We start from the raw sequence: 111,252 nt of genomic DNA, 5'->3' as shown, positions 1-111,252 counted from the left end.
ACCTCGTCGAGCAGGCCGGCGGCGGAGCAGATCTGGCCCGGCGTGCAGTAGCCGCACTGGAACGCGTCGCGGTCCACGAACGCCTGCCGCACCGGGTGGTCGAGCCCCGCGGCGGTGGTGACCTCGGCTCCGTCGTGCGCGATGGCGAGCGTGAGGCACGACAGCACGCGGCGTCCGTCGAGCAGCACCGTGCACGCGCCGCACTGGCCGTGGTCGCACCCCTTCTTCGGGCTCAGCCGTCCCGCCCGCTCGCGCAGGGCGTCCAGCAGCGTGGTGCGTGGATCGATGGGGATGCGCAGGTCCTCGCCGTCCACGCGCAGCGTCGTCTCGGCCTCCATGCCCGCTGGCCTACCCCCGCGGCCACCCGGCAAACGACCGGCGGCCACTTCGGGCACGGCCGCCGGAGTTGCGAAACCTCACATTTCCACCTTAGGTATGGCTAAGTTAAGTTACGGGGCGTGAGCACGACCGCCCGGCTTCCGCTGTTCCCCGTCCTGCTGGTGCCGGCGTTGGCCTTGGCGGTCGCGGCCAGCCTCGTGCTGGGCAGCAACGATCTCGGCCTCGCCACCGCGGTCCACGTGCTCCTGCACGACGACGGCAGCGAGGCGGCGACGATCGTGCGGGACGTGCGGCTGCCACGCACCGTGCTCGGCGTCCTGTGCGGGCTCGCGCTCGGCGCGGCCGGGGCGCTCATGCAGGGCCACACCCGCAACCCGCTGGCCGATCCCGGGCTGCTCGGCGTCAACGCCGGTGCCGCGCTCGCCGTCGCGCTCGCCGCGAACGTGCTGTCCGTCGCCTCGCCCGCCGGGCAGGTGTGGTTCGGCTTCGGCGGCGCGCTGCTGGCGACGGCGGTCGTGTTCGCGATCGGTTCGCGGGGCGGCACCCGCGTCAGCCCCGTCCCGATGGCGCTCGCCGGGGCGGCGGTGACCGCGCTGCTGTCGACGCTCACCTCGCTCGTGGTGCTGGCCGACGCGCCGACGCTGGACGTCTACCGCCGGTGGGTGGTCGGCGCGATCGGGGGCCGGGACGCGGGGATCAGCCTCGCGATCCTGCCGTTCGTGGCCGCCGGGCTGGTGCTCGCGATGCTCAACACGCGGGCGCTGAACGCCGTGGCGCTGGGGGAGGACGCCGCACGGGGGCTCGGCCAGTCCGTCGCGGCGGGGCGCCTGACCGGGCTCGCGGCGGTCACGTTGCTGGCCGGGTCGGCGACCGCGGCGGCGGGGCCGATCGCCGCGCTCGGGCTCGTCGTCCCGCACCTCGTGCGGCCGCTGACCGGGCCGGACCACCGGCGGCTCGTGCCGTGCTCCGCGCTGGCCGGAGCGGTGCTGCTGCTGGCGGCGGACGTCGTGGGACGGCTCGTCGGCGGCGCGGCCGAGGTGCCCGCCGGGATCGTGGTCGCCGTGCTCGGCGGCGGGGCCTTCGTGCTGATCGCCCGGCGCGGCCGGCTGGTGAGGCTCTGACGTGGTCGCGACCCTCGGCCTCCGCCGGAACCCCCGTGCCCTCACCGTGTGCCTCGTCGCGCTCGCGGTGCTGCTCGTCGTGACGGCCGTCGGCGTCACGATCGGCGAGTACCCGCTCGAACTCGGCAGCCTGCCGGAACTGCTGACCGGCGGCGGCGCGCGGCTGGACCGGCACATCCTGTTCGACCTCCGGCTGCCCCGGGCGGTCACGGGCTGCCTCGCGGGTGCGTGCCTCGGTCTCGCGGGGGCGATCACGCAGACGGTCTCGCGGAACCCGCTGGCCACACCGGACATCCTCGGCGTGACGGGCGGAGCGTCCGCCGCGGCGGTTTCGGTGATCGTCTTCGGTGGCGGCGTCTACGCGATCACCAGCGGCCTCTCCGCGGTCGGCGTTCCCCTCGCCGCGCTGGTGGGCGGGCTGCTCGCGGCGACGGCGGTGTACGGACTGTCGTGGCGGCACGGCGTCGACGGGTACCGGCTCGTGCTCGTCGGACTGGGGTGCGCCGTCATCCTGACCGCGCTCACGTCGTGGCTGCTGGTGCTGGCGAGCGTCAACAGCGCCGCACAGGCGACGGTGTGGCTGGTCGGATCGATCAGCGCGGTCGGCTGGGACCAGGCGGTGCCGCTGCTCGTGCTGTCCGCCGTGCTGGTCCCGGCGGCGCTGACCCTGCCGCGCACGCTGGCGGTGACCCAGCTCGGCGACGACGCGGCGGTCGCGCTCGGCCTCCGCCTGCAGACCGCGCGCCTCGGCGCGCTGGGGATCGCGGTCGGCCTGACGGCCGCGGCCGTCGCGGCGGCGGGTCCCGTCGGGTTCGTCGCGCTGATCGTGCCGCAGATCACGCTCCGCCTCACCGGTGGCTCGCGCCCGCCGCTGGTCGCTTCGGCGCTCGGCGGCGCGGTGCTCGTGCAGGCCGCGGACCTCGCCGGACGGACGCTGTTCGGCTTGGAGGTCCCGGTCGGCCTGATCACCGCGGTGCTGGGCGCGCCCTACCTCATCCGGCTCCTCCTGCGCAGAACACGAGAAAGGTGAACCACCCATGTCCCCACTCCCCACCGCGCCGAGCAGGCGCGCGTTCCTCACCGGCGGCCTGGCGCTGACCGCCGCCGGGTTCCTGGCCGCCTGCGGTGCGGGCACGCAGGGGTCCGGCGGTGGCGGGGGCTGGTCGTTCACGGACGACGTGGGCACGAAGGTGGACCTCGACGCCAGGCCCGCGCGGATCGCGGGGCTCAACGACGCGATCGCCTCGCTGTGGAACTACGGCATCACGCCCGTCGCGTCCTTCGGCTACACCGCCCTTGAGGACGACGTGAACGTCAAGGGCCGGGACCTCGCGCCGGTCAAGCAGGTCGGCCGCACGTACGGCGAAATCGACATCGAAGCGCTCGCGGCCGCGAAGCCGGACGTGATCGTGACGCACGCGTATCCCGTTGACAGCGCTGGGAAGTTGGACCCCGCGAAGCCGCTGTACGGGTTCAAGGACATCACCCAGCAGCAGGCGGTCGCCGAGATCGCGCCGATCATCGCACTGAAGATGGCCGGGTCCGCGACGAACGTGGTGGACCGGACGGCAGAGCTGGCGCGGGCGCTCGGCGCCGAACCGACCGGGCGGCAGGACTACGAGACGGCACGCACGCGCCTGCGCGCCGCGGCGGTCCAGGGTCTCACGGTGATGGCCATCGCCGCGTATCCGGGCGACGGCGTGTACATCGCGAAGGCGCCGGACGACCCGGCGTTGCGCAGCTACACCGAGCTGGGGCTGACCTACCCGGATCCCGGGGGCAGCACGTACTACTGGGAGCAGGTGAGCTGGGAGAACATCGGCAGGCATTCGACGGACGTGGTGCTGTACTCGTTGCGCGCCATGGACAAGGCCACGCTCCTGCAGCAGCCGACTTTCGCGCGCCTGCCCGCGGCGGTCGCCGGGCAGGTGTACCCGTGGGAGTTCTCGTCGATGGACTACGTGGCGCAGGCCCGCACGCTGAACAACCTGGCCGCGAACCTGGAATCGGCCCGGAAGGTCGCCTGAGTATCAGTCCGCAATGGACTAACGCTGGCCGCAGGCGCAGGGCCGGAGTCCGTCCATCAGCAGATCCAGCAGGCGCGCCGCCATCGCTCGGTGCTCGGGTGAGCCGGCCACGGTGAAGATGCCGATGAGGGCGGCGGCGATGTCCCCGGCGGGGACGTCGGTGCGGAGCTGCCCGCTCGCGCGGCCGGCGTCGAGGATGCCGTCGATGGCGGCGAGCAGCTCGGTCCGGGTGTGGGCGTGCGCGATCTCACCCGATTCGACCATCGCGAGCAGCGTGTCGAGCATCCCGTTCTTGGTGGCGATCCACTCGCCGAACAGGTCCATCCAGCGCCGCAGCGCGGCGGGCGGGTCGAGCTGGGCGAGCAGCTCGCGGGCACCGGTGGTGAGCCGCGAGACCTGGTCCTGGTAGACGGCGTCGACCAGCGCCTCGCGGGTGGGGAAGTGCCGGTAGAGGGTGGCGATGCCGACCCCGGCTTCCTGCGCGATCGCGCGCATCGACGGTTCGGTCTCGGCTGAGGCGAACATGCGGGTGGCGACGTCCAGCAGCTGCTGGCGGTTGCGGGTCGCGTCGGCACGCGGTCTGCGGCGCTCGGCGGCGGTCAAAACGGATCACGCTCCATTTGTGTTACGGTGGGGACACCAACCGAAGCGTAGTCCGTTTACCGGCGGCGTGAGCAGCTCCAGGAGAACCAGTGCCCTTGAACGAACCCACTACGACGAGCCGGGCGGTCCAGTTCGAGTCCTTCGGCGGCCCGGAGCGGCTGCGGCTGCGTGAGGTCGCGGTGCCGCAGGCCGGGCCGGGGCAGATCCGGGTGCGGGTGGCCGCGGCCGGGCTGAACCCGATGGACTGGTTCATGACCTCCGACCCGGAGACCGCCGCCCGGTTCGGGCTGAGCCTGCCGTGCGGGTTCGGCACCGACTACGCCGGGACCGTGGACCAGGTCGGTGCCGGGGTGGACGACCGCACCGCGGCCACCCTGACCATCGCCGGCTGCACCGCGGCCGCCGCCCTGGACGTGGTCAAACCCAGGCCCGGGACACGGTGCTCATCGGCGGCGCCGGCGGCGGGGTCGGGGTGTTCGCCGTCCAACTCGCCCGCCGCGCCGGCGCCCGCGTGATCGGCACCGGCTCGGCCGCCTCGGCCGAGGCCCTGCGCGCGCTGGGCGCCGAGCCGGTCACCTACGGCCAGGGCCTGGTCGAGCAGGTCCGGGCGCTCGCACCCGACGGCGTGACCGCGGCCCTGGACCTGCACGGCACCGACACCGTGCACGCCGCCCGCGAACTCGGCGTCCCCGATGAGCGCATCACCACCATCGCCACCCAGATCGACGGCATCACCCCCGCCAACGGCGCCAACGGCACCGGTGCCCTCGGCGAGATCGCCACCCTCGTCGCGGCCGGACACCTCCGCGTGCCGATCGCCGCGACCTTCCCCGTCGACCAGATCCGCCCCGCCGTCGAACTCCAAGCCGCACGCCACGTCCACGGCAAAGTCGTCATCGACCTCTGACTCAGCCCACGACGGCGACGGCCTCGATCTCGACGAGGAGATCCGGCTCCGCCAGTGCCGCGACCCCGATCCCCGTCAACGGTGGCAGGGCGTTCACCCCGAGCTTCGCCGAGGCCCGGGACACGCCGTCCACGTACAGCGCCATCTTGTCCGGCGTCCAGTCGACGAGGTACACGGTCAGCTTCACCACGTCGTCGAACGTCGCGCCCGCTTCGGCCAGCGCGGTGCCCACGTTGAGGTAGCACTGCTCGACCTGTGCCGCGAGATCGCCTTCGCCGACCTTGTGCCCCTCGGCGTCGAGGGCGACCTGGCCGGCGAGGAACACCAGCTTCGACCCCGTCGCGACCGCGACCTGGCGGTACAGGTCCACCTTGGGGAGTCCGTCCGGATTGAGAAGTTCGACTGTCATGTCCGAACTATAGCAAAGCAATGCTATGTATTCTGGCCGTCATGGCGAGGACGAAGGACCCGGCGGTGCGCACCCTGCTCCTCGAGCGCGCCGCGCACATGCTCCGTACCCGCGAGCCCATCACGCTCCGCTCGCTGGTCGCCGGCACCGGCGTCTCGACCATGGCCGTCTACACGTACTTCGGCAGCATGGACGGGCTGTGGCAGGCCCTGCGCCAGGAGGGCTTCACGCGCATGGCCGCTCGCTTCGCCGACGTGACCCCGTCGGACGACGCCGTGCGCGACCTGACCGCCCTCGTCTCCGCGTACCTCGGCAACGCGCTCGACCACCCCGACCTGTACCGGGTGATGTTCGACGCGAACTTCGACCTCGAAGACCTGCAGGCCGCCGACGACACGCTCGAGCACCTCGTCCAGGCCGCCGACCGGGGCCGGAAAGCGGGCCGCTTCGCCGCCGGAACCGTGCCGCTGGACCTGGCGACCCAGACCTGGGCCGTCGCACACGGGCTGGTCTCCCTGGTCGCGGGCGGCCCGCTGCCCCGCACCACGCTGGGCTACGGACCGCCGATGCTGACCGCGTTGTTCGTCAGCCACGGCGACGAGCCCGGACGCTGCCGCCGTTCCGTCGAGCGCGGCTGGGAGGTGCCGGAAACCCCTGCGGCGTAGGAAGTCCTCCTTCTGGGTACTGCCTGCGGCATGACCAAGGTGACCGCAGACGATCTCCGAGTCCTCCTCCGTTCCGGCGAGGGCGGCAAGCTCGTGCTCGAAGCCGGGCAGCTGCTCGTCGTGCCGCCCGAGCGCGCCGCGGAGCACGCCGGCGCCATGACCGTGGTGTCCCGCGAGGACCTGCGGCAGCGGCTGGGGGAGGGCGAGCCGGACGAGCGGGCGCTCGAGGAGCAGGCCGCGGTGCTCGACACCGAGATCACCCAGCTGGGCGCGTGATGACGAGCGGGGTGCTCACCACGTCGATCCCCGCGCGGCTGGACCGCCTGCCGTGGGCGCACTTCCACTGGCGGGTCCTCATCGGCCTCGGCACGGTCTGGATCCTCGACGGGCTCGAGGTCACGATCGTCGGCTCGATCGCGTCCCGGATGACCGAGCACGGCAGCGGCGCGGGGATGAGTTCCGGCGACGTCGGGGTCGCGGCGGCGTTCTACGTGCTCGGCGCGTGCCTCGGCGCGCTCGTGTTCGGTCAGCTCACCGACCGGTTCGGGCGCAAGAAACTGTTCCTGGTGACGCTCGGCGTGTACGTGCTCGCCACGATCGCCACCGCCTTCACGTTCGCGCCGTGGTTCTTCTTCCTCGCGCGGTTCGTGACCGGCGCGGGCATCGGCGGCGAGTACGCGGCGATCAACTCCGCCATCGACGAGCTGATCCCCGCCCGCCTGCGTGGCCGCGTCGACCTCGTCGTGAACGGCACGTACTGGGGTGGTTCCGCGGCCGGTTCCGCGCTCGCGCTGGTGTTCCTGGACCAGTCGATCTTCCCGTTGCCGGTGGGCTGGCGGCTGGCGTTCGCGCTCGGCGCCGTGCTGGGCGTGGTGATCCTCGTCGTGCGGCGGCACGTGCCGGAGAGCCCGCGCTGGCTGTTCATCCACGGCCGCGAGGACGAGGCCGAGAAGATCGTCGGCTCGATCGAGCAGGAGGTCGAACGCGAGAGCGGCAAGGAGCTCGACGAGCCGGAGTCGTCGATCCGGATCCGCCAGCGGCACGCGATCCCGTTCCGCGAGATCGCCCGCACCGCCTTCAAGACCTACCCCCGGCGAGCCGTGCTGGGGCTGGCGTTGTTCGTCGGGCAGGCTTTCCTCTACAACGGCATCACGTTCAACCTGGGCACGCTGTTTTCGACGTACTACAACGTGAACTCGGGTTTCGTGCCGGTGTTCGTGGTGGTCTACGCGGTCGGCAACCTGCTCGGCCCGCTGCTGCTGGGCCGGTTGTTCGACACGGTCGGCCGCCGGCCGATGATCGCCACCAGCTACCTCGGCTCGGCGGTGCTGACGGTGCCGTTGATCTTCGTGTTCACCAGCGGGGCCGGTGGTCCGTGGGGCTTCCTCGCGCTGCTGGTCGCGACGTTCTTCCTGGCGTCGGCCGGGGCCAGCGCCGCGTACCTGACGGTGAGCGAGATCTTCCCGATGGAGACGCGGGCGCTCGCCATCGCGTTCTTCTACGCGATCGGCACCGGCGTGGGCGGCATCATCGGCCCGTTGCTGTTCGGCTCGCTGGTCGAGGCGAACGACCGCGGGCTCGCCGCCCTCGGTTTCGGCGTCGCCGCGGTGGTCATGGCGATCGGCGGGGTGGCGGAGCTGCTGTTCGGCGTCAAGGCGGAGAACGCGTCACTGGAGGACATCGCCCAGCCGCTGACGGCTCAGTGAAGTTCTGACAGCGGCAGGCTTTCGCCACGGCGGAGCATCCGCACGGCGGTCGCCGTTCCCCGCGCGGCGACTGCCTGCAGGAAGTTCGACACCGGCGACGTGAAGTTCGCGTAGTCGTCGAAGTGCACGGGCACGGCGTGGGCGGGCCGCAGCATTTCCAGCAGTGCCACGCCCTGCCGGTCGTCCATCGTGACGAGCACGCCCAGCACGCGCGTGCCGCCGAGGTGCACGATCGCGAGATCGACATCCGGGTAGCGGTCGTGGATCTGCCGGAGTTCGTCGTGCACCACGGTGTCGCCGCTGACGTAGATCCGCAGCGGTTTCGCGCCGGGACCCGCGGTGTAGGTCCAGATGCTGCCCATGACCGGCGGCAGCACGCGGTCGAGCGGGCGGGGCGCGTGGCGGGCGGGCACGGCGGTCACCGTGATGGACGCGTCGCCGTCGGTGAGGGTTTCGCTCGCCCACGTCTCCAGCGCCACGGTTTCGCGGAAACCCTTGCGGCTCAAGCGGTGCGCGGCGTGTGCGGTGGTCAGGACCGGCACGTCCGCCGCGAGGTCCCGGCGCGCGACGCGGTCGAACAGGCCCTGCCCGAAGTAGCACCACTGCCCGCGGTGCAGGAAGTTCGGATCGGTCAGCACCGTGAACGGGCCCAGCCGCAGCAGGACCGTGGCGGTGCCGATGAACGTCAGTGAGTCGCCGCCGGGCAGGGCGAGGGGTTCGCGCATAGACCGGGGGCTACCCGGCAATCCTGGCCCCATGCGACTCCTGCGCCCCGCGTTCGACGCCCTCGCCCACGTGCGGCACGCCCGCGCCTTCCACCCGGACGGGGTGCTGGCGGACGGCACCTTCACGCCGGTGCGGCGCGGCTCGTGGCCGCTCCCGGACGGCCCCGTGGAGGTGCGCGCCCGCCTGTCCAAGGGGGTGGGTGTGCCACGGGGTTTCCGGGATGTGCTCGGGCTCGCGGTGCGGATCCCGCTGGAGACCGGGCCGTGGGACCTGACGTTCTCGACCATCGGGCCGTTCGGGCGCGTGGTGCCCTTCCCGTCCGCGGGGTGGTGCGAAGCGCCGTTCAGCAGCCTCGCGCCGTACCGCGTGGACGGCGGGCTGCGGTGGCTGCTCGCGCAGGCGGCGGGCGGGCAGCCGGACGTGGACGCGTCCCTCCGCGCGGCGCGGCGGCTGGTGCGTGGCGGCGGGTTCGAGCTGGTGGTCGCGGAAGCGCAGGCGACCGGCGTGCCGCGGCCGATCGCACAGCTGCGCCTGCACACCGTCTGCGACGACGCGGAGAAGCCCGCTTTCGACCCGATGCTGCACCACCCACCGGGCGTCACCCTGTACCCGGACTGGCTGGCGAAGGCCAGGGAGCTGGCGTACGCGGGCAGCAGGGCCGGGCGTTCCTGACTACTTGCCTCCTCGGAAAGAAGCGACTACTTTCCAGATAGGCAAGTAGTCGAAGGAGGCGGTTGTGGAGTACGGGGACGAGCAGCAGGCGGCCGAGGCACTGGCGGCGGTCCGGGCCCACCAGGAGCGGGCGCGTCGCGCCGCGCGCCTGCCGTGGTGGGTGTACCTGGGGATGTTCGTGTTGATCGCGGCGGTCACGGCGGCGAACGACTTCGTCGACCTCACCGGGGCGAAGGCGATCTCCGCAGTCGTCCTGGTCCTGCTGGTCGTCGTGTTCGCCGTCACCTTCGGCTCCGGCTCCGCACCGCTGGGTAAAGTGCGGGGCGTGCAACCACGGCAGTCCTTCGTCCCCCGCGTCTTCGGCGTCGTGGCGGTGCTCGGCTGCCTCGGCGGCTGGCTGATCTTCCACTACGGCAACGGGTTCACGCAGGACGTCGCCGCCTCGACCGGGCTGCGGGACTACCCCGGCACGGTGGCGGGCGTGCTCTACGGTGCCGCGTTCACCGCGTTGTTCGCGCTGTCCCAGCTGCTGCTCTCGCGATCCCAGCGGCAACGCACGCGATGAACTCCGCGCCACCACCGGAACTGGACCGCCTGCTGTCGGACCCGACGCGGCTGGCGATCATGTCCGTGCTGGACGTGGCGGAGTGGTGCGACTTCGCGTTCCTGCGCGACGCGGTGTCGCTGTCGGATTCGGCACTGTCCAAACAGCTGGCGACGCTGCGCAAGGACGGGTACGTCGAGCAGCGGCGCACCTACCTCGGCCGGGTCCCCAGGACCACCGTGCGGGCCACCGGCGAAGGGCGGCAACGCTTCCTCGGCCACGTGGAAGCGCTGCGCGCCATCGTCGAGCGGCCTCGCCGCTTCACCGGCGAGCCGGCGGGCGGCTAACGCCCCAGCACCTTGCGGATCGCGTCGCGGGCGCGGTCCATGACCGCCGCCGGAGGGCCCGCCAGCACGTTCGCCGCGGCGCTCTCCACGCCGGGGTGCGGATGCGTCGGGGCCACGGCCTCCGCCGCCTTCACCATGTCCGCCATGGCCTCCAGGCGCTTCTGCTCCGTGGCCCGCCGCAGCAGCGGGAACTCCTCGCGTTCCTCGTGCTCGGCGTGGGCCAGCACGTCGTCCCTCAGTTGCACGAGCAGGGTGTCGAACCCCTCGGCGTCCGGGTCGAGGTCGTCCAATGTGGACAGCAGTTCCTTGGCGCGGTGCTCCTCGCCGACCCGGGCGTCCACCACCGGCTCGCCGCCCTCGGCCCGGCGCACCTCGGGGTGCACCAGCTCCTCCTCGGCGGTTTCGTGCACGGAGAGCAGCCGGACCAGCTCGCGGAAGGCGTCCTTGCGCTGATCGCCCTGGGCACGCTCGACCTCACCGAACAGCCGGCGGATCTCCTGGTGCTGCTGTTCGAGCAGCGTGATGACGTCGTTCGCCACGGTGTCCTCCTTCTCCGGTTCGCAGCCGGTGGGGTACCCGGCGGGGGAGGGGGTAACCGGTTCAGCGGAAGAACGTCGTCAGCTCCACCCGCGAGCGGATGCCGAGCTTGGCGAAGATGTTGCGCAGGTGGTGTTCGACGGTGCGGGGGCTGAGGAACAGCTGCGCCGCGATCTCGCGGTTCGTCGCGCCCTCGGCGACCAGTTTCGAGATCTGCGCCTGCTGCGGGGTGAGGTCGAGCTCCGGGGGCGCGGGGTGCTCGACCGCCTCGCCCGCGGCCCGCAGTTCCGCCCGCGCCCGGTCCGCCCAGTACGCGGCTTCGTAGCGCTGGAACGTCTGCCACGCGCCACGCAGGTACTTCCGCGCGTCGCGGGGCTTGCGGTCGCGCCGCAGCCGCTCCCCGTAGAACAGCTCCGTCTTGGCCAGCTCGAACGGCCGGTCCGCGCGCCGGTGCAGCCGCAGCGCCTCGCGGTACCGTTCGTCGGCCTCCTCACCGGTCGCGAGCAGTGCCCGGCACCGCTGGGACAACGCGAGGTGCGCGGGGCCGCCCGTGCTCCGGGCCCAGCTCTCGAAAACCTCCAGCGCCTTCGCCGCCGAGGTGTGGTCGCCGCTGCGGACGGCGGCCTCGACGAACTGCGGGGTGGCGAGCACCCGCACGAACGGGTCGGTGCCGCCGACCACGACGTCACGCAGCCGGTCGACCGCGTCGGCGGCGCGGTCCTCGGCGAGGTCGAGGCAGGCCAGCGCCCACGAGGCCAGCACCACCGGGCGGGCCAGCCCGCGTGCCGCGGCGATGTCGGCGGCGTGCGCCAGCCGCAGTTCCGCCGTCGCCCGGTCGCCCTGCAGCGCGGCGACCAGCGCGAGCGTGGCGAGGTGGTTGATCGCGCAGTTGTGCTGCCCGCGTACCTGCGCGAGCCGCAGCCCGTCCACCGCGGCCCGCGTGGCCGCGGCGTAGCGGTCCAGCCGCAGCGCGGTGTGCGCGAGGAACTCCAGCGCCCACGGTGCGAGCACCCCGTCGTCCGCCGCGGCCGACACCGCCTGCGTGGCGAGGCGTTGCGCGCGTTCGTCGTCGCCCAGCACGAGCGCGGCGAGCACGGCCCACACCTTCGGTGCGCAGCCGGCCAGGTGCTCGGCCGCGGTCACGACCCGCAGCAGCGGCTCCCGCGCCTCGTCGAACCGCCCGCGCAACGCCGCCGCGAGCCCGGCGAAGTGGTCGGACATCAAGCGCGGCAACGGTTCCTCCGGCCGCGCGAGCGCGCGCACCCGTTCGGCGGTGGTGAAGAACGCGGCGTAGTCGCCCGCGGCGCACGTGGCCTCGGCGGCGCGCATCAGCGCGGTGATCGCCAGCGCGGGGTCGGAGGCGCCGAGTTCGTCGGCGGCTTCGAGCAGGCTGCGGTGCCCGTCGGCGGGGGTGCCGTCGCGCAGCTCGATCTCACCGGCGAGCAGCGCGGCGAGCCCGCGCACGGTGTGGTCGCCGGTGAGCGGGGGTACGCGCCGCAGGAGCGTCCGGCTGCGGCGCGACTGACCGGACAGCCACGCGTCGCGGGCGGCCGCGAGCAGGCGCAGCGCCTGGCGGTGCGGATCGGCGGTCAGGTCGGCGGCCTGGTGGTAGGCGGTGGCGGAGGACGCGTAGTCCTTCGTCTTCCGCGCGGTCGCGGCGGCTTCGTCGAGTTCGTCGGCGAGCGGGTCGTCCGGGCGCGGGGCGATCGCGGCGCGCTGCACGAGCGCGGGCAGTCGGTGGCGTCCGTCGTCGAGCACCTTCGCGAGCAGCGCGTGCGTGGCGTGCCGGTCGGCGAGCGACAGCTCCGCGTACAGCGAGGACCGCACGAGCGCGCCCGCCGGCTCCAGGACATCGTCCGCCTCGCGCACCAGCCCGGAGGCGGTGGCCTCGTCGAGCGCACACAGGTCAGCGCCGGTTTCCCGCGCCGCGCGCACGACCGTGTCGCCGTCCACGCGCTCGCCCGCCACCACGAGGCGCACGAACTGCCTGGCCGCCGGGGAAAGCGCGTCGTAGCGGCGGCGGAACCGGGCGCGCAGGCGGCTTTCCGGGGGCAGCGCGGTCGGCGCGGAAGCGGTGCCCGCGAGCTGGGCCGGGGTCAGCGCGGCCGCCAGTTCGGTCAGCGCCAGTGGATTTCCCGAAGCCAGCGCGACGAGTTCGTCCGCGAGATCCCTCGGCACGCCGTCCGGTACGAGGTCGGCGAGCAGGCGGCGGCTCGCTTCGCCGGAGAGGGGCGGCAGCGGGACGACCGGGAATTCTCCGTGCTCGGCCGGATCACCCGCCAGCAACAGGAGTACGGGGTGATCCGCCATTCGGCGGGCGCAGAACGTGATTCCCCGACGGGAAACGGAATCGAGCAAGGGGAAGTCGTCCACACAGCAGAGCACGGGGTTTTCCCGCGCGGCCGCGGCGAGTGCGCGTGTGAGCGCGAGGTAAAGCGGGAAGAGCTGTTCCGGGCTGGTGTCGGAAACGTCACAGGCCGTGCCGAGCGCTGTCGCCAGCTGGTGCAGTCCCGCGCCGGGAAGCGTTTTCTCAGCCGCCGCACCGCGGACGTGCAGCACCCGGAAATCCGGGGCGAGTTCCGCCGCCGCGGCCAGCAGCGTGGTCTTGCCCAGCCCGGCGCCACCGCGGATTTCCACTGCTCCACCGGTTCCCCCTCGGGCGCGCGACAGCAGGTCCGCGAACTCGGCGAGCGCGGTTTCGCGGCCGTGCGGGCCGGAGCGGGACACCGTGGTTTCCTTCCGTCGCGGGATGTCGCGGGAGTTGCGTGCGGGTAACGGTAGGGGATGGGGACTGGTGATTTCACCGATTGCCGCTCACGGGAAACCGAACCCAAGATGCGACGCCTGGGATTTCCCGAACCGAACGAAGCCGGGGGACGTGTCGAGCACGTGCTGAATGTGGAAAGGGTTGTTGTGGAAGGTGGTCGCCCGGGCGTGCTGGAAGAACGAAGACGCCGGCTGGCCGCGTTGCTGCGCCCGGAACTGCCCGGGCTCGTCGACGAGATCACGCGCGAGATCCGCCGCGTGGTGCCCGAATACGGGCGCCCGCTGGAGGAACTGCACGGCGGGCTGCTGCGCGAGCGGGTGCAGTACGCGGTCCGGCTGTTCGCCGACCTCGTCGAGTACCCGCAGCTGGCGCGCGGCGACGCCGACCGCCGGTTCCGGGACATCGGCCGCGCCGAGGGCCACGCCGGACGCACCCTCGACCAGCTGCACGCGGCGCTGCGCACCGGTGGCCGCGTCGCGTGGCGGCGGGTGGCGCGGATCGAGCGGCAGCGCTCGCTGCCCGCGGTGGACGTGTCGTGGCTGGCGGACCGGCTGTTCGTCTACCTCGACGAGCTGGCGTCGCTGTCGGCGCAGGGCTATCGCGAGGCGCGCGTGCAGTCGCAGGAAGCCGGCCGCGGCCTGCGCCGACGGCTGCTGCGGCTGATCCTGCAACGGCCGCCGGTCTCCCGCACGGCCGTCGCCGACCTCGCCAGGACGGTCGGCTGGCCGGTGCCCGAGCAGTGCGCCCTGGTCGCGGTGGAACCCGAGCCGGGCACGCACCCGGAGCCCGATCCCGCGCTGGAGCCCGACGTCCTGGCGGACCTGCGGGACGCCGAGCCGTGCCTGCTGGTGCCGGGCCCGGTCACGAGCGAGCGGCTGCAGCGGCTGTCCGCGGCGATGCACGGCGCGCGCCTCGCGGTCGGCCCGACGGTGCCGCTGGCGGACGCGAGCGCGTCGCTGCGCTGGGCGCGGCAGGGGCTGCGGCTGGTCGGCGACGGGGTGCTGCCGGACGCGCCGGTGACGGTGTGCGCGGACCACTGGGCGGCGTTGTGGCTGCTCAGCGACCCCGCGCTGGTCAAGCAGGTCACCAAGCGCAGGCTCGCTCCGCTCAACACGTTCCCGCCGAAGCAGCGCGCGCGCCTGGCGGGCACGCTGTTCGCCTGGCTGCAGGCGCAGGGCAACGTGCAGGAGGCCGCGGTCGTGCTGCGCGTGCACCCGCGCACGGTGCGGTACCGGATGCGGCAGATCGAGGACGCCTTCGGCCCCGACCTGCGTGACCCGACGGCGCGGTTCGAGATCGAGGCCGCGTTGCGGGCGGTGGACCTGCTGACCCCGCACGAACACCAGGAGTGACGCCGTTTCGCCGGTCCGCTGAGCAGCGGCTACCGTGCGGATCATGAGCGCACGGTCCCGGCACCCGCACTGGTACGAGGAGGGGGAGGAGCCCGACTACCGGTTCACGCTGGCCAACGAGCGCACGTTCCTCGCCTGGCTGCGCACCGCGCTCGCCCTGCTGGCGGGCGCCGTCGCGCTCGCGCAGTTCGTGCCGCCGTTCCGCATCGCGGGGCTGCACACCGCGCTCGCCGTGGTGCTGGCCGTGACCGGGACGCTGCTCGCGGCGTTCTCCTACCGCCGCTGGGCGCGCGTGCAGCGGGCGATGCGCAACGGCCGCCCGCTGCCGATGACGTGGCTGCCGTTCATCGTCGGCTGGGCCGCGGCGCTGGCCGGGGTCGTGGTGCTCGTGCTCGTGCTGACGCACCCGCGATGAGGGACCCGGGGCTGCAGCCGGAGCGCACGGCGCTGGCGTGGCAGCGCACGGGGCTGTCCGCGGCGGTGGTCGCCGTGCTGCTGGTGCGCAGCGGCATCGTCCACGGTTCGGCACTGGAGATCGCGGCCGGGGCGTGCGCGGCGGTCGTCGTGGCGCTGTCGGCGCTCGCGGCCCGCGACGTGCCCGCCGCCCGGCTCCGGCTCGGGCTGACCACGCTGGCCGTCGTCGCCTGCGGTCTCTGCACGGCGGCGTCGCTGGTGGTTCAGTCGTAGTACTGGCGGGTCTGGCCGTACTCCCGGGTCTGCGCGGCGTAGGTGAGCTGGTCGCTGGCCCGCTTCACGGCGCTGCCCGCCAGGCTGATCACCAGCAGCGTGATCACCAGGTTCAGCAGCGCGGTGGCGATCTTCGTCTCGACGCCGGCGGACAGGCTCAGCGGCAGCACGACCCCGATCAGCGTCAGCAGCACCATGATCCAGCCGAAGAACGTGGTCGGCTTGGGCGTGGCCACCGACAGCAGGTGCATCAGGCCCGTCGCCGCGAGCGCGACGACCGCCGAGACGATCGCGTACGTCGCGGTGTTCGCGTTGCCCCACAGGCCCGAGCCCTTGGGCGCGAGGATCGCGACGTCGGCGAGCCCGCGGGCGATGAGGATGCCCACGATCGCCACCAGCGCCGCGACGAGCGCGGTGGCCACCCCGCCGGCCCACAGCCTCGCCGGATCGGGCCGGACCTGCCGGCCGTAGTCGCTCATGTCGTCTTCCTCCCAGGACAGCCGCGTGAGCACTCCGGGTACCCGTGCCGGAGGCGGGCAAACGGGCGCTACCGGGTCGCGAGCAGCAGCTGGAGGTGGCAGAACAGCCGTTCCCGCGGGTCGTCGAGGTGCAGCCCGCCGATCGCGGTGGCGCGGCGGATGCGGTGCCGCAGCGTGTTCGGGTGGATGTGCAGTTCACCCGCCGCCGCACGCACGTCCCCCAGCGCGTCGAGGTAGGCCAGCAGCGACGGGACGAGTTCCGTGCCGTGCTCGGCGTCGTGGGCCACGAGCGCGTCGACCGCCGGGTCCCGCAGCTCCGGTTTCGCCTCGATGACCGTGAGCGTCTCGTCGAGCAGGATCTCCGCGCGCAGTTCCGCGATGGTCGCGACGTCACGCTCGGGCGTGCGGGCCATCGCGTCCAGCACGCGGTCGGCCTCGGCCTTCGCCGTGGTCACGGCGCTGAGCGCGGGCGCGGGTGAGCCGATCCCCGCCTGGGCACGCAAACCGGCGCGCTGCAAGGCAGCCACGATCTGCCGGGCCAACGTCGACGGGGCCGACCGGGCTTCCGGCAGCACGGCGTACACCCGCGCGCCGAGCGTGCCGACGAGCGCGCTGCGCCGGTAGGACGTCGCGTGCACGGACACGACGTGGCTCAGCTCCAGCTGGTGCAGCTCGTGCGCGGGCCGGTCCCGCTCGACCTCGCGGGGCGCGAACGCGAGCACGACCGCGGGCGCGGCCGGGTCCAGCCCGAGCTGGCCCGCCACCAGGTCCGCGCTGATCCGCCCGTCCAGCAGGCCCGCGACCAGGTCCTCCCGCGGCCGGACGCTGGGCGAGCGGCGGCGCAGCAACTGCACGGCGGCCAGCCGGGCCGCGCCCAGGAGAGCGCTTTCCGCCCGCTCGGCGAACGGCTGCGCGCCCTCCTGCACCCAGATCGCACCGAGGTGCTGGCTGCCCGCCCGGATGCCCACCGCGAGGCGCCGCCGGATGCCCAGCTCGGGCCGCTCCTCGACGCGCACCACCTCCTCGCTCGACCGCAGCCGCTGGTACACGCCCCATTCGCGCAGCAACGCGAGGTACTGCTCCGGCCCCTCCCAGCCGAGGATCGACAGCCGCCGCAGCTCGTCGATCTCGTCGTCGGACCGGGAGTAGGCGAGCACGCGGTTGCCCGCGTCCTCAATCGTCACGCTGCCCGCGGTGAGGACCGCAACCGTTTGCGCCAGGGCGAACAGGTCCCCGCCGTCGGCTTCGGACGTCGCCGCCAGCTGTGCCGCGTCCAGCACCTCGCGCAGCAGCACCTGCAACTGGTCCCAGCGCATGTCCGGGCCGACGGTCAGCAGCGCGATCCCGCTGCTTTCGGCCGCGGCGCGCAGTTCGTCGAGCCGCCCGTCGTGCCGCACCACCGCCGCCACCGCACCCGCGCGTGCCGCCGCCCGGACGGCCTCCCGCCCGCGGGCACCGACGACCAGCACCAGCTCGCCGGAGAAACCGCCCAGCTCGTCGTCCGGGTCGAAGATGCCCACGCCGTGCACCCGCGCGTCGAGATCACCCGTGGCGGGTTCGAGCACCGGCTCGCCGACGGCCAGCAGCAGCTGCCGCAGGGGCATCCCGGGTGTTGTTCGATCGGACAACGTCACGAGGTCAACGGTAGCCGATCGAACAGTCCGCCGGACCCGTCCCGCGGCCTAGCCTTCCGCCATGGACGCGCTGACTCACCCGCCCGCGCCGCGCAACGAACCGGCGCGCGACTACGCCCCCGGCTCCCCGGAACGGGAGAGCCTGACCGCGAAGCTGGCCGAACTCGCCGGGCAGCGCTTCGAGCTGACGGCCACGATCGACGGCGAGCAGCGGATGGCCGGTGGTTCGCCCATCGACGTCGTCCAGCCGCACAACCACGCGCACGTGCTCGGCACGATGCACAACTCCACCCACGAGGACGCCAAGGCCGCCGTGGCCGCCGCGCTGCGGGCCGCCGAGAGCTGGCGGAACCTGCCGTTCGACGAGCGCGCCGCCGTGCTGCTGCGGGCCGCGGACCTGCTGTCCGGGCCGTGGCGCGACACGCTCAACGCGGCCACGATGCTGGGCCAGTCGAAGACGGTCGTGCAGGCCGAGATCGACTCGGCGTGCGAGCTGGCCGACTTCTGGCGCTTCAACGTGCACTTCGCCCGGCAGATCCACGCCGAGCAGCCGAACAGCGGCGCGGGCACGTGGAACCGCACCGACTACCGCCCGCTCGAAGGCTTCGTCTACGCCGTCACGCCGTTCAACTTCACGGCCATCGCGGGCAACCTGCCGACCGCGCCCGCGCTGATGGGCAACACGGTCATCTGGAAGCCGTCGCCGACGCAGACGCTCGCCGCGCACCTGACCATGCGGCTGCTCGAAGAGGCCGGCCTGCCGCCGGGCGTGATCAACCTGCTGCCGGGGGACGGGCTCGCGGTGTCGGACGTCGTGCTCGCCGACCCGGCGCTCGCCGGCATCCACTTCACCGGCTCGACGAAGACCTTCCAGCACCTGTGGTCGACGGTGGGCGCGAACATCGCGAACTACCGCACCTACCCGCGGCTGGTGGGGGAGACGGGCGGCAAGGACTTCGTGGTCGCGCACGCCTCGGCCGACGTGGACGTGCTGCGCACCGCGCTCGTGCGGGGCGCGTTCGAGTACCAGGGCCAGAAGTGCTCGGCGGCGTCGCGGGCGTTCGTGCCGCGCTCGGTGTGGGCGCGGCTGAAGGACGACCTGGTGTCCGAAGTGGACTCACTCGCCATGGGTGACGTCACCGACTTCCGGAACTTCCTCGGCGCCGTGATCGACCGCCGCTCGTACGACAAGCTGGACGCGGTGCTCCGCCGGGCGCACGCGGCGTCCGATGTGGACGTCATCGCCGGTGGTACCGCCGACGACTCGACCGGTTTCTTCGTGCGGCCCACCGTGCTCGTGGGCGAGGACCCGGCGAACGAGATCTTCTCGACCGAGTTCTTCGGCCCCATCCTCGCCGTGCACGTCTACGAGGACGGCGAGTACGAGCAGGTGCTGGCGAAGGTCGACCAGGGCGCGCCGTACGGGCTGACCGGCTCGGTGATCGCGAACGACCGCGTGGCGATCCAGCAGGCGAGCCAGGCGCTGCGGTTCGCCGCGGGCAACTTCTACGTCAACGACAAGCCGACCGGCGCGGTCGTGGGCCAGCAGCCGTTCGGCGGTTCGCGGGCGTCGGGCACGAACGACAAGGCGGGCTCGATCTACAACCTGCAGCGCTGGGTGAGCCCGCGGTCGATCAAGGAGAACCTCCAGCCGCCGGTCACCTCCGGCTACCCGCACCAGCAGTAGGAAGGGACGACCATGCTCCGCTCCGCGTTGATCGCCGCCTCCCGGTCCGCCGGGTGCCGAACGCTCGTCGAGCGCACGCCGCTGCTGCGGCCGATCGTCGACCGGTTCGTCGCCGGGTCCGATGTGGACGCCGCGATCCGCATCGCGCACGAGTTGTCGCGGGACCGGCTGGTCACCCTCGACCACCTCGGCGAGGACACGCTCGACCGCGGGCAGGCGGAGCAGACCGTCGAGGCCTACCGCACCGTCCTCGCCCGCCTGGCCGACGAAGGGCTGGGCGGGCGGGCGGAGGTCTCGGTGAAGCTGTCCGCGCTGGGACAGGCACTGCCCGTGGACGGCGACAAGATCGCGCTGGACAACACCCGGCGCATCTGCGAGGCCGCGGCCGCCGCGGGCACGACCGTGACCGTGGACATGGAGGACCACACCACCACGGACTCCACGCTCGGCATCGTGCGGGCGCTGCGCGTGGACTTCCCCGGCACGGGCACGGTCCTGCAGGCCTACCTCAAGCGCACCGAGGCCGACTGCGCGGATTTCGCGGGTCCCGGGTCACGGATCCGGCTGTGCAAGGGCGCCTACGACGAACCGGCCTCGGCCGCCTACCGCGATCGGTCCGAAGTGGACGCTTCGTATGTGCGCTGCCTCAAGGTGTTGATGAACGGCCAGGGCTACCCGATGGTCGCCACGCACGACACGCGCCTGATCGACATCGCGGAGCACCTGGCGGCGGAGGCGGGGCGGGCGCGGGACACCTACGAGTTCCAGATGCTCTACGGCGTGCGGCCGCAGGTGCAGGAACAGCTGGCCGGGCGCGGGCTGCGGATGCGCGTGTACGTGCCGTACGGGACCGAGTGGTACCCGTACTTCATGCGCCGCCTCGGCGAGCGCCCGGCGAACCTCACGTTCTTCCTGCAGGCGCTGGCCCGCAGGGGTTAGGGGCTCGGCTACCGGGGCCGGTAGACCGTCAGCGCGCGGGGCCGCTTGGTGATCGTCACCTCGGGGTCCACGCGGGTGAACTCGCCGTCGAGGGTCAGGTGCAGCACGCCTTCGGGTGCGGTGATCTTCAGCTCCGCAGCCGTGGTGCCCTCGTACGGGCGGGTCCAGCGCAGCGTGCCCAGCAGCACGCCGAGCGCGATGCGGGTGCGGGCGAAGGGGTGCTCGGCGTCCATGATCCGGATGTCGAGCAGCCCGTCGTCGAGGCGGGGCCTGCTGGTCGGCGCGAACCCGATCGGCAGGTAGCGGCCGTTGCCCGCGAACACCATCCACACGCGCCGCGGCCTGCCGTCGATGAGGAGTTCCTGCGGCTGGGCGCGGCGCAGCACGTGCACGAGCCCGACGAGCACCGCGGGCCACTTGCCGAGCTTGCGCTCCCAGCGCTCGCGGTAGCGCACGAGGTCGGTGTACAACCCGGTGCTGCACGTGTTGACGAAGGACCGCTCGTCGACGCAGCCCAGGTCGACCTGGCTCGCGGCACCGGCCTGCAGCGCGCCGATCGCCTCGTCGAAGTCGCCGAGGCCGAGGTCGCGGGCGAAGTGGTTGAGGGTGCCGGCGGGCAGCACGAACAGGGGGAGCCCGGCGTCGGCGGCGGTCTTCGCGGCCACGTTGACCGAGCCGTCGCCGCCGGCGATGCCGAGGACGCGGCAGCGGCGGGCCGCGTCGGCGAGCACGTCCGCCAGGTCCGCCCCGTCCCCGGGCTGGACGATCTCGGCGTCCGGCAGGCGGTCGCGCAGCAGTTCCACCAGGTCGTCGCTCACGCTCCCGGCACCGGAGTTGACGACGATCACCACGCCTTCGCCGGTGGGCGCCGCCGGCGCGGCGACGAGGGTGGCCTCCGCGGGGCCGGGCGGCGTGGGCGGCCACCACCAGGTGCTGAGCGCGCTCGCGCCCACCCCCAGCCCGAACCCGGCGAGCACGTCGGTGGGGTAGTGCACGCCGGTGACGACCCGTGAGGCGCCGACGCCCGCCGCGAGCAGACCCACGGGCGCCGCGAGCAGCGGCCACTCGATCGCGACGCCCGCGGCGAACGCGGCGGCGGAGGCCGAGTGCCCGGACGGGAACGACGTCGTGACGGGCATGCGCGCCAGGCGCCGCGCGACCGGGGTCAGTTCGAGCGGCGGCCGGGGTCGGCGGACCGCCTGCTTGCTGACGACGTTCGCGGCGAAGCTCGCCATCCCCAGCGAGATCAGCCCGCGCAGGGCGGCACGCCGGGCGCGCCGGTTGCCGGTGGCGGCGAGCAGCGCGCTCACCGCCCACCAGAGCCTGCCGTGGTTCGCGGCCCGGCCGAGCGGGGGCAGCAAGCGCAGGAACCTGGCTTCGGTCGTGCCCAGCCGGCGCAGGACCCAGCGGTCCGCCGCGGGAAGTCTTCGCCACATGGGATGCAGCCTACGGACTGCCGCCCGAGGTGATCCGCTCAGCTCGGCGTAGTGAAACCCTGCGCAATCTCGCTCGGATGGGCGACACTCTGAGGTGTGAAGCACCGGAGGAGAACGCGGATCGTCCGCTGGCCCGTGTCGTCCTCGGTGATCAAGACGGTGGGCTACGACCCGGCCAGGCGGATCCTCGACGTGGAGTTCCACAACGAGCACGTGTACCGCTACGACGATGTGGACAACGCCACGTTCGCGGAGTTCATGGCCGCGGAGAGCAAGGGCCGCTACTTCAACGAGCACATCCAGCACGGGTACGAGTACGAGCGGTTGTTGTGAGGCGGGTCCCGGCGGGTGGGTGGCGCGGGTGTGGTTGGCCGGGTTTCGGCTCCGGTGGGCAGGTGTCGTGGGTGGCGGGTGGCTCGCGCGGGTCCGCCGGGAGCGGCGGCGCGCGGCTGGCCAGGGGCTCCTGGCGCAGGCTGGGAGCCGGTCGGCCGACCGACCGAGAGCCGCTACGCCACTCCGGTCGGCCGGGAGCCGTCGCTCCGGCCGACTGAAACCACCGCCTCGGCCAGCCGGGAGCCGCCACTCCGGCCGACCGAACCTCACCGCGCCATCCCGGCCAGCCGGGAGTCGCCAGTCCGGCCGACCGAAACCACCGCCTCGGCCAGCCGAAGCCCTCGCCCAGCCAGCGGAAACCTCACCCGCACCAGCCAAAAACCTCAGCCCCAGCCAGCCGGAGCCCTTCACCCCGTCCAGCGGGGAGTCTCGCCCGCCCCGGGCGGGAGCTCTCCCGTCAGTTACCCGGGAGCCGCCCAACCAGCCGGAGCCCTTCACCCCGCCCAGCGGGGAGCCTCACCCGCCCCGGGCGGAAGCCCTCCCGTCAGTCACCCGGAAGCCCTCCCCGCCTGGCCCGAGGCCCCACTCCAGCCGCCGCCACGCCACTCCAGCCACCTCACCCGCCGGGCCCGAACCCCTCAGCCCAGCCAGCCTTCCAGCCACCGCGTGTGCACCGGCCCGCCGGCCAGCTCCGGCAGCAGCCGCGCGTGGAGCGACGCCGTGGTCGGCACGCCTTCCACCCGCAGCTCCGCGAGTGCCTGCCGCGCCCGGCTGAGCGCCTCGCCCCGCGTCGCGCCCCAGCAGATCAGCTTTGCGATCATCGAGTCGTAGAACGGGCTGATGCGGTCGCCCGCCACGAAACCCGTGTCGACCCGCACGCCGGGGCCACCGGGCAGGTCGAAGCGCGTCAGCTCACCGGGCGCGGGGCGGAAACCGGCGTCCGGGTCCTCCGCGTTGAGCCGCAGCTCGACCGCCGCGCCGTCGAGCACGATGTCCTCCTGCGTCACAGAAAGCGCTTTCCCGTCGGCGATGCGCAGCTGCTCCGCCACCAGGTCCAGCCCCGTCACGCACTCCGTCACCGGGTGCTCCACCTGGATCCGCGTGTTCATCTCGATGAAGTAGAACGACCCGTCGTCCGCCAGCAGGAACTCCACCGTGCCCGCGCCGCGGTAGCCGACGTGCCGCGCCAGCCGCACCGCCGCCTCCGCGATCGCCTCGCGGACCTCCCGCTCGAGACCGGGCGCCGGAGCCTCCTCGAACAGCTTCTGCCGCCGCCGCTGCACCGAGCAGTCCCGCTCGTAGGCGTGCACGACGCCGCCGTGGTCGTCCGCCAGCACCTGCACCTCGATGTGCCGCGCCCGCTCCAGCAGCCGCTCCAGGTACACCGTGCCGTCGCCGAACGCGGCGGCCGCCTCCGCCTGCGCGGTCGGCAGCACGTCCGCCAGCTCCTCCGCCGACGCGACCGGGCGGATGCCCCGGCCGCCACCGCCGGCGGCGGCCTTGACCAGCAACGGAAAACCCACCTCGGCCGCCGCGGCCTCCGCGGCGGCCAGGTCGTTCAGCGGCCCGCTGCCGGGCACCACCGGCACCCCGGCCTCCTCCGCCATCCGGCGTGCGGTGGCCTTGTCGCCCATCTTCTCGATCACGTCGGCCGGCGGGCCGATGAACGTGAGCCCGGCCTCGGCGACCCGGCGCGCGAAGGCCGCGTTCTCCGACAGGAAGCCGTACCCCGGGTGCACAGCGTCCACATCGGACTGCCAAGCCGCCGTCAGCACCGCATCCGCGTTCAGGTACGACTTCCCGGCGGGAGAACCGCCGATGTGCACCGAGTCGTCGGCGAGTTCGACCCACCGCGCGGCCTTGTCGGCGTCGGAGTAGGCGGCCACCGCCTCGACCCCGGCCTCGTGGCACGCGCGGATGATCCGCAGCGCGATCTCACCCCGGTTGGCGACCAGAACCCGCCTCATGCCTCGACCTCGGCGATGTCCTGGCCCATCGCCACCTCGTCGCCGTCGTCGAGCAGGAAGCGCTTCACCGTCCCCGCCTCCTCGGCCTTGAGCTCGTTGAACGTCTTCATGACCTCGATCAGCGCGATCGTCTGCCCCGCGGTGAAGGCCTGGCCCTCCTCCACGTACGGGTCCGCGTCGGGCGAGGGGCGGCGGTAGAACACGCCGGGCATGCTGGCCTTGATCGTCGACATGGGATAACTCTCCTTAGCTGACAAGGGACTTGATGCGGTCGAGCCGGGCTCGCCGGTCGCGCCGGGCGGCCAGCGCGCCGTCGAGGTCGACGGGCTCGAACGAGACGACGTCGCCGGTCTTGGCCTGCGCGATGCGGTCGCGGTCCGCGGAGACCACGGTGCCGATGGTCGCGTAGCCGCCACCGGTCACGGCGTCGTTGAGCAGCACGATCGGCTCGTCACCGCCGGGCACCTGGATCGACCCGACGGGGTAGCCGAGGTCGACGACGTTCGCCGGGTCGCTGCCCGCGCCGAAGGGCTGCTCGCGCTCGACGAAATCGAGCTTCCCACCGCGCAGGCGGTAGCCGACGCGGTCGGCGTCCTTGGTGATCTTCCACTCGGTGCCGAGGAACGAGTCCATCCCGGACTCCGTGAGCCGGTACGAGCACAGCCCCACGACCGTCCGAAGTGGAGTGACGGACGGGAACTCCGGCCGCAGTTCCTCGGGTACGCGGACGCCGGGACGGGCGGCGGTCGGCTCGCCCAGCGGCAACCGGTCGCCGTCGGCGAGCTTGCGGCCCTGGAAACCGCCCAGCCCGGTCAACGTGTACGTCGAGCGGGAGCCCAGGTACTCCGGCACCGCCACGCCGCCGCTCACCGCGATGTAGGGCCGGGCGCCCGCGGTGATCATCGAGAACGACAGCACGTCACCCGCGCGCACCGCGAAGGACTCCCACGTCGGCACGGGCTCGCCGTTGAGGCTCAACGGCGCCTCGGCACCGGTCACCGCCACCACGCGGTCGTCGGTGAACTCCAGCTTCGGCCCGATGTAGGTGGCTTCCAGCGTCGCGGCGCCCTCCGGGTTGCCGACGAGGAGGTTCGCCGCGCGGTGGGAGTACTGGTCCATCGCGCCCGACGGCGGCATGCCGATCTCGTAGAACCCGTCGCGCCCGGCGTCCTGCACCGTGGTGAACAGGCCGGGGGAGTGCACGATCAGTTCGCTCATCGGTACAGCACCTCCAGCAGCTCGCTGTTGAGCGCGTCGGGGTCGGCGAGGAAGGCGGCCGGGCTGAAGCCGTACTCGCGGATGCGGTAGGCGAACGTGCCCGCCTCGACCTCGCCGCGGATCCGGTCGAACTCGGCGCGGTCGATGGCGCGGTACCGGAAGATGTCCCCGGCGCGGGGGAACACGATGCCGTCGCGGAAGTCGGGCAGCGTCTGGGAAACGTCGAGCACGGGTGCCGGGGCGATGCCGAACAGCTGGTAGCCGCCCGCGCCACGCACCGGGTAGACCACCGAAAACGCGCCACCGTAACCGAAAGCGCGCTCCGGGGTGTCGGTGCGCGGGCGCACGTACTTGGGGACCTCGATCTGCCGTTCCCTGGGCACCATCTGGTAGCAGAACGGCAGTCCCGGCACGAACCCCAGCATCGTCACGAGGTAGGGCGCGCCGGACAGCGCCTCGATCAGCTGCGGCACGCCGGGGTAACCGTTGATGCGCGCCGCGTACTCCAGGTCGGTGGACTCCGGGTCCTGGTGGCGGTCGCGGAAGCGCAGCAGCGTCTCGCGGGTCCACGGGTCGTCGTAGAGCACGGGCACGTCGACGATCCGCGTCGGCAGCACCTGGTCGGCGCTCAGCGAGCTCGACGACTCCTCCAGCGAGCGCAGCAGGTCCACCAGTTCGGCGGGGTGCAGCACGTCGGGATCGAGGCGGATCAGGTAGGACGCGTTGGACGGGCAGACGTCGATCACGCCGGGCACGGCCCGCTCGCGCAACGCGGCGGTGATGGTCATGGCCTTGAGGTTGGCCTCCAGGCTCATCGCCTGGTCGATCTCGACGAACACGAACTCGTCGCCGCCGTGGGAGTAGCGGGCGGGCGGCAGCGCCAGGTCGGTCGTGGGCACGGCACCCTCCTTCCGGGTTGCGATCACCTTCGCCGTCCCGCCCCCGACGCGCTATTGGACGTTCCGGACAGGTACCCGTGCCGCCGTTGGCCAACCCGGCGAATTGCCGCCGCCGAGCCCGGCTCCCACGCTGGGGGCATGAAGAAGCTGATCGATCTGAACGCCGACGCCGGGGAGAGCTTCGGGCGGTGGCGGCTGGGCGACGACGAGCACCTGCTCCCGCTGGTCAGCTCGGTGAACGTGGCCTGCGGCTGGCACGCGGGCGACCCCGCGACGATGCGGCGCTCGGTCGAGCTGGCGCGGGACGCGGGGATCGCGCTGGGGGCGCACCCCGGGCTGCCCGACCTGGCCGGGTTCGGCCGCCGGTCGATGGCGCTCTCGCCCGCCGACGCGGCCGACGCCTGCCTGTACCAGTACGGCGCGCTCCGGGGTTTCGCGGACGCGCTCGACGTGCCGGTGGTGCACGTGAAGCCGCACGGCGCGTTCTACGGGCTCACGCTGCGTGAGCCGGAGGTGGCGGACGCGATCGCCCAGGCGTGTGCCGCCGTGTCACCCGAACTGATCGTGGTGCTGCTCGCGGGCCCGACGGCGGAACGCGCGGCGGCGGCCGGGGTGCGCGTGGCCCGCGAGGCCTTCGCCGACCTGGACTACGACGACGAGGGCCACATCATCATCGAGCCGAACCCGGTGGCGAAGGACCCGGCGGCGTGCGCGCAGCGGGTCGTGGACATCCTGTCCGGGCACGTCACGGCGGTGTCGGGCAAGCGCGTCGAGGTGGACGCCGACACGATCTGCCTCCACGGCGACCGCCCGAACGCGGTGGAGATCGCGCGGGCGATCCGGGAACGGCTGGCCGCGGAGGACGTGCGGGTCGCGCCGATCGCAGAGGTGCTGGCGGCGCGTTAGGGCCGCCACGCGGCCGAGGCGGCGGCGAGGAAGTCGTCGAGCGGCGTCGGACGGCGTCCGGTCAGCTGCTCGAACCGGGCCGGATCGGCGGCCAGCCGCATACCCCGCTCGGCGATCTCCCCACCGACGGCCGAGATGTGGCCGGCCATCGCGACGTTGACCGTGTCGTCGCCCCCAGCCGACAGCGCCACCAGTTCGTCGTGCCACTCGGCCACCGAGACGGGGCGGTGGTCGATGGTCCGGCCGAGCAGCTCGGTCAGCTTGCCCGCGACCTCCGGGTAGCTGAACATCTCGGTGCCCGCGAGGTGGTGCACCGTGCGGCCGGCGAACCGCTCGGGGTGCAGCAGGGCGGCCGAGGCGAGTTCCGCGGCGTCACGGCCGCTGATCCACGACACGGACGCCCGGCCGAAGGAGTTCCGGATCCGGCTTTCATCCCGGACGGACCGGGTGAACAGCAGTTTCAGGTTCTCGTGGAACTGCGCCGCGATCCGCAGGACCGTCAGGTCGAGGCCCGCCCACGCGAGCACCTCCTCGGCCAGCCACTGGGCCCGGCCCAGCGCGCTGGGGTGCTCCGGGGTGGCCGGTCCCATCGACATCACGACGACCCGGGGCGGGGCATCGGTTTCGCGGGCGGCCGAGGCCAGGTTCGCCGCCGCGGGCACGATGCCCGAGTCGATCGGGTAGGCGAAGTACACCAGCGGGACGCCCCGCAAGGCGGGGATGAGGCTGCGCCGGTCGTGCAGATCTCCGATGACCACCTCGGCGCCCAGCGCACGCAGTTCCCGCGCCTGTGCACCGGGCCGCCGGGTGAGCACCCGCACCGGGCGGCCCGCTTCGAGCAGCCGGTGGACGACGTGGGCCCCGGTGCCGCCGTGGCGTCCGGTCGCGCCCGTCACGAGCACGGGGCCGGCCGGTGTGTCCGGTTCCGTTGTCACTCGATCCCTACCTGGTGAAGACGAGGGCGGTGTTGTGCCCGCCGAAGCCGAAGGAGTTGCTGAGCGCCGCTTCGAACCGCAGTGGTCTCGGGCGGTCGCGGGTCACGTCGATGTCCAGACCGGTTTCGAGGTCGGCCAGCGTGGGTGTGGGCGGCGCCGTCTGGTGCGCGAGCGCCAGCACGGTGGCGACGGCCTCGAACGAGCCTGCCCCGCCCAGCAGGTGCCCCGTCATCGCCTTCACCGCGGACACGACGGGGGCGTGGGTCCCGAAGACGGTGCGGATGGCGCGGGCTTCGACGACGTCACCGGCCGGGGTGGACGTGGCGTGGGCGTTGAGGTGACCGATGTCGCGGGGGGACAGCCCGGCGTCCTCCACGGCGGCCCGCATGGCGCGGATCTGCCCGTCCCCGTTCGGTTCGGGAGCGACCATGTCGTGCGCGTCGGAAGTGATCGCGGCACCGGCGAGGGTCGCGTAGGGGACCCGCCCGCGTGCACGGGCGTGCTCCTCGCTCTCGATGAGCACAGCCGCCGCTCCCTCGCCGAGGACGAACCCGTCCCGTGCGCGGTCGAACGGGCTGGAGGCGCGCTGTGGCTCGTCGTTGCGGGTGGACATCGCGCGTGCCTGCCCGAACCCGGCCATCGTCAGCTCGTTGACACACGCCTCGGTGCTGCCGGCGACGACGACGTCCGCCCGGCCTAGCCGGACCAGGTCCAGCCCGTGGGCGATGGCCTCGCCGCCCGTGGCGCACGCGCTCACGGGCGACAGGGCACCGGCCCGCGCGTCGAGGTCGATGCTGACCGCGGCGGCGGCACCGTTGGGCATCATCATCGGCACCATCCGGGGGCTGAGCCGCCGCGGGCCGTGGTCACGCAGGGAGCGGTGGTTGGCGAGCAGCGTGCCGACGCCGCCGATGCCCGTGCCGATGATGGCGGCGACGCGGTTCGGATCCACAGTGGACACATCCAGCCCCGCGTCGGTCCAGGCTTCCCGCGCCGCCACGAGGGCCGCTTGTTCCGCCCGGTCGAGCCGCCGCGCGGCGACGCGGTCCAGCTTGGTGGCGGGATCGACGGCCATGCGGGCCGCGAGCCGCGTGGGCAGGTCCTCCGCCCAGTCCTCGTCCAGGAGCGCGATGCCGCTGCGGCCGGCGAGCAGTCCCTGCCAGCTCTCGGGCGCGCTCGCGCCGACCGGGCTGATGGCCCCCAGGCCGGTGATGACCGCGCGCCTCACGAGCGGGCCGCCTTGCGCCGGCCTTCCGCGCCGTAGCGCCTGCCCCACTCGTCCATCGCCCGCAGCACGGGGACGAGCGCCTCCGCGGCCTCGGTGGGCAGGTAGCGCTCGCGGACGCGGGAACCGGGCTCGCGGTAGCTCTCGCGGCGCAGGATGAGGCGCTGCACGAGGGTCTGCAGCCGGTCGCTGAGCACGTCGTGGCTCAGGCCGAGAGCGGCCCGGATCTCGGAGAACTTGGTGTTCCCGGCGAGCACCTCCCTGACGATGAGGAGCGACCATTTCTCCCCGATCTGGGCGATGCACAAATCCGCGCCCCGGTAGAGCCCTTCGGAGGCGCCGTCGGACCCGGCGGGGGTGGCACGAGAAGTCATGGCGCAACTATAGTGCATCTAAATCCTGGATCCGGAGCCAGGAGTGAAATGCCGCGCCGGCGAGGAGGTACGTCATGACGGGTGATCCCCGTAGCGAGGACCCGGCGCCCGGTCTGATCGGCCGGGACGACCTGCTCGGCGAGCTGCGCGGCTTCGTCGAACGGTCCCGCCACGAAGGGGCCGCACGCGTACTGGTCGGCGAGGCGGGGGTCGGCAAGACGGCGCTACTGGACGCGGCCTGCGCGTTCGCCGAGGAGACCGGGACGAGAGTGCTCCGGGTGGCCGGTGCCGAGTTCGAGGCGGAAATCGGGTTCGCGGGTCTCCACGCCCTGCTCGCACCGCTGCGGAACGCGCTGGACGAGGTCGGCCCGGACCTGCGGGACGCCGTCCTCCTCGCGCTCGGACTGCGGAACGGTCCTGTCCCACGCCCGCTCGTGACGTACAGCGCCGTACTCGAACTGGTGACCCGCGCCAGCGAGGACCGGCCCGTGCTGTTGTGCGTGGACGACCTGCAGTGGCTCGACAGGGCGAGCGTGGCCGCGATCGGGTTCGTGGCGAGACGGGTGCGGGGCACGCGGACCGGGGTGCTCGCCGCCGAGCGCGCGGCGCGCGCCACCGTCCTGGACGGCGGTGGCATCCCCGTGGTCCCCGTCCACCGGCTGCCGCGGGAGCACGCGCGGGAACTGCTCGCCCGCCGCCACCCCGCCCTGCCCCCGCGACTGCGCCGGCGCGTGCTGTCGGAGGCCGACGGCAACCCCCTCGCACTGCTGGAACTCGTCAGATCCGTGCCCGACTTCGCGGATCCGCTGGCCCACCTGCCGACGGTGATGCCGCTGACGTCGAAACTGGAACGGGCGTTCGCGGTCCGGACCACCGGACTGCCTGTCAGGACCCGGGAGGCGCTGCTGCTCGTGGCCGTCGCCGGGAGGCCCGACGTCCGGAAACTGGTACGCGGCGGTCTGCCGGTCGACGCCCTTGCGCCGGCGGAGTCGGCGGGGCTCGTCACGGTCGACCGGGAGTCGATGACGGTGGCGTTCGGCCATCCCCTCATCCGCTCGGCGATCGTCCGCTCGGCCGCGCCGGCGGACGTGCGACGTGCACACGCCGCGATCGCGACCGGACTGGACGACGACCCGGTCAGGCAGACCTGGCACCTCGCGGAGGCGGCCGTCACGCCGGACGAGGGCGTGGCGGGACGTCTCGAACTGGCGGCGCGCGGTGCACTCGCCGGAGGCGACGCCCCCGTGTCCACCGCTCTGCTCGCCCGCGCCGCCCGGCTGAGCCCTCTCGGTTCCGCCGCGGCCCGGCGGCTCGCCCAGGCCGCGTCCCTCGCCGCGCAGGTCACGGGCGATCTGGGCGCCGCGGCTCGCTTCCTCGACGAGGCACGCCGGCTCGATCCGTCGATCACGGCTTCGCTCCACGGGGCGTCGGCGGCGGCCTACACCATGGTCAACGGCGACGGAGACATCGACTCGGCCCACCGCCTCCTGGCCGCGGCCGTCGAACGGGAGTTGCGGATACGGGCGGCCCCGGACCACGAACTCGGCGAGGCGATGACGACGCTGCTCTTCCTCTGCTGGTGGGCGGGGCGGGAGGAGTACTGGACGTCCTTCGAGCGGGCGCTCGCCCGGCTCGGGCCGGACGCGCTGCCCCTGCTGGGAATCCAGAGTCCGGCGTTCACCGACACGGTGCGGCGGGGCGCGGAACTGCGGGCGCGACTGCGGGAGCTGATCAGCAGTCACGTCGACGAGCACGAGCCGGCCCAGATCATCCGCCTGCTGACCTCGGCCGTCTACGTCGACATGGTGGCCGGTTGCCGCGAGGTGGCGTGGCGGCTCGTCGAGAGCGGTCGCGGGGACGGCGCGATCCGGTCGGGCCTGGGGGCGCTGATGCTGTTGTGCCTCGACGACTTCGCCTCCGGCCGGTGGGAGGAGGCAGAACACCTCGCGGAGGAGGGGATCGAGCGCTGCCAGGCCCACGGTTACCGGTTCCTCGTCTGGTACTTCCTGTACAACAAGGCTCTACTCGCCGCGGTCCGCGGGAACGTCCCGGCGGTGCGCGAGTTGACCACCGAGCTGGACCGGGTGGCCCGCGCCCGCAGGGCGGCCACACCGGGGCACCACGCCGCCCACGCCCGCACCCTGGCCGCGATCGCCGCCGGGGACTGGGAATCGGCCTTCCGCCACGCCAGCGCGCTCAGCTCACCGGGCGCCTTCGCCCCCCACCGGCCGGTCGCGATGTGGGTGGCCTTCGACCTGGTCGAGTCCGCGCTGAAGACGGGCAGGGGGGAGGCGGCGCGCGCCCACGTGGCGGCGATCGTGGCGAACGACGTCGCGGCGGTGTCACCCCGCATGGCGGTGAACGCGTGGGCCGCGCGGGCGCTGGTCGCGGAAGGCGAGCGTGCTGCGCGGCTTTTCGAGCGCGCGCTCGCCGTCGAGGGAGCGGACGATTTCCCCTTCGACCTCGCTCGCGTCCAGCTGGCCTACGGCGAACGGCTGCGGCGGGACCTGCGTTTCGTGCGAGCGCGGCAGGTCCTGAACTCGGCTCTGGAGAAGTTCGAAGCGCTCGACGCCGTTCCGTGGGCGGAGCGCACGAGACGCGAACTGCGCGCCGCGCGGGATCCGGGCCTGCCCCGCCCCGTCCTCCTCGCGGACAACGCCCTGACCGCTCAGGAACGGGCGATCGCGGAGCTCGCCGCGGCGGGGTTGAGCAACAAGGAGATCGCCCGGCGCTTGTACCTCTCGCCTCGGACGGTGGGCGGGCACCTCTACCGCGTGTTCCCCAAGCTCGGGATCTCGACCCGGGCGGCGCTGCGGGACGCCCTCGATCGGCTCCCCGGGCCGGAACCGGTGCCGGTGCCCTGAAACCGCCAAGGCGGAGCGCCGCAGCGGGCGGTGCGGCGATCGCCCGCTGCGGCCAGACGATCACCCGTCCGCCGCGACCGGTGTGCGGGGGTTGCGGCGCCGCCACAGCACCAGCGCGGAACTCCACAGCACGGCGAAAAGGACCACGACCACGCAGCCGACCGTGTTCAGGTCCAGCCGTGAAACCCACCGCGAGAACGGGCCGTCGAGCCCGAGTCGCTCCCCGGCGAAGGACACGATCTCGACGGTGCCGACCGAAACGGCGACGACGACCGACACCGAGGTGACCACGAGGTTGTACCGGAGCCTGCGCCCCGGCCGCGCGAAGGCCCAGCCGTAGGCGTAGCGCATCAGCACCCCGTCCAGCGTGTCCAGAAGGGACATTCCTGCGGCGAACAGGATCGGCAGGGCCAACAAGGCGTACCAGGGCAATCCCGCCGTCGCGGTGGTCGCCGCCAGCACGAGCAAACCGACCTCCGTCGCCGTGTCGAAGCCCAGCCCGAACAGCAGACCGAGCGGATACATCTGCCACGGGGCCCTGACGGCCTTGATGACCCGGCCGAAAACCCGGGTCAGCAGACCGCGGGGCGCGGTGTTCGCGGCCAGCTCGGCCAGCTCCGCCGAGCCCCGGCGGAGCCTCCGGTACCGCCGCCACGTCGACAGGAGCAGAACGAGGTTCGCGCCCGCGATGACGTAGAGGAACAGTGCGGACACCCCGGTCCCGACGACGCCGGTCATTTCGTGCAGTACCGAACCGTCGTCGCTCAGTGCCCGTGACAGCGTTCCGGAGCCCAGGGCGAGGACAACGGTGAGCGTCAGTACCACCGTAGAGTGCCCGAGCGAGAACCAGAAGCCGAGCGAGATGGGCCGGCGACCGCCTTCCATCAGGGTGCGGGTGGTGTTGTCGATGGCGGTGATGTGGTCCGCGTCGAACGCGTGGCGCAGGCCGAGCGCGTAGGCCGCGACGCCCAGCGGGACGACTGCGGGGTACGTGCTCAGCAGCAGGCCGGCACCGAGCACGTGCAGGGCGAGAACGACGACGCCGACCACGACGAGGGTCACTGGAGTGCGGTCCACCGGAAAACTCCCTTCACGCACCGGATGTGACCGCGCCGAGGGGAACGTAGGGGAAACGGGACGACGGGCGCGCTGCCACCGACTCCTTCCCGATGCCCAGAGCGACCGGCGTGTTCGCGGCGGTGGAGAACATGACGTCCGGCGCGTTGTCGGTCAGGGCGCGGCCGTTCCACTCGAGGAAGCCGAAAGACGCGGGGCTGCCCACGGTGTAGGGCAGGATGTTGGGCAGGAAGCGCTCGGTGACCCGGCGCGCGTACGCCCCGGGATCTTCCGCCGTTCCGTACGCGGCGACGATACCCGCGATCTTCCTGGTGAGGAGCGGGCCGTAGGTCGCCGGGTCGTCGACCGGGCGGCCCGCGTTCAGGTCGTCACCGAGCCGCTCGTCGAACTGCGTGAACAGCGGGTGGATCATGGGCAGACCCACGCGGTTGACCGACCGCCAGCCGCCGGCGTCCGTCTGCAGGCTCGCCACCGCCCACACGCCGATGCGCTGGCCCTCGCCGAATTCGGTGTCGGGCAGCTCCAGGACGATCGAGTGGACCGTGTGTCCCGCGAAGAGGTTCACGGCCTCGGCGGGAGTCCACGCTCCGAGTTCGACCCTCGTCCCGTCCTGCACCGCGTGACCGACGGCGTGCAGGACGGTCGGTTCGATCCAGAAGGGATCGCCGGCCTTCCCGGCCCAGAGCCGCTCGCCGCCACGTCCGCGCACCTCGCCGCCGGTCGTCCCCTCCGCGATGAGGTCGCCACCGGCGAAGGGATCCCGGGCGTCGGTACCGGTGATCTTGCGCACCGAGTAGCGCTGGTCACCCGAGCTGTCCCGCTCGGCGAACACGAGCCGGTACGTGACGTCCTCGACGGCGTCCCCGTCGAGGTCGATTTTGAACTCGTACATGCCCTCCGGGTGGAAACCGGGGACCGGGGGCTCGCCCAGTGAGTGGGAGACGTCGATGACGAGCGCGGTTCCGGTCTCCCCGCGGAAGACGTACAGATCGGTGATGTCGAGCCGGACGTCCTGACGGGCGAGGGGCGAATCGAGGTGGTGTGACATCGGGTGCTCACTTCCTGTCCGGTGTGGGTTGGCGGGGCCGGAATGGCCTCAGCGCCACCTTCCCGGTCCGATTCCTCCGCGCTCCACGGGCGATTGACCCTGTTCGGTGGCGACGGTGCGGGGTGGAGTCGAACGACTCAGGTCGCCGCCGCTTCCGGCGGGGATCATGGGATCGACGGCCCGGAGAAGAAGATTTTTCATGCCCCGCTACGGCGAACCGTCCACTCGGGACGTGGTGGACGGCACGCTGCCCGTGACCAGTCACCGCGTGCTGTTCCGGGTCCCCCCGACGGACGGTGCGGAGGAAGCCGGAGCAGGGACGGGCGGATTCAGCAGAAGTGGGTGGAGGGGACCGTGATCGACGCGCGGCTGACCTCCGCCGGTGACACCCCCAACGATGACCGGACCCTGTGTGCCGGAGGAAGCAGTACCGAGAATGCCCTTGTGCACCCGTCGCGGAACGTTCTGGTCCGCGGCTTTCGTCCTCGCGCTCTGCCTGTGGAGCAGCGGCGCGCCCAGTGTGCTGTACCCGCTGTACGCCGCCGAATGGCGGCTTCCGCCGGTGGTCACCACCTCGGTGTTCGCGACCTACCCGCTGGCACTGCTCGTCGTGCTGCTCCTCGCGGGAGGACTGTCCGATGTGCTGGGAAGACGGCGCGCGATGCTCATCGGGGTGGCCCTGATCGCCGTCGGAGCCGCGGTCTTCGCCGTTCCGGCGTCCGTCGCGGTGTTGTTCCTGGGCCGCGCGGTGCAGGGACTCGGGGTCGGTTTCGCGTTCTCCGCCGCCAACGCCTCGCTGGTGGAGAACACGGTGTTCGACAGTCCGCGCGCGGCGGGTGTCGTGACGACGGCGTCGACCTCGGGTGGGCTCGCCCTGTCGCTCGTGGTCGGCGGGGTGCTCGCGCAGCTGCTCCCGCTGCCGCTGGTCCTCACCCACCTGGTGACGTTGGCGCTCGCGCTCCTCGCCTTCGTGTTCGTGTACTGCACGCCGGACGACCGGCCGGACGCGGCCCGGCCCGTTCCCGGGCGGCCCGCGATAGCGCCGGGCACGCACGGTGCGGTCGTCACCGCGACCCTAGGCGTCGTCGTCGCCTACGCCGTGGGAGCCGTGGTGATGTCGCTCGGCGCGCAGATGGCGCGCCAGCTCGCCGGCACCGGCGACCTGTCCGTCGTCGGTCTCCTGCTGGGTCTTTCGTGCGCGGTCATCGGCGCCACCGCGGTGCTGGTGGGCCGGTTTCCGCCGGTGGTCGCCACGCTGGTCGGGGCGGTGGTGTCACTGCTCGGCCTCGTCCCCGTGGTCATCGCCGCGGAGACCGGTTCGTTCGCGATGTTCCTCCTCTGGTGCGTGGTTTCCGGCGTCGGGTACTCGTTCGCCTTCAGCGGCGGGGTGAGTCTCGCGGCGAAGGAGGCACCGCCCTCGCACCGTGCCCGGACCTTCTCCCTGGTGTATCTGGTCAGCTACCTGCTGCAGACGGTGGTGGCCGTCGGAGCCGGGGCGCTGGCAACGGCGCTCGGCCTCAAGGTGGCCATCGCCTGGCTCGCTCCCGTCATCGCCGTGCTGTGCGTCGCGCTCCTGATCGGCTCGCTGTCCGGCATCGTGAAGGCGGGCCGTCGCTCGCGGGACGTCGCCGTCAGCGGTGTGCGCTGACGGATGCGGGATCGGCAGCGGTCCGACCTCAGCATTCCTCCAGGTGGGCGGGGTCCAGCACGAACTCCGTGTGTGCCGCCAGCGCGTCCGCCTCCTCCGGGTCCACCTCCCGGAAGCGCACCGTGTCCTGCCCCGGCCGCAGCTGGCCGATCCGCCACAGCGCGGCGTGCGTGACCGTCGCGAGCACGGTGAAGCCGCCGGAGCTGGGGCCGTCCGGGCCGAGGATCGTGGGCACGTCACCGTTCACGATCACGCCGCCGAACGGGTAGCTCGCGTCCAGCACGTTCGACGGGTGGTCGCCCGCGATGCCGCCGTCCTGGCGCGCCCACGTGAACCGGTGCGGGTTCAGCAGCACGCCCAGCCGGCCGGAGTTCAGGTTCACCCGCCACCGCGCGCTCGTGAACTCCCGCCAGTCCTCCGGCGTCACGAACTCCGGGTCCGCGTGGGGGCCGCGCACGACTTCGAGCTCCCAGTGCTGGTGGTACCGCGGCCGCAGCGACTGCGGCACCCGGAGCCGCCTCGGCTCGCCGCGGCCGACCGGCAGCAGATCGCCGCGGATGAGCGGGCGGCCGTCGAGCCCGCCGATGCCGCCCATCGTGTGCAGCGCCCGCGCCCCCAGCACCGGCGGCACGTCGATGCCCCCGGAAACCCCCAGGTACAACCGGAAACCGGGGCCCTCCGGCGCGGTCGAGGCCAGCACGTCACCGGGTTCGACCGGCACGCCTTCCCACAGGGGCACCGGCCTGCCGTTGACCGTCGGCGTACCCGCGCCGCAGAACGCGACCACGCCCGCGAACCGCGCCCGCGCGGTGAACCGGCCCGACGGGATCTCCAGTCCCGCCGCGCCGGGATCGTTGCCCACCAGCAGGTTCGCCAGCCGGAACGCGAGGTGGTCCACCGGCCCGGCCGGGAACAACCCGCGCGAGGCGAGGCCGACCCGGCCCGGGTAGTCCTGGATCGTGGCCTGCGGCCCCGGATCGAGGATCTCCAGCGTCACCGGCCCTCCAGGTAGTCGGCCACCACGAACGGCTCCTCGACGACCTCGTAGCGGTACCGGTTCTCCAGCACCAGCCGCCGGATCTCGGTCAGCTCGGCTTCCTCGACCCGCACGAACTCCAGCCGGTCCCCGGCGCGCAACAGGAACGGCGACGTGGCGAACACGTCGTTGCGGGCCAGCACGTCGAAGATCGGCACCGTGCGGCCCAGCAACTGGTAGCTGCCCGGCGAGTCCACCGGGAACACGGCGAGCGACGGGCCGCCCATGCCGACCGCGCCCTCCGGCGTCCACGCCCGCGCCGGGTTGTACTTCGGCACCGACAGCCCGGTCGGTTCCCGCAGGGAGAAGGTGAACGGCAGGCCCGGCGAGAAACCGGTGAACGCCGTCCACCACTGCGTCCCCAGCACCTTGGCGTACAACGCTTCCCGGTCCGGCAGCCCGTTCTGCTCGACGATGTGGTCGACGTTGCTCCCGCCTTGGGTGTACGGCGCGGCCCGGATCGTCGCCGCGTACAGCTCCACCGCGCGCCGCGTCGCCGAGTCGTCGAACGCGATCGGCAGCTTGATGCGGCGGCTGGGCACGACGAGCGACGAGATGTCGGGCAGCCGTTCGTGCACCACGGTCAGGTGCGCGAGCAGCGCCGCCCGACTGGTGCGCGCGGGGTCGAAGCGCACGAGGATCGAGCGGAAACCCGGTGCGGCTTCGACGAACCCGGGTGGCGGGTCCTCGCTGAGCCCGGCGAGCGCCCGCACCACGAAGAAGTTCAGCCGCAGGTCCAGTTCCGCGTCGCCGTACTCGACCAGCACGTACCGCTCGCCCGCGGTGCGGTAGCGGATCTTCACCGGCCCGCCTCCCGCAACCGCAGCGCCAGCCACAGCTCCGCCCGGGCCGTGGGGTCGTCGAGGTCGGTGCCGAGCAGTTCGACGATGCGGCCCAGCCGGTAGCGCAGCGTGTGCCGGTGGATGCCGAGCGCGGCGGCGGAGGCGTCGATGTGCCCGTTGTGGGCCAGGAACACGCGCAGCGTCGAGACGAGGTCCAGTTTGGACCGGGTGGCGTGCCGGGCGAGTGGTTCGAGCAGGGCGTCGGCCCAGCCGAGCGCCCCCGGCGTGTCGAGCTGCGCGAGCAGGCCCGCGGTCGCGGCGTCCTTGGCGAGCAGGAGGCGTTCCCCCTTGGGGGTGCCGAAGAACACGGAGCGGGCGCGGCGCAGCGCATCCGGCAGGTCACCGAAGCCGACGCCTTCGGTGACCACGCCCCGCGAGCCGGAGACGCGGTGCAGCACCTCCTCCAGTGCCTGCAGGTCCCCTTCCGCGACGGGCAGGACGACGACCACGGTGTGCTGTTCGTGCGGGACGACGAGCGCGTTCGCCTGCGCGAGGCCCTGGTGTTCCTCGGCGGCACGCAGCAGCCCACCGCTGTCCGTGCCGGCACCCAGCACGGCGACGCGGATCGGCGCGGCGGGCAACGGCACTTCGAGCGTGCGGGCGACCGTCCGCGTCAGCTCGGGGTGTTCGTCGGAGGCCAGCCGCAGCACGGCGCGGCGAGCGCTGCGCCGCGCCCTCGCCACGTCGCGTTGCGCGGCGAGGTCGAGGGACAGCAGGCCGGCGGCGCTGGTCAGAACGGCGTGCTCGGCGGCGCTGAGCGGCGCTTCCCGCCCGGCCGCGAGGAACCCGCCGTCCGGTTCGAGCGGCAGGAGCGCGACCTGGTCCTCGCCGAGGTCGAGCGAGGCGGCCCGCACCGGCGAGCCGAGCCTCGTGAGGTCCAGGCCGAGGCGGTCGGCGTGGCGGCGGGCGGTGGCGGGGGAGGCGTGCCGCGGGCCACCGCGTTCGTCGAGGACCAGGCACCAGCAGCCGAGCGCGCGGGCGAGCGTGTCGAGGACCGCGCGGGGCCCGCCGCCGTCGAGGGCGGCCGCGATGAGGGCGCGCTGCGCGTCGACGGCGTCGGCGCGGTCGTGTGCCCCGGAGATGGCGGCGGCGACGACCTCGCTGATGGCGATGAACGGCGTCGAGTGCGGGACTTCCAGCACCGGCAGGTCGTGGCGGCGGGCGGCGGCGAGCAGGTCGCGGGGCACCTCGTCGTGCCCGAAGCCGACGCCGAAACCGAGCCCGGCCAGGCCGTGTGCGGCCAGCCTGCGGACGTAGGCGCTCCAGCCGCCCGCGAGCCCGACGGTCAGCAGGAACTCGCCGCCGGACAGGAAGGGGGTCGGGTCGGCCAGTTCGCTCACGTGCACCCAGCGGATGGGCCGGGTGAGGTCCGCGTCGACCAGCGACCGCAGGCCGAGCTCACGCCGGTCGAGCAGCCACGCCGCGGTGGGACGCACCTCGCCTCCTCGGTCCGGGATCTCCTCCGGGAACGGTAACCCGTCCACAGTGGCCGGGCGCCACCCGATCGCGGGACGGGGCGGCGGCCGGGACGGGGGAGGCGCAGAATCGGGCGTTATGACCGGCTGGAGCCCGGAGAGCGGCGGCCCGTTGCGCGGGCTGCGTGTCGCCGTGTGCGGGTCGGGGGCGGCGGTGCGCCATGCCGGGCGGCTGCTCGCGTCGCTGGGCGCGGTGGCCGAGACCGGGGAAGACGGGTGGCGGGAGGCGGACGGCGTCATCGACGCCTCGGGTGCTGTGCCCTCCACAGTGGACATTCCCGTGGTGCGCACGGTCGACACGACGGCGCTGGAGGACTGGGCCTCCTCGGGGGCGATGATGCTGACCGGGCGGCGGGACGGGCCGCCGCTGCGCTGCCCGGGGCAGCCCGCGAGCCTGGGCTGGGGCGCCTTGCTGGCGACGGAGCTGCTGGCGCGGGTCGGCGGGCGGGCGGTGATGCTGCCGGGCCCCCGCGTGCTGGCGGAACGGGCGGCGCTGGCGGGCCTGCACCGGAACGCGCCGTGCTCGGCGGACGGGCGCTTCGTCGTCCCGGCCGCACCCGCCCAGGGCGAGCCGGACTGGCCGATCGTCCTCAATGGACTCGTGCGGAGAGCGCTTTCCGTCGAACGGCCGGGGCTCGTGCCTCGCCGGCACTGGCACTTCCCGGCGACCGTCGTCGTGGACCTGACGTCGTGCTGGGCGGGGGCGCTGTGCGGGCACCTGCTGACGCTCGTCGGGGCGCGGGTGATCAAGGTGGAGGACCCGGCGCGCCCGGACCCGGCCAGGAACGGGCCGCCGGAGTTCTTCGACCTGCTGCACGCGGGGCAGGAGTCGGTCAGTCCCGGGGAGCGGGGGCTGGACCGCCTGCTGCGGAAGGCCGACATCGTCCTGGAGGACGGGGAGGGGGGTGTCTGGGCCGCCCCGGACGTGGCCCTGCCGGACTGGGCGGAGGACAACGCGGGCCGTCGCGGGGCGGGTGGCGCCTGCTGGGTGCGGATCGACGGCGGCTCGGGCGACGAGGCGGCGGCCGCGGTGGGGCTGGTGGCCTTCGACGCAGAAGCCGGGGTGCCCGCGCCCTGCGGGGACGCCATCGCGGAGCCGCTGGCCGGGGTGCACGCAGCGCTCGCCGCGGTGGCGTGCCGCCTGGGTGGTGGGCGCTGGGTGGCGGAGCTGCCCTTGCGGGCTCAGGCGGCCGCGGCGCTGATGGGTTCGCTGGAGCCGGGTGTGGCGCCGTCGCCGGCTCCGCCTGTGGCGCGGCGGCCGGCGGGGCGGGCACCGGAGCCGGGTGCGGATACGGCGCGGGTGGCGCGGGAGCTGGGGTTGGGGTGATCAGTCCTCGGTGACCGGCTCGACGCGCCGCGGCATCAGCACCAGCGCGCCGATCCCGAGCACGCCCAGCACGACGAGCCCGAGGAACACGTGGTGCGTCGCGGCCTGCAGGGCTTCGCGGACGTACGCCGCGACGTCCGCCCGTTCCGGCTGGCCGCCGAGCACGAGGCTCGTCGCGTCGGCGCTGCGCGGCAGTTCGGCCGACACCCCGGCGGGCGGGCTGGCGAACCGCGCGGCAAGCGTCGCGTTGGCGATCGCGCCGAAGACCGCCGCGCCGACCGCACTGCCCAGCGAGCGGCTGAACATGTTCGCGCCCGTCACGACCCCGCGCTGCGACCACCCGACGGTCGACTGCGCCGCCACCAGCGTGGGGCTCGCACACAGGCCCAGCCCCACGCCGAGCACGAACGACGCCCCCGCCGCCACCCAGATCGACGTGCCCTCGCGCAGCAGCAGCGCCGTCAGCGCGGCGCCCGCGATCACGAACACGATCCCGATCAACGCCGTGTCGCGGAACCCGATCCGCAGGTAGATCCGCCCGGACACGGTGGCGGCCAGCGGCCAGCCGACGGTGAGCGCGGCGAGCGCGAACCCGGCGACGACCGGCCCGGTGCCGAGCACGCCCTGCGCGTACGTCGGCAGGTAGGAGCTCAGCCCGATCAGCAGCGCCCCCACCACGAACGCGATCAGGTTGCCGCCGGTGAGCACGCGCCGGCTGAACACCCACAGCGGCAGCACCGGCTCGGCGGCCCGCCGTTCCGCGAAACCGAACACCGCCAGCAGCACCACGGCGAACACGAAGATCACCAGCGACGGGACCGACAGCCACGGCCACGCCACGCCACCTTCGAGCAGGCCCAGGATGAGCAGCGAGAACCCGCCGGTGAGCAACGCGGCCCCGGCGTAGTCGACGCGGTGGGCCCGGCGCCGCACCGACTCCGGGAAGTGCCGCACCAGCATCCACACCGCGACCGCGCCGAGCGGCAGGTTGATGAAGAAGATCAGCCGCCACGACAGGTACTCGGCGAACAACCCGCCCAGCGCCGGGCCGAGCACGGACGCGATGCCCCACACGCTCGCGACGTAGCCCTGCACGCGTGCCCGCTCTTCCAGCGTGTACAGGTCACCGACGACGGTCATGCTGATCGGCTGCACGGCACCGGCCCCGATGCCCTGCACCGCGCGCGCGGCGATCAGCACCGGCATGCTCCACGCCGCCCCGCACAGCACCGAGCCCAGCAGGAACACGCCGATCCCGAAGAACAGCACCGGTTTGCGGCCGAGCGAGTCGGCGAACTTGCCGTACAGCGGCACGGTCACCGCCTGCGTCAGCAGGTAGACCGAGAACAGCCAGGGGAACTGGGAGAAGCCGCCGAGGTCGCGGACCACCGAGGGGACGGCGGTGGCGATGATCGTCGAGTCGAGCGCCACGAGCCCGGTACTGAGCATGATCGCCACGAGGACCGGGCCCCGCTCCGAACGCAGTCCGACACCGCTCACCGCCATTTCGACCCCTCTCAGCCGAGACGGGACAACTCCGTGCCGCCGCGAGGCATTCCCGGGGAGGACGAAACGGACATCCCCGGGAACGCCCTCGGCGGTCACTCCTCGTGGGCCGTGGCGACCGACTCGTCACGCCACGGCGCGATGTCGTCGGCCATCCGCGCGACCTTGACCTCCCAGCGGTCGAAGGCGTCGCGGCCCAGCAGCAGGTGCTGGGGCAGCTTGTCCCCGCTGGTCACGCGGTGGATGAGGGCGGCGCCGCGGACCGGGTCGCCGAGCTGGGTGTGGTTGGCCTCGTCGATCCAGTCCAGCGTCGCGTGGGCCGGCGTGCCGTCGTACTCCGGGATCCGGTGCGCGGCCACGGACAGCGACGACCGGTCGAGGAAGTCGGTGCGGAACACCCCGGGCTCCACGACCATGCTCTGAATCCCGAACGGCTCCAGCTCCGCCGACAGCGCCTCGCTGATCCCGGCGACGGCGAACTTCGACGCGCTGTACATGCTCACCCCCGGTTCGCCCTCGAACCCGGAGCGCGAACCGATGTGCACCAGCTTGCCGCCGCCCTGCGCCCGCATGACGGGCAGCACCGCGCGGGTGACGTTGATCAGGCCGAAGACGTTGAGGTCGAACAGCGAGCGGGCCTCGGCGTCGGTGATCTCCTCCAGCGCGCCGAGCAGGCCGCGGCCGGCGTTGTTGACCAGCACGTCGATGCGGCCGAAGCGGTCGGTGACCTGCCGCACAGCGGCGGGGATGTCGTCGGCGCGCGTCACGTCGAGCGCGACGGCGAACACGCGGCCCTTCAGGTCCTCGGGCAGGCGGTCCGGGTTGCGGACGGCCACCGCGACGTCCTCGCCCCCGGCGACCGCCGCGCGGGCGATCTCCGCGCCGAGACCACGGGAGGCACCGGTGACGAACCAGACGGACATGGTTGGCTTTCCTTTCCTCAGGTTTTTTCGTTGGCACCAACCACTTCACCAGTCGCAAGGGGCTCGCGGGGCCGCGAAAAGCGCCTCCGTTGTCGGGGGACAAGGAGGGCCACCTTCGGCCGTTTCGGCCTGGTTAGCATGAGGCATGACCGAGCGCGTTTTCGTCGACAAGCAGCACCCGCGGGCGTACCAGGCGCTGCTGGACGTGGCGAAGGCCGCGCGGGCGGCGGCACGGGAGGCCGGGCTCGACCGCGGGCTGGTGGAGCTGGTGAACCTGCGGGTCTCCCAGCTCAACCGGTGCGCCTACTGCCTCGCCCTGCACACCGAGGCGCTGCACAAGCTGGGTGAGACCCGGCTCGCCGTGCTCCCCGCGTGGGACGAGACCGACCTGTTTTCGCCGGTGGAGAGCGCTGCGCTGCGCCTTGCCGAGTCGCTGACCACCCTGCCGGACACCGCGGCTCAGGACGCGGCGTACGCGCAGGCCGCCGAGGTGCTCACGCCGGACCAGCTTTCGGCCGTGGAGTGGGTGGTCGTCACCATCAACGCGTTCAACCGCGTCTCGATCGGCAGCAGGCACCCCGTCACCGGTCTGTCAGCCTAGCCGTTCCTCCAGCCAGCGCAGCGTTTCCGGGCGCACCTGGTCGGCGATGTCGCCCTGCTCCGGGTGCTTGCGCAGGTACGCCGCGAACAGCGGGCACACGGGCACGAGCCGCCTGCCCTCGCCGCGGATGTCGGCGAGCGCCTCGGTGACGATCTTCGTGCCGAGGCCGTGGCCGGCGAACGCGTCGAAAACCTCGGTGTGGTAGACGACCCGCTGCCCGTCTCTGTCCACATAGGACGCGAAACCGGCGAGCTCGCCGTCGACCGTGATCTCGTACCGGTGCTCGTCCTCGTTGCGGCGGACGGTCGTGCTCATCGGATCTCCTCGTGCCGGAGGTTGCGGCGGGGCAGGATGCGGGTGCGGGGCAGCTCGGGCGCGGGCAGGCGGTCGCCGGGGTAGCCCTCGACCCGGCCGAACCGGTCCGAGCCGGCCTGCCACGCCTCGCGGAACTCGGCGATCTCCTCGTGGCTGCGGCCGACGAAGTTCCACCACATCACGATCTCCTCGCCGAACGGCGGGCCGCCGAGCACGAGGACCCGGGCGGGTTCGTCGGCCGCCAGGTCGAGGCGGCCGGCGCCGGGCGGGAGGTAGGCGAGTTCACCGCTGTGCAGCGTCGCACCCGCGACCGTGACGCTGCCGGTGTCCTGCAGCACGCCGTGTTCGAAGGCCGGGTCCACCTCCAGCGACAGCCGGGCGCCGGGTTCGAGCGTGAGTTCCGCGCCGAGCAGGGGAGTGCTGGTCGCGACCGGGGAGGTGCTGCCGGCGAGGCTGCCGAGGAACACCCGCGCGGTGGCGCCCGGCAGCCCGGTCAGCGGGGGCGCGTAGTGCTGGAAGTCCCGCGGGTCGTCCCGGTGCCCGGCGGGGAGCGCAATCCAGAGCTGGACCCCGTGCAGCGTCGTGGTGTCCGGAGTGGACACTTCCGAGTGCGCGATGCCGTGGCCCGCGGTCATGAGGTTGAGCTCGCCGGGCCGGACGAACGCGTGCGTGCCGAGGCTGTCGCGGTGTTCGACCTCGCCGCTGAACAGCCAGCTCGCGGTCTGCAGCCCGGTGTGCGGGTGCGGCGCGACGTCCATGCCGCCCGACGCGGCGACGTCCTCCGGGCCGTAGTGGTCGGCGAAGCACCAGGCGCCGATCAGCGAGCGTTCGCGCTGGGGCAGCGTGCGGCGCACGCGCATCGCCCGCGGCCCGCCCAGCGGCACGTCACGCGGGGTGAGCACGGTGGCCGTGCCGCCCCCGTCCCCGCACACCAGCGCGGCGGGTGCGGTCTCGGTGTTGCTCATGCGGTCCTTCCGGTCACCTGCTGGGTCTTCTCGTGAGACCCTGCGGTCATGAAGCGTACCTCGTTCGCGCGCTGGCCCTGCTCGATCGCGCGCACCATGGACCTCCTCGGTGACTGGTGGACCCCGCTGGTGCTGCGGGAGTGCTTCTACGGCATCAGCCGGTTCGACGAGTTCCAGCGGGAGCTGGGCATCGCGCGGACCACGCTGACGGACCGGCTGCGGCGGCTCGTCGAGGAGGGGCTGCTGGAGAAGCGCGCCTACCAGCGGGAACCGGTGCGGTACGACTACGTGCTGACCGAAAAGGGGCGCGACTTCTTCGGGGTGCTGGCCGCGATGTCGCGCTGGGGTGACCGGTGGCTCGCGGAGGAGGCGGGCCCGCCGGTGACCTTCCACCACGACGCGTGCGGGCACGACACCCACGCCGAGGTGGTGTGCGCGCAGTGCCGCGAGCCGCTGGAGGCCGAGGACGTCCGGATGCGGTTCGGACCCGGCTACCCGCCGAAGCTCGCCGCGCGGCCGGACGTCCAACGGCGGTTCAACCGGCCCTTGACAAGCTGAGTCCATCTAAGCAACTCTCCTCGTATGGAGTGGACCGGCGCGCGGTACGCGGATTGCCCGACGGTCGAGGCGAGCACGTGGATCGGCGCGCCGCCGGAGCGGGTGTGGCGGTTCGTCAGCGACATCGGCCTGATGCCCTCGCTCAGCAGCGAGCTGCGGGAGACCGAGTGGCTCGACGGCGCGACCGGGCCGGCCGTGGGCGCGCGGTTTGTCGGGCGGAGCGAGCACGAGGCGTTCGGCCGCTGGGAGACGACGTCGCACGTCGTCGAGTGTGAGCCGGGACGGGTGTTCGCGTGGGCGGTGTCCGATGTGGACGAACCGGCCGCGGTGTGGCGCTTCACGCTCGCACCGGCGGACGGCGGCACGCGGCTGACGCAGTGGATGCAGCTCGGGCCCGGCCGGTCCGGGTTGTCGGTCGCGATCGACCGGATGCCGGACAAGGAGCAGAAGATCGTGTTCGTCCGGCTGCGTGAGTTCGAAGGCGCGATCCAGCACACGCTCGCCGCGCTGAAGGACCTCGCCGAGGACGGTGCGTGATGCGCACGGCGACGACCATCGAGGCGTCCGGTGGGCCGTGGCGCGAGACGGTCGAATTCGTGGCAGAGGCCGAAAAACTGGGTCTCGACGTGTGCTGGGTCGCGGAGGCGTGGGGTTCGGACGCGCCGTCACCGCTGGGTTTCCTGGCCGCGCGGACGGAACGGATCCTGCTTGGTTCGGGGGTCATCCAGCTCGGCACGCGCTCGCCGGTCGCGATCGCGCAGACGGCGATCACGTTGTCGCAGCTGTCGGAGGGTCGGTTCCTGCTGGGGCTGGGCGCGTCCGGGCCGCAGGTGATCGAGGGGCTGCACGGCGTGCCGTTCGCGCGGCCGCTCGCGCGCATGCGGGAGACGGTGGAGATCGTCCGGCAGGCGTTCGGCGGCGGCAAGATTTCGTTTGAGGGTAAGGAGTTTCGACTCCCGCTGCCGGGTGGCGACGCGGTGCCGATGCGGTTGTCGGCGCGTCCGGAGCACGAAATCCCGATCTATGTGGCGGCGCTGTCCCCGGCGATGCTGCGGTTGACGGGCGAGGTCGCGGACGGCTGGCTGGGCACGAGTTTCGTGCCGGAAGGCGCGGGGCAGGCGTATTTTTCGCACCTGGACGAGGGATTGGCGCGGGCCGGGCGGTCGCGTGCGTCGCTGGATGTGTGCCAGGGCGCGGAAGTGGCGTTCGTCGAGGACGAGGACGCGTTGCGGGTGTACGTGGCGGGGCGGAAGAAGGAGCTGGCGTTCAGCCTCGGCGGCATGGGCTCGGCGGGCACGAACTTCTACTCGGACGCGTACGGCAGGCAGGGCTGGGCGGAGGTGGCGGCGGAGGTCCGGCGGCGCTGGCAGGCGGGGGATCGTGAGGGGGCCGCCGAGCTGGTGACGGAGGAAATGGTCCTCGCCACGACGCTCATCGGCACGGAGGAGATGGTGCGTCGCCGGTTGGCCGTGTGGCGCGATGCAGGCGTGAACACCGTGCGGTTGTACCCGGCGGGGGAGACGCTGGGGGAGAAGCTCGAGACGCTGGGGCGGGCGGTGGAGTTGGTGCGGGAGGTCGGGGGTTGAGGTTCTAGGGCCGGGCTTCGCGGTGGGCCTGGCGCTGGCTCTGAAGATCCGCGAGCACGGTCGAGGTCGAGAAGATCAACGACCCGCCTTCAATGCCAGGAACGCGATCCTCACCAACGGTGGCCTCCGAAACCGATCGACGCGTCGGGCAGCAGGACGGGCTCGTCCAGGTCCGCCAGCCATTCGCTGGGGTCGTCGTTCGCGGCCAGGTCCTCGGCATTCCCGTGCGACAGGAACCAAACCGCGACGCCGAGCAGGCTGACCAGGACGAGCTTGCGCCGCACAACGCGGTCCGCCGCACCGGTCCACAGCACCGCCTCACTCACGCGCGAACCGGCCCCACACCTTCCCCGCCGCGCCGGAAACCGCTTCCCCGACCTCGTTCAGCACCTTCGCGAGCGGGTCCGCCGACGTGGCGAGTGCTTCCTTGTACGAGCGGGCCGCCGACTTCAGGTCCTCGCTCCAGTCGGTGGCCGGCTGGTCGTCCTCGCGGCGGGGGTACTCGCCCGCCAGGATCGCCCGGTACTCCTCGCCCGCGGCCCACCGCTGCAGCTGCGCCGCCCGCACCACGGCGAGCGGGTGGTTCATCCCCTCCACGTACCGCAGCTTGTGCAGGCTGTCCCGCACGTCCTCCACCGACTCGTACTCCGCCGCCTGCTCCAGGAACGACCGGACGTCCACGCGCCCCGGATCGACCCCGCCCGCCAGCAGCACGTGCACCCGCAACGCCGCCGCCGGGTCCTGGCCGCACAGCAGGCCCGCGCGATCGCACGAAAGCTCCGCCTTCCGGAACCACTCGCGCAGCGCCGCGACGATCACCCGCAACCCCAGCGCCCCCGCGGGCAGCCACGCCATCGACACCTGCACCTGCAGCAACCGCAACATCATCGTCCGGTACACGGCGTGCCCGGACAGCACGTGCCCCATCTCGTGCCCCAGCACGAACCGCAGCCCGTCCAGGTCGAGCAGGTCGACCGCCGCGCTCGACAGCACGATGAACGGCTCGTCCATCCCGATCGCCATCGCGGTGACGTCCGGGTCCCGCGCCACGAACACGTTCGGCACGCGCTCCAGGTCCAGCACCTCCGCGCACTCGTGCCGCAGCCGGTCCAGCTCCGGGTACTGCCGCGGCCCGACGCGGATCGCCGACGCGAGCGCCATCAGCCGCTCGCCGCGTTCGCTGAACGCGCCGGCCACCGTCTTGAGCACCTGCGCGAACCCCGGCACCGCCCGCAGGGTCGCGAGCGCGCCGCGGTCGACGGGGTGTTCGTAGGCCCGCGGGCTGATGCCGGGGAAGCGCACGAGGGCGCGCGTGATCTCCACGGGAAGGAGATCGGCCCGGCGGGCGAAGTGTTTCAGGCCCAGGCGGTGACCGTGCGCCGGACGGGCCGCTGGTTGCCGTCCGTCGCGAACAGCTCCGGCGAGCGGCTCCTGATCCGCTCCACGTCCTGGAAAACCAGGCGCAGGTGGGCCCGCATCGCGGCCACGCTCGCCTCGTAGTCGGTCGCCGCGAGGGCGTCCACGATCGCCGTGTGCTGGTCGATCAGCGCCGACACCGGGCTGACCATGCGCATCCCCAGCCGCCGCGCGCGGTCGAGGTGCGCCTTGGCGGAAACGACCGTGCGCCACGCGTTCCCGTGCCCGCCCGCGGTCAGCAGCAGCTGGTGGAACTCCTCGTCGAGCTGGAAGAACCGCTCCACGTCGCCGTCGACCGCCCGCTGCTCGTCCAGCAACCGCCGCAACGTGACGAGCATGCCGTCGTCCAGCCGCTCCACCGCGTCCGCCAGCGACGCCACCTCGACGGCCTCCCTGACGAACTGGGCGTCCGCCACGCGCTGCAGGTCCACGCGCGACACGAACGTTCCCAGCTGCGGGAACACCTGCACCAGCTCCTCCTCGGCGAGCAGCAGCAACGCCTCCCGCACCGGGGTCCGGCTCACCGACAGCTCCGCGGCCAGCTCGTTCTCCGACAGGGGCGCACCGGGGGGCAGCTTCAGCGTGATGATCCGGTTCCTCAGCTCCCGGTGCACGACGACGCGTGCCGAAGGTTTCCCCGCTGCTCTCGCCATTGGCCCACCTTACCGGGGACGACAGGTCTTGACAGGACATGTATGGCAGTACTTGTATACCGCGTCCCAGCCGCACCACAACAGAAGGACAGCGCGGGACTTGGTCGCGGTGGAGGCCGCCCTCACCGGCAGGGCGCAGTTGAAGGTCGTGGTGGACCTGCGGGGTCACCATGAACGGCGCCTTGCCTAGGCTCGGGCCATGAGTGTGCACCGACGTGACGCCGACGCGACGCGCGAAAAGATCCTCGCCGCGGCGGTCGTCGAGTTCACCGAGCACGGCTACGCCCGTGCGGGGGTGCGGCAGATCGCCGAGCGGGCGGGCGTGACGGCGATGATGATCAACCGCTACTTCGGTTCCAAACAGGGACTTTTCGCCGAGGCGGTGCACCGGTCGTTCGCCCCGCCGACGATCGTCGGGGACGAGCGCCGCGGCCTGCCGGACGCCTTCGGGCACGCGCTCGCCGAGCGCACGGCGCCCGGCGCGGAACGGCTCGACCCGTTCCTGCTGATGCTGCGTTCCGCGGCCGACCCCGAGGCCGCGGAGATCGTCCGCGAGGGGATCGAAACGCACGTGGGCGCCCGCTTCGCGGCACTGCTCGACGGTCCCGACGCCGAGGTGCGCGCCCAGCTCGGGCTCGCGCTGGCGGCGGGCACCTGGCTCCTGCGCGCGGTCATCGGCACCGGTGCCCTCGCCGGAGCGGGCAACGACCGGCTCGCGGACCTGCTGAGCGACATGCTCCAGCCGCTCGTGGAGCCCTAGAACGCCGACCGGACCAGGCCGCCGTCGACGCGGATGGTCGCCCCGCTGACGTACTGGGCGTAGCCGCTGCACAGGTACGCCACGGCCGCCGCGATCTCCTCCGGCCGGCCGAACCGCTGCTGGTCGTTCGGGAGGAAGGCCTCGACGGCGTTCGGCTCGACCTCCTCCCAGGTGGCGCCCCACCCGCGGTCCGGCGCGAGCCCCAGCACGTAGTCCCGCGTCGCCTCGACGAGGATCGCGCCCGGCGAGACCACGTTGGAGGTGACGCCGGTGCCCCGCAGTTCACGGGCGAGCGACACGGCGAGGTTGTGCCGGGCGGCCAGCGTGGCGTTGTACTGGGGATGGGCGTTCATCGGCTGGATCGCGAGGCCGCCGCCGATCGTGATCACCCGGCCCCAGCCGCGTTCGCGCATGCCGGGGACGAGGTGCCGGATCATCCGGACGCCCGAGACGACGTTGACGTTGTAGGTGTCGCTCCACTCGGCCGGCGTGGCGTCCGCCCACGACACGTGCCGGTAGAAACCCGCGTTGTTGACGAGGATGTCGATGGGGCCGTGTGCGGCCGCTGCCCGCGCGACGGCGGCGGCACCTTCGTCGCCGGCGAGGTCGCCCACGACCGTGTCGGCGGTCCCGCCGTTCGCGCGGATCGCCTCCGCGACGGCCCGCACGCGGTCTTCGTGCCGCCCGTGGACGACGACCGCGGCGCCCTCGGCGGCCAGCAGCTTCGCGGTGGCTGCCCCGAGCCCGGCGCTCGAACCGGTGACAAGGGCGCGTTTTCCCTGCAGATCGAGGTTCATGAGGCTAAGTCTACACCTGTAGACTTGTGGCTCAGGCGGAGACGAACGCGACCTTCCCCGCCTCCAGTGCCACCGCGACCGTCCCGTCCTGGCGGACCGTCAGTCCGTGCGGCTCCGACTCGGGCGTCGGCAGGGTCAGGTGCTCGAACGCGCCGTCGGCGTCGAGGTGGCCCACGCGGTTCGCGCCCCACTCCGTGAACCAGCACCCGCCGCGCCCATCGGCGGCGACGGCGTGCGGCCGCGCGGCGCGGTCGGGCAGCGGGAACTCCTCGATCCGCCCGTCCGCGCGACGCCGCGCGAGCTATCCCGCCGCGATCTCCGTGCACCACACCTCGCCGTCCGGCCCGCACGCGATGCCGACCGGCGCGGCCTGTGCCGTGGGCAGCGGAAAACACACTCCACCTGCCCGTCGACGGTGACCCGCGCGAGCGCGCCCGCCTGGTTCAGCGTCAGCCACAGGGCCCCGTCGGCGCCCGCCGCGATCGCCGAGGGGTAGCTGTCCTCGACGCCGAGCGGGAACTCCGTGACCGCACCGTCCACCGTCACCCGCGCCACTCGGCCGGTGTTCATCTCGGTGCACCACAACGCCCCGTCGGGACCGGCGGTGATCCCGTACGGTCCGCACCCCGGCGCCAGCGCGACCTTCCGCACCTCGCCGCCGGTCGTGACGCGCCCCAGCGCGTGCTCCCGCAGCAGCGTGCACCACAACGCACCGTCCGGACCGGCCGTGATCACCGAAGGCCCGTCGCCCACGTCGAACACGTCGACCTCCCCGCCGTCGACCCTCGCGATCCGACCACTGTGGACCAGCGTCACCCACAGCGCGCCGTCCGGTCCGGTCGTGACGCCGTAGGGGCCGGAACCGGGCAGGGAGATCTCTTCGCAACGCATGCCGCCACTGTGCCATCCCCTTGTGACCGCCCGTCCCGTGGCGCATCATCGAGCGATGAGCGGCGCGCAGCCCGCCGGCGCCGCCGACGTGTGGACGACGTCGGCGGTCGCCGACTCGCGGGCGTTCGAGTACTGGCGGGACCTGATCTGCGACACCTTCGTGCAGCTGTCCGCCGCGCCCACGCGGCCGGGCCGGTTCGCGGGCCGGCTCGTGCACGCCGACCTCGGCTCGTTCGAGATGACCACCGTGCACGCGGGCGGCCAGCGCGTCCGGCGCACGCGGCAGCTGATCGCTCGTGCGGGGGAGGAGTACCTGCTCGCGAGCATCCAGCTCGCCGGGCGGGGCCGGGTCGAGCAGGACGGGCGCGTCGCCGAGCTGAACCCCGGCGAAATGGCGCTCTACGACAGCACCCGCCCGTACACGCTGCACTTCGACGACGCCTTCGAGCAGGTCGTGGTCCAGGTGCCGCTCACCGGGATGCTCGCCGAGACCGGCCTGCGGGACGCCCGCGGGGTCACCGCCGTGAAGCTCGGCGGCACCAGCCCGGCCGGGGTCGTCGCCCAGTTCTTCGCGGGACTGGCCCGGCTCCAGCAGGCCGACCCGCTGGGCGCGGCGGCGCTCGCCGGGCAGGGCCGCGGGCTGATGGCGTCCGCGCTCGCGTTGTCCGCGGGCCGGGCCCCACGCGGGAACGTGCTGGACCGGCAGCGCGTGTCGTCGTTCCTGCGCACCGCTCACACCGATCCCGAACTGTCCGTGGACGACGTCGCGCGCGCCTTCGCCATCTCCCGCCGCACGCTGTACCGGCTGTTCGAGGACACCCCGGGCGGTGTGCTGGCGCTGCTGCGCCGCATCCGCGTGGAACACGCGAAGTCGTTGCTGCGCGCCGATCCCCGGCGCCCGCTGGAATCGGTCGCGCACGCGTGCGGGTTCGCGGGCGAGCGCCAGTTCTACCGCGTCTTCCGGCAGGAGACCGGCCGCACGCCCGGCGAATGGCGTGGCACGGCCGGTCGGTGACCTGGCACGGGCTGTCGGTCCGCAACCCCGGCCGGACGGCCGATAGTGGGCGCCAGGTTTCCCGCTCACTCCGGAGGTTCCCGTGACAGAACAGGTGCGTGTGGCCGTCGTGCAGGCCGAGCCGCGGTGGCTGGACCTGGCCGCCGGGGTCGACCAGGTGGTCGGCCTGATCGCGGACGCCGCCGCGGGCGGTGCCCGGTTGATCGCCTTCCCCGAGACGTTCCTGCCCGGCTACCCGTGGTGGATCTGGCTCGACTCGCCCGCGTGGGGCATGCGGTTCGTGCCGCGGTACAGCGAGCAGTCGATGACCCGCGACGGCGCCGAAATGACCCGCATCGCCGCGGCCGCCGCGGAGCACGGCGTGCACGTGGTGCTCGGGTTCAGCGAGCGCGCCGGCGGCAGCCTGTACATGGCGCAGGCGTTCATCGACGACGCCGGGCGCGTGCTGTCGGTGCGCCGCAAGCTCAAGCCGACGCACGTCGAGCGCAGCGTCTTCGGCGAGGGCGACGGCAGTGATCTCCAGGTGCACGACACGAAGCTGGGCAGGCTCGGCGGGCTGAACTGCTGGGAGCACTTCCAGCCGCTGACGAAGTACACGATGTACAGCCTGGGGGAGCAGATCCACGTCGGCTCGTGGCCGAGCTTTTCGGTGTACCGGGGCGCGGCGAAGGCGCTCGGGCCGGAGGTGAACAACGCCGCGAGCCTCGTCTACGCGGTGGAGGGGCAGACGTTCGTGCTCGCCCCGTGTGCCGTCGTGGGCGAGGCGGCGCACGAGCTGTTCTGCGACACGGAGGGGAAGAAGCAATTGTTGTTGCAGGGCGGTGGTTTCGCCCGCGTCTACGGGCCGGAGGGCAGCGAACTGGCGGAGCCGCTGGGCGAGACCGAGGAGGGGCTGCTGTTCGCCGACCTCGACTTCTCGCTTATCGCGATCGCCAAGTCCGCCGCGGATCCCGTGGGCCACTACTCCCGGCCGGACGTGTTCCGGTTGCAGGTCAACTTCTCGCCGAACCCCCGGATCGTCCACAGTGGAGCCGAATTCGAGGACGTCGAGCCGGTCGTGGTGGAGGTGGACTGAGGAAGTCGGCGATACCTGACCGTGGCTGCCGGCGCCCCCACCGGCAGCCACGGGTCCCCTCAGCGCACGGTGAACGAGTGCGTGCCGCCCCGGACGGTGAAGCGCTTTCCGTTCACCACCACCGTCCCCGAGGTGTCCTTCGGGGCGGTCACGGTCAGCGACAGCCCACGGCCCGTCTGGCGCCAGCTCACCGTCAACGGCCCGTGCGGCGTCGGCACCTGACCACGCGCCCACGCCACCGAACCCGGGTGCGGTTCGACCGACCACGTGGCGAACCCCGGCGTCACCGGCGTCACGCCGAGCAGGTCGTTCGTCAGCGCGGGCAGCACGCCCGTCGACCAGCCGTGTGCCGCCGACGTGTACGCGCCCTCGTACAGCGAGCCGTCCGGGCCGATGCCCTTCCAGTCCGTCACGCCCGGGTCGTGCCCCGCCATCCAGCCGTACGTCCGCTTGATCTGGTCGATCGCCGAATCCGCCTGGCCCGTCCGGAACCGCGCCTGCAGCTCGGGGTACGACGTGAACGCGTAAACGCGCTTCGAGCCTTCGCCGATCAGGGTGTCGTTGTCCATGAACGCGTTCCCGTACGGCAGTGCGGTGTGCGTGGCCAGGTAGTCCAAAGCGGACTGTGCGCGCGCCTGGTCCGCGACACCGGCCACGACGGCGATGCTGTTGCCGTCCTGCCCGTGCCGAACCGGGCCGTTCGCCGCGTCGAGGTACGCGCCCGCGGCCGGGTCCCACAGGTACGTGTTGATCGCCGTGGAAACCGCCTGCGCCCGCTGCTGCCAGCGGTCGGCGTCGGCCTGGCGCCCGAGCGCCTTCGCCAGCTGTGCGGCGTCGGAAAGCGCTTGCACGTACAGCGCGTTGTAGTACGTGACCTCGCCGTCACGCGGCAGGAACGCGTAGTCGCCGTAGCCGCTCGGGCGCGACAACAGGCCGCGGGAGTCCGTCACGCTCGGGTACCAGCCGTCGAGTGTCTTGGTCAGCGCCCCGTAGTACTGCGCGCCGTAGGCGGTGTCCCCGGTGTAGAGCACGTAGTCCCAGCTGGACGTGACCCACCACAGTGGATAGTCGAACAACGGGAGCGTGTAGTCGTTGATCGACGCGGGCGGGATCCAGCCGTCGGCCCGCTGGTGGTCGGCGAGGTCGGCGAGCACGTTCCGCGCGGCCACGGCGGTGTCGTGGGTCAGGTACGTGGTGCGGCCGGAGACCCCGACGTCGCCGACGTACGGGTCGCGGTCCCGCTTCGCGCCGTCGTGCAGCACCAGCTTGCCCTCCAGCGTCGGGCTGGCGGCGTTGCGCGGCTCGGCGTCGGTGGCGCGGAAGGTGTCCGTGACCAGCTCGTTGGTGTAGGCGGCGCCGTACCAGTACTGGTTCAACTGCGGGTCGGAGGATTCGAACCAGCCGGTGTAGGTGTCCGGCGTACCGAGGAAGGCGCTGAACAGCAGGGAGACGCCGTCGATGCGCACCTCGCCGTACGGCTGCGCGTCGGGCGCGTCGCCCGGGAGGGCGTCGAGGCTGATCCGCACGTAGCGGAACCCGTGCAGCCCGTCCGAGCACACCTTGCCGTCGGGCAGGCAGCCCTTCGTGTCCGTCCACTGTGAACGTCCACTGGGGACGGCGTGCTGATCGGTGCCGGGTCCACCGGAGAAGTCGGAACGGGTGAAGTCCGAGCGGTCGGTGAGGTACTGCCTGCTCTCGGAGAACGCCAGCCGGACGCCGGGGTTGTTCGCCGAGGCGCCCGCGAAGCTGATCCGCGGGTAGCCGACCACGACCTTGCCGAAGTCGACGACCACCGACGGTACCGGGGGATCGGCGACCAGGCCCGGCCAGATCTCGTTGACGCGCGTGAACTCGCCCTTGTCCGTGGCCTGGTCCTTGGTGACGGTCAGCCGCACCTGCGTGGTGGTCGCCGGTTTGTCGAACGGCACCGCGAGCTGGGTCCTGGTGTTGCCGGTGACGGTGGCCGCGGTGTGCCAGGCCGCGCCGTCCCAGGTCTCGACGGTGAAGTCCTGCGGGACGCCGTCGGAGCTGGACTGGAGGGTGATGCCCGGCAGGTCGGTCGCGGGCGTGGTGATCGTGAGCGTGTCGGGGTAGGCGGCGAGGGTGTCGTCGTTCCAGAACGTCCCGGTGTCGCCGTCGATCGCGTTGCCGGGCGCGTACGTGCGGGGCTTGCCGTCGTTGCCGTTGTTGGGCGCGTGGAAGCTGGAGGCGGTGGCCGTCGTGCCCGCCGGCCACGCGGGTTTGGCGGGGGCGGGGGAGCGGCGCAGGACCGCGGTGCCGTGGCCCAGCACGCCCTGGGGGTGCGTCACGTCGCCCGTGGTCTCGACCACCCGCACGGGCCGCACGTCGCGGCTGTCCGGGGCGACGACGTACCGCTGCCAGGACTGGGCGGCGTCGGCCGGAGCGGCTACCAGGCCGGGGCCGAGCAAGGCGACCACGGCGACGGCGAGCCGTCGGCGCAGGTGTCTCATGAGCTCCTCGATTCCTCGTCGAACCGGGTTGAATCGTTTCATGATCAACCTGAGCGTAAGGTTCGTGTCAAGAGCCGCTTCCCTTGTGGGGCAACCGGTTAGGCCGTTCGGCCCTACGTTCTGGGGCGCACGGCGTCCAGTACGAGGTCGAGCAGCCGGTCCGCCTGGCCCGGTGCGCCCGCGGCCGTGGTGGTGAGCAGGACGCCCAGCAGCATCATCACGACGTCGTCGGCCTCGACGTCCGCGCGGAGTGAGCCGGCCTCGGCACCCCTGGTCAGGATCGGGGCGATGGCGGCGGTGATGCGCTGCCGGGTGACCGGGACGGCGATGCGCCCCGACGCCTGGCTGACCCGGAGCGTGTCGGCCATGCCGTGCTTGGTCGCGACGAACGCGGCGTAGCGCCCCATCCACGCCCGCAGCGCCTCGTCCGGCGGGAATTCCTCCAGCAGCGCGGGAACGCAGCCGGTGACGTCGTCGAGCTCGGCGGCGTACACGGCCTCCACCAGCGCCTCCCGGTTGGGGAAGTGGCGGTACAGCGTGCCGATGCCGACGCCCGCCTCGCGGGCGATGGCTTCGAGTGAGACGGATTCGTCTTCGGCGGCGGCGAACGCGGCCCTCGCGGCCTCGACGAGCTTGTCGCGGTTGCGCAGCGCGTCGCTCCGCGGCGCGCGGGCGCGCCGGGGTGCCGGGTCGGCGGTGGTCAAAGCGGAGGCACCTCCGGTATGGTCGTAGTCAGAGCGGAGGCACCTCCGCTTCACTCATTCTCCCATGCGGAAGGACCTCCCATGACCACTTCCTCCCCCGAGCTGACGGCGGCCGGCGTCCCGCGCGCCGGAGGGGCCGGGACACTCGGCGGCCACACCGTTTCCCGCGTCGGGTTCGGCGCGATGCAGCTGGAGCGCCTGCACGGCGACCGCCAGGCCGCGATCGCGCTCCTGCGCCGCGTGGTGGAACTCGGCGTCGACCACGTGGACACCGCCCAGTTCTACGGCAACGGCTTCGTCAACGAGCTCCTCCGCGACGCGCTGCGCCCCGAGGACGGGGTCGTGATCGTCAGCAAGGTCGGCGCCGATCCCGACCCCGGCGGCCGCATCCCGCTGCGCCTGGCCCAGCGGCCGGAAGAACTGCGGGCGAGCGTCGAGGACAACCTCAAGAGCCTCGGCGTCGAGCGGATCCCCGTGGTGAACCTGCGGCGCACCGACGTGGGGCCGGGGGTGCGGGCGGAGGGCGACCAGCTGGTCGACCTCGACGACCAGCTCGCGACGATGATCGCCCTGCGGGACGAGGGCAAGATCGGCGCGATCGGCCTGTCCGCCGTGACGCTCGACGTGCTGCGCCGGGCGCTGCCCGCCGGGATCGTGTGCGTGCAGAACGCCTACAGCCTGGTTTCCCGCGACTACGAGGAAATGCTGCGGCTCTGCGTCGACGAGCGGATCGCCTGGGTGCCGTTCTTCCCGCTCGGCGGCGCTTTCCCCGCCATGCCGAAGGTGACCGACGAGCCCGCCGTCGTCGCCGCGGCGGAGTCGCTCGGCCGCACCCCCGCCCAGGTCGGCCTCGCCTGGCTGCTGCACCACGCGCCGAACGTGCTGCTCATCCCCGGCACGGCGGACGCGGGCCACCTCGAAGCCAACGTCGCCGCCGGGGAGATCGAGCTGGACGGCACCACCCTCGCCACGCTGGATGCCGTCCAGTCCCGTTCCCTGGACGTCCCGCTCGCCTGAGCCCGCTCAGCGCTGCCAGTCCACCAGGCGGGTCCCGGCGAGCGTGGCGCCGGGACCCGTGGTGAGGCTGTCCTCCTTGAGCGGCGTGCCGAAGTAGCGCCCGTCGGGCTCGACGACCACCTTCCGGTCCGGCAGCACCGCGGAGATCAGCTCGGCGAACGAGAACCGCTCCGGGCCGCCGAGCTCGACGGTGCCGCGCGGCTCGCCGGAGGCGACCTCGGCGAGGAACGCGGACACGTCCGCGGCGGCGACCGGCTGGATCAGCGCCGCGGGCACGTGCACCACACCGTCCACAGTGGAGCCCTCGGCGATGGCGCCGACGAACTCGAAGAACTGCGTCGCCCGCACGATGCTGTACGGGATGCCCGACGCGGTGATCAGCCGCTCCTGCGCGTGCTTCGCCCGTAGGTAGCCGGATTCCGGCAGCTGGTCGGTCCCCACTATCGACAACGCGACGTGGTGCCGCACGCCCGCCGCCGCTTCGGCGTCGAGCAGGTTCCGCGTGGAGGTCTCGAAGAACTCCAGCACCGGCCCGTCCTCGAACGAGGGCGAGTTGGTCACGTCCACCACGACGTGAGCGCCCTGCAGCGCGTCGGCCAGCCCCTCGCCAGTCACCGAGTTGACGCCGGTGCTCGGAGACGCGGGCACGGCCTCGTGCCCCCGCTCCTTCAGCAGGTCGACGAGCTTCGACCCGATCAAACCGCTCCCGCCGATGACCACGATCTTCATCGCTGAAAACCCTCCTCCCGCCGGACTCCTGTCGTCCGGTCCCAGCGAGGACCGGACAGCGCGCGCTCCTGTGACGCGACGTGCGTCACATGGTGCAGCTTGTCCGGGTTGAGCACCAGGAGGACCTGGGCGATGCCGTCGACGGTCGTTTCGAGCGACACCAGGAATTTCGGCTCACCGTCGCGCAGGACGAGCAGGGCGGTGCGGCCGTTCGCCTCGACGAACCGCCGTTCGGCGTCGAGCCACCGCTTCGCCGCTACCCACGCCACGAAGCGGGCCACCCGGTCGCGGCCGAGTACGGGGCGCTTCGCCGCGTGCACCGTGCCACCGCCGTCCGCCCACGCCACCACGTCCACGGCGAGCAACCGTTCCAGCTCCGCGAGATCACCTGTGGTGGCGGCGCTGACGAACGCCTCGACGAGCCGCCGGTGTTCCCCGGGCTCGACCCGCGCCCGCCGTCCCTCCCGAACGTGCTTGCGTGAGCGCGAAACGAGCTGCCGCGCGTTCGCCTCACCGACCCCCAGCACCTCGGCGATCTGCCGGTACGGGTAGTCGAACGCCTCGCGCAGCACGTACGCGGCGCGTTCGGTGGGGGACAGGCGTTCCAGCAGCACGAGGAGCGCGAGGTCCACCGCCTCCGCACGCTCGGCGCCGAGCGCGGGATCGGCGGCGGTCTCCACGGGTTCGGGCAGCCACGGCCCGACGTACCGCTCCCGCCGCACGCGTGCGGACTGCGCGACGTTGATCGCGAGCCGCGTCGCCGTCGTCGCCAGGAACGCCGTCGGATCCTCGACGGCACCGCGGTCCGCGCGCTGCCAGCGCAGCCACGTGTCCTGCACGACGTCCTCGGCTTCCCCCGCGCTGCCGAGGATCCGGTAGGCGATCCCGAACAACCGCCCGCGCGCGGCGACGAACGCCGCTACGTCCCCCTCGCTCACACCCACCCGGCGATCTCACCAGATGACGGGCAGCTCGTACACTCCGTAGACCGAGCCGTCGTGCTTGAACGGCACCGCGTCCAGGTCCGTGGCGAGCCGCAGCGTGGGGATCCGCCGGTACAGCGTGCCGTAGACGACCTGCAGTTCCAGGCGCGCCAGCGACTGCCCGAGGCACTGGTGCACCCCGAACCCGAAGGCGACATACCGCCGCGCGTCCCGGGTGAGGTCGAGGCGGCCGGGGTCTTCGAAGACGGCGGGATCGCGGTTGCCGAGGTCGTTGGCGAGGATCAGGCCCTCGCCCGCCCGGATGGCCTCGACCTTCTTGACAGCGAACGGTGCCGTGACCATGCGGCGCAGGCGGGTGTGCTCCGGGTCGTCCATGAGGATGAGCCTGATGCCCATGCCGCCCGGGTTCCGCGGCGCCGGGCGGGGTGCTTCCGCCTGTTTCGCGCGCCCCTCCGGCGGCGGGTCGAACGGGCAGCCGGCCGCTCTGGTCATGGGGAAGCGGGGATCGTGCTGGTCATCTGAGCCCTCCGGACAGTGGGATTTCCGCTCTGCGCAGCCGCGCCTGCTTCGCCATGTTCCAGCCGAGCACGCCCGTGACCCGGCCGTCCCGCTCGTACCGCGCGACGAACCGGCCGGTGGCGGGATCACCGTCCACAATGGTCACGTCGCCGTCGCCGGCGATGCCGTGCACCTGGATGCGGGCGTCGAACTGGTCCGTCCAGAAGTAGGGGATCGGGCGGTAGCACGTGTCCTCGCCGAGGATGTTGGCCGCGACCACCCCCGCCTGTTCCGTGGCGTTGGTCCGGTTTTCCAGGCGCAGCACGGTGTCCAGCTCGTCGTGGTGCCAGCGCGCGACGTCGCCGACGGCGTAGATCCCTTCCGCCGCCCGGCATCGCGCGTCACACATCAGCCCGTTGTCCAGCTCCAGCCCGCTGCCGGAGAGCCAGTCCACGGCGGGTTCGGCGCCGATGGCGACCACGACCACGTCGGCGGGCAGCACCTCTCCGGTCGCCAGCCGCACCCCGCTGACCCGGCCCTTGCCGGTCAGCCCGGCGACCCCGGTGCCGAGCCGCAGTTCAACGCCCTGTTCGCGGTGCAGCACGGCCAGCCGTTCCGACACGAGCGTGCCGAACTGCAGCGCCATCGGCGCGGGCTGCGGTCCGGTCATCGTCACGGCGAGGCCCATCGTCCTGGCCGTCGCCGCGATCTCCGAGCCGAGCACGCCCTCACCGACGACCACGAGCCGTTCGGCAGCCAGCAGGTCCGCCCGCAACGCGATCGCATCTTCGAGCGTGCGCAGCACGTGCACCCCGGCGAGTCCGTCTTGTCCGGGCAGCCTGCGCGGGCGCACGCCCGTGGCGACGACGACCGCGCCCGCCCGCAGCTCGCGGCCGGACGCCGTGCGCACTGTGCGGGTGCCGGGGTCGAGCGCGACGGCGTGCTCGCCGAGCACGAACTCCGCGTCCAGCTTTGCCAATACCTCCTGTGTGCGCAGCCGCGCTCGCTCCGGTTCCCACTTGCCCGATAAGACCTGTTTGGACAGTGGCGGCCTGTCGTAGGGCAGGTGCGCCTCGGCGCCCAGCACCGTCACCAAACCCGTGAACCCCTTGCGGCGCAACGCTTCCACAGTGGACAGACCGGCGGCGGCCGCGCCGACCACCAGTACGTCAGCGGCAGGGGTCATGCTTCGTCGCTCAGCGCGATCGCGCCCGCGGGGCACACGTCGGCGGCCTCGCGGACCGTGGCGAGCAGCGACTCCGGGGGTTCGGCGTCGAGCAGCACCACGATGCCGTCCTCGTCACGCTGGTCGAACACGTCCGGCGCGAGCAGCACGCACGAGCCCGCGCCGCAGCACTTGTCCTGGTCCACGGTGATCTTCATCGGCTGGTTCCTCCCTCGGGGTTCGTGACGGGCGCCAGCCAGAGGCCGGTGAGCGCGTCGATCAGGCCGGTGGCGGCGTCGTGCCAGCTGGTCCGCGGGGTGGGGGTGCCCTCGGCGAGCGCGCGTTCCCGCTCGGCGACCATGTGCACCATCAGCTGGCGGGCCATGTCGGCCCGCTCGGCCCGCACCTCGGGCGGCAGGTCCGGCAGGCAGCGGTCGAGCCCGACGCGGATCTGGTGCAGCGAAGGGGCGCTCAGCGCCTCCTCGACCATGATCCCGCGCAGCGCCGGGTCGGTCATCACCTGTGCGCCGAACCGGGCGAACCACGTGGGGCTGCCCAGGTTCTCGAGGTGCTCGACGGCCGGCCGCACCAGGCAGCCCACCCAGTCCCGCACGTCGTCCGACCCCGCGACCTGCTTGACCATCGCCGCCCGCAGGCGCTCGGTCTCCTCGCCGTGCCGCCGCGCGATGGCCCGCACGAGGTCCGCCTTCGTGCCGAAGTGGTAACCCACCGCGGCGTTGTTGCCCTGGCCCGCGGCCTCGCTGATCTGGCGGTTCGACACCGCGAACACGCCGTGCTCGGCGAACAGCCGTTCCGCGGTGGTCAGGATGGCCTCGCGCGTCGCGCTGGCACGGTCGGTCTTCTGGGTCATGCTCACCATTGCACCGGAAGCTCCCTGAGCCCGCCCACGGCGAGCCCCTCGACCCGGCGCAGCTCGGCGGCGGGCACCGCCAGTTCGAGCGTGGGCAGGCGGCGCAGCAGCACCTCCAGCACGGTCTGCAGCTCAGTGCGGGCCAGCGCCTGCCCGAGGCACGAGTGCGCGCCCGCGCCGAAGGCCAGGTGCGGGTTCGGGGTGCGGGCGAGGTCCATCACGGCGGCGTCCTGGAACGCGTTCTCGTCGCGGTTGGCGGCGGCCATGCTGCAGACGACGGTGGTGCCGCCGGGCACCGCGGTCCCGGCGATGTCGATGTCCTCGGTGAGGTAGCGGACCATGCCGAAACCGGCGTTGGCGTCGAACCGCAGCGCCTCCTCGACGGCCGTGCGCACGAGCGACGGGTCCGCGAGCAGGCGCTCCCACCGCGTGCGGTCGGCCAGCAACATGCCGACCATCTTGCCGATCATGTTCGCGGTGGTCTCGTGCCCGGCGACCAGCAGGCCCTGGCCGGTGGCGATCAGCTCGGGGTCGGACATGCCGCCGGCAAGTGCGCTGAGGAGGTCGTCGGCGGGGTTCTTCCTGCGCGCTGCTACGTGGGCGGCCATGTATTCGGTGAACTGAGCCTGCGCGTCGTCGACCTCGGCCTGGTCGTAGCGGGTCAGGTTGAGCAGGGCGTCCGACCAGCGGGCGAACCGGTCGCGGTCGGACTCGGGCACGCCGAGGAGGTCGCAGATCACCCACACCGGCAGCGGGAAACCCAGGTGCGCCTTGAGGTCGGCGGGGGCGCCGTGGGTGGTCATCTCGTCGATCAGGCGCTCGGCCATCGCCGCGATGTCGGGGCGGAGGGCGGCCATCCGCTTGGCGGTGAACCACTTCGCGATGCTGCGGCGCCAGCGCTGGTGGCCCTCGCCGGACTGGGGGAGCACGTGCGCCATCTCGCTGTTGAACACCCCACCGGACTCGTTGGCCGCGATGCGTGCCGAGCCTTCGCCGGTGCGGGTGAAGCGGGGGTCGGACAGCATCTGCTTGACGTCGTCGTAGCACGTCACGAGGGATGCCTGGTCGCCGCTGGGCAGCCGCACCTTCGCGACGGGGCAGCGCTGCCGCAGCCCCGCCCACTCGACGGGCGGTTCCAGCGCCGCCGGGGCGGGCAGGGGGTAGCGGAGGGTCTGCTGCTCCGCCTCGCTCGTGGTCACGGTGGATCTCCCTCCGGTTGCGGCTCTGGTGTGTTGGCAGTCAACCGGGGTGGAGGAGCGTAAGTCAAGCGACTGATTTAAAGCTTTGCTCGGATGGAGGTGCGGGGATCGGGGTGGAGGACGGAGGGGCGGCGGGCGGCCAAGTGGCAGGGGCCGGGCCGCCGCTTTGGCCGCCTCCTGTTGCACCGGCCCCGGCTGCCGCCGCGCTCCCCGGCTGCCGCCGCGCTCCCCGGCTGCCGCTCCCGCCGCCGTATCCCCCGGCTACCGCTGCGTTGTCTGGCCGCCGGGCCGCCGCGCCGCCCGCCCACCGCCGTGCCCCGGGCCGCCGCGCCGCCCGCCCACCGCCGTGCCCCGGGCCTCCCGCCGGGTCGCCTGGCTGCCACCGCATCGCTCCTGCTACCGCCGGGCCGCGCCGCCTCCGCCGCGGCGCCCGGTTTCCGCCTTGCCCCGGCTCCCGCCGAGCCGCCCGGTTCCCGCCCTGCCCCGGCTCCCGCCGAGCCGCCCCCGGCCTCCGCCGCGCCGCCCGGTTCCCGCCTTGCCCCGGCTCCCGCCGAGCCGCCCGGTTCCCGCCTTGCCACTGCCCTCGGCCCCGCCGGGCCGCCCAGCGGCAGGCGCACCCCTCAAGCCTTCGCCCGGAGCGAGGCCCGGGCCTGCCGGTACAGGATCAGCAGGAAGGCGGGCACGCCGACGATCGACGTGGCGACCCCGACCGGCACCTCCTGCGGATCGAGCACGGTGCGGGCCAGCGTGTCGATCCACACCAGGAAGATCGCGCCGCTCAGTGCCGTCGCCGGGAGCAGGCGCGCGTGCCCCGGGCCGGTGAGCGCGCGCATGGCGTGGGGCAGCACCAGGCCGACGAACCCCACGGCCCCGACCGCACTCACCAGCGCCGCCGTCAGCAGGGCCGTCACGCACAGCAGCACCAGCCGCGTCCGCCCCATCGCCACGCCCAGCGCCGCCGCGGTTTCCCTCCCGAACGCCAGCACGTCGAGGGTGCGGGCGTGCCCGAAGCACACCACGAGCGCCACGACCAGCACCGCCGAGCACACTGCCACCTCCGGCCAGGACGCCGCCGCCAGCGACCCGAGCAGCCAGAACAACACCCCCCGCGTCGTCTCCGGATCGGCCGCGGTGAGCACGACGAACGACGTCAGCGCCGAGAACAACTGCATCGCGGCGACCCCGGCCAGCACGGTGCGGTCCGTCGTCCCGCCGAGCACCGAACTCAGCACCAGCACCAGCGCGAACGACACCACCGCCCCGCCGAACGCCCCCGCCGACACCGACACCAGACCGCCGCCGAACCCCAGCACGACCACGAGCACCGCACCGGTCGAGGCACCCGACGAAACCCCCAGCACGAACGGGTCGGCCAGCGGGTTGCGCAGCAGGGACTGCAACACCGCCCCGCACACCGCCAGCCCCGCCCCGCACACGGCGGCCAGCAGCGCCCGCGGCGTGCGCAACTGCCAGACGATCCCGTCCCGCAGCGGGCTGAGCGTGGGTTCGCCGAGGCCGAGGTGCGCCCGCAGCGTCGAGTACACGTCTCCGAGGCTCAGTCCCGCCGGACCGATCGTGACGGCGACCGCGAGCGAGACGACGAGCAGCATCAGCCCCGGCAGCAACCACCAGAGCGGGCTGAGCCGCCTCACTCGGCCAGCCCGATCGCGAGAGGGAGCGGCGCGGGCCGGGGCAGTGGCGACGAGACGGGGCTGGGCCCGGCGACGAGTAGCACCAGCCTCGGCAGCAGGGACCCCAGCGAGCTGGGCCCGGCCGGGCGGGTCGCGGCTGCGCACACGAGCGGGATCCCGGGCAGCCCCGCCCCGAACAACCCCCGCCCCGGCCTCAACCACCGGCCCGAACCGAGCCGCTTCACCCGACCAGCCCGAACGCCCGCAAAGCCTGCGCCACCTGCGCCACGCCGTCGACCGTCCGGATCGTCGGGTTCAGCGCCTGCCCGGACAACAGCACGTAACGCTTGTTCCGCACCGCCGTGAGGTTGCGCGTGACGGGGTTGGACTCGAGGAACGCGATCTTCGCCGCCCCCGTCTCCGCGGTCTGCGAACGGCGCGTGAGGTCGCCCAGCACGATGACGTCCGGGTCGCGCTCGGCCACGGTTTCCCAGTTGATCTGCGGCCACTCCGCGTGGGTGTCGGCGAAGACGTTCTGCGCGCCGAGCGCGGTGGTGATGATCCCCGGCGCGCCGCAGCAGCCCGCGAGGTAGGGCGACTCGGAGTTGGCGAACCAGTACATGAGCCGCACGTGGGAGGCGTCGATCCCGGCCGTGGCGGCATGCATCCGTGCCGTCAGGTCCGCGACCAGCCGCTCCCCGCGGTCCTCGACGTCGAACAGCTTCGCCAGGTCACGGATCTCGGTGTAGATCGCGTCCATCGTCAGCGGCGCCGTGCGGGCGCCGTCGCCGTCGCCGCTGTTGTCCTTCAGGCAGTCGGCGGGGGAGACGTAGGCGGGCACGCCCAGCTGCTCGAACCGCTCCGGCGTGGCGACGCCGCCCGTGCCGAGCGTGGCCACGAACGAGGCGCTCACGAAGTCCGGGTCGGTGTCCAGCACCCGCTCGAACGACGGGTTGTTCTCGGCGAGGCGTGGTACGCGCGCGTTGTCGGCCGCGAGCTGGGGCAGCACGGGGTCGGTCCACGTCGCCGTGCCCACCATGCGGTCGCCGAGGCCCAGCGACAGCAGGATCTCGGCGCTGCCCTGGTTGAGCGCCACCGCCCGCTGCGGCGGCTTCTCGACGCGGACCTGGCGGCCGCAGTCGTCGACGGTCCGGGCGGGACCGGCCCCGGCCCGCGGGGCGGCGGCGCAGCCGGCGAGTGCCAGCGCGGTGAGCAGGACGAGCGGAAGACGTGGAACCGGCACAGGTTTCCCTCGCGTCGAGGGCTCATACGCGGAGCCCAGCCGTACGGACGTCCCGGCGCCGGGGCACCGGGTGCCAGCAGGTCTTCGGACTCGGGGTCGTCCGGGCGGGACGCCTTCCCGGACCCGTCGGGTCCAGTGGCCGGATGTCCCGCCCGTCGCCGCTCACCGCTGCGCGTCAGTTCCGGATTCGCACCGGATTCCCTGGCCCGCGGGGTGCGGGCGCGACTGGCTCCCGCACGCTATCACGCGACCGGGCGAACCCCGTTCCCGCGCGCGGCGGGCGGGAGCGCCGACGCGTCGGCGGCGGGCCACGCCAGCGGGTCCGGCCCGAGCTCGACGAGCTGGGCCACCTGCTCCGCGCACCACGGCGACACGGCGCGGCGCCCGCTGAGCACGTCGTCGGCGAAGGCGGGCCACTCCACCCACTCGTAACTGTCCACTTCGGACGGATCAGGCGCCGGCTCGCCGCTGGTGCGAGCGCGGAACACGGGGCACATCTCGTTCTCCACCACGCCGTCGGGCATGACCGCGCGGTAGCGGAACCGCGGCAGCACCAGTGTGATGTCGCTCGCTTCGACCCCGAGCTCCTGCCGTACCCGGCGGCCGACGGTCTCCCATAGGTCTTCGCCGGGGGCCGGGTGGCCGCAGCAGGTGTTGGTGAGCACGCCGGGCCACGTCCGTTTCGTCCTGGCCCGGGTGGTCAGCAGCAGGCGGCCGTCCTCGTCGAAGAGGTAGGAGGAGAAGGCCAGGTGCAGCGGCGTTTCCGTGTGGTGGACGTCCGCCTTCGCCAGCACGCCCCTCGCCTCGCCCGACTCCGTCAGCAGGATGACCTGTTCCATTCGACTCCGATTCTCGCCGTGACAGTCCCCAACAGCACCTTATGCCGCGAGGACGGGTTCGGCGCCGGTATCGTCGCCCGGCTGGGGAGGGTCACATGAGCGATACGCGCAGGTGAGGAGCAGGCCGGGTTGCGGCGTGACCGGGCAGAGGCTCACCCTGCGCCGGGCAGATGCCGAGCAGTGGTGAGTCGGCGGTGTCGAGACGAGTGACGCCGCAGGTCGCGCCGCGTGCGCCCTCGCACGGGGCGGTCTGGGGTGCGGCCTGCGCCGCCGGGTCCGGCACCAGGGCTGGCGGCGAAGCTGGTCGAGAAGCGGGCGAGCGAAGAACCGTCGGACTCGGGTGAGGAGCGTCGGCTTCTTTGCTTTTCGGGATGGTGCAGGAGTTCCTGGACGGGCAGCGCCAGGACAACCCCCAGGGCCGCCCATCACTCGAACGGGTGACAATGGTGCGTGATCATCACTGCTCCCGTCCGGACCGTCGAGCCCGTCGCCGTGCGCAGGCGCTGGCCGCTCCTGCTGGTGCCCGCCGTGGTCGCGCTCGTGTCGTCCGGCTGGCTGGGGCTGAACTTCGACATCCGCTACGCGTTCGGCGGGTTGCGGAACGGGCCGGGCGGCCTGCTGGACAACTTCGTGCACCGGCCGCTCGCCTACCGCGTGCTGGTGTGGCTGCTCGACCGCGGGCCGTCCGTCCTCACGCCTGGTGACAAGTCCGGCGGGGTCGCGGAGGCGTTGATCCGCGGTGAGGCGCTCCTGCTGGCGACGGCCGTCGCGGTCCTGCTGTGGGCAGGGCTGCGCCGCCAGAACTCCGGCCTCACCGCCGCGCTCGTCGCCGCTGGGGTGTGGTGTGCGTTCGCCCTCGCGCCGAACTGGTCGTTCCTCCAGCCCGACTGGACGGGTGCGCTGTGGGCCACCGCCGCACTCGGCGCCGTCCTCCTGCCCCGCCGGACGGCGGTGGCCGTCGCCGTCGCGGCGGTGTTCGTGTTGCTGTGCGTCGCCACGAAGCTGACCACCGCGCCCTACGCCCTCCTCGCCGGCGGGGTCGCCTGGCTGTTCGACCGCCGGCGCGCCTACTGGACCGCCGCATGGTCCATACCACTGAGCCTCGCCTGGCTCAACGCGACCTGGCTGTTCGACCCGCTCGAATGGCAGTGGCTGCACGACATGTCCGCGCTCGTCCCGCACTCCCCGCTCCGCGTCGGCTTGACCGGCCTGGACTGGCACGCCTTCGCCGAGTCCGGGGCCAACCTCGCCGTGGTCTCCCCAGTCGTGCTGGTGCTGCCGCCCGCGACCGCGGTGCTTGCCCGGTCCGCCGCACGGCCCCGGCTCGTCGTCGCCGGCGCCGTGACAGCCGTGGTGCTGGCCGTCGTCCCGGTGATCGGCCAGGGCGAGTGGTACCTGTACCAGTGGATCGCCCTGCCGGTGCTCGCCGCGGGACTCGGCGCGGCGGCGCTGGCCACGCGCCCGCCCCTCGTCCAGACCGTGGCCGTGCTGGCACCGGCGCTCACCGGGGGAGCGGTTGCGCTCACCGGACCACGCCACCTTCCCCTTGTCACAGCGGCATTCGCGGGAATCGTGTTCATCGCGACAACGGCCGCCTGCCTCAGGTCCACCAAACCCACGAAGGCGCTGCTACCGCTCACCACGATCGCCGCGGTCGTCGCGTTCGGGGCGGCGAACGTGCCTGCCGCCGCGTACAGCATCACGATGGACCATTCGCAGGACACGAACCTGAGCCGCTACCTGAACACAGCCGGCCTGCGCGAGCGCTTCGCCCAGCTGCACCGGGAAATCGGCACGGACACCACCGTGCTGTACTTCGCTTTCGGCGACGTCAACTACCTGCTCGGCAACCCGACACCGTGCCGCTACCCGTCCCCGGTCTGGCTCCAGCGCTCGACCTTCCTGCCCTACGTCCGGGATTTCCCCAGCTACCACGACAACGTGCAGTGTCTCGACGCCCCGGCCGACTACCTGCTCGTGGACCGCAAGTGGTTCACCGTCTCCGGGCTCGAACCCGCACTCGTCGCACGCGTGGACCGGCTCTACGACTGCGGCCGCGTCGTGCACGTCACGGACACGCTGGACCTGTGCCCGCGCCGCACGTGACTCAGCTCAGGCTGTCCTTCAACGACGACAGGTGCGTGCGGCTCAACCGGGCCGCGGCCTCGCCGTCGCGGTCGGCGATCGCGGTGCACAGGGCCGCGTGCGCGTCGTGGTCGGCGGTGCTGCCGTAGCTGCCGCGCAGGCGCAGCATCTCCACCATCGCCTGGCGGACGCGGGGCACGAAACCGTCGAACAGCTCGATCAGGATCGGGTTGTGTGCGGCGACCATGACGGCCCGGTGGAACGCCGTGTCGGCGTCCACGTGCTCCTCGACCGTCGGGTGCCCCGCCCCGCGCCGGTCCAGCGCCCGGCGCAGGGCACGCAGTTCGGCCGGGGTGCGGCGCTCCGCGGCGAGCGCGGCACCCTCGGACTCGATCGCGATCCGGGCTTCCAGCACGGCGGCGATGTCGGCGCGCCGCACCACGGTGTCCCAGTCGTCCGGCACGTCGAGCGCCGTCACGAACACCCCGGCCCCCTGCCGCGTCTGGAGCACACCGCGCCCCGCCAGCTGGCGGATGGCCTCGCGGACCGTCGAGCGGCCGACGCCGAGCTGCGGGGCGAGCGTCGTCTCGCCCGGCAGCTTCGCGCCCAGCGCCCACTCGCCGGACCTGATGCGCTCCAGCAACAACTCGGCCGCCTGGTCGGCCAATGGCGCCCGCCGCACCTGTCCCATCGCGACCCTCCGCTGCTCGTCAGGGGAGAGCGTAGCCCGCGAGCACGCGCTCCCGTTCCCGCAGGGTGAACGACAGCGCGAAACCACCCGCGGTCAACAGTCCGATGAGGACGAACACGGTGCGCACGCTCGCGGCGTCCGCGAGCGCGCCCAGCAGCGGGCTGACCACGCCGCCCAGCGACAGCGTGAGCCCGAGGGTGACCCCGCTGGCCAGCCCGATGCGGTTGGGCAGGTAGGTGTGGGAAAGCGTGATCTGCGCGGAGAACGGCAGGAACAACGCAACGCCGACGCAGCCCGTCGCGACGACGACCACGGCGGGCGAGGGGGCCAGCACGATCGCGCCGACCGAGAGCACCGCCAGCGCGTAGCCGGACCGGATCACGGCCAGCCGCCCGAGCCGGTCCGCCAGCCAGCCGCCCGCCAGCGTGCCGACCGCACCCGCCGCCGGGAACACCGACAGCGCGAGGGACGCGTCCGAGGGCGTCGAGCCGAAGCGCGCGATCGAGTACAGCGCCACGAAGGACGTCGTGCCGACGTAGGCGATCGACCACAACGCGAGCACGGCGGTGAGCCACGCGAAGGAACTCCACGAATCCCGCTGCCCCGTAGCGACCGCCGTCTTGGTCGGAGCCGCGACCCGGCGGAACATTCCCTTGCGTGCCACGGAGAAATACACCGCGCCCAGCACGAGTGCGGGCAGGGCGAGCAGCACCGTGCCGGGCAGGCCGAACCGGCCGACGGCCAGCACGACCGCCGACGGGGCCAGCGCCGTGCCGACGTTGCCGCCCACGGAGAACAGGCTCATCGCCCCGCTGGACCCGCTGCCCGCGAGCCGCGCCTCGACCGTCGCCGCCGGGTGGTACGCGGCGACGCCGATCCCCGACAGCGCCACGACGGCGAGCACGAGCGGGTAGGAGTGCCCGGCCACCCCGCTCAGCGCGACGCCCGCGCCCGCGCAGAGCAGCCCGGCGAGGCTCAGCCAGCGGAGCCCGTACCGGTCGCTGAGGTGCCCGAACGCGGGCTGCGCCACGCTCGACAGCGCGGTGGCCGCGAGCGTGATGCCCGCCGCGGCGGCGTAGCTGTAGCCGGCGCGCGCGATGAAGTAGGGGAGGAGGGCCGCGACGGCTCCGGGGTAGAAGTCGTTGGCGGCGTGGGTCGCCGTCAGCGCCCACAGCCGCCCGCGAGCGGTACTGGTCATGCGCCGAACCTAACACAACTCCTCAGACAAGCTGAGTTGTTTTACGACTCGGCCGCGCACAGCGCTGCGGAGATGCGGTGGGAGATCCGCAGTGCGGTCTTGGCGAACAACGCGGTGTTGGTGCGCGCGACCGGGGCGACGAACAACATCACGCCGGCGAGGGCGTGCCGTTCGGCGAAGATCGGGGCCGCCACCGAAACCGTGCCGGGCACCATCGAATGCGGCACCACGGCGACACCCGCCTCACGCACGCGCGCCACCACCGCACGCAGCTCCGCGGGATCGGTGATGGTGCGTGAGGTGACCGGCGTGAGCGGCCGGGAGCACACCAGGTTCAGCAGCTCGGCGGGCCCGAACGCCAGCATCACGTGCCCGACGCCGGACGCGTGCAGGGGCAGCCGTTCCCCGAGCCCGGCCGCGAGCGCGACCGCGCGGCGGCCCACGAGGTGCTCGACGAGCACCGCCTGGTCCTTGTCGAGGACGGCGAGCATGACGTCCGCACCCGTCGCCGCCGCGGCCTCCTCCAGGAACGGCAGGATCCGCGAGCGGTGCCGGTACGCGCGGGGCGCGAGGGTGCCGATCTCGAACATCTTCAGCCCGATCACGTAGTGCCGCTCGTCGCGTTCCAGCGCGCCCCAGTCGACCAGCTGCGTGACGATCCGGTGCGCGGTTCCCTTGGGCAGCCCCGTCAGGCGCGAGATCTCCGACAGCGTCAGGTTCGGCCGCTCGGTGCTGAAGGCCGCCAACACGGACAGGATCCGGGTGTGCACCGCCATCGCCGCAGTGTCACACGGGTTGTGCAGGCAAAACAGCCAAGTGTTCCACCGGGCGGAACATCACCGGAATTGGCGCGGGCAGCGACATACACTCCGACGATCGTGGTGCGGATCGCAAGGGAGCGACGGTGCGTGCGGTGACCCGGATTCGAGGTGCGGTATGGCCGCGCGGCTGAACCTGCGGGAAGTGACACTCCACTTCGGCGGCGTGAAAGTGCTGGAGGACGTCTCCTTCGACGTGGAGCCGGGGGTCATCCTCGGGCTCGTCGGGCCCAACGGTGCCGGGAAGACGTCGTTGTTCAACTGCATCAGCGGGCACTACCGGCCGACCGCGGGCTCGATCACCATCGACGGCACCGAAGTCGTCGGCCTGGCGCCGTCGCGGCTCGCCCGGCTCGGCCTCGCCCGCACCTTCCAGCACCCCGCGCTCCACCTCGACGCCACGGTGCTGGACAACGTGGTGCTGGGCGGGCACACCCGCTTGCCGGGCGGCCCGGTTTCGTGGTCGCTCCGCCTGCCGCACACGGTCCGCGCCGAACGGGAGATCCGCGCGGAGGCACTCGCGCTGCTGGACCGCGTGCGGTTGCGGCACGCGGCGGAGCTGCCCGCCGACGAGCTGTCACACGGTCTGCACAAGGGGATCGAGCTGTGCCGCGCGCTGTTGTCGAAACCGGCGCTGCTGCTGCTCGACGAACCGGCGGCCGGGCTTTCCCACGCGGAGGTCGAACAGCTCATCGCCACCGTGCGGCGGATCCGCGAGGAGGAGGACGTCACGGTCGTGGTCGTGGAACACCACATGGGCCTCATCTCGGCCCTCACCGACCGCGTCGTGGTGCTCGACCACGGGCGCAAGCTGATGGAGGGCACGGCGGCGCAGGCGCAGTCCGATCCCCGCGTCATCGAGGCCTACCTGGGGAAGGACGCCGCGGATGACGTTGCTTGAACTGGCCGACGTGACCGCGTCCTACGGTCCCGTGCGGGTGCTGGAAGGCGTCTCGCTGAGCGTGCCGGACGGTGGCGCGGTCGGCATCCTCGGCGCGAACGGCGCGGGCAAGACGACGACGCTGCGGGCGATCTGCGGCACGGTCCGCGCGGACGGCCGGATCACCTTCGACGGGCGCGACCTCCGCGGTCTGCGGCCGGATCAGGTGGCGGCACTGGGCATCGCGCACGTGCCCGAAGGCCGGGGCACGCTCGGCAGGCTCAGCGTGCTGGACAACCTCCGCGTGGGCGCTTACCTGCGCAAGGACCGGAAAGCGGTTTCCGCGGACGTGGAGTACTGCCTCGACCTGTTCCCGCAGTTGCGCGCCCGCCTGAGTTCGAGCGCGGCCGCGCTGTCCGGCGGGGAGCAGCAGATGCTCGCCGTGGCAAGGGCTTTCCTGGCCAGGCCCCGGTTGCTGCTGCTGGACGAGGCGTCGCTGGGGCTCGCGCCGGGCACCGCGAAGACCGTGTACGAGGCGATCGGGCGGCTGCGGCGGGAGTCGGGGATCGCGATGCTCGTGGTCGAGCAGAACGCCAACCTCGCCTTCACCCTCGTCGACACCGCGGTGGTGCTGGAGACCGGGCGCACGGTGCTCACCGGCACCGCCGCCGAACTCAAGGGCATGGACGAAATCCGACGCGCCTACCTCGGAGGGTGACACGGTGGGAACCTTCATCCAGCTCGTGGTCGACGGCCTTTCGACCGGCTCGGTCTACGCGGCGCTGGCGCTCGCGATCGTGCTCGTGAACCAGGCGACCGGGCTGATCAACTTCGCGCAGGGCGGGATGGCCGTGCTGTCGGCGTACTTCGCCTACACCGGGCTGCAGCTCGGACTTCCCTTGCTGGTGGCGATCGTGCTCGCCGTGGTGGTGTCGTTCTTCCTCGGCGCTGCGGTCGAACGCTTGCTGATCCGGCGGTTCGAGCGCGGCGACCCGGACACGGCGATCGTTGTGACCATCGGGTTGCTGACGCTCGTCACCGGGATCTGCGGCTGGCTGTGGACGTACAACAACCTCCAGTTCCCCTCGCCGTTCCCGTTGTCTACTGTGGACATCTTCGGTGCGGTCGTCAGCGTCCGCTCGCTCGGCACGACGATCGCCATCATCGCGATCATGGTGCTGCTGCAGTTGTTGTTCCTGCGCACCAAACTCGGGCTCGCGTTGCGGGCCGTCGCCGACAACCCAGTGTCCGCCTCCTTCTCCGGACTCCCGGTCGGGCGGTTGCTGATGATCGGCTGGGGATTCGCCGCCGCACTGGGCGCGATCGCGGGCTCGCTCGTCGCCCCGCAGTTGACGCTCACCCCGGGGATGCTCGACAACGCGCTGGTCTACGCGCTCGCGGCGGTGATCCTCGGCGGGCTGGACAGCCCGATCGGTGCCGTGGTCGCCGCGTGGATCATCGGCGTGGCCGAGAACCTCGCGGCCGTGTACATCCCGTTCATCGGGCACGACCTGAAGATCGCGGTGCCGTTCCTGCTGATCTTCGTGATCCTGGTCGTGCGTCCCCAGGGCCTGTTCGGGCGGAAGGTCGTGGCGCGGGTCTGATGGCTACTTTGTTGCGCACCAAGTGGTTCCGGCTCGGTCTCGGCGTGGTCGTGGCGGTGCTGCTGCTCGCCGCGCCCCTGATGCTGCCGTTGTTCGCCAACCAGACGCTCGTGCGCATCGGCGTGTACGCGATCGCCGTGCTGGGCCTGAACCTCGTGATGGGCTACGCGGGGCAGGTCAACCTCGGGCAGATCTTCTTCGTCGGGCTCGGCGCGTACGTCGCGGCGTTCGGGGTCACCCACGACTGGAACATCGTGCTCGTGTTCGTCGCGGCGTGCCTCCTGCCCGGGGTGGTGGGGCTGCTCGTCGCGCTCGCCGCCGCGCGGCTGGGCGGGCTCGCGATCGCGATGGTCACGATCGCGCTGCCGATCGTCGGAGTGCCGCTGGCGAAACGGCTTTCCGACCTCACCGGTGGTTCGCAGGGCGTGTCGGCCCGGTTCTCCGGCGCCCCGGACTGGAGCGGTCTCTACGACGACCAGTGGCAGTACTACGTCCTGCTGGTCATCACGGCCGTCGCGTTCCTGCTGGCGCGCAACCTCGTGCGCGGGAAGTTCGGCCGCGCGCTGAAGGCGGTGCGCAGGAACGAGGCGGTCGCCGCGTCGATGGGCATTTCCCCTTACCGCTACAAGGTTCTCGCGTTCACCGTGGCGTCGGTGTTCGGTGGCGCGAGCGGTTTCGGTTACCTCGTCGCCGTGCAGTACACCTCGCCGGAGACCCTGAGTTTCGGCCATTCGATCGCGCTCGTCGCGGCGATGGTCGTCGGGGGTGCGGGCAGCATCGCCGGCTCGCTGATCGGCGGTGCGTACTACGTGTTCGTCCCGCAGCTGACCAACTCGATCGACCCCAACCTCACGGCGATCAGCCAGGGCGTGATCCTGCTGGTGGTGCTGTTCCTCCTGCCGGGCGGGCTGGTGAGCCTCCCGAGGGTGATCCGCAGGCTCGCCCGCCGCCGGTCCCCGCAACCGGCTTCCCCTTGGCCAGAAGAGACAGAGAGGCAGGCGCAAGCATGAAGGTTCGCAGGAGGTTCACCGCCGTCGTCGCGGTGGTTTCGGCCGTCGCCCTCGTCGCGGCGGGCTGCGGTCGGGGCACCAGGGGAGGGGAGGGTTCGGCGAGCCCCGGTATCACGGACACCGCGATCACGCTGGGGATCACGACCCCGCTGAGCGGTCCGACGGCCGGGCCCGGCACGTGCACGGTCGCGGGGGTCAAGGCGTACTTCGGCTCGGTGAACGCGGCGGGCGGGGTGAAGTTCGGCGACGGCAAGACGCGCAAGGTGGAGATCAAGAGCTACGACGACGCCTACGACCCGCAGAAGTCGCTGGCGAACTTCCAGCAGATGAGCTCCGACGGTGTGTTCGCCGTGACGGCGGGCCTGGGCACGCCGACGAACCGCGCGTTCCGCGACGCGGCGATCGACGAGAAGTTCCCGCAGGTGCTCGTGATGACGGGTGACCCGCTGTTCAGCAAGCGGCAGGACAGCCCGTGGCAGCTGGGTTTCGTGCCGATCTACCAGAACGAGGGCGCGGCGTTCGGCAAGCTGCTCGCGGCGTCGGGCGGGCAGCACAAGGTCGCGGTCCTGGCACAGAACGACGACTACGGCAAGGGGTACGTCGAGGGCTTCAAGCAGGCGATCGCGGGTGCGCCGAACGTGCAGATCGTCCGCGAACTGAGCTACGAGGCCACGGACACCTCGGTGGACGCCCAGCTGACCGAGCTGGCGTCGACCGGCGCGGACGTCTTCTTCAACGCCATGTCGATCACCCCGCTGGCGATCGCGGCGCTGCAGAAGGCGCAGCAGGTCGGCTGGCGGCCCAGCTGGTTCCTGCCGTCGAACACGTCGAGCCCGTCGGCGATCCTGCAGCCGGGCAACGCTTCGGCGTTCCCGGGGATCTACTCCGTCGCGTTCGCGAAGGCGCCGCAGAGCCCGGAGTTCGCCAAGGACGCGGATGTGGTGAAGTTCCTGGCGGACCTCAAGCAGTACGCGAACTACCCGGACGTGCCGGCGTTCCCGCACTGCATGTGGAGCTACATGGTGGGAGCCACGCTGCAGCAGGCGTTCGAGAAGATGACCAAGCCCACGCGTGACGACTTCATGACCGCGCTGCGCGGGATCTCGGGCTTCCGCGCCCCGCTGATGCTGGAGGGCACCGCCGTCGACACGACGAAGGACGGGCAGCCGGCGGTGTCGTCGGTCGTGGTGCAGAAGTACAACGGGAAGGGTTACGCCACGGCGCAAGCGTTCGGGTGAGGCCGTTGGGGGGCGGTGGTGGGTGGCGGCTCAGCGGCGGCTGGGGCAGCGAGCCGCGGTGCGGTGGGTGGCCGCGCCGCGCGCCGAGTGGTGGGCTCGGCCTGCACCGGTGCCTGCCCGAGGCCAGCCCCACCTCACCGCCCGCGGGGCGGCCGGACTGCGGTCGGCGAAGCGGTGCGGTGCAAGGGTTCGCCCGGCAAGCCGCCGCACCACGCCGAGGCCCCCACCTCACCGTCCCGCACCGCCGACCGGCACCCCCACGGCCTCGAGCTCGAACGGATCCTCGCCCAGCCGGTTCCCGCGTCTGGCGAGCCACGCCAGCGCGGGGCCGGTCGCCGCGGTCGTCGCCAGTGCCATGATCACCATCACCGAGTACAGGCGCCGGTCGATGACCCCGAGCTGCAGCCCCGTGCTCAGCACGATGAGCTCCGTCAGCCCCCGCGTGTTCAGCAGCACCGCGAGCGCCGTGGCCGGGCGCGTCCTCAGGCGGCACGCCTTCGCCGCACCGAACGCGCCCAGCGCCTTCCCCGCCGTGGCGGCGAACAACACGACGCCGAGCAGCGCCAATGAAGCCGGGTCGAACGCGATGTCCACCTGCAACCCCGCCACCACGAGGTACACGGGCAGGAAGAACCTGCTGATCTCCAGCACCCGCCCCCGCACCCGCGCGACGAGCGGCCCCGGGCCGGACCGCGCGGCGAGCAGCCCGAACACGAACGCGCCGAAGATGAAGTGCAGGCCCATCAGCTCGGTCGCCGCCCCGCACGCGAGCGCTCCGGCGAGCAGCAGCACGACCACGGCGTTCTCCTGCCGGGGCCCGAGCCGGAGCAGCACCAGCCGCAGCACGGGCCCGACCGCGAAGCGCAGCACCACCACCAGCGGCACCAGCAGCAGCACCTGCCACACGTGCCCACCGCTGCCACTGACGATCGCGACGACCACCGCCAGCGCCGACCACGCCAGCACGTCGCACAGCGCGGCGACGGTCAGCGCGAGCCTGCCCACCCCCGTCCGCACCAGCCCACGGTCGTCCAGGATCCTGGCCAGCACGGGAAAAGCGGTGATCGACAGCGCCACCCCGAGGAACAGCACGAACGCGGTCGGCGACCCCCGCTGCCCGACCCCCAGCACGGGCAGCAGGAGCGCCGTACCCACCCCCAGCGCGAACGGCACCAGCATCGCCCCCGCCGCGACGACCCACGCGTGCCGCAACCGGGTGCGGACCGCGCTGCCGTCGAACTCGGCTCCCAGCGCGAACATGAACAACGCCACGCCGACGTTGCCGAACGCGCCCAGCGTCGGCCGGACCGCGTCGGGGAACAGCACCCCCGACCACGGACCCAGCACGGTCGGCCCGAACAGCACCCCGCCGAGCAGCTCCCCGATCACCGGCGGCTGCCCGAGTTTCGCCACGAGCGAGCCGAGCAGCCCGCACACGGCGAAGACCCCCACGAGGTCCAGCAGCAGCACGGCGATCTGGTTACCGGACACGCTGCCGCACCTGCTCCGCGAACCACCGGAACAACGCCTTGCTCAACGGCCACTCCCGCGCGATCCGGTGTTCCGGATGCCACTGGACGGCCAGGCACGGCGCCGCGTCGACCGTGCGGGAAAGCGCTTCCACGTACCCGTCGGGGCTGACCGCCTCCACGGTCAGCCCCTCGGCCAGCCGGTCCACGACCTGCCGGTGGTAGGAGTTCACCCACACCTCGTCAGCCCCGTCCGCGAGGTCGGCGAGCAGACCGCCGGGCTGGACGCGGACCGGGTGGATGGCGCCGTAGAACGCCTCGGGCCGCAGCTCGGCGGACTCCGGTACGTCGGCGTAACGCCGGTGCCGCGCCTTGTCCGCGATCTCCTCGATCGTGCCGCCGAACGCGACGTTGACCTCGTGCAGGCCGCGGCAGATCGCCAGCACCGGCACGCCGGCCCGCAGCGCGCGCGGGATCAGCGGGATGATCGTGCCGTCCCGCCCCGGATCGCCCGTGGCCCCCTCGGCGAGCGCGCCGCCCTGCCACACGGCCGGGTCGATGTCCGAGAGGCTGCCGGTGAGCAGCAGGCCGTCGCTGACCTCCAGCAGCCGCTCGGCCGCCAGCAGCCCGCCGATCGGCGGGACCATCAGCGGCAGCGCGCCCAGTTCCTCGGCGGCGGCCAGCACGTACTTGTCGTCCACCCGGTACATCGAGCCGCCGTCGGCGCCCCCCGGCCGCGTGCAGCCCGACACGGCGACCACCGGCGCGGCGGCGTCACCGCTCATCGCGCCCCACGGCCTCCGCCGCCGACGCCGACGCGTCCTCCCACCAGCGGTCGTCGCCCTCCAGCGACTTCCGCAGGTCCCGCTGGCCCGCCCACGTCATGTTCAGGATCGTGCGCTGCCCGTCCTCGGTCAGCGGCACGGTGCGGTGCAACGTCGTGTCGGTGCGCAGGAAGTAGATGTCGCCCGACACCAGGCCGTGCGTGTCGATCCTGCGCTCGCACAGCGTTTCGTTGATGCGGGGATCGGTCTTGTCCCAGTGGGTGTGCGGGACGCACTGGAGCATGCCGCCCGCGCGCAGCGGTGGCATCCGCAGCGCCCAGATCAAGGCGAAGCTGTAGTCGCCCCAGTGCCAGCCGTGCGTGTCGCCCTTGTGCTCCTGGTGCGTGATGAGGAACCGCTCGTCGTCGGACACCGACGCGATCACCGGTTCCCTCGCCACCCGCGCCATGAAGCCGAGCAGCTCCTCCGACGAGGCCAGGCCGGAGATCAGTTCGCTCGCCTTCTCGACCTGTTCGCTGCGCACCACGCTCATCTTGCGCGGGGTGCCGCCCGTCGTCCTCAGCTGCAGATCGCGCCGCTCGGTGTGCTCCTCGACCAGCCTGCTCACCTCGTCGTCCACCGCGCGCAGCAGCTCCGCAGGCACGAGCGGCTGGTCCCCGCCGAACTTGACGAAGCCGTCACGGGAGAACACGTCCGCGCGCCGCTGCACGTCGGACTCGCTGAAGGTGGCGGCCAGGTGGTCGCTCAGCGCCTTGGTGGCTGTGTGGGTGTTCACGGTTCCGCCTCCTGGTTGTCGTCGGATCGTGCTGAGTCCTGTCCGGCCTGGTGCACCACGCCGCCCGCCGCCAGCGCCGCGATCTCGCCGCGGGAGAACCCGCAGCCGGCGAGCACCGCCGCGGTGTCCTGGCCCAGTGCCGGAGCGGGCCGCTCCGCCGGAGCCGGCAGGTGGACGGGCCCCACCTCGGGGTGCTCGACGTGCCGCCAGAACCCGACCTCGGCGAGGTGCTCGTCCTCGACCAGGTCGTCGAGCCCGAGCACCGGTCCACACGGGACTCTGTTGTCCCGCAAGGATTTCAGGCATTCGGACGTCGTGCGGGCCGCGGCGAACCGGGCGAGGTGGTCCGCGACCAGTTCGGGATGGGCCTGCCGGGCGGCCACGGTCGCGAGCCTCGGGTCGACGGCCAGCGCGGGCTGCCCGAGCAGTGCGGCGACCGAACGCCAGTGCTTGTCCTGGTACGGCAGGATCGTCACCGCGCCGTCCGTCGTCGGGAACGGCCTGCGGTGCGGGGAGAGCGCCCGCCGGTAGCCGGTGGGGCCGTCGTCGGCGAAGATCCGGCCGTCGAGGTGCTCGACCGCGGTGAACGCGGTCATCAGCTCGAACATGGGGAACTCCAGCTCGGCGCCTTCCCCGCTGACCGCGCGCCGGTACAACGCGGCGGAAATCCCTGATACGGCGTAGAGCGCGCAGACCTTGTCACACAAGATGCTGGGCGAGAAAGCGCTTTCACCAGAAGCTTTCGCCTGCAGCGCCACGAGTCCGGACACCCCCTGGATGATGTCGTCGTACGCGGGCAGCCCGGCATACGGCCCCTCACGGCCGAAACCCCAGCAGTTGGCGTAGACGATGCGCGGGTTGGCCGCCACGACGTCGGCATACGTCAGGCCGAGGCCGGTGATGGCGCCGGGCGTCATGGAGTGCACGAACACGTCCGCGTGCGCGGCGACGCGCAACAGCACCGACCGCGCCGAGCGGTGCCGCAGGTCGACGCAGACGCCACGCTTGTTCCCGTTGCAGGACAAGTGGATCGCGGACACCCCCGGCGCCGCGACGTGCCCCATCTGCCTGCCGATGTCGCCGTGCGGCGGCTCGACCTTCCACACCTCGGCGCCGAGATCGGCCAGTACGCGCGTGGTGAGCGGGCCGAACACGACCCTCGTGAGGTCGAGCACCCGGACGCCGTGCAGCGGACCCGGCATCACGGCCGCCCGGACTCGTGGCAGTAGTACACGGTCTGGAAGGGCTCCCGGAAGCGGACGACCTCCTCGCGGACGGCGGCCGGATCGGCGCCGTCCCGCAGCACGGCGGCCAGGAACCCGGCGATGCGCGCCATCTCCGCCGTCCCCATGCCCAGCCGGGTCACCTCGGCGGTGCCCAGCCGCACCCCGCCGGGGAAAGCCGTGTCGTCACGACCGGGCAGCGGCTGCTGGTTGACCACGAGGTTGGCTTCGGCGAGCCGGGACGCCGCGGCGAACCCGCCGCCCCAGCCGCGGGCGTCGACCAGCACCTGGTGCGTACTGGTGAACCCGCGCCCGGCGCCGAGCACCGGAACCCCGCGCTCGTGCAGCGCGGCGGCGAGGCACCGCGCGTTGCGCACCATCCCGGCCGCGAGGTCCGCGCCGTACTCCAGGACCTCGGTGGTGGCCACGGCGAGCGCGGCGACGCGGTTGAGCTGGTGGGACCCGGTGAGCACCGGGAAGATGGTGTGGGACACCGGTTCCGCCAGCGCCGGGTCGTTCCACAGCGCGAACCCGCCCTGCGGCCCGCAGAACGTCTTGCCCGACGAGGCGGTGACGAGGTCGGCACCCTGCGCGAGCGGATCGGGGTACGCGCCGCCGGCGATCAGCCCCGCCTGGTGCGCCGCGTCGACGTACAACCGCCCGCCCCACTCGCCGATGATCTCGCGGATTTCCGTTACGGGAAGCGGGAAAAGTGTCGTGGTCTGGCCCAGCGCGGCGAGCGGGGGCCGCAGCCGCCGCGCCACCTCGGCGAACCGGTCGAGATCGATGTCCAGACCACTCGCGTCCACCGGGATCGACGCGAGGCGCACCCCGCGCGCGGCCGGTGGCCCTTCCGCGGTGTGGCTGGAATCGCCGCCGCCGTCGGGCCCCAGCACCAGCACGGTGTCACCCGGCGCGGCCAGCGCTGTGTACGCGACCATCGTGGCGTGCATGCCGCCGAGCAGGCGCGGATCGGCGAACGAGCAGGCGAAGGCCCGTTTGAGCAACTCGACGCACAACGCCTCCAGCTCGTCGAGCACCGCCATCGCGGAGAACCAGCGCCGGTCCCGCCCGATCGCCCCGCCGGACGCCCTCGTGCCCGCCTCGCTGCTCAGCACACGCCTGACCAGCGGACTCGTCGGCGCCTCCGCCGCGACGAGGTTGACGCACCGGCGGCCGCGCCATTCCTCGTTGCGCCGCACGCGGTCCAGCACGAGGTCGCGCATCGCCGCCGTGTCGAGGCAGCCCTCGATCGCTTCACGCGCCTGCTGCAGGACGGCGGGGTCGTGCGCCGGCGAACTCGTGCCCGCCTGCTGTTCCAGCGTCATTTCGGAAACCGAAACGGATGGTCCATCCACGCTCGCGTGATCACCATTCCCCCAGTTGATCAGCCCCGCAGTTCTTCCTCCGACCTTAGCAGCACGGGGAATCGGGGGAAAGGGCTGCCGCGCACCGCCGCGAACCCCTAATGTCGTCGGGGAAAGAGGAGGGCCGGTGGAAAAAGCGATCTTGTATCCGTTCACTGATCTCGCCCGGCAGCAACGCGAAGGATCGCTCCGGATCGTGCGGGGCGACGGCGTGCGCGTCTACGACGAGGACGGCCGCGCGTACCTCGAAGGGACTTCGGGGCTGTGGTGCGTCTCCCTCGGGTTCAGCGAAAACAGGCTGGCCGGAGCGGCGGACCGCCAGCTGCGCACCCTGCCGTACTACCAGTTGTTCAACCAGCGCACGCACGGCGTCGCGGAGCGGCTGGCCGAACGGTTGCTCGAGCTCGTGCCGGCGCCCTTGTCCGCGGTCTTCTTCGGCAATTCCGGTTCCGAGGCCAACGACACCGCCGTGAAACTCGTCTGGTACTACAACAACGCGCGCGGCCGCCCGGAGAAGAAAAAGATCATCGCGCACCGGCTGGGTTACCACGGTTCCACGATCGCGACGGCGAGCCTGACCGGACTTTCCCTGAACCACACCGATTTCGATCTTCCTCTGCCCTGGGTGCGGCACGTGACGTGCCCGCACCACTACCACAACGCCCGGCCGGGGGAGGGTGAAGAGGAGTTCGCACGCAGGCTGGCGGGTGAACTCGACGCGCTGATCGAGGCCGAGGGGCCGGAAACGGTCGCCGCGTTCATCACGGAGCCGGTGCTCGGCGGCGGTGGCGTGATCGTGCCGCCACGCGGGTACTTCGAGGAGGTGCAGCGGGTGCTGCACAAGCACGACGTGCTCCTGGTCGCGGACGAGGTGATCTGCGGTTTCGGCCGCACCGGCGCGATGTTCGGCTGCGGGAGATTCGGCCTGCGGCCGGACGTGATGACCTTCGCGAAAGCGCTTTCCTCGTCCTACCTGCCGATCTCGGCGACCGTGGTGTCGGACGAGATCGCCGAGGCGATCGTGCCGCACACCGCGCTGCGCGGCGGGCTCGGGCACGGGTTCACCACCGGCGGGCACCCGGTGTGCTGCGCCGTCGCGCTGGAAACACTCGACATCTACGCCGAACGGGACATCGTCGGGCACGTCCGCGAGGTCGCGCCGGTGTTGCAGGACAGGTTGCGCCGCTTCGCCGACCACCCGCTCGTCGGTGAGGTGCGAGGGGTCGGGCTCATCGCGGCGGTGGAGCTGGTCGAAGACGGGGCCGGAGAACGGCTCGTGCGTCACGCGATGCGGCGCGGCGCGTTGTTGCGGCCGCTCGGGGACACGATCTCCTTCTGTCCGCCGCTGATCAGCACGGCCGGTGAACTGACCGAACTCGTCGGGATCTTCGGCGACGCACTGGAGGACCTTTCGCGTGAACTTCCGAACGCTGTTCATCCGTCCGCTGCGCGAGCGTGAGCTGGGCCTGACGACGTTCCTGCGCCGGGGCGCGGAGATCGTCATCGCCGACCACCCGTCGAGTGACCTCTTTGGACTCGCCGACCGGCAGATCCCCGTGCCCAGCCCGCCGGAAGCGTTCCGGAACGGCGGGATGGCGGAGATCGAGGAGCGGGTCGTGTCCTTCGCGCGGCGCTTTCCGCTCACCGCCGTGACCGCCGACTTCGACTACCTGCTGCCGCTGGTCGGCAGGCTCAACGACCGGCTCGGCCTGCGCGGGCACACCGGGGCGAGCGGAACGGTGTGCGCCAGCAAGGTCCGGCAGCGGGCGGCGCTCGACGCCGCCGGGGTGCCGTCGCCCGGCTGGCGTGCGTTCACGACGCGCGCGGAACTTTCCGCCGCGGCACGGGAACTCGGCTTCCCGCTGGTGGTCAAGCCCGGCGACCGGTCGAACAGCGCGGCGGTGCGGTACGTCGCGCGGGAAGCCGAGCTGGACGCGGCGTACGCGGCGGCTGTGGAGCAGTCCTGGACCGGGGAGTACCTCGTGGAGCAGTACCTCGACGGGCCGGAGGTGAGCGTCGAGGCCATCACGTTCCGGGGTTGCACCGAGGTCATCGCCGTGACGGACAAGGAGATCGGGCAGCCGCCGCGGTTCCTCAAGCTCGGTGCCGAGGTGCCGTCGCGGCTGCCGTCCGACGTGCTGGACGGGGTGCGTGAGGTGGCCGTCGCCGCGATCGCCGCGCTGGGCGTGACGGACTCGCCGTCGCACACGGAGCTCCGGATCACCGCCGAAGGCCCGAAGGTGGTCGAGGTCAACGCGCGGGTCGGCGGGCTGTTCCTGGCGCAGATGGTGCAGGCGGCCACGGGGGTGAACCTGTACGACGCGTGGTTCGATGTGGTGCACGGCCGCCCGCCGCGCTTGGCGCCGACGCGCTCAGCGGTGGCGGTGCGGCGCTGCGTGTCGGACGGCGCGGGCGAGGTGGCGGCGGTGGACGTCGGGACGCAGCCGGTGGAGGAGGCGGAACGGCATGTGCTGACCCGCTGCCACGTCAAGCCGGGCGCGGTGCTGAAACCGGCGGAGGACAACTTCGACGTGCGGGCCGTGCACGTCGCCGCCGCGCCGACGCGGGAGGAGGCGGTGGCGGCGGCGGAACGGCTGGTGGGGACGCTCGGCATCCGGGTGCGGGAGTTGCAGTGGTGAGGGGGGCGGGGTTGGCGGGCGGGCGTGCTGCGGTCCGGGGGTTTCGGCGGTGAGGCGGTTGGCGCAGTGCCTGGGTGGGCGGGCGTGCCGTGGTCCGGAGGTTCCAGCGGTGAGGCGCCTGCCCCCGGGCACGCGCCCGCTCGCGGTGGCGGTGTTCGCCAACGCGATCGGCACCGGGCTCGTGCTGACGGCCCTCGCCCTGTTCCTCGCCAGGGCGGCAGGGCTGCCGAGCGGGCGCGTCGCGGTGGTGTTGTCCGTCGCGGGGTTCGCCGGGCTGGCCGCGGGGATCCCGCTGGGGAGGCTCGCCGACGTGCTCGGCGCCCGCCGCACCACGCGGATCATGTTGCTGTGCCGCGCCGGGGCGACGCTCGCGTTCGCCTTCACGTCTTCGTTCCCACTGCTCGTCGTGGTGACGACCGCGGTGACCGTCACCGAACGCGGGGGCAACGCGGCGATCGGGGCGTTGATCGCGCGGGTGGGCGGTGCGGCACGGGTGACGGTGCGCGCTTACCTGCGCTCAGTGGCCAACCTGGGGGTCGCGCTCGGCGCAGGCCTCGCGGGCGTCGCCATCGCCGGATCGTCCTACGCGCTGCTGATGGCGGGCAGTGCCGTGCTGGTGGCGGCGGCCGGCGTGCTGCTGCGCTGGGTCCCGGCCCCGCCCGCGCCTCCCGCGCCGCCCGCCACTCGGACGTGGGTGGCGTTGCGGAACCGGCGGTACCTCGCCGTCACGGCACTGCACGGGGTGCTGAGCCTGCACTTCGACGTGCTGGCGGTGGCGCTACCGCTGTGGATCGTGTTCCTCGGCACCGTTCCGCCGTGGACGGTTTCGGTGCTGGTGGTGGTGAACACGGTGATCGTGGTGCTGTGCCAGGTGCCGGCGAGCAGGCGGATCGACACGGTGCGCCGCGCGGCGCGGGTCGGGCCGCGGATCGGGGCGGTGTTCCTGGCGGCGTGCCTCGTCTTCGGCGCCACCCGGTACCTGGTCCTGCCACCGGCGGCGCTCGTGGCGGTGCTCGTGGCGGGGGTCGTCGTGCTGTCGGTGGGCGAGCTGTGGCAGACGGCGTCGTCGTTCACGCTCGGGTTCGACCTCGCCGACGAGCACGCGCAGGGCCAGTACCAGGCGGTGTTCGGGCTGGGCCGTGGCCTGACGAAGGCGGTCGCGCCGGTGCTGCTGACCGGGTTGTGCCTGGGGTTGGGGTTGCCGGGGTGGGTGTTGCTGGGGTTGGGCTTGCTGGGGTGCGGGGTGCTTTTGGTGCGGGTGGTGCCCTCGGGTGAGGCGGTGGCGGAGCCGCCTGTCGGTCCGGCGGAGTAGCGCTGCCATTGGTCGGCAGGAGGGTGCTCGTGCTGACGGCGCTGCGCGGGGGTGCGGGGTGCTTTTGGTCCGCGTCGTGCCTTCGGGTGAGGCGGTGGCGCCGGAGTAGCGCTGCCCGCTGCGCGGCGCCCGTGCGTCAGGCGAGTTCGGCCAGCCGGTCGCGCAGCCACCGGTCGGTCCGCCGCAGTAGGGCGACCAGCGGCGGACAATCCCGCGGCACGGCGGAGTACAACGGCGTGAACCGCGCGCCCCGCAGGTGTTTCGCCTCGATCGTGCCCGGGCCGAGCAGCAGCCGCCGCCGTCCGGTGGCGTAGGCGTGCCGCAGTGGGAGGTAGTAGGTGGCGTTGAAGTACCCCGCCACCGCTTTCGACTGCGGCAGGCGGAAACCCGCGCTGTAGGACATGAGCGTGCGCCCCGCCGCGAGCAGGCACGTCGTGGCGACCGGGGTGCCCTCGGCCTCGACGACGGCCAGTGAGAACTCGTCGCCGAAGCCTGCCAGCAGGCGGCGGTAGATCGCGGCCACGGACGCCGCCTCGATCGACTGGCCGCGTGCCTCGTACGCCGCCGCGACGAGCTCGGCCGCGGTGTCCAGCCAGGGTTCCGCGTCCACCCCGGACAGGACGCGCGCCCCGTCGAGAGCCCGCATCTCCCGGCGGATGCGGGTCCGCCGGCGGCTGGGCAGCGTCGCGAGGAAGTCCTCCACGTCGTTCCCCGCCAACGAGATGCTCGCGTACAGATCCGTGACGCCGACCTCGAACCCCAGATCCGGCACCACGTCGAGCAGCGGATCCCCGGCGGGGCAGTGCAACACGGCGGGCACGGCGCCGTCCGCGCGTGCCGCCGTGGCGATGGCGTCGAGCAGTGGTGCGCTGTTTCCCTTGCCCAGCAACGGAGAGACGTAACCGTTCGCCGCCACCACCGCCTGGCGTCCGCACATCGCCCGTGCGGCGGCGAGCACGTCTTCGTCCTGCGGCACGCCACGCCGCACCCCGGAGCAGACGTCGACGACGTTCATCCGCGGCACGGCGGAGTCCGCGGACAGCAGGCGCAGCCACACCGCCGGCCCGCCGTCCTCGCCCGCGAACCCGACCCCCTCCTGCGGCGAGCCGACCGCCCAAGCGAGCGCCCGACGCGGATCATCGGGCGAAGAGGGCCACCACCCCGGCTTCGATGCCGCGTCCCGCACGAAGCGGTACGGCTCCGGCAGCTCGAACATCAGCCCGGGTTCCGCAGCAGCTGCCGGGCCGCCGTCTCCGGGTCGCTCCCGGGCCCGCGCAGGCGGTAGTGCGCCGCGACCACCGGACCCCGCCACAACGCGTCGTAGTGCTCGCCGTCAGGGGACAGGTCCGGTAGCACGCCCAGCTCGGCGGCGAGCGCGTCGGCCAGGCCCACGTAGTCCCCGTGCGGGAACTGCGGCCGGGGCCGCGCCGCGCGGATGCGGGCCTCCGCCGCGACCCCCTCCGGCATCCCCGATGGTGGTGCCTGCGCGCCGGACAGCACCGCCGCGGCCCACCGCGCCTGCAGTTCCAGCACGGCGAAGAACGGACCCCGGTACAGCCCCACGAAAGCCATGCGTGGCAGCCCGGGGGCGAAGGTGCACCGGTGCAGCAGGAGCGGCTGCAGCAGGTCGTCCGGCTCGAACCCGAGCGCCGCCCGGTCCGGCGCGGCCAGGAACGGCAGGTCCACGTGGTAGCCGGTGCACCACAGCACGGTGGCGCACGGCAGCCGGACGCCGGTGTCGAGCACGACGGCGTCCCCGTCCAGCCGCGCCACGCGTCCCGGTTCGAGGCGCACGCTCCCGTCGGCGAGCCGCTCGGGGAGCCGGTGCGTCGGCAGGGTGAACGGCGGCGCGGAGGAGTCGGGATCGAGCCACAGCCGCGAGTCGAAGCGGCCGGGGTTCGCACCCAGCTCGTGGAAGCGCCGGTTCGCCTCCGCCGGGGACAGCGTGGCGCGCTGCCGGGTGAAGCTGATCAGGTCACGGGGCACGCCGTCCACGTAGCGGGGGAGCAGCCACATCGGCCTGCTCGCCACGAGCGTGACCGCCCGCCCCGCTTCGGCGAGCTCCGCCGCGATTTCGCTGCCGCTGAACGACATCCCGGCCACGACGACCGGTCCGTCCGGTAGCTCCGCCGCCGTCCGGTACCCGCTGCTGTGCAGTGCAACGCCCGCGAAGCGACCGGGCAGCCGCGGCACGTGCGGCCGCGAGTAGACGCCGGACGCCACGATCACCGCGTCGAACCGTTCCCGCTCGCGGTGGGTCACGATCCAGCCGTCGCCGTCCCTCTCGACCGCGCGGACTTCGTGTCCCAGCCGCAGGTACCGGTCCAGCCCGAACCGTCGGACGTAGCGGTGCAGGTACTCCTCGACCTGTTGCCGCGTGGGGAAATCAGGGGTACCCGCAGGCCACGGCAGGTCGGAGAACGCGCACAACGGGTGCGACAGATTGGTGGTCATCCCCGGCCACGCGGCACCGCCCGCCCGCCACACCCCGCCGATCGCCGGAGCCCGCTCGAACACGACCGGCCGCAGCCCGCCCTCGGTCACAGCCTTCGCCGCCGCCAGTCCACCGGGCCCCGCCCCGATCACCGCGACGGCCACGCTCAGCCGCCGAAGGACCGGGCGTCCACGGCGTCCGCGATGTCGTCCGCCATGCGCAGGGTGCGGATCACGACGGGCAGCGCGACCGCGATGAGGTTGCGGTCCATGCCGCGGACCCGCTGCGCCTCCCGCACCTCCAGCGTGATGCGGGCGACGACGGGGACGAAGCGCAGCGCCAGCGAGAACGCCAGGCTCACCTTCTCCGGGTTCACGCCGACGCGCCGCAACGGGTACAGCGCCCGTTCCAGCGACTCGATCATCGCCGACGTGCGGGTGGTCAGCGTGACGGCGGTCGCGACCAGCAGCAGCGCCGCCAGCCGGAGCACCACGAGCGTCGCCGACAGCCAGTCCGTCAGCAGCCCCGCCACGACGAAGAAGAACACCAGCATGAACAGGCCGGGCCGGATCGACCGGACCGCCGTCCGCCAGGGGATGCGGGCCAGCAGGTACAGCGCGGCGACGACGACCAGGATGCCGGTGAGGATGCGCCAGTCGCGGATCAGGAACACCACAGTGCCGACCACGACCAGCGACAGCACCTTGTAGCCCGGCGGGATCCGGTGGACCACCGAGTCCCGGTCGACGTACAGCGGTGCGGTCACGACACGGCCTTGAGGTAGGCGTCGATCGCCTCCGATGGCGGAGCGTCGGCGGCGATCCGGCCCTCGTGGATCACCAGCACGCGTTCGAACTCGGCGAGGGTCTCCAGGTCGTGCGTGACCAGGACGACGGTCTCCTCCAGCGCCGTGAGCGCGTCCATCAGCTTGCGCCGGTTCGGCCAGTCCAGCAGCGTGGTCGGCTCGTCGAGCACCACGTACTGCGGGCGCATCACGAGCACCCCGGCCAGCGCCAGCAGCTGCTTCTCCCCGCCGCTGAGCAGGTGCGCCTGGCGCGTACGCAGCTTCTCCAGCGAGTAGCGGCGCAGCACCTCGTCGACCTTCGCGGCGATCTCGGCCTTGGGCAGCCGCAGGTTCTTCAGCCCGAACGCCACGTCCTCCTCGACCGTCGGCTGGACGATCTGGTTGTCCGGGTTCTGGAACACGAACCCGACCTTCCTGCGGACCTCGCGGCCCGAGCGGCGCGTGTCGAGCCCGTCCACCGTGACCGTGCCCTCCGTGGGCAGCAGCAGGCCGTTGAGCAACCGCGCGAACGTGCTCTTGCCCGAGCCGTTCGCGCCGATGACACCGACCCGCTTCTCCGCCAGCGTGACGGTGAGGTCGTCGAGGACGACGCGGTCGCCGTAGGCCAGGGTGACGTGCTCGAGAGCGATCATTCCGCGGTGCTCGCCTTGTCCTGCCGCGCGCGGGGCCGCGGCTCGATGACGGGGTACGCGCGTTTGACGCCCATGGCGATCAGGGCCGCGATGACCACCTTGCAGGCGTCCCCGATCAGGAACGGCCCGTTGGTCGCGACGGCCTGGAAGTAGCCCAGGTGCACGACCACCGCCACCCACGCGCTGCCGATGGCGTAGAGCACCACGATCCCGCCGAAGGCGATGATCAGGATCGCCACGGCCAGGTTGAGGTGGTGCCACAGCCGTTCGAACAGCCAGCCGATCAGGCCGGCGATGATGGCCCAGCCGATGATGTAGCCGCCGCTGGCCGACGCGAACCGCCCGAGCCCGCCGGTCCCGCCCGCCAGCAGGGGCAGCCCGGCGGCGACGAGCGCCAGGAACAGCAGCTGGGACAGCGCGCCGCGCTTCCAGCCGAGTATCGAGCCCGCCAGCATGGGGCCGAGCGACTGCGCGGTGATCGGCACGCCGGTCAGCGACAGCGGCAACGGCGGGAACAACGCGAGCGCCGCGGTGATCGCGGCGAACAACGCGACGTAGACGATGTCCCTGGTGCGCACTACCTCGACCCCACTTCGGCGTAGCTGATGGTGCGTGCTCCGCGGTTGTCGAAGAACGGGCTGTCCGCGAGCAGTTCCCCGTCCACGGTGGCCACCTCCAGGTGCGAGCGGGTGTAGGGCTGGTACCCGAACTGACGCACCGGGAAGTCTATGTTGAGCGCCCGCTGCCGGTCGTACCGGGCGCCGACGTCGACGAACCGCATGACGAACGCGTCCCGCCGGTCCAGCGGCCCCTCGCCCAGCTTCCGGCTGCGGTGGACGACGTACTTGTCGAACAGGAGGACGTCACCGGGCTCGAAGGCGTCCTCGACGGCCTGCGGTTCGAGGATGTCCAGCATCGCGGGGGAGTTCAGCACGCCCTCCCGCAGCGCGAAGTAGTCCTCCAGCGTGATCGGCTCGCCCCGCTCCGCCCTGATCCGCAGCGACTGCACCAGCGCGGGCTCGACATACTCGTACACGAACTCGGCCGACATGACGGTCCGCGGGACGTACTGCATGCCGCCCCGCTGCCCGGCGGGGTCGATCGGGTGCAGCGGCGCCCAGATGGTGCAGGCGAAGTCGTCGGCCCGCACGTAGCCGAAGCTCTGCACGCCGACGTGCCAGGGAAACCCCTTGCTGACGTTCTTCTCCAGCTCGAAGCACATCTCGAAGGTCAGGAACATGGTCCGCCCGGTGAGTTCGGTCATGGTGCGGCGGAAGTACGGCTGGGTCAGCAGCGCGTACAGGTCCTCCCGGCTCGTCTCGAAGTCGTACTTCAGCCGCTTGAACTCGGTCTCGAAGGCCGAGGGCACGTGCCGCAGCTCCACGTCGACGCGCTTGCGCAGCGAGTCCAGCACCTCGTCGTTGAGGAACCCCGGCAGTTTGACGAACCCCAGCGTGCGGAACTGGTCGAGCTGCTGCGGGGTCAGCTCGTAGTCCTGTGCGAATGCGTGTCGTTCCACCGTTCCTCCTGGTGTTCAGCGGCTGACCTCGGCGAGCGCGGGCAGCGTGCCGCCGAAGTACCGCTCGCGGCACCGGGCGCGCTGGACCTTGCCGGACGAGGTGCGCGGGACGGCCCCGCGCGGGGTCACGACGACCCGGTCGGGTGCGTGGCCCAGTTCGGCGCGCAACGCGGCCAGCACCTGCTTGGCGAGGTCGGCGGCGGCCGCCGCGTCGGTGCCCGCCGCGGCCTCGACCGCGACGACCATCCGTTCCTCCTCCGGCAGCGCGAAGGCGGCACACACCCCGCCGGCGCCCTCGGCCTGGCCCGCGACGTACTCGTAGTCCTCGGGGTAGAGGTTGGCGCCGCCGACGATGATCAGGTCCTTGAGCCGCCCGCAGACCACGAGTCCCGCGGGGGTCGTGTAGCCGAGGTCGCCGGTGCGCAGCCAGCCGTCGCGCAGCACCTCGGCGGTGGCCTCGGGATCCCGCCAGTACCCCGTCATGACCGAAGGGCCGCGGACCTGGACCTCGCCGACGTGACGCTCGGGCAGCGGGCGTCCGGCCTCGTCGACGACGGCCAGTTCGACGCCGGGCACCGCCGTGCCCACCACGGCGAGGGTGCGGGTCCCGGGCGCGTCGGGCGGTGCCACAGTGGCGACGCCGCCGTTGGTGAGGCTTTCGCGGTCCACGTGGTCCCACGCCATCGGCTCGGACCGGCTGCCCATCGACACCGACAGCGTCGCCTCGGCCAGGCCGTACATCGGTGTCACCGCTTCGGCGGGCAGGCCGTAGCGCCCGCCCTCCTCGGTGAACGCCGCCACCACGGGTGCGTGCGTCGGCTCGGACCCGTCGCCGCACACGCGCAACGCGGACAGGTCCAGCGGACGCGGGTGCTGCCGCATGCTGCGCGCGGCCAGACCGTAGGCGAAGTTCGGGGTGACGGTGCCGGTGGCGCGGTGCCGCGACAACGCGTCGACCCACGAGTCCGGGGAGGCCAGGAACGCCTCCGGCGACTGCAGGACGAGCTTCGTGCGCGCCGAGATGCTCGCGACGGCCGTCATCAGGCCGAGGTCGTGGTAGAGCGGGGCCCAGCTGGCGTGCACGCTGCGTTCGCCCTCCAGCATCAGCCGCTGGCAGCACACGACGGCGTTGGTGAGCAGCTGCCGGTGGCTGATCGCGACGGCCTTCGCCGGGCCCGTCGTGCCGGAGGTGAACTGCAGGTAGGCGAGGTCGTCGGGCAGCGCGGTGAGCGCGGGCGGGCGGTCGTCCCGCGCCGCCGCGAGCTGTCCGCACGTCAGCACCGGCCGCCGGTCGCCGAGGCGTTTGCCGAGGAACCCGGCGAGGGAGTCGGCGACGACGACGCAGCGCGCGCCCACGTGGTCGAGGCGGCGGCGCACGTCGGTCATGAGCCGTTCCAGGTCGCCGAGCCGGTGCGGTGGCGCGAGGATCACCGGCACCGCGTTCGCCCGCCACACCCCGTACAGGCACAGCAGGAACCGGGCGCCGGTCGTGGACAGCAGCGCGACGCGGTCGCCCGGCTCGACGCCGAGGCGCGCCAGCTCGGTCGCGACGCGGCGGGCCACGGCGGACACCAGCCGGTAGGGCAGCGGCGTCTCGGCGGGACCGCCGTCGAGCAGCGTGATGCCCCTCGGGCTGTCCGCCACGGCCTCGACCGCCTCGCCGACGGTCGAGATGCCGAACTGCTCCTCCGGGGTGGTGTACGCGCTCACCGCTGGTCCGCCAGCTCGCCGGTGAACCGGTCGGCGAGCGCCTTGACCGTCGCCTCCGTGTGCAGGTTCGCGCTGTAGGTCCAGTTGAGCCACAGCTCGCCGCGCACGGTCAGCGCGGTGAGGTGCAACGTGTGCGGCCGGTGGTCCAGACCACTGCGGTGGTGGCCGAAGGAGTCCACCACCGGGTGCGCGTCCTCGGTGAAGTACTCGCTCACCTCGCCCCAGAAGTTGAAACCGACCTCGGGCCGCGGTGCCTTGGCCAGTGCGGTCCGTACCGCCGGGTCGGGGTGCAGGTACCGCAGCACGCCGTACCCGACGCCGTTGTGCGGGATGGCGCCGAGTTGCGCGCGGATCTCCGGCGTGGAGCCGGTGCGCAGCAACGCCGGGGACACGGTGGACAGGCGGCCGACCGTCCTGGTCACGTCCAGCTCGCCGTAGGCCCGTTCGCGGCCGTGTGCCTCCAGCTCCAGCAGCGCCTCGTCCTCGCCGGTCCAGTCGGCGACGGTGCGCACGAGCGCGGCCACGAGCGCGTCGCGGATCCCGGCCGCGCGTGGCAGGGGCAGCGTGACGAAGTGGAACCGCGCCGAGGACTGGAGGTTGCCGCCCAGGCGGTGGTCCACGGGCAGCGGGGCGGGTGTGGTGTCGGCGAACCGCGTCCACAGCGGCAGTTCGGCGGCGACCTCGTCGGTGCGGGCGTAGGCGGTCAGCTCGGCCAGGCACGCCGACAGCGGGGCGGTCGGCGGCGGCAGCCGGGGCGGCTCGCCCGCGACGAGCGCGAAGTACGCCGAGCGCAGGTCCTCGTAGAACACGCGCGAGGAGTAGTAGTCCATCACCAGCCAGTGCGCGCTCACCAGCAGGCGCGGCGGGCGGTCCGGCCCCAGGTTGAAGTAGGTGAGCCGGACGGTGGGCCCCTCGGCGAGGTTGAGGCCGCCGTTGCGCCGGGCGACTTCCGCGCCGATGTGCTCCTCCAGTTCCGCTTCGGGCACGTCGGCCAGTGACACCACCGCGACCGGTTCGGCGGGCGCCGCGGGGACTATCTCGGCGTGCCAGCCGTTGTCGTCCTGGCGGAAGCGGGTGCGCAGGCCGTCGTGGTGCGCGAGCACGGCGGTCAGCGCCCGGGTGAGCGCGCCGGGGTCCAGCGGGCGGTCGAGCACGAAGACCGGCCACATCCCGTTCCAGTGGTCGGGGTGGCGCAGGCCCTGCTCGAAGAACCAGCGCTGGCTCGGGGTCAGCTCGACCGGCCCGGCGTCCTGGCCCGCCGACGACCGCCGTGGCTCCTGGCGTGCCACCGCCGCCTGCCCGGCCACGGTGGGGTGGCGGTAGAACTCACCGATCGTCAGGTGCAGCCCGTGCTCCGCGGCCTTGGCTACGGCACGCACCCCGAGCAGGGAATCCCCGCCCAGCGCGAAGAAGTCGTCGTGCCTGCCGACCTCGGGCACGCCGAGCAGCCCGGCCCAGACGCGGGCGAGCGCGCGTTCAGCCGCGGTCCGCGGTGGCTCGCCGGAGGAAGCCGGTGGCTCGGGCAACGCGGCCCGGTCGATCTTTCCGTTGGCGGTCAACGGCAGCCGGTCGAGCGGGACGACGGCCGAGGGCACCATGTACGCGGGCAGGCGGGCGGCGACGAACTCGCGCACCGCGTCCGGCTCGCTTTCGCCGACGACGTACGCCACCAGCCGTTTGCTGCCCATCTCCGGCCCGAGCGCCCGCACGACGGCAGCGCGGACGCCGGCGCAGCCGCCGAGCACGGACTCGATCTCGCCCAGCTCGATCCGGTGCCCGCCGACCTTGACGCGCGTGTCGTTCCGGCCGAGGAACTCGATCTCCCCATCCGGCAGGTACCGGCCGAGATCCCCGGTGCGGTACAGCCTACCGTCCACTGTGGACACGAAGGTGATGGCGGTCAGCTCGGGCTCGTCCCAGTAGCCCTCGGCGAGCCCCGCGCCGCCGATGTGGATCTCACCCGGGACGAAATCCGGTTTGGGGGCGAGCGTTTCGTCGAGCACGTGGCAGGTCTGGTTGCGCAGTGGCACGCCGTACGGGACGCTCCGCCAGCCCGGGTCCACCTCGCGGATCGGGTGCCAGATCGACCAGATCGCCGCCTCCGTGGCGCCGCCGAGGCTGTACAACGCCGGATCCGCGCTGACCGCACGGATCCGGTCCGGCAGCGACAGCGGGATCCAGTCGCCGCTGAGCAGGACCGCACGCAGTGACGCGGGCAGCGGGTCCGTGCGCTCCGCGTGGTCCACGACCAGTTCCAGCACGGCGGGCACGCTGTTCCACAGGGTCACTTCGTGCTCGCACAGCAGTTCCGCGAGCCGCGCCGGGTTCCGCACGTCGCCCGGCCGCGGCAGGACCACGGCACCACCCGCCCCGAGCACGCCGAAGATGTCGTACACAGACAGGTCGAAGCTGAGCGAGGACACGCCCAGCACCCGGTCACCAGGACCGACGGCCAGCCGCTCGTTGAGGTCCGCCAAGGTGTTCACCGCCGCGCGGTGGCTGATCACGACGCCCTTGGGCCGCCCCGTCGAACCCGAGGTGAAGATGACGTACGCCGGCCCCGCCGGATCGACCTCCGGCCCGGCGAACGGGACGTCCGACTCGGGCCCGGCAACCACCGCGTTGCGGCCCATGGCAGGGACTCCGGGCTGCGTCACGACGGTGCGCACGGAGGCGGCCGCGAGCACCTGCTCGATCCGCTCGGCGGGCAGCCCGGCGTCGACGGGCAGGTACGCGGCCCCGGAGCGCACCACGCCGAGCGCCGCCACCACCTGCTCCCATCCCTTGTGCATCAGGACCGCGACCGGTTCGCCGGGCGTGGTGCCGAGCGCGACGAGCCGTTGCGTGACGTGGCGGGCGCGCCGGTCCAGCTCGCCGAAGCTCAGCGCAAGCCCGTTGGCGAGCACCGCGGGCGCGTCCGGGCGGATCGCCACCTGCCGGTCCAGCGCTGCGTGGATCGGCTCGTGCGGCAGTGGGCCCGCGGTGTCGTTCACCCGCGCCCTGACAGCGAGCTGGCGCGGCGGCACCGCCACGGGCCTCGAACCGTGGGCGTGCGCGGGGTCGGCCGCGATGTGGCGCAGCAGATCGGTGTACGCGGTGAACATGTCGTCGAGCACGCCCGGCGGGAACATCGCCTCCACCGCGTCCCAGCCGACCACGAGGTCGCCGCCCAGCAGCAGCACCTGGTTGTCCAGGAACACCTGCGGCGTCTGGGAAGCGAGGTAACCCAGCTCGTACGTCACGCCTTCCAGCGCGCCGACACCACCCGGTTCCCGCAGCAGGCTCGTGAACACCACGGGCATCCTGGCGGCGCTCACGTCCCGCCCGCGGGCGAGTTCGCGCTGCACGGCGACCCCGCTGAAACGCGCGTGCGCCAGGTCCGCCCGCAGCTGGTTCCCCACGCTTCGCGCGGTGGTGGCGAGATCCGGGGAGCCGGTGAGGTCGCATTCCAGCAGGAGCGTGCCGGTGAAGTCGCCGATCACCCGCTCGACGTCCGGGTGCCCTCCCGGGCGCTGGGCCAGCGTGAGGTTGAGCGTGAACCGCGGCGAGGCGCTCCACGTCCGCAGCACCTCCGCGTAGGCGGCGCACAGCAACGCCGAGGGCGTGACCGCCAGCTTCCGGGCGAGCTCGCGCAACCCCGTCCAGACGTCGCCGGGGAGGCGGGCCTGGCGGCGGGTGAACTCGGGTAGGGTGCCGGGCGGCAGCGGGGTCACCGGCAGTCGCGGCGCGGGAGGCAGGTCCGGAACCCTGGCCAGCCAATACTGTCTGTCCTTTTCGGACGCTTCGCCGATGTCCGCGACGTCGTGGAAGGTCACGGCGGGAGCCGGTTCCGCCGAGGCGGGGTCGAGCACGAGCCGGAGCCATTCCGCGAGCAGCAGCTGCACGCTGGTGGCGTCGGCGACGAGCAGGTCGATGCTCAGGTGCACGCGCAGCCGTCCGCCGGGGAGGTCGTGTGCGCGGACCTCGAAGAGTGGCCACGTCGTGGCGTCGAAAACCTGCGGACCCAGTTCGGCGCGGGTGGCGGCCAGTCGTGCCTGCGCCGTTTCCTCCGGCAGGTCCGTCAGATCGGCGTGCCGGATGCGGTACCGCGGCACGCTGGGCAGCACCTGCTGGCGCCCGTCCGGCCGCACCACCGCGCGCAGCATGTCGTGCCGTGCGATCAGGTCGTTGAGGGTGTCCTCGGCCAGCGCCACGTCCGCGCCGAACAGGTCGACCTCGGCGTAGGCGTGCGCCGACCGGCCACCGAGACCGGGATCCTTGGCGCCGAGCCAATAAGCCCGCTGGATCTCGGTGAGCGGAAAGGGTTCGTGCCGGTTCGCGGCGTCGTGGACCACGGCCCGGCGGGGGACGGGGCTCGCACGCTGTTCGCCGACCAGTCGGGCGAGGTCGCCGAGCGTGCCGTCGCCCAGCAGGGCGTCCAGCGGGAGGTCCACCCCGAACCGATCGTCCACAGTGGATTTGAACCGGAGCGCGTCCAGCGATTCCAGCCACAATGGCGCGCCGGGATCCGGCGGTGGGGCTCCGGTTGTTTCCGTGAATACGGCGCCGAGCCGGTCCGGTAATGAATTCCCGGTTCCACCGGTCGCGAGCCCAGGCGGCATCGTCGTCCCCCTCCAGTGCATCGCGAACCACGTTGGCACACCAGGGAACTTGATCACAAGGCGGCAGACGGAGGTACTGGCGGCCTGTTTTCTTCCTTGTCGGGCCGCGGGGTCCCGTGTAACGTAGGCCGACGTGCCGGCCTGGGCGGCGCTTCCGATTCCGCCGTTGCGGTCGCCGGTATGGGGATTTCTTTTTCTTCGTTCTTCCGGATCGGTAATCCGGACAAATTTCAGGGGGAAGGGAAGGTGTTCGTGCCCGACGAGGTGCGCACGGTCGCCGACGTGCTCGCCCGGCTCGACCGGCCGGAACGCGGCCTGACTTTTCCCGGTGGACGGGCCGTGCCGTTCACGCGCCTGCGGGAGCTCACCGCCGACGCGGCCGCGCGGTGGCCGGGGCTGGGCGCCCGCCGCGGGGACAGGGTCGTGCTCGTCGTCGCCGACGAGTACGAGTTCGCCGTGGCGTTCCTGTCCGCGCTGCGGGCCGGGGTCGTCGCGGTACCGGTGTTCCCGCCGTTCCGCGCCGGGCAGCGCGAGTCCTACCGAGCGCACCTGCACGACGTCGTGGCGCGCACGGGTGCGGTGTGCTGCGTGGTCGGCGAGCCGATCCGGCGGGTGCTCGGCGACGGCCCGCTCGCCGGCCGCCCGGTGCACGGTTTCGCCGGACTGCTCGCCGCCCCGCCGGGGCCCGTGCAGCCGCCCGAGCCGGAAGACCTGGCGGTCCTGCAGTTCTCCAGCGGCAGCACGGGTACGCCGAAGGCGGTGGCGGTGAGCCACCGCGCGCTCCTGGCCACCCTGCTCGCCATCCAGGCCGGGCTGCGCATCGACGGCTCCCGCGACCGCGCGGTGAGCTGGCTGCCGCTCTACCACGACATGGGCCTGGTCGGGTTCCTGCTCACGCCGCTGATCGACCAGCTGCCCACGTGGTACCTCCCGCCGCTGCGGTTCGCGCGCGACCCGGTGTCCTGGCTGCGGTTGATCACCGAAGTGCGTGGCACGCTGGCGTTCGCGCCGAACTTCGCGTACGGCCTGCTCACCCGCCGTGCCAAGGACGCCGACATCGCCGCGCTCGACCTCAGCTCGTGGCGCGTCGCCGGGTGCGGGGCGGAGCCGGTGCGTGCCGCAACCCTGCGTGCCTTCGCCGACCGCTTCGCCCCGGCGGGCTTGCGGCGCAACGCTTTCCTCGCGTCCTACGGCCTCGCCGAAGCCACCCTCGCCGTCACGCTCACCCCGTGCGACGAGGGGCTCACGACGTTCCCCGACGGCGAACTGGTGTCGTGCGGGGTGCCCGTCGAAGGCGCCACCGTCCGCGTTGTGGGGCCGGACGGCCAGGACCTCCCCGACGGCACCGAGGGCGAGATCGTGGTGTCCGGGCCGGGGCTGGCCGACGGCTACTTCGGTGACCCGGCCGCGACCGCCCGCGCGTTCCGCGACGGGCGGCTGCACACCGGGGACCTGGGCCTGCTGCGGGAGAACCGGCTGTACGTGACCGGGCGGATCAAGGACGTCATCGTGATCAACGGCGTGAACTACCACCCGCAGGACATCGAGCTCGCGGCGAGCGAGGTGCCGGGGGTGCGGCCGGGCAACGTCGCGGCGCTCGCCGTGCGCGACGAGCACACCGAGGGCGTGCGGCTTGCCGTCGCGGCCTCGCGGGCCGTGGACCGCGACCGGCTGGCCGAGCAGGTCCGGCGGGCCGTCCGGTCGCGGCTGGGCCTGACCGTGGGGGAGGTGGTCGTCGTGGGCGGTGACCTGCCGAAGACCAGCTCGGGCAAGCTCCGGCGGGCCCACACCGCGGAGCTGCTCGCCAACGGCGGGCTGGTGGCCCGGTGAACGCCGTGTTCCCCACGCTGGTGCCCGACCACCGCTGCGGGTTCTGGACGGACGGGGCGGACGAGCTCGAAACGGCGTTGCGCCGCAGGGCCGACGTGCTGCGGGAGGCCGCGGGCGAGGGCACGCGGCTGCTCGACCTGGCGGCTCTCCCGGACGGGGACGGTGCGTTCGACGCGGTGATCGGTGACCAGTGCCTCGAACACGCCGTCACCCCGGAGCAGCGGTTGCGGGGGCAGCACCTCGGGGTGCTGAGCCGGATCTTCGCCCGCGCCCACGCGCTGACCGTACCCGGCACGCGCATGGCGCTGACCACCCTCACCGCCGGCCGCCTGCCGCGTTCGGCGGCGACCAACCGTGCGCTGGTTGACGTGGTCCGCGAAATCCCCTTGTGGCGCCGCTGTCTTCGCCCGGAGGACGTGGCCAAGGCGTGCGGGCGGTGGTGGGAGGTGCGGGAGGTGGACACCCACCAGCACGACTACGCACGCACCGCGCTGGCGTGGCTCGGCCGCCTGCGTGACCGCGAAGCGCCGCTGCGCGCCGAGTTCGGGGACCAGTGCTACGCGGCCTGCCTCCGCGCGGTCCAGACCTTTGCCGGCGCGATCGAAGACAACCAGTTGAGCCTGGTGCGCCTCACCCTGTGGCGCACCGACCAGTGACGGGAGAGCGGGATGGCACCGGTGGGCGAACAGCGGGTACTGGACGAGATCCGCACCGAGGCGAAGGCGGTGGTGCCGGGGCTGGACGCGAGCGGGCTGTCGGCGGAGACGCACATCGCCGACGCGGGCATCGACAGCGTCCAGATGCTCGAACTGGTGGCGCGCCTGGAGGAACGCTTCGACGTCACCCTGCCCGACTACGAGCTGTCCGGCATCCAGACGATCGGCGACCTGATCCGGCTCGTCGTGCGCGTCCACGCCGAGGCCGGCTGATGTCCACGCAGGCCGACATCGAGGTCAGCTATGACGTCGGCAACGAGTTCTTCGCGCTGTGGCTGGATTCCGAGCGCAACTACTCGTGCGCGCTGTGGGAGGACGGCGACGACCTGGAGACCGCGCAGCTGCGCAAGCTCGCGTACCTGAGCGAGCAGGCCGGCACCGGCCCGGACACGAGGGTGCTCGACATCGGCTGCGGCTGGGGCGCCAACCTCCAGTTCCAGGTGGACCGGCGGGGAGTCCGCCGCGCGCACGGCATCACGCTGAGCCCGGCGCAGCTCGCCGCGACCCGAGACCGCGCGATCCCCGGCGTCACGCTCGGCCTGTGCGACTACCGCGACTTCGCCCCGGCGGAGCCGTTCGACGCCGTGCTGTCGATCGGGATGTTCGAGCACGTCGTCAGCCCGGACGACGTGTGGGCGGGGCGGCACCTCGCCCGGTACGCCGACTTCTTCCGCCGCGTGCACTCCTGGACGCGGCCCGGCGCGGCCTTCGCGCTGCAGACCATCCTGCGTGACCGGATGCCGCGCGGTGGTCCAGACCTCGAAGAACTGCGCTGGGCCACGTCGTCGATCTTCCCGGGTGGCATGGCGCCCCGGCTGGAGGACGTGCTCGCCACGGCCGAGCCGTACTGGGAGGTGGTGCGCGTGCGCACCCGGCGCGAGCACTACCGCCGCACGTGCGAGGAGTGGTTGCGGCGGCTGCGTTTCCGTGCCGACATCGTCCGGGAGCGGTGGGGCGCGGCGGTCCTCGCCGACTACGAGCGGTACCTGTCGCTGTGCGTGCTCGCCTTCGACCGCCGGTACCAGAGCCTGGCCCAGTTCAGCCTCCGCAGGAGGGAGATCCGATGAGCTACCTCAGCGAGGAACAGCTCTACCGCAACTACCTGGAGTTCTTCGAGACCGCCGAGCGCAAGCGGCGGTGGAACGTCTTCGACGACCTGCCGTGGGAACTGGCCGAGCGCACCCGTCACAACGCCGATCTCGCGCTGTGCGCGGAGACGTTCTGCGGGGTCGAGTCCTACATGCCGGACTACGTCGGGGAGGGCCTCAACCTGTTCCGCGACTCGTTCGGCCAGGCGTGGTGGCACGTCAACTGGGGCTACGAGGAGGCGAAGCACGCGCTCGTGCTGCGGGAGTACCTCGTGCGCACCGGGCAGCGGACGTCGCGGCAGATGTTCGAGTTCGAGGCCGATCTGACCAAGCGGCGCTGGAAGCTGCCGTTCCCCACGATCCGGCAGATGATCTGCTACGGCGCGCTGCAGGAGAAGACGACGTGGATGATCTACCGGCGCCAGCTCGCCGCCGCGCAATACCGCTAAGTTTAGGCGAGTTTCCGCAGCTCAGAGGCGTTTGGAGGCGTCGCCCACAGAGCGGTCACACCCCGACAGAACAGTTGCCTCAATTGAAGATTCCCCTCAACCGCAACGGCGACTGTCTTAAGTGGAGAACCGCCTAACCGGCGGGAACGACTGAACAGAGCCTCCGGTAACGCCCTGACCAGGTAAAACGTACTAACTTAGCGGTATTGGCCGCCGCGCGGGAGGCCGGGGACGAGCTGCTCGCGTCGATCTACCGCTTCATCTCCCGTGACGAGGCCGCCCACGGCGGGTTCTACCTCGACGCCATCGGCGCGTGCCTGGCCGAGGACAGGGAGGGCACGGTGGCGGATCTGCACCACGTGTTCTCGAACTTCAACATGCCCGCGTACGACCTGGTGCCCGACTACGAAAGCCGTATCGAGGTGATGCGGGCGGTCGGCATCGACCGCACCGTGTTCCTGCGCGAAGTGTTCCTGCCGGTGTTGTCGCGGCTGAAGGTGAGCAGGCGTGAACTGGCGAAGGCCGCCGCCCGCGAAGCCGAGGCGGGGCTGCGGACCCGGCTGCCCATGGATCGGAAACAGTGAGTCACGAAGGGGAGAATCGCATGTCTGCTTTCCGCAAGGTGCTGATCGCGCTGGTCGCGTTGCTGGTTTCGGCCGGCACAGTCGCCGCCAGCGCCAGTGAAAGCCAGGGAACCGTCACGCCGACGCTGACGAGCCTGGCCGGCACCTGGTACAACGAGCTCGGCTCGGTGATGAACCTGACCGTGTCCGCGGACGGCGCGCTTTCGGGCACGTACGAATCCGCGGTGGGGGACGCCGAGAGCACCTACCCGTTGCGAGGCGGGTACGACATCGCGCCGGTGTCCGGTACCGGCACCGCGCTGGGCTGGACGGTGGCCTGGCACAACAGTTTCCGCAATGCGCACTCCACCACCAGCTGGAGCGGGCAGTACTACGGCGGCACCGGTGAGCGGATCGTCACGCAGTGGCTGCTGACCTCCGGCACCACCCCGGCGGACCAGTGGCAGTCCACTTTGGTCGGTCACGACGAGTTCACCAGGACCGCGCCGACGGCCGCCCAGGTCGAGCAGGCGAAGCAGCGGGGCGAGAGCGCGGGGCTGCCGCGCTGAGGAATTTGGTCTCCTCCGGTTACCGATGCTTTCTTCTGCCATTCTGGGAGGCATGGAATTGCTCACCGAGCTGACGGAAAAGGCCCTGCGCCGCGAACCGCTGACGCGGGAAGAGGCGCTCGCCGTGCTGGCCACTCCCGACGAAGAGGTGCTGGACGTCGTCGCCGCCGGTCACCGCGTTCGCAGGCACTACTTCGGCAACCGGGTCAAGGTCAACTACCTGGTCAACCTCAAGAGCGGGCTGTGCCCCGAGGACTGCACGTATTGTTCCCAGCGGGTGGGATCGGCGGCGGAGATCCTCAAGTACAGCTGGCTCAAGCCGGACGCGGCGGTCGCGGCGGCGTCGGCGGGCATCGAGCGCGGGGCCAAGCGCGTCTGCCTGGTGGGCAGCGGCCGCGGCCCGTCGGACCGGGACGTGCGGCGGGTCGCGGAAACGATTTCCGAGCTCAAGCGGACGTATCCGGACGTCGAGGTGTGCGCGTGTTTCGGCTTGTTGTCCGACGGGCAGGCGGGGCAGCTGAAGGAAGCCGGGGCCGACGCGTACAACCACAACCTCAACACAGCCGATTCGCACTACGCCGACATCTGCTCGACGCACGAGTACGCGGACCGGGTGGACACCGTCCGGCAGGCGAAGCAGGCCGGGCTGTCGCCGTGTTCGGGGCTGATCGCGGGAATGGGGGAGACCGACGAGGAACTGGTCGACGTGTTGTTCGCGTTGCGTGAGCTGGATGTCGACTCCGTGCCGGTGAACTTCCTGATCCCCATCGAGGGCACCCCGCTGGACCAGCGGTGGAGCCTCACGCCGCAGCGTTGTCTGCGGATCCTCGCGATGGTGCGGTTGGTGTTCCCCGATGTGGAGGTGCGGATCGCGGGCGGGCGGGAGATCCACCTGCGTTCGCTGCAGCCGATGGCGCTGTACCTGGCGAACTCGCTGTTCCTGGGTGACTACCTGACCAGCGAGGGGCAGGACGGTGACCTCGACGTGCGGATGATCGAGGACCTGGGGTTCGTCGTCGAGGGCGCGGGGGAGCCGACGCTGCCGGAGCACCGGCGGGACCTCGTGAAGGTGCGCAAGCGGGGTGCGGGCACGGATCTGCCCGCGAACGCGTAGCGGAGGGGTGCCATGCCGGTGCCGGAGGGGGCCGTGGGGATCCTGACGGGGGCCTCACGGGGGATCGGCGTGGTGCTCGCCGAACACCTCGCGCGTGCGGGGGTGCGGCTGGCGCTGGTGGCACGCTCCGAGGACGGCCTGCGGGCCGCCGCGGAGCGCGCTGCCGCGCACGGTCCGCGGCCGCTGGTGGTGCCGGCGGACGTGGCGGAGGAGGAGGACCAGCGGCGGGTGGTGCGGGTGGTGGCCGAGGCGCTGGGGCCGCCGTCGTTGCTGGTGAACAACGCCGGGGTGGAACGCATCGCGCGCTTCCAGGACGTGTCGCTGGACGACATCCGGCGCGTGGCGCTGGTGAACCTGGTGGCGGCGCAGTCGTTGACGCGGCTGGTGCTGCCCCACCTGCTGGCGGCGGGTGAGGGGCACGTCGTGAACGTCGGCTCGGTCGCCGGGCGCACCGCTTATCCTTACGGTGCCCTGAATTCCGCGGCGAAGCACGGTCTGGTGGGTTTCACGTGGTCGCTGCGGGAGGAGCTGAGGGGCACGGGCGTCGGGGTGTCCGCGGTGTACCCAGCGCTGGTGGCGGAGGTGGGGATTTCGTCGCGCTGGCAGGCGAAACGCCCGGTGCTGCTCGGCCGGGTGCCGCCGGAGGCCGTCGCGCGGGCCGTGGTGCGCTGCATCCGGGAGGACCGGGTGGAGATCACGGTCGCCCCGCCGCTGGAGCGCGTGGCGGATGTGGTGAGCGCCGTGTCGCCCCGCCTGGCGTCCTGGGTCGCGCGGCGCGTGGGGGTGGTTCGGTACCTGCGCGAGGTGGCCGAGGAGGGGTGAGCCGTGGCGGGGTGGGCCACGGTTCTCGGCGTTTCGCGTGAGGGTTGTGGCCGCCCACGGCCGCCCTCGCGCGGTGGCCGGGTGCGCCCCTTCGCGAGGGGCACGTCCCGCTGCGCCGGGGGGTTTCCGCCTGGCAGGGCCCGCCGCCGCGGTCCCGCGATGTCCACTCGCCACCGCGCCTGGCTTTTCCGCCCGTCTGCCAGGCCCGCGCCTTCTCAGGGAGGGGCACGTCCCACCGCGCTGAGGATTCCCGCCCGGCCGGGCCCGCCGCCGCGGTCCCGCGACGTCCACCCCCACCGCGCCTGGCGTTCCCGCCCGTCAGCCGGGCCCGCCACCGCCGTCCGCGGCAGCCAAACCCGCCCGCGGCGTTCCCGCCGAGCCGGGCCCCGCCACCGCCATCGCGCGGCGGCCGGGCCCCACTGTCCTCACGCCACAGTCGCGTCGACGGTCACCGGGATGTTGCCGCGGGTGGCGTTCGAGTAGGGGCACATCGCGTGCGCCGCCTCGACCAGCTGGTCCGCCGTCGCCTGGTCGACCCCCGCCAGCTCGACGTGCAGGGCGGCGCTGAGGCTGAACCCGCCCTCGGGCGTGGGGTGCACCTGGACCTCGGCCACCACCGCGGAGTCGCTGACGTCGACCTTCCGCTGCGCCGCCACGGCCTTGACCGCCGAGTGGAAGCAGGAGGCCCAGCCCGCCGCGAACAGCTGCTCGGGGTTGGTGGCGCCGCCGGGGCCGCCCATCTCCTTCGGGATCGCCAGCGTGACGTCGAGCAGGCCGTCGTTCGTGCGGGCGCGGCCTCCCGCCCTGCCGTCGCCGGTCGAGGTCGCGATCCCGGTGTAGAGGCTGTCGGACATGGTTTCTCCTGCTCGCAGAGGTAGACGAACTAGTACGTCTACAAGCTAGCACTGTCGGGCTCCCCTTGGCGAGAGGCGTTAACCTGGGGGAGTTCGCGGCGGAGAGGGGAGTGGTCGATGACCCGGGCGGCACAAGGCACGGCGACGAGCCGGCCACCGGTGCGGGACCGGATCCTGGCCGCGGCGGACGAGCTGTTCTACGCCGAGGGCATCCGCGCGGTGAGCGCCGACCGGATCATCGCGGCGGCCGAGGTCAGCAAGGTGACGTTCTACCGGCACTTCCCCACGAAGGACGACCTGGTGCTGGCGTACCTGGAGGGCCGGTCGGCGGTGGAGCGCGAGGCGCTGGAGCGCCTGCGGAGCCCGGACCCGCGCGCGACGCTGAAAGCCATCGCGCACCTGCTCGCGGACGCGAGCTGCGCGGCCGACTTCCGCGGCTGCCCGTTCATCAACGCGGCCGCCGAGTACGCCGACGCGAGCCACCCGGTGCGCCAGGCCGTCGCCGCGCACCGCGCCTGGTTCGCCGGGGTGCTGGCAGGCCTGCTGACCGAATTGGACATCGCCGACCCGGCCGAAGCGGTCGACCAGCTGATGATGCTGCGTGACGGCGCGATGGTCGGCGCGTACCTCGGTGCGGGCCCCGGCGCCCGCGCGGAGTCGCTCGTCGCGGCCGGCCGTGCGGTGGTCGCCGCGGCGCGGGGTTGAGCACCCGAGAAAGCGCTTTCGGCGTCCGCCCCTCCCCGGCGTGAGTGCCCAGAAGACGGGGCGGTAGGGTCCATCTCCCTGCTGAACCAGACGTCCACGCCCCTCCATCGAGGGTGCCCTTCGCAGCGATTTCCGCACCGGTTATGCTCGCGACCCCCACCGGCGAGAACTGAACAAGGACAACCTCATGGAAACCGAGAGCGATCAGCAGGCTTCTTCCGCGGACGTGCTGAGCAGTGCGGCCCATGCCGTCCGCTTGGCCACGATGAAGACGATGGACGAGAAGGTTCGCTACGCCTGTGAAGCACTGGAACAGCCGTCCACCTCGGACGTCATCGCGTTCCTCATGACCTACGGCGTGGTGACCAACCCCAAGCGCGAACGTTCCTCGGTGTCCGCGCAGGTGGACAAGTGGCGCAAGGAGCGCGGGCTCGGCGACACCGGTGACCTGCCGCGACTGTCCGAAAAGATGCTGGCCGAATTGGACGGCGCCCGCGCCGCCGGCAAGAACGACACGGCCACGGAGACCAAGACCGAGCCGGCGACCAAGCCCGAGCCGGAAGCCAAGCCCGAGCCCGTCACCGCCGAGGTCGTCCAGCCGGCGCCGGAGCCCGCTCCCGCCCCGGAACCGGCCCCGCAGCCGGTGCAGGTCACGGAGGTTGCCGCGTCGACGAAGCGCAAGGCGCCGGAGGGGTCGCGCGGCTTCTACCTCGTGGCGTTCATGTCGCTGCTGGTCTCGGTCGACACCTCGTGGCGGTTCTTCGGCGACAAGCTCGGCATCACCAACGTCTACGAGCGCGGCGCGATGTTCGCCGTGGTCGAGGTCGCGCTGATCGCCTGCGGGTTCGCGATGCGGGCCGGTATCCGGAGTTCGAGCGGCAAGCCCGGCCCCGCCCGCCTGATCCTGTGGGCGCTGTGCGCCGCGTCCGGGTACATGGCGTTCGACCTGGCCGGCCCGGTCTCGGGTCTGGCGCGTGTCACGCTCGGGCCGGTGCTCGGTGTCGTGATGCTGCACCTGGCGCTCGGGATCGAGCTGCGGCACAGCCGCACCCGGCCGTCCACGTGGTCGCGGGTCAGCCGTGAGCTGAAGGAGCGCTTCCTGTCGCGCCTCGGCCTGGGCGACGACGAGCGCGACGCGCTGGCCCGCACCCGCGACCGCGCTGCTCGCCGTGCCGCCCACCTCGCGCGCGCGTCCTGGTTCACCCCGTTCCGCAAGACCCGCCTCGACCGGGCCCTCCGCTCGGCGAACGTCGCGCACGACGAGCGCATGCGCGGCCGCCTCATGGCGGAGCTCGCGGCGGTCCAGCACGCCGACGAACTCCGTCGGCTCGACCTGGCCTCGCCGTGGTCGGACTCGCTGAGCAACGCGCTGAAGTACCTGAAGCGCTGAGGTTTTTGACGAAGGGGCTGTGTGTCACAAGCGTGGCACACAGCCCCTTTTCGTGGAGTCGCGTTGAAGATGCGAGCCCAGAAGCCGCTTACTCCGTAGCGTCGAATAGAGCGACAGAGCGATCCGTGTGGGGGCGCCTAGATTTATGCGGCCGTCAGAAGCGGAAACGCTCATCCCATGTGATTGAGGTCCGTTTCCCTGATCCCCAGTTCTCCCGGTTAAGCGATGGTGGTTTCGTCGGCACGAGCGTGAGTATGACCTTTGAGGCCGGAGGTGCCAGCTGAAAATTGGGTACCTTCAGGGAAGGGGCGATCTTGAAAATGTGCAGCTACTTCGGGGTTCGCATTTGGAACTGCTGCTTCTCCCAAGCGCGGCTCAAGCTGTTCTCATTCTATCCCTGTCACGATAGCCCTCGTAGGGGACGGAGACCTCATTCGCCTACAACGTGGCGTCCCAAGCAAATTGGCTCAGTCAGATCTAACCGGCTCCTCAATTCCTCAAGGCATTCATAGCTGGCGCACCGTTCGGCACAAAGTCTAACGCCAGCTCGACCTGCACGGCGACGGCCGAGCTGGCGAGACGGGGTCGTATGACCGCCGCCTCCGCCGACTCTAGCCTCGCCGCTCAGGTCACCGGAGCAGCGTCAGCTGCCGCCGTGATCACCATATCCGACGGTGCGAACACGGCGGCCGACGAGGGAAGACCGGTACCCGGAAAACTCCTGGTCACCGCCGGGCGGCGATCGCGTACCGCCAGAGGTTGAACGAGCTGGGGACGATCAGGTCCCCGTCCACACCCGGTTTGAAGACCATGAGCCGCGCTGCCGTCGACAGGGGAATCATGCTCGGCTCGTCGATGAAGAGGAGTTTGAGCAGGTTGTTGTAGATGGAGGCGCGAGCCTCGGGATCGGTCGTCGACCGGCCCTGCGTGATCAGCTGGTCCGCCTGCGGGTTGCTGTAGCCCCAGAAGTTGTTTGTGCCTTTGGAGGAGAAGAGCTGGTCCAAGACGTACGAGGGTTCGGGACTGAAGAACCACTGGCTGGCGACCGCGTCGAAGTCCTTCCTGGACCGTCGGCTCACATAGGTGGGGACGTCGATCCTCAGGATGTTCGCGGTCACGCCGATCTCCGCCCAGTTGCTGCGGAGCACTGTCGCGATCGCCTCCATCGTGGCGTCAGTGGCCAGGAGCTCGATGGTGAGGTCCTTCCCGTTCGCCTGCTGCATCAGTGCCTTGGCCTGCGCGGTATCGCGGGGGTAGTCGAGGTTCTTCGGGTAGCGCGGGTGAGTCGGCGCGTACGGTGCGGTGCATATCGGTTGGTTCAGGCTCCCGCCGGAAACCCGCGCGACCGCGGTGCGATCGATGCTGAGCGCGAGTGCCCGCCGAATTCGGGGGTCGCTGAGTTTCGGCCTCGTTGTGTTCAGGCCAACAAAGTTCCAGCCAGCCGAGTAGGAGACGCCGGCGAGCCGCTTCGAGTCGATCAGCTGCTGGAACATCGGCACCTGCGCGGTCGGCACGACGTCGAGTACATCGGTCTGGTCGGCGCGTATCGCCTGCGACGCCGCCTCTGAATCGGTCCGCAATGTCAGCCGCAACCGGTCGAGCCGGGGCAAATCCTTGTTCCAGTAGTCGGTGAAAGCGCTGTAGTCGATGTACGAGTCCTTGACCCACTGTTCGAACCTGTAGGGGCCGCAACCAATTGGGTTGGTGGCGAGTTGCGCGAAGGCCTCGCTCGGAACGATGCACAACCCGACGAGGTTGTACCGGAAGCCCGCGTTTGGTTCTGGGAGGACGACCTCGACGGTCTTCTGATTGAGTGCGCGGAACTGCACGTCGCGGAAAGCGCCGGCCCGGTTCGACGCCAGGGCTGGGCTGCGGAGGTAGTCAACCGTAGCCACTACGTCCTCGGCCGTCACCTGCCTGCCGTTGTGGAAACGTGCCTCGTGCAGTGTGTAGCGGTAGGTCGTCGGGTTGACGAATTCCAGCTTCTGGGCCAGAGATGGAACGAGGTTGCCGTTGGTGTCGAATCGTTCGAGAAAGTCGTGACAGGGATCGGCGTACCACTGGGTGTTGCTCGTCGTAGTCGAGAGGATGTTCAGCGTGGCGGAGGCGAAGGTCAGGGTGATGTCCAGGTTGCCCCCTCGTGGGAGATTCTTGACGACGTCGCTGTAAATGGTGCCTTCGACGCTTTGACCTGGCTGGAGCGCGCTCGCGACGGCCCCCGCACCGGATGCGGCGGGATTCCCGGCAGTACCACTGGGACTGTTCCCGCAAGAGCTGAGCGTCATCCCGAGCGCTCCCATGCCCAGGGTGGCGCCAGCCAGCCCCGAGGCCCGCAGCATGTCACGGCGGCTCAGTGGGGAATTGAACGGCATATTGGCTCCTAGTAGCAGATGTTGCAGAGAGTGATTGGGCTGTTCGGCAGGGTTTGGGCAACAAAGAAGGCACAGTGGGTACGCGCGACGGATCGCGCCTCCACGTGGCTGGCCTGAGGTGTGTCCGCGCCTCGGTCAAGCTGTTTCGTCACATGAAACAGCTTGTCCAACTCTCTGTCAACGCGGGAGATCGTGGACCGACGAAAGGATGCTCATCCGAGATTTGACGTCGTGCAGGGACGCAGGCCTGAGGCCCCCTGACCGCTCCGCCAGTGTCGCTCAGAGATGTCAGGGGCGTGCCCTGGTAAAGCTTGTCAGCCGTGAGTTGACTCGGTTGCCGCGGACTGACTTGAGAGGGTGGAAGGGGCCGCAAATGGAGCCGCTAGTCCAAGTTGTCGCCTACCGAGCCGCACGGCCGTGGAGACGGACCGTCCGAGCGGACCAGGCTCGGCCGCCTCTCTCGGCGTCGTTCTGTGTCTGCCTGGAACGGCGTTCTCGTAGTGATCTGCTGCTCGAGTCGGTACCATCAGGCTCGGGCCGCTGCTCAACCGGACGGTAGCCGAGCGCGCTTTCCGCTGCGCCTGTTTGCGCAGGTCTTTGGTGGGTCTCACGGCCGCTCGATCCAGCCTGACGATCGCCGTGGGTGCTAGCACCGTTCTGCTTCGGGCAGCATCGCCCGTCAATCCCTGGTGAACGGTCGATCTCGATCTCGGCAAGAACACCGTAGTGGTTACTGACCGGCGGTTCCGGTCAGAACGACCTAGGTCATGTCTGACAATGTTGTGGTCCAGGTGATGACGGCGTGCAGGAGGATGGCTGCTCGGTAGACGGTGGCGAGTTTGTCGTATCGGGTGG

Annotated in this window: 106 protein-coding genes, 2 pseudogenes and 1 riboswitch (1 of these 109 only partly in view); of the genes and pseudogenes, 48 read left to right on the top strand and 60 right to left on the bottom strand. The window is 72.3% G+C overall.

Annotated elements, in window-relative coordinates:
* Positions 1-338 carry the 5' portion of a 2Fe-2S iron-sulfur cluster-binding protein gene (locus tag BMZ92_RS23545; protein WP_091511457.1) on the bottom strand. Its footprint begins 157 nt before the window's first position, so the window shows 338 of its 495 coding nt (coding positions 1-338); it begins with the start codon at positions 336-338; the stop codon falls past the left edge of the window.
* A 120-nt stretch (positions 339-458) separates the two neighbouring features.
* On the opposite strand from BMZ92_RS23545, the gene BMZ92_RS23540 reads away from it, so the two are divergent.
* From BMZ92_RS23540 to BMZ92_RS23530, 3 genes are read left to right on the top strand one after another with little or no spacing between them, the layout of a single operon-like run.
* Positions 459-1,460: a FecCD family ABC transporter permease gene (locus BMZ92_RS23540; RefSeq protein ID WP_091511455.1), complete on the top strand. Its 1,002-nt coding sequence runs from the start codon at positions 459-461 to the stop codon at positions 1,458-1,460.
* A gap of 1 nt (position 1,461) precedes the next feature.
* Positions 1,462-2,490 (top strand): FecCD family ABC transporter permease, encoded by a 1,029-nt coding sequence (locus tag BMZ92_RS23535; RefSeq protein ID WP_091511452.1) that lies wholly within the window; start codon positions 1,462-1,464, stop codon positions 2,488-2,490.
* A 7-nt stretch (positions 2,491-2,497) separates the two neighbouring features.
* Positions 2,498-3,487, top strand: coding sequence for an ABC transporter substrate-binding protein (locus BMZ92_RS23530; RefSeq protein ID WP_091511449.1), 990 nt, complete (start codon positions 2,498-2,500; stop codon positions 3,485-3,487).
* 18 nt (positions 3,488-3,505) lie between these two features.
* Here the strand turns inward: BMZ92_RS23530 and BMZ92_RS23525 are convergent, their stop codons facing one another.
* Positions 3,506-4,090: a TetR/AcrR family transcriptional regulator gene (locus BMZ92_RS23525; RefSeq protein WP_091511448.1), complete on the bottom strand. Its 585-nt coding sequence runs from the start codon at positions 4,088-4,090 to the stop codon at positions 3,506-3,508.
* 95 nt (positions 4,091-4,185) lie between these two features.
* Here BMZ92_RS23525 and BMZ92_RS23520 point away from each other — a divergent pair.
* A pseudogene (locus tag BMZ92_RS23520) lies at positions 4,186-4,997 on the top strand (NADP-dependent oxidoreductase).
* 1 nt (position 4,998) lies between these two features.
* On the opposite strand, the gene BMZ92_RS23515 reads toward BMZ92_RS23520, so the two are convergent.
* Positions 4,999-5,406 carry a RidA family protein gene (locus BMZ92_RS23515; protein WP_091511445.1) on the bottom strand — a complete coding sequence of 136 codons (408 nt, stop codon included), beginning with the start codon at positions 5,404-5,406 and terminating at the stop codon, positions 4,999-5,001.
* Between the two features lie 41 nt (positions 5,407-5,447).
* On the opposite strand from BMZ92_RS23515, the gene BMZ92_RS23510 reads away from it, so the two are divergent.
* The 3 genes from BMZ92_RS23510 to BMZ92_RS23500 are packed head-to-tail and all read left to right on the top strand — an operon-like array spanning position 5,448 to position 7,777.
* Entirely contained in the window at positions 5,448-6,071 is a 624-nt protein-coding gene (locus BMZ92_RS23510) for a TetR/AcrR family transcriptional regulator (RefSeq protein ID WP_091511444.1), read from the top strand.
* Between the two features lie 30 nt (positions 6,072-6,101).
* Entirely contained in the window at positions 6,102-6,347 is a 246-nt protein-coding gene (locus BMZ92_RS23505; RefSeq protein WP_091511441.1) for a hypothetical protein, read from the top strand.
* Complete coding sequence (locus BMZ92_RS23500) at positions 6,347-7,777, top strand: MFS transporter (RefSeq protein WP_091511438.1); 1,431 nt, start codon at positions 6,347-6,349, stop codon at positions 7,775-7,777. Before BMZ92_RS23505 ends, BMZ92_RS23500 begins: the two co-directional genes overlap by 1 nt.
* Here BMZ92_RS23500 and BMZ92_RS23495 read toward each other — a convergent pair.
* Positions 7,771-8,502 carry an MBL fold metallo-hydrolase gene (locus BMZ92_RS23495; RefSeq protein ID WP_091511437.1) on the bottom strand — a complete coding sequence of 244 codons (732 nt, stop codon included), beginning with the start codon at positions 8,500-8,502 and terminating at the stop codon, positions 7,771-7,773. The two genes, BMZ92_RS23500 and BMZ92_RS23495, sit on opposite strands and share 7 nt — an antisense overlap.
* A gap of 31 nt (positions 8,503-8,533) precedes the next feature.
* Between BMZ92_RS23495 and BMZ92_RS23490 the strand changes: the two genes are divergently transcribed.
* The 3 genes from BMZ92_RS23490 to BMZ92_RS23480 all read left to right on the top strand — a co-directional run bounded on the left by BMZ92_RS23490 (position 8,534) and on the right by BMZ92_RS23480 (position 10,066).
* Positions 8,534-9,175 (top strand): hypothetical protein, encoded by a 642-nt coding sequence (locus BMZ92_RS23490; protein ID WP_091511434.1) that lies wholly within the window; start codon positions 8,534-8,536, stop codon positions 9,173-9,175.
* A gap of 64 nt (positions 9,176-9,239) precedes the next feature.
* The gene (locus tag BMZ92_RS23485; RefSeq protein ID WP_091511433.1) at positions 9,240-9,740 is read left to right on the top strand and encodes a hypothetical protein; all 501 of its coding nucleotides are present in this window, start codon (positions 9,240-9,242) and stop codon (positions 9,738-9,740) included.
* Complete coding sequence (locus BMZ92_RS23480; protein ID WP_091511430.1) at positions 9,737-10,066, top strand: winged helix-turn-helix domain-containing protein; 330 nt, start codon at positions 9,737-9,739, stop codon at positions 10,064-10,066. Before BMZ92_RS23485 ends, BMZ92_RS23480 begins: the two co-directional genes overlap by 4 nt.
* Here the strand turns inward: BMZ92_RS23480 and BMZ92_RS23475 are convergent.
* A complete protein-coding gene (locus BMZ92_RS23475; protein WP_091511428.1) occupies positions 10,063-10,605 on the bottom strand; it encodes a hemerythrin domain-containing protein in 543 nt (180 codons plus the stop codon). The genes BMZ92_RS23480 and BMZ92_RS23475 overlap by 4 nt on opposite strands.
* Positions 10,606-10,666: 61 nt before the next feature.
* Positions 10,667-13,330: a helix-turn-helix transcriptional regulator gene (locus BMZ92_RS23470; protein WP_091511425.1), complete on the bottom strand. Its 2,664-nt coding sequence runs from the start codon at positions 13,328-13,330 to the stop codon at positions 10,667-10,669.
* A 207-nt stretch (positions 13,331-13,537) separates the two neighbouring features.
* Between BMZ92_RS23470 and BMZ92_RS23465 the strand changes: the two genes are divergently transcribed.
* Genes BMZ92_RS23465 through BMZ92_RS23455 form a run of 3 tightly spaced genes read left to right on the top strand, consistent with a single transcriptional unit; the run spans position 13,538 to position 15,409 of the window.
* Positions 13,538-14,722: a PucR family transcriptional regulator gene (locus BMZ92_RS23465; protein WP_245783209.1), complete on the top strand. Its 1,185-nt coding sequence runs from the start codon at positions 13,538-13,540 to the stop codon at positions 14,720-14,722.
* Between the two features lie 43 nt (positions 14,723-14,765).
* Complete coding sequence (locus BMZ92_RS23460) at positions 14,766-15,137, top strand: YidH family protein (protein WP_091511423.1); 372 nt, start codon at positions 14,766-14,768, stop codon at positions 15,135-15,137.
* On the top strand, positions 15,134-15,409 hold the full coding sequence (locus BMZ92_RS23455) for a DUF202 domain-containing protein (RefSeq protein WP_091511420.1): 276 nt from the start codon (positions 15,134-15,136) through the stop codon (positions 15,407-15,409). The genes BMZ92_RS23460 and BMZ92_RS23455 overlap by 4 nt, the downstream gene beginning before the upstream one ends.
* Here the strand turns inward: BMZ92_RS23455 and BMZ92_RS23450 are convergent.
* Both BMZ92_RS23450 and BMZ92_RS23445 read right to left on the bottom strand, forming a co-directional pair.
* Entirely contained in the window at positions 15,400-15,888 is a 489-nt protein-coding gene (locus BMZ92_RS23450; RefSeq protein ID WP_091511418.1) for a DUF6069 family protein, read from the bottom strand. The two genes, BMZ92_RS23455 and BMZ92_RS23450, sit on opposite strands and share 10 nt — an antisense overlap.
* 68 nt (positions 15,889-15,956) lie before the next feature.
* Positions 15,957-17,522 (bottom strand): PucR family transcriptional regulator, encoded by a 1,566-nt coding sequence (locus tag BMZ92_RS23445; protein ID WP_342743516.1) that lies wholly within the window; start codon positions 17,520-17,522, stop codon positions 15,957-15,959.
* Between the two features lie 61 nt (positions 17,523-17,583).
* Here BMZ92_RS23445 and pruA point away from each other — a divergent pair, with 61 nt between their 5' ends.
* The gene (gene pruA, locus BMZ92_RS23440) at positions 17,584-19,209 is read left to right on the top strand and encodes an L-glutamate gamma-semialdehyde dehydrogenase (RefSeq protein WP_091511414.1); all 1,626 of its coding nucleotides are present in this window, start codon (positions 17,584-17,586) and stop codon (positions 19,207-19,209) included.
* Between the two features lie 12 nt (positions 19,210-19,221).
* A complete protein-coding gene (locus BMZ92_RS23435) occupies positions 19,222-20,148 on the top strand; it encodes a proline dehydrogenase family protein (protein WP_091511411.1) in 927 nt (308 codons plus the stop codon).
* Positions 20,149-20,156: 8 nt separating this feature from the next.
* On the opposite strand, the gene BMZ92_RS23430 is transcribed toward BMZ92_RS23435, so the two are convergent.
* Positions 20,157-21,584 (bottom strand): bifunctional phosphatase PAP2/diacylglycerol kinase family protein, encoded by a 1,428-nt coding sequence (locus BMZ92_RS23430; protein WP_091511410.1) that lies wholly within the window; start codon positions 21,582-21,584, stop codon positions 20,157-20,159.
* A 96-nt stretch (positions 21,585-21,680) separates the two neighbouring features.
* Here BMZ92_RS23430 and BMZ92_RS23425 point away from each other — a divergent pair, with 96 nt between their 5' ends.
* Positions 21,681-21,917, top strand: a complete 237-nt coding sequence (locus BMZ92_RS23425; RefSeq protein ID WP_245783208.1) for a KTSC domain-containing protein — start codon at positions 21,681-21,683, stop codon at positions 21,915-21,917.
* A gap of 638 nt (positions 21,918-22,555) precedes the next feature.
* On the opposite strand, the gene BMZ92_RS23420 is transcribed toward BMZ92_RS23425, so the two are convergent.
* Genes BMZ92_RS23420 through BMZ92_RS23405 form a run of 4 tightly spaced genes read right to left on the bottom strand, consistent with a single transcriptional unit; the run spans position 22,556 to position 26,001 of the window.
* Positions 22,556-23,884, bottom strand: coding sequence for an acetyl-CoA carboxylase biotin carboxylase subunit (locus BMZ92_RS23420; RefSeq protein WP_091511407.1), 1,329 nt, complete (start codon positions 23,882-23,884; stop codon positions 22,556-22,558).
* Positions 23,881-24,117, bottom strand: a complete 237-nt coding sequence (locus tag BMZ92_RS23415; RefSeq protein ID WP_091511405.1) for an acetyl-CoA carboxylase — start codon at positions 24,115-24,117, stop codon at positions 23,881-23,883. The genes BMZ92_RS23420 and BMZ92_RS23415 overlap by 4 nt, the downstream gene beginning before the upstream one ends.
* A 13-nt stretch (positions 24,118-24,130) precedes the next feature.
* Positions 24,131-25,102, bottom strand: a complete 972-nt coding sequence (locus BMZ92_RS23410; protein WP_091511403.1) for a 5-oxoprolinase subunit C family protein — start codon at positions 25,100-25,102, stop codon at positions 24,131-24,133.
* The gene (locus BMZ92_RS23405; protein ID WP_091511401.1) at positions 25,099-26,001 is read right to left on the bottom strand and encodes a 5-oxoprolinase subunit B family protein; all 903 of its coding nucleotides are present in this window, start codon (positions 25,999-26,001) and stop codon (positions 25,099-25,101) included. The genes BMZ92_RS23410 and BMZ92_RS23405 overlap by 4 nt, the downstream gene beginning before the upstream one ends.
* Positions 26,002-26,139: 138 nt before the next feature.
* On the opposite strand from BMZ92_RS23405, the gene BMZ92_RS23400 reads away from it, so the two are divergent.
* The gene (locus tag BMZ92_RS23400) at positions 26,140-26,907 is read left to right on the top strand and encodes a LamB/YcsF family protein (RefSeq protein ID WP_091511398.1); all 768 of its coding nucleotides are present in this window, start codon (positions 26,140-26,142) and stop codon (positions 26,905-26,907) included.
* On the opposite strand, the gene BMZ92_RS23395 is transcribed toward BMZ92_RS23400, so the two are convergent.
* The 3 genes from BMZ92_RS23395 to BMZ92_RS23385 are packed head-to-tail and all read right to left on the bottom strand — an operon-like array spanning position 26,904 to position 29,441.
* On the bottom strand, positions 26,904-27,842 hold the full coding sequence (locus BMZ92_RS23395) for an NmrA family NAD(P)-binding protein (protein WP_091511396.1): 939 nt from the start codon (positions 27,840-27,842) through the stop codon (positions 26,904-26,906). The genes BMZ92_RS23400 and BMZ92_RS23395 overlap by 4 nt on opposite strands.
* 7 nt (positions 27,843-27,849) lie before the next feature.
* Positions 27,850-29,070, bottom strand: coding sequence for a beta-ketoacyl-[acyl-carrier-protein] synthase family protein (locus tag BMZ92_RS23390; protein ID WP_091511393.1), 1,221 nt, complete (start codon positions 29,068-29,070; stop codon positions 27,850-27,852).
* Complete coding sequence (locus tag BMZ92_RS23385; protein WP_177228840.1) at positions 29,067-29,441, bottom strand: winged helix-turn-helix transcriptional regulator; 375 nt, start codon at positions 29,439-29,441, stop codon at positions 29,067-29,069. The genes BMZ92_RS23390 and BMZ92_RS23385 overlap by 4 nt, the downstream gene beginning before the upstream one ends.
* Before the next feature lie 74 nt (positions 29,442-29,515).
* Between BMZ92_RS23385 and BMZ92_RS23380 the strand changes: the two genes are divergently transcribed.
* The gene (locus BMZ92_RS23380) at positions 29,516-32,305 is read left to right on the top strand and encodes an ATP-binding protein (RefSeq protein ID WP_091511387.1); all 2,790 of its coding nucleotides are present in this window, start codon (positions 29,516-29,518) and stop codon (positions 32,303-32,305) included.
* A 60-nt stretch (positions 32,306-32,365) separates the two neighbouring features.
* On the opposite strand, the gene BMZ92_RS23375 is transcribed toward BMZ92_RS23380, so the two are convergent.
* Positions 32,366-33,382, bottom strand: a complete 1,017-nt coding sequence (locus BMZ92_RS23375; RefSeq protein ID WP_177228839.1) for a HoxN/HupN/NixA family nickel/cobalt transporter — start codon at positions 33,380-33,382, stop codon at positions 32,366-32,368.
* Positions 33,383-33,395: 13 nt separating this feature from the next.
* The gene (locus BMZ92_RS23370; RefSeq protein WP_091511381.1) at positions 33,396-34,430 is read right to left on the bottom strand and encodes a DUF4331 family protein; all 1,035 of its coding nucleotides are present in this window, start codon (positions 34,428-34,430) and stop codon (positions 33,396-33,398) included.
* Between the two features lie 436 nt (positions 34,431-34,866).
* On the opposite strand from BMZ92_RS23370, the gene BMZ92_RS23365 reads away from it, so the two are divergent.
* Positions 34,867-36,078: an MFS transporter gene (locus tag BMZ92_RS23365; protein ID WP_177228838.1), complete on the top strand. Its 1,212-nt coding sequence runs from the start codon at positions 34,867-34,869 to the stop codon at positions 36,076-36,078.
* Between the two features lie 28 nt (positions 36,079-36,106).
* On the opposite strand, the gene BMZ92_RS23360 is transcribed toward BMZ92_RS23365, so the two are convergent.
* Genes BMZ92_RS23360 through BMZ92_RS23350 form a run of 3 tightly spaced genes read right to left on the bottom strand, consistent with a single transcriptional unit; the run spans position 36,107 to position 39,392 of the window.
* Positions 36,107-37,075 (bottom strand): acetyl-CoA carboxylase biotin carboxylase subunit family protein, encoded by a 969-nt coding sequence (locus tag BMZ92_RS23360; RefSeq protein ID WP_218153537.1) that lies wholly within the window; start codon positions 37,073-37,075, stop codon positions 36,107-36,109.
* On the bottom strand, positions 37,072-37,917 hold the full coding sequence (locus BMZ92_RS23355) for a 5-oxoprolinase subunit B family protein (protein ID WP_177228837.1): 846 nt from the start codon (positions 37,915-37,917) through the stop codon (positions 37,072-37,074). The genes BMZ92_RS23360 and BMZ92_RS23355 overlap by 4 nt, the downstream gene beginning before the upstream one ends.
* Positions 37,914-39,392, bottom strand: coding sequence for a PucR family transcriptional regulator (locus BMZ92_RS23350; protein ID WP_177228836.1), 1,479 nt, complete (start codon positions 39,390-39,392; stop codon positions 37,914-37,916). The genes BMZ92_RS23355 and BMZ92_RS23350 overlap by 4 nt, the downstream gene beginning before the upstream one ends.
* 118 nt (positions 39,393-39,510) lie before the next feature.
* Here BMZ92_RS23350 and BMZ92_RS23345 point away from each other — a divergent pair, with 118 nt between their 5' ends.
* Positions 39,511-40,758: a CoA transferase gene (locus tag BMZ92_RS23345; protein ID WP_245783207.1), complete on the top strand. Its 1,248-nt coding sequence runs from the start codon at positions 39,511-39,513 to the stop codon at positions 40,756-40,758.
* Here the strand turns inward: BMZ92_RS23345 and BMZ92_RS23340 are convergent, their stop codons facing one another.
* The gene (locus BMZ92_RS23340) at positions 40,759-42,264 is read right to left on the bottom strand and encodes an MDR family MFS transporter (RefSeq protein WP_091511373.1); all 1,506 of its coding nucleotides are present in this window, start codon (positions 42,262-42,264) and stop codon (positions 40,759-40,761) included. It abuts the gene before it with no gap.
* 95 nt (positions 42,265-42,359) lie between these two features.
* Positions 42,360-43,187, bottom strand: a complete 828-nt coding sequence (locus tag BMZ92_RS23335; RefSeq protein WP_091511369.1) for an SDR family NAD(P)-dependent oxidoreductase — start codon at positions 43,185-43,187, stop codon at positions 42,360-42,362.
* Positions 43,188-43,332: 145 nt separating this feature from the next.
* On the opposite strand from BMZ92_RS23335, the gene BMZ92_RS23330 reads away from it, so the two are divergent.
* Positions 43,333-43,788 carry a carboxymuconolactone decarboxylase family protein gene (locus BMZ92_RS23330; RefSeq protein ID WP_091511367.1) on the top strand — a complete coding sequence of 152 codons (456 nt, stop codon included), beginning with the start codon at positions 43,333-43,335 and terminating at the stop codon, positions 43,786-43,788.
* Here the strand turns inward: BMZ92_RS23330 and BMZ92_RS23325 are convergent.
* Together BMZ92_RS23325 and BMZ92_RS23320 are read right to left on the bottom strand one after the other, a co-directional pair.
* A complete protein-coding gene (locus tag BMZ92_RS23325) occupies positions 43,780-44,103 on the bottom strand; it encodes a GNAT family N-acetyltransferase (protein ID WP_091511365.1) in 324 nt (107 codons plus the stop codon). The two genes, BMZ92_RS23330 and BMZ92_RS23325, sit on opposite strands and share 9 nt — an antisense overlap.
* Positions 44,100-45,068: a pirin family protein gene (locus tag BMZ92_RS23320; protein WP_091511362.1), complete on the bottom strand. Its 969-nt coding sequence runs from the start codon at positions 45,066-45,068 to the stop codon at positions 44,100-44,102. Before BMZ92_RS23320 ends, BMZ92_RS23325 begins: the two co-directional genes overlap by 4 nt.
* Before the next feature lie 48 nt (positions 45,069-45,116).
* Between BMZ92_RS23320 and BMZ92_RS23315 the strand changes: the two genes are divergently transcribed.
* Genes BMZ92_RS23315 through BMZ92_RS23305 form a run of 3 tightly spaced genes read left to right on the top strand, consistent with a single transcriptional unit; the run spans position 45,117 to position 47,212 of the window.
* Entirely contained in the window at positions 45,117-45,626 is a 510-nt protein-coding gene (locus BMZ92_RS23315; protein WP_091511360.1) for a winged helix-turn-helix transcriptional regulator, read from the top strand.
* A 24-nt stretch (positions 45,627-45,650) separates the two neighbouring features.
* A complete protein-coding gene (locus BMZ92_RS23310; protein WP_091511357.1) occupies positions 45,651-46,163 on the top strand; it encodes an SRPBCC family protein in 513 nt (170 codons plus the stop codon).
* Positions 46,163-47,212, top strand: coding sequence for an LLM class flavin-dependent oxidoreductase (locus tag BMZ92_RS23305; protein ID WP_177228835.1), 1,050 nt, complete (start codon positions 46,163-46,165; stop codon positions 47,210-47,212). The genes BMZ92_RS23310 and BMZ92_RS23305 overlap by 1 nt, the downstream gene beginning before the upstream one ends.
* A gap of 110 nt (positions 47,213-47,322) precedes the next feature.
* Here BMZ92_RS23305 and BMZ92_RS23300 read toward each other — a convergent pair whose 3' ends face one another.
* From BMZ92_RS23300 to BMZ92_RS23290, 3 genes are read right to left on the bottom strand one after another with little or no spacing between them, the layout of a single operon-like run.
* The gene (locus tag BMZ92_RS23300) at positions 47,323-47,538 is read right to left on the bottom strand and encodes a hypothetical protein (protein ID WP_091511352.1); all 216 of its coding nucleotides are present in this window, start codon (positions 47,536-47,538) and stop codon (positions 47,323-47,325) included.
* Entirely contained in the window at positions 47,531-48,535 is a 1,005-nt protein-coding gene (locus BMZ92_RS23295) for a M48 family metallopeptidase (RefSeq protein ID WP_091511349.1), read from the bottom strand. Before BMZ92_RS23295 ends, BMZ92_RS23300 begins: the two co-directional genes overlap by 8 nt.
* Before the next feature lie 32 nt (positions 48,536-48,567).
* Positions 48,568-49,281 carry a GntR family transcriptional regulator gene (locus tag BMZ92_RS23290; protein WP_091511347.1) on the bottom strand — a complete coding sequence of 238 codons (714 nt, stop codon included), beginning with the start codon at positions 49,279-49,281 and terminating at the stop codon, positions 48,568-48,570.
* Between the two features lie 199 nt (positions 49,282-49,480).
* On the opposite strand from BMZ92_RS23290, the gene BMZ92_RS23285 reads away from it, so the two are divergent.
* Positions 49,481-50,041, top strand: coding sequence for a TetR/AcrR family transcriptional regulator (locus BMZ92_RS23285; RefSeq protein ID WP_091511344.1), 561 nt, complete (start codon positions 49,481-49,483; stop codon positions 50,039-50,041).
* Here BMZ92_RS23285 and BMZ92_RS23280 read toward each other — a convergent pair.
* Together BMZ92_RS23280 and BMZ92_RS23275 are read right to left on the bottom strand one after the other, a co-directional pair.
* Entirely contained in the window at positions 50,038-50,838 is an 801-nt protein-coding gene (locus tag BMZ92_RS23280; protein WP_091511341.1) for an SDR family NAD(P)-dependent oxidoreductase, read from the bottom strand. The two genes, BMZ92_RS23285 and BMZ92_RS23280, sit on opposite strands and share 4 nt — an antisense overlap.
* A 31-nt stretch (positions 50,839-50,869) precedes the next feature.
* Positions 50,870-51,729: pseudogene (locus BMZ92_RS23275) on the bottom strand (Vgb family protein).
* A gap of 55 nt (positions 51,730-51,784) precedes the next feature.
* On the opposite strand from BMZ92_RS23275, the gene BMZ92_RS23270 reads away from it, so the two are divergent.
* Positions 51,785-52,744: an AraC-like ligand-binding domain-containing protein gene (locus tag BMZ92_RS23270; protein ID WP_177228834.1), complete on the top strand. Its 960-nt coding sequence runs from the start codon at positions 51,785-51,787 to the stop codon at positions 52,742-52,744.
* Positions 52,745-52,826: 82 nt separating this feature from the next.
* Positions 52,827-53,819, top strand: coding sequence for a carbon-nitrogen hydrolase family protein (locus BMZ92_RS23265; RefSeq protein WP_091511336.1), 993 nt, complete (start codon positions 52,827-52,829; stop codon positions 53,817-53,819).
* Positions 53,820-53,878: 59 nt separating this feature from the next.
* On the opposite strand, the gene BMZ92_RS38610 is transcribed toward BMZ92_RS23265, so the two are convergent.
* Both BMZ92_RS38610 and BMZ92_RS23255 read right to left on the bottom strand, forming a co-directional pair.
* Entirely contained in the window at positions 53,879-56,290 is a 2,412-nt protein-coding gene (locus tag BMZ92_RS38610) for an alpha-L-rhamnosidase-related protein (RefSeq protein WP_091511334.1), read from the bottom strand.
* Positions 56,291-56,403: 113 nt separating this feature from the next.
* Positions 56,404-56,994 carry a TetR/AcrR family transcriptional regulator gene (locus BMZ92_RS23255; protein ID WP_091511332.1) on the bottom strand — a complete coding sequence of 197 codons (591 nt, stop codon included), beginning with the start codon at positions 56,992-56,994 and terminating at the stop codon, positions 56,404-56,406.
* Between the two features lie 81 nt (positions 56,995-57,075).
* On the opposite strand from BMZ92_RS23255, the gene BMZ92_RS23250 reads away from it, so the two are divergent.
* Positions 57,076-58,011, top strand: a complete 936-nt coding sequence (locus BMZ92_RS23250) for an aldo/keto reductase (protein ID WP_091511331.1) — start codon at positions 57,076-57,078, stop codon at positions 58,009-58,011.
* 6 nt (positions 58,012-58,017) lie between these two features.
* Here BMZ92_RS23250 and BMZ92_RS23245 read toward each other — a convergent pair whose 3' ends face one another.
* From BMZ92_RS23245 to idi, 10 genes are all read right to left on the bottom strand, one after another.
* Entirely contained in the window at positions 58,018-58,740 is a 723-nt protein-coding gene (locus BMZ92_RS23245) for an SDR family oxidoreductase (RefSeq protein ID WP_091511329.1), read from the bottom strand.
* Entirely contained in the window at positions 58,737-59,678 is a 942-nt protein-coding gene (locus BMZ92_RS23240) for an RNA polymerase sigma-70 factor (RefSeq protein ID WP_245783206.1), read from the bottom strand. The genes BMZ92_RS23245 and BMZ92_RS23240 overlap by 4 nt, the downstream gene beginning before the upstream one ends.
* 15 nt (positions 59,679-59,693) lie before the next feature.
* Positions 59,694-60,059, bottom strand: a complete 366-nt coding sequence (locus tag BMZ92_RS23235) for a cytochrome P450 (RefSeq protein ID WP_425425852.1) — start codon at positions 60,057-60,059, stop codon at positions 59,694-59,696.
* 139 nt (positions 60,060-60,198) lie between these two features.
* Entirely contained in the window at positions 60,199-61,368 is a 1,170-nt protein-coding gene (locus BMZ92_RS23230) for an NAD(P)/FAD-dependent oxidoreductase (protein WP_091511323.1), read from the bottom strand.
* Positions 61,365-61,565 (bottom strand): ferredoxin, encoded by a 201-nt coding sequence (locus BMZ92_RS23225; protein ID WP_091511320.1) that lies wholly within the window; start codon positions 61,563-61,565, stop codon positions 61,365-61,367. Before BMZ92_RS23225 ends, BMZ92_RS23230 begins: the two co-directional genes overlap by 4 nt.
* Complete coding sequence (locus tag BMZ92_RS23220) at positions 61,562-62,218, bottom strand: TetR/AcrR family transcriptional regulator (RefSeq protein WP_091511318.1); 657 nt, start codon at positions 62,216-62,218, stop codon at positions 61,562-61,564. The genes BMZ92_RS23225 and BMZ92_RS23220 overlap by 4 nt, the downstream gene beginning before the upstream one ends.
* A gap of 2 nt (positions 62,219-62,220) precedes the next feature.
* Positions 62,221-63,417 (bottom strand): cytochrome P450, encoded by a 1,197-nt coding sequence (locus BMZ92_RS23215; RefSeq protein ID WP_091511315.1) that lies wholly within the window; start codon positions 63,415-63,417, stop codon positions 62,221-62,223.
* A gap of 620 nt (positions 63,418-64,037) precedes the next feature.
* Positions 64,038-65,069: a FecCD family ABC transporter permease gene (locus BMZ92_RS23210; RefSeq protein WP_425425850.1), complete on the bottom strand. Its 1,032-nt coding sequence runs from the start codon at positions 65,067-65,069 to the stop codon at positions 64,038-64,040.
* A gap of 220 nt (positions 65,070-65,289) precedes the next feature.
* Positions 65,290-66,291: an ABC transporter substrate-binding protein gene (locus BMZ92_RS23200; RefSeq protein ID WP_091511310.1), complete on the bottom strand. Its 1,002-nt coding sequence runs from the start codon at positions 66,289-66,291 to the stop codon at positions 65,290-65,292.
* Between the two features lie 58 nt (positions 66,292-66,349).
* Positions 66,350-66,536: riboswitch (cobalamin riboswitch) on the bottom strand.
* The gene (idi, locus tag BMZ92_RS23195; protein ID WP_091511309.1) at positions 66,534-67,130 is read right to left on the bottom strand and encodes an isopentenyl-diphosphate Delta-isomerase; all 597 of its coding nucleotides are present in this window, start codon (positions 67,128-67,130) and stop codon (positions 66,534-66,536) included. It overlaps the preceding riboswitch by 3 nt.
* 450 nt (positions 67,131-67,580) lie before the next feature.
* Here idi and BMZ92_RS23190 point away from each other — a divergent pair, with 450 nt between their 5' ends.
* Complete coding sequence (locus tag BMZ92_RS23190) at positions 67,581-69,236, top strand: hypothetical protein (RefSeq protein WP_091511306.1); 1,656 nt, start codon at positions 67,581-67,583, stop codon at positions 69,234-69,236.
* Between the two features lies 1 nt (position 69,237).
* On the opposite strand, the gene BMZ92_RS23185 is transcribed toward BMZ92_RS23190, so the two are convergent.
* The 3 genes from BMZ92_RS23185 to BMZ92_RS23175 are packed head-to-tail and all read right to left on the bottom strand — an operon-like array spanning position 69,238 to position 71,880.
* On the bottom strand, positions 69,238-69,906 hold the full coding sequence (locus BMZ92_RS23185) for a FadR/GntR family transcriptional regulator (RefSeq protein ID WP_091511303.1): 669 nt from the start codon (positions 69,904-69,906) through the stop codon (positions 69,238-69,240).
* A gap of 19 nt (positions 69,907-69,925) precedes the next feature.
* Complete coding sequence (locus tag BMZ92_RS23180) at positions 69,926-71,104, bottom strand: MFS transporter (RefSeq protein ID WP_091511301.1); 1,179 nt, start codon at positions 71,102-71,104, stop codon at positions 69,926-69,928.
* A gap of 41 nt (positions 71,105-71,145) precedes the next feature.
* Entirely contained in the window at positions 71,146-71,880 is a 735-nt protein-coding gene (locus BMZ92_RS23175; RefSeq protein WP_091511296.1) for an IclR family transcriptional regulator, read from the bottom strand.
* 160 nt (positions 71,881-72,040) lie between these two features.
* On the opposite strand from BMZ92_RS23175, the gene BMZ92_RS23170 reads away from it, so the two are divergent.
* From BMZ92_RS23170 to BMZ92_RS23150, 5 genes are read left to right on the top strand one after another with little or no spacing between them, the layout of a single operon-like run.
* Entirely contained in the window at positions 72,041-72,823 is a 783-nt protein-coding gene (locus tag BMZ92_RS23170) for an ABC transporter ATP-binding protein (RefSeq protein ID WP_091511292.1), read from the top strand.
* A complete protein-coding gene (locus BMZ92_RS23165) occupies positions 72,810-73,520 on the top strand; it encodes an ABC transporter ATP-binding protein (protein ID WP_091511290.1) in 711 nt (236 codons plus the stop codon). The genes BMZ92_RS23170 and BMZ92_RS23165 overlap by 14 nt, the downstream gene beginning before the upstream one ends.
* Positions 73,521-73,524: 4 nt before the next feature.
* Entirely contained in the window at positions 73,525-74,406 is an 882-nt protein-coding gene (locus BMZ92_RS23160) for a branched-chain amino acid ABC transporter permease (protein ID WP_091511288.1), read from the top strand.
* Positions 74,406-75,416 carry a branched-chain amino acid ABC transporter permease gene (locus tag BMZ92_RS23155; RefSeq protein WP_091511285.1) on the top strand — a complete coding sequence of 337 codons (1,011 nt, stop codon included), beginning with the start codon at positions 74,406-74,408 and terminating at the stop codon, positions 75,414-75,416. Before BMZ92_RS23160 ends, BMZ92_RS23155 begins: the two co-directional genes overlap by 1 nt.
* Positions 75,413-76,654 carry an ABC transporter substrate-binding protein gene (locus BMZ92_RS23150; RefSeq protein WP_091511283.1) on the top strand — a complete coding sequence of 414 codons (1,242 nt, stop codon included), beginning with the start codon at positions 75,413-75,415 and terminating at the stop codon, positions 76,652-76,654. Before BMZ92_RS23155 ends, BMZ92_RS23150 begins: the two co-directional genes overlap by 4 nt.
* A gap of 228 nt (positions 76,655-76,882) precedes the next feature.
* On the opposite strand, the gene BMZ92_RS23145 is transcribed toward BMZ92_RS23150, so the two are convergent.
* From BMZ92_RS23145 to BMZ92_RS23125, 5 genes are read right to left on the bottom strand one after another with little or no spacing between them, the layout of a single operon-like run.
* Positions 76,883-78,145, bottom strand: a complete 1,263-nt coding sequence (locus BMZ92_RS23145; protein ID WP_091511281.1) for a cation:proton antiporter domain-containing protein — start codon at positions 78,143-78,145, stop codon at positions 76,883-76,885.
* Complete coding sequence (locus tag BMZ92_RS23140; RefSeq protein ID WP_091511279.1) at positions 78,135-78,908, bottom strand: gamma-glutamyl-gamma-aminobutyrate hydrolase family protein; 774 nt, start codon at positions 78,906-78,908, stop codon at positions 78,135-78,137. Before BMZ92_RS23140 ends, BMZ92_RS23145 begins: the two co-directional genes overlap by 11 nt.
* Positions 78,898-79,683 (bottom strand): HalD/BesD family halogenase, encoded by a 786-nt coding sequence (locus BMZ92_RS23135; protein ID WP_218153536.1) that lies wholly within the window; start codon positions 79,681-79,683, stop codon positions 78,898-78,900. Before BMZ92_RS23135 ends, BMZ92_RS23140 begins: the two co-directional genes overlap by 11 nt.
* Positions 79,680-80,885 (bottom strand): CaiB/BaiF CoA transferase family protein, encoded by a 1,206-nt coding sequence (locus BMZ92_RS23130; RefSeq protein ID WP_143249929.1) that lies wholly within the window; start codon positions 80,883-80,885, stop codon positions 79,680-79,682. Before BMZ92_RS23130 ends, BMZ92_RS23135 begins: the two co-directional genes overlap by 4 nt.
* Positions 80,885-82,234, bottom strand: coding sequence for a serine hydroxymethyltransferase (locus tag BMZ92_RS23125; RefSeq protein WP_218153535.1), 1,350 nt, complete (start codon positions 82,232-82,234; stop codon positions 80,885-80,887). The genes BMZ92_RS23130 and BMZ92_RS23125 overlap by 1 nt, the downstream gene beginning before the upstream one ends.
* Before the next feature lie 166 nt (positions 82,235-82,400).
* Between BMZ92_RS23125 and BMZ92_RS23120 the strand changes: the two genes are divergently transcribed.
* The 3 genes from BMZ92_RS23120 to BMZ92_RS23110 all read left to right on the top strand — a co-directional run bounded on the left by BMZ92_RS23120 (position 82,401) and on the right by BMZ92_RS23110 (position 86,224).
* On the top strand, positions 82,401-83,732 hold the full coding sequence (locus tag BMZ92_RS23120) for an aminotransferase (RefSeq protein ID WP_091511274.1): 1,332 nt from the start codon (positions 82,401-82,403) through the stop codon (positions 83,730-83,732).
* Positions 83,689-84,912: an ATP-grasp domain-containing protein gene (locus BMZ92_RS23115; RefSeq protein WP_091511271.1), complete on the top strand. Its 1,224-nt coding sequence runs from the start codon at positions 83,689-83,691 to the stop codon at positions 84,910-84,912. The genes BMZ92_RS23120 and BMZ92_RS23115 overlap by 44 nt, the downstream gene beginning before the upstream one ends.
* A 109-nt stretch (positions 84,913-85,021) precedes the next feature.
* Positions 85,022-86,224, top strand: a complete 1,203-nt coding sequence (locus BMZ92_RS23110; RefSeq protein WP_177228833.1) for an MFS transporter — start codon at positions 85,022-85,024, stop codon at positions 86,222-86,224.
* Between the two features lie 136 nt (positions 86,225-86,360).
* Here BMZ92_RS23110 and BMZ92_RS23105 read toward each other — a convergent pair whose 3' ends face one another.
* The 8 genes from BMZ92_RS23105 to BMZ92_RS23070 are packed head-to-tail and all read right to left on the bottom strand — an operon-like array spanning position 86,361 to position 97,925.
* The gene (locus tag BMZ92_RS23105) at positions 86,361-87,440 is read right to left on the bottom strand and encodes a GNAT family N-acetyltransferase (RefSeq protein ID WP_091511266.1); all 1,080 of its coding nucleotides are present in this window, start codon (positions 87,438-87,440) and stop codon (positions 86,361-86,363) included.
* Positions 87,440-88,822, bottom strand: a complete 1,383-nt coding sequence (locus BMZ92_RS23100; RefSeq protein ID WP_177228832.1) for a flavin-containing monooxygenase — start codon at positions 88,820-88,822, stop codon at positions 87,440-87,442. Before BMZ92_RS23100 ends, BMZ92_RS23105 begins: the two co-directional genes overlap by 1 nt.
* 2 nt (positions 88,823-88,824) lie before the next feature.
* Entirely contained in the window at positions 88,825-89,424 is a 600-nt protein-coding gene (locus tag BMZ92_RS23095; protein WP_091511261.1) for an energy-coupling factor transporter transmembrane component T family protein, read from the bottom strand.
* Entirely contained in the window at positions 89,421-90,095 is a 675-nt protein-coding gene (locus tag BMZ92_RS23090) for an energy-coupling factor ABC transporter ATP-binding protein (RefSeq protein WP_091511260.1), read from the bottom strand. The genes BMZ92_RS23095 and BMZ92_RS23090 overlap by 4 nt, the downstream gene beginning before the upstream one ends.
* The gene (locus tag BMZ92_RS23085) at positions 90,092-90,673 is read right to left on the bottom strand and encodes a biotin transporter BioY (RefSeq protein ID WP_091511257.1); all 582 of its coding nucleotides are present in this window, start codon (positions 90,671-90,673) and stop codon (positions 90,092-90,094) included. The genes BMZ92_RS23090 and BMZ92_RS23085 overlap by 4 nt, the downstream gene beginning before the upstream one ends.
* On the bottom strand, positions 90,673-91,614 hold the full coding sequence (locus BMZ92_RS23080) for a phytanoyl-CoA dioxygenase family protein (RefSeq protein WP_091511255.1): 942 nt from the start codon (positions 91,612-91,614) through the stop codon (positions 90,673-90,675). Before BMZ92_RS23080 ends, BMZ92_RS23085 begins: the two co-directional genes overlap by 1 nt.
* 15 nt (positions 91,615-91,629) lie before the next feature.
* Positions 91,630-93,324, bottom strand: coding sequence for an AMP-binding protein (locus BMZ92_RS23075; protein WP_177228831.1), 1,695 nt, complete (start codon positions 93,322-93,324; stop codon positions 91,630-91,632).
* Entirely contained in the window at positions 93,321-97,925 is a 4,605-nt protein-coding gene (locus tag BMZ92_RS23070) for an amino acid adenylation domain-containing protein (protein ID WP_342743517.1), read from the bottom strand. The genes BMZ92_RS23075 and BMZ92_RS23070 overlap by 4 nt, the downstream gene beginning before the upstream one ends.
* A 246-nt stretch (positions 97,926-98,171) precedes the next feature.
* Here BMZ92_RS23070 and BMZ92_RS23065 point away from each other — a divergent pair, with 246 nt between their 5' ends.
* The 9 genes from BMZ92_RS23065 (at position 98,172) to BMZ92_RS23025 (ending at position 105,076) form a co-directional block, all read left to right on the top strand.
* Positions 98,172-99,755, top strand: a complete 1,584-nt coding sequence (locus tag BMZ92_RS23065) for an AMP-binding protein (RefSeq protein ID WP_177228830.1) — start codon at positions 98,172-98,174, stop codon at positions 99,753-99,755.
* Positions 99,752-100,411 (top strand): hypothetical protein, encoded by a 660-nt coding sequence (locus BMZ92_RS23060; protein ID WP_091511245.1) that lies wholly within the window; start codon positions 99,752-99,754, stop codon positions 100,409-100,411. The genes BMZ92_RS23065 and BMZ92_RS23060 overlap by 4 nt, the downstream gene beginning before the upstream one ends.
* Positions 100,412-100,423: 12 nt before the next feature.
* A complete protein-coding gene (locus BMZ92_RS23055; RefSeq protein WP_091511243.1) occupies positions 100,424-100,684 on the top strand; it encodes an acyl carrier protein in 261 nt (86 codons plus the stop codon).
* On the top strand, positions 100,684-101,538 hold the full coding sequence (locus BMZ92_RS23050) for an SAM-dependent methyltransferase (protein WP_218153534.1): 855 nt from the start codon (positions 100,684-100,686) through the stop codon (positions 101,536-101,538). Before BMZ92_RS23055 ends, BMZ92_RS23050 begins: the two co-directional genes overlap by 1 nt.
* Complete coding sequence (locus tag BMZ92_RS23045) at positions 101,535-102,008, top strand: ferritin family protein (protein WP_091511241.1); 474 nt, start codon at positions 101,535-101,537, stop codon at positions 102,006-102,008. The genes BMZ92_RS23050 and BMZ92_RS23045 overlap by 4 nt, the downstream gene beginning before the upstream one ends.
* A 206-nt stretch (positions 102,009-102,214) precedes the next feature.
* Entirely contained in the window at positions 102,215-102,592 is a 378-nt protein-coding gene (locus BMZ92_RS23040) for an acyl-ACP desaturase (RefSeq protein WP_091511238.1), read from the top strand.
* Positions 102,593-102,612: 20 nt separating this feature from the next.
* Positions 102,613-103,140: an avidin/streptavidin family protein gene (locus tag BMZ92_RS23035; RefSeq protein WP_091511235.1), complete on the top strand. Its 528-nt coding sequence runs from the start codon at positions 102,613-102,615 to the stop codon at positions 103,138-103,140.
* 52 nt (positions 103,141-103,192) lie between these two features.
* Entirely contained in the window at positions 103,193-104,254 is a 1,062-nt protein-coding gene (gene bioB, locus BMZ92_RS23030; protein WP_091511233.1) for a biotin synthase BioB, read from the top strand.
* Between the two features lie 12 nt (positions 104,255-104,266).
* On the top strand, positions 104,267-105,076 hold the full coding sequence (locus tag BMZ92_RS23025) for an SDR family NAD(P)-dependent oxidoreductase (protein WP_091511230.1): 810 nt from the start codon (positions 104,267-104,269) through the stop codon (positions 105,074-105,076).
* A 425-nt stretch (positions 105,077-105,501) separates the two neighbouring features.
* On the opposite strand, the gene BMZ92_RS23020 is transcribed toward BMZ92_RS23025, so the two are convergent.
* Positions 105,502-105,930 (bottom strand): organic hydroperoxide resistance protein, encoded by a 429-nt coding sequence (locus BMZ92_RS23020; protein ID WP_091511227.1) that lies wholly within the window; start codon positions 105,928-105,930, stop codon positions 105,502-105,504.
* 117 nt (positions 105,931-106,047) lie between these two features.
* On the opposite strand from BMZ92_RS23020, the gene BMZ92_RS23015 reads away from it, so the two are divergent.
* Together BMZ92_RS23015 and BMZ92_RS23010 are read left to right on the top strand one after the other, a co-directional pair.
* Entirely contained in the window at positions 106,048-106,635 is a 588-nt protein-coding gene (locus BMZ92_RS23015; protein WP_091511226.1) for a TetR/AcrR family transcriptional regulator, read from the top strand.
* A 187-nt stretch (positions 106,636-106,822) separates the two neighbouring features.
* The gene (locus tag BMZ92_RS23010) at positions 106,823-108,025 is read left to right on the top strand and encodes a hypothetical protein (protein ID WP_091511223.1); all 1,203 of its coding nucleotides are present in this window, start codon (positions 106,823-106,825) and stop codon (positions 108,023-108,025) included.
* 725 nt (positions 108,026-108,750) lie between these two features.
* Here the strand turns inward: BMZ92_RS23010 and BMZ92_RS23005 are convergent.
* A complete protein-coding gene (locus BMZ92_RS23005) occupies positions 108,751-110,397 on the bottom strand; it encodes an ABC transporter substrate-binding protein (RefSeq protein ID WP_091511221.1) in 1,647 nt (548 codons plus the stop codon).
* Between the last annotated feature and the right edge of the window lie 855 nt (positions 110,398-111,252).

The sequence above is a fragment of the Amycolatopsis sacchari genome (assembly GCF_900114035.1).
In the GTDB taxonomy this organism is placed as follows: Bacteria; Actinomycetota; Actinomycetes; order Mycobacteriales; family Pseudonocardiaceae; genus Amycolatopsis_E; species Amycolatopsis_E sacchari.
The sequence above is the reverse complement of the archived record's forward strand: the minus strand, read 5'-3'. Positions and strand labels throughout refer to the sequence as shown.

Coding starts and splice junctions, on each gene's coding strand:
- BMZ92_RS23285 (WP_091511344.1), top strand. CDS start 49,481: ATGAGTGTGCACCGACGTGACGCCGACGCGACGCGCGAAAAGATCCTC.
- BMZ92_RS23400 (WP_091511398.1), top strand. CDS start 26,140: ATGAAGAAGCTGATCGATCTGAACGCCGACGCCGGGGAGAGCTTCGGG.
- BMZ92_RS23370 (WP_091511381.1), bottom strand. CDS start 34,430: ATGTCACACCACCTCGATTCGCCCCTCGCCCGTCAGGACGTCCGGCTC.
- BMZ92_RS23035 (WP_091511235.1), top strand. CDS start 102,613: ATGTCTGCTTTCCGCAAGGTGCTGATCGCGCTGGTCGCGTTGCTGGTT.
- BMZ92_RS23155 (WP_091511285.1), top strand. CDS start 74,406: ATGGCTACTTTGTTGCGCACCAAGTGGTTCCGGCTCGGTCTCGGCGTG.
- BMZ92_RS23185 (WP_091511303.1), bottom strand. CDS start 69,906: ATGGGACAGGTGCGGCGGGCGCCATTGGCCGACCAGGCGGCCGAGTTG.
- BMZ92_RS23330 (WP_091511367.1), top strand. CDS start 43,333: ATGACCGAGCGCGTTTTCGTCGACAAGCAGCACCCGCGGGCGTACCAG.
- BMZ92_RS23175 (WP_091511296.1), bottom strand. CDS start 71,880: ATGGCGGTGCACACCCGGATCCTGTCCGTGTTGGCGGCCTTCAGCACC.
- pruA (WP_091511414.1), top strand. CDS start 17,584: ATGGACGCGCTGACTCACCCGCCCGCGCCGCGCAACGAACCGGCGCGC.
- BMZ92_RS23165 (WP_091511290.1), top strand. CDS start 72,810: ATGACGTTGCTTGAACTGGCCGACGTGACCGCGTCCTACGGTCCCGTG.
- BMZ92_RS23455 (WP_091511420.1), top strand. CDS start 15,134: ATGAGGGACCCGGGGCTGCAGCCGGAGCGCACGGCGCTGGCGTGGCAG.
- BMZ92_RS23045 (WP_091511241.1), top strand. CDS start 101,535: ATGAGCTACCTCAGCGAGGAACAGCTCTACCGCAACTACCTGGAGTTC.
- BMZ92_RS23010 (WP_091511223.1), top strand. CDS start 106,823: ATGGAAACCGAGAGCGATCAGCAGGCTTCTTCCGCGGACGTGCTGAGC.
- BMZ92_RS23180 (WP_091511301.1), bottom strand. CDS start 71,104: ATGACCAGTACCGCTCGCGGGCGGCTGTGGGCGCTGACGGCGACCCAC.
- BMZ92_RS23495 (WP_091511437.1), bottom strand. CDS start 8,502: ATGCGCGAACCCCTCGCCCTGCCCGGCGGCGACTCACTGACGTTCATC.
- BMZ92_RS23335 (WP_091511369.1), bottom strand. CDS start 43,187: ATGTCCGTCTGGTTCGTCACCGGTGCCTCCCGTGGTCTCGGCGCGGAG.
- BMZ92_RS23505 (WP_091511441.1), top strand. CDS start 6,102: ATGACCAAGGTGACCGCAGACGATCTCCGAGTCCTCCTCCGTTCCGGC.
- BMZ92_RS23315 (WP_091511360.1), top strand. CDS start 45,117: ATGAAGCGTACCTCGTTCGCGCGCTGGCCCTGCTCGATCGCGCGCACC.
- BMZ92_RS23290 (WP_091511347.1), bottom strand. CDS start 49,281: ATGGCGAGAGCAGCGGGGAAACCTTCGGCACGCGTCGTCGTGCACCGG.
- BMZ92_RS23310 (WP_091511357.1), top strand. CDS start 45,651: ATGGAGTGGACCGGCGCGCGGTACGCGGATTGCCCGACGGTCGAGGCG.
- BMZ92_RS23340 (WP_091511373.1), bottom strand. CDS start 42,264: ATGGCGGTGAGCGGTGTCGGACTGCGTTCGGAGCGGGGCCCGGTCCTC.
- BMZ92_RS23415 (WP_091511405.1), bottom strand. CDS start 24,117: ATGTCGACGATCAAGGCCAGCATGCCCGGCGTGTTCTACCGCCGCCCC.
- BMZ92_RS23130 (WP_143249929.1), bottom strand. CDS start 80,885: ATGCCGGGTCCGCTGCACGGCGTCCGGGTGCTCGACCTCACGAGGGTC.
- BMZ92_RS23480 (WP_091511430.1), top strand. CDS start 9,737: ATGAACTCCGCGCCACCACCGGAACTGGACCGCCTGCTGTCGGACCCG.
- BMZ92_RS23280 (WP_091511341.1), bottom strand. CDS start 50,838: ATGAACCTCGATCTGCAGGGAAAACGCGCCCTTGTCACCGGTTCGAGC.
- BMZ92_RS23500 (WP_091511438.1), top strand. CDS start 6,347: ATGACGAGCGGGGTGCTCACCACGTCGATCCCCGCGCGGCTGGACCGC.
- BMZ92_RS23325 (WP_091511365.1), bottom strand. CDS start 44,103: ATGAGCACGACCGTCCGCCGCAACGAGGACGAGCACCGGTACGAGATC.
- BMZ92_RS23430 (WP_091511410.1), bottom strand. CDS start 21,584: ATGTGGCGAAGACTTCCCGCGGCGGACCGCTGGGTCCTGCGCCGGCTG.
- BMZ92_RS23005 (WP_091511221.1), bottom strand. CDS start 110,397: ATGCCGTTCAATTCCCCACTGAGCCGCCGTGACATGCTGCGGGCCTCG.
- BMZ92_RS23305 (WP_177228835.1), top strand. CDS start 46,163: ATGCGCACGGCGACGACCATCGAGGCGTCCGGTGGGCCGTGGCGCGAG.
- BMZ92_RS23220 (WP_091511318.1), bottom strand. CDS start 62,218: ATGACCCAGAAGACCGACCGTGCCAGCGCGACGCGCGAGGCCATCCTG.
- BMZ92_RS23230 (WP_091511323.1), bottom strand. CDS start 61,368: ATGACCCCTGCCGCTGACGTACTGGTGGTCGGCGCGGCCGCCGCCGGT.
- BMZ92_RS23245 (WP_091511329.1), bottom strand. CDS start 58,740: ATGAAGATCGTGGTCATCGGCGGGAGCGGTTTGATCGGGTCGAAGCTC.
- BMZ92_RS23510 (WP_091511444.1), top strand. CDS start 5,448: ATGGCGAGGACGAAGGACCCGGCGGTGCGCACCCTGCTCCTCGAGCGC.
- BMZ92_RS23050 (WP_218153534.1), top strand. CDS start 100,684: ATGTCCACGCAGGCCGACATCGAGGTCAGCTATGACGTCGGCAACGAG.
- BMZ92_RS23150 (WP_091511283.1), top strand. CDS start 75,413: ATGAAGGTTCGCAGGAGGTTCACCGCCGTCGTCGCGGTGGTTTCGGCC.
- BMZ92_RS23170 (WP_091511292.1), top strand. CDS start 72,041: ATGGCCGCGCGGCTGAACCTGCGGGAAGTGACACTCCACTTCGGCGGC.
- BMZ92_RS23270 (WP_177228834.1), top strand. CDS start 51,785: ATGAGCGGCGCGCAGCCCGCCGGCGCCGCCGACGTGTGGACGACGTCG.
- BMZ92_RS23460 (WP_091511423.1), top strand. CDS start 14,766: ATGAGCGCACGGTCCCGGCACCCGCACTGGTACGAGGAGGGGGAGGAG.
- BMZ92_RS38610 (WP_091511334.1), bottom strand. CDS start 56,290: ATGAGACACCTGCGCCGACGGCTCGCCGTCGCCGTGGTCGCCTTGCTC.
- BMZ92_RS23055 (WP_091511243.1), top strand. CDS start 100,424: ATGGCACCGGTGGGCGAACAGCGGGTACTGGACGAGATCCGCACCGAG.
- BMZ92_RS23225 (WP_091511320.1), bottom strand. CDS start 61,565: ATGAAGATCACCGTGGACCAGGACAAGTGCTGCGGCGCGGGCTCGTGC.
- BMZ92_RS23345 (WP_245783207.1), top strand. CDS start 39,511: ATGACCGGCTGGAGCCCGGAGAGCGGCGGCCCGTTGCGCGGGCTGCGT.
- BMZ92_RS23515 (WP_091511445.1), bottom strand. CDS start 5,406: ATGACAGTCGAACTTCTCAATCCGGACGGACTCCCCAAGGTGGACCTG.
- BMZ92_RS23320 (WP_091511362.1), bottom strand. CDS start 45,068: ATGAGCAACACCGAGACCGCACCCGCCGCGCTGGTGTGCGGGGACGGG.
- BMZ92_RS23365 (WP_177228838.1), top strand. CDS start 34,867: ATGCCCTTGTGCACCCGTCGCGGAACGTTCTGGTCCGCGGCTTTCGTC.
- BMZ92_RS23235 (WP_425425852.1), bottom strand. CDS start 60,059: ATGGACGACCCGGAGCACACCCGCCTGCGCCGCATGGTCACGGCACCG.
- BMZ92_RS23020 (WP_091511227.1), bottom strand. CDS start 105,930: ATGTCCGACAGCCTCTACACCGGGATCGCGACCTCGACCGGCGACGGC.
- BMZ92_RS23435 (WP_091511411.1), top strand. CDS start 19,222: ATGCTCCGCTCCGCGTTGATCGCCGCCTCCCGGTCCGCCGGGTGCCGA.
- BMZ92_RS23070 (WP_342743517.1), bottom strand. CDS start 97,925: ATGCCGCCTGGGCTCGCGACCGGTGGAACCGGGAATTCATTACCGGAC.
- BMZ92_RS23410 (WP_091511403.1), bottom strand. CDS start 25,102: ATGAGCGAACTGATCGTGCACTCCCCCGGCCTGTTCACCACGGTGCAG.
- BMZ92_RS23015 (WP_091511226.1), top strand. CDS start 106,048: ATGACCCGGGCGGCACAAGGCACGGCGACGAGCCGGCCACCGGTGCGG.
- BMZ92_RS23140 (WP_091511279.1), bottom strand. CDS start 78,908: ATGAGCGGTGACGCCGCCGCGCCGGTGGTCGCCGTGTCGGGCTGCACG.
- BMZ92_RS23380 (WP_091511387.1), top strand. CDS start 29,516: ATGACGGGTGATCCCCGTAGCGAGGACCCGGCGCCCGGTCTGATCGGC.
- BMZ92_RS23530 (WP_091511449.1), top strand. CDS start 2,498: ATGTCCCCACTCCCCACCGCGCCGAGCAGGCGCGCGTTCCTCACCGGC.
- BMZ92_RS23105 (WP_091511266.1), bottom strand. CDS start 87,440: ATGTTCGAGCTGCCGGAGCCGTACCGCTTCGTGCGGGACGCGGCATCG.
- BMZ92_RS23250 (WP_091511331.1), top strand. CDS start 57,076: ATGACCACTTCCTCCCCCGAGCTGACGGCGGCCGGCGTCCCGCGCGCC.
- BMZ92_RS23025 (WP_091511230.1), top strand. CDS start 104,267: ATGCCGGTGCCGGAGGGGGCCGTGGGGATCCTGACGGGGGCCTCACGG.
- bioB (WP_091511233.1), top strand. CDS start 103,193: ATGGAATTGCTCACCGAGCTGACGGAAAAGGCCCTGCGCCGCGAACCG.
- BMZ92_RS23450 (WP_091511418.1), bottom strand. CDS start 15,888: ATGAGCGACTACGGCCGGCAGGTCCGGCCCGATCCGGCGAGGCTGTGG.
- BMZ92_RS23385 (WP_177228840.1), bottom strand. CDS start 29,441: ATGACTTCTCGTGCCACCCCCGCCGGGTCCGACGGCGCCTCCGAAGGG.
- BMZ92_RS23420 (WP_091511407.1), bottom strand. CDS start 23,884: ATGAGGCGGGTTCTGGTCGCCAACCGGGGTGAGATCGCGCTGCGGATC.
- BMZ92_RS23090 (WP_091511260.1), bottom strand. CDS start 90,095: ATGATCGCTCTCGAGCACGTCACCCTGGCCTACGGCGACCGCGTCGTC.
- idi (WP_091511309.1), bottom strand. CDS start 67,130: ATGGAACAGGTCATCCTGCTGACGGAGTCGGGCGAGGCGAGGGGCGTG.
- BMZ92_RS23125 (WP_218153535.1), bottom strand. CDS start 82,234: ATGACGCTGGAACAGCAGGCGGGCACGAGTTCGCCGGCGCACGACCCC.
- BMZ92_RS23490 (WP_091511434.1), top strand. CDS start 8,534: ATGCGACTCCTGCGCCCCGCGTTCGACGCCCTCGCCCACGTGCGGCAC.